General features: G+C 59.2%; 93 protein-coding genes and 13 pseudogenes (2 of these 106 only partly in view). 42 read left to right on the top strand and 64 right to left on the bottom strand.

The features are described from left to right. The 18 genes from AC07WT_RS23785 to AC07WT_RS23700 form a co-directional block, all read right to left on the bottom strand. Positions 1–65, bottom strand: the beginning of a protein-coding gene (locus AC07WT_RS23785) for a hypothetical protein (protein WP_494948830.1). The gene continues 1,447 nt to the left of window position 1, outside the view; the window shows 65 of its 1,512 coding nt (coding positions 1–65); the start codon lies at positions 63–65; its stop codon lies off the left edge, out of view. A gap of 194 nt (positions 66–259) precedes the next feature. Continuing rightward, on the bottom strand, positions 260–1,459 hold the full coding sequence (locus tag AC07WT_RS23780; protein WP_494948829.1) for an acyltransferase family protein: 1,200 nt from the start codon (positions 1,457–1,459) through the stop codon (positions 260–262). 273 nt (positions 1,460–1,732) lie between these two features. Further along, the gene (locus AC07WT_RS23775) at positions 1,733–2,905 is read right to left on the bottom strand and encodes an acyltransferase family protein (protein WP_494951020.1); all 1,173 of its coding nucleotides are present in this window, start codon (positions 2,903–2,905) and stop codon (positions 1,733–1,735) included. A gap of 458 nt (positions 2,906–3,363) precedes the next feature. Beyond that, positions 3,364–4,665 carry a glycosyltransferase WbuB gene (locus AC07WT_RS23770; protein WP_494948828.1) on the bottom strand — a complete coding sequence of 434 codons (1,302 nt, stop codon included), beginning with the start codon at positions 4,663–4,665 and terminating at the stop codon, positions 3,364–3,366. Further along, positions 4,662–5,492, bottom strand: coding sequence for a glycosyltransferase family 2 protein (locus tag AC07WT_RS23765; protein WP_494948827.1), 831 nt, complete (start codon positions 5,490–5,492; stop codon positions 4,662–4,664). Before AC07WT_RS23765 ends, AC07WT_RS23770 begins: the two co-directional genes overlap by 4 nt. A 563-nt stretch (positions 5,493–6,055) precedes the next feature. Continuing rightward, entirely contained in the window at positions 6,056–6,613 is a 558-nt protein-coding gene (locus AC07WT_RS23760) for an acyltransferase (protein ID WP_494948826.1), read from the bottom strand. Continuing rightward, positions 6,597–7,853 (bottom strand): glycosyltransferase, encoded by a 1,257-nt coding sequence (locus AC07WT_RS23755; RefSeq protein ID WP_494948825.1) that lies wholly within the window; start codon positions 7,851–7,853, stop codon positions 6,597–6,599. The genes AC07WT_RS23760 and AC07WT_RS23755 overlap by 17 nt, the downstream gene beginning before the upstream one ends. Continuing rightward, a complete protein-coding gene (locus tag AC07WT_RS23750; RefSeq protein ID WP_494948824.1) occupies positions 7,850–9,085 on the bottom strand; it encodes a glycosyltransferase in 1,236 nt (411 codons plus the stop codon). Before AC07WT_RS23750 ends, AC07WT_RS23755 begins: the two co-directional genes overlap by 4 nt. Further along, positions 9,082–10,230: a glycosyltransferase family 4 protein gene (locus tag AC07WT_RS23745; protein WP_494948823.1), complete on the bottom strand. Its 1,149-nt coding sequence runs from the start codon at positions 10,228–10,230 to the stop codon at positions 9,082–9,084. Before AC07WT_RS23745 ends, AC07WT_RS23750 begins: the two co-directional genes overlap by 4 nt. A 12-nt stretch (positions 10,231–10,242) precedes the next feature. Then, positions 10,243–11,646 (bottom strand): oligosaccharide flippase family protein, encoded by a 1,404-nt coding sequence (locus AC07WT_RS23740; protein ID WP_494948822.1) that lies wholly within the window; start codon positions 11,644–11,646, stop codon positions 10,243–10,245. 16 nt (positions 11,647–11,662) lie between these two features. After that, positions 11,663–12,613: a GDP-L-fucose synthase family protein gene (locus AC07WT_RS23735; protein ID WP_494948821.1), complete on the bottom strand. Its 951-nt coding sequence runs from the start codon at positions 12,611–12,613 to the stop codon at positions 11,663–11,665. A 5-nt stretch (positions 12,614–12,618) separates the two neighbouring features. Beyond that, positions 12,619–13,737, bottom strand: coding sequence for a GDP-mannose 4,6-dehydratase (gmd, locus tag AC07WT_RS23730; RefSeq protein WP_494948820.1), 1,119 nt, complete (start codon positions 13,735–13,737; stop codon positions 12,619–12,621). Between the two features lie 66 nt (positions 13,738–13,803). Continuing rightward, positions 13,804–16,008 (bottom strand): polysaccharide biosynthesis tyrosine autokinase, encoded by a 2,205-nt coding sequence (locus AC07WT_RS23725; RefSeq protein ID WP_494948819.1) that lies wholly within the window; start codon positions 16,006–16,008, stop codon positions 13,804–13,806. Between the two features lie 3 nt (positions 16,009–16,011). Next, a complete protein-coding gene (locus tag AC07WT_RS23720; RefSeq protein WP_494948818.1) occupies positions 16,012–16,452 on the bottom strand; it encodes a low molecular weight protein-tyrosine-phosphatase in 441 nt (146 codons plus the stop codon). Then, positions 16,449–17,621, bottom strand: coding sequence for a polysaccharide biosynthesis/export family protein (locus AC07WT_RS23715; protein ID WP_494948817.1), 1,173 nt, complete (start codon positions 17,619–17,621; stop codon positions 16,449–16,451). Before AC07WT_RS23715 ends, AC07WT_RS23720 begins: the two co-directional genes overlap by 4 nt. A 126-nt stretch (positions 17,622–17,747) precedes the next feature. After that, positions 17,748–19,127, bottom strand: a complete 1,380-nt coding sequence (locus tag AC07WT_RS23710; RefSeq protein WP_494948816.1) for an undecaprenyl-phosphate glucose phosphotransferase — start codon at positions 19,125–19,127, stop codon at positions 17,748–17,750. A 46-nt stretch (positions 19,128–19,173) separates the two neighbouring features. Continuing rightward, positions 19,174–20,700, bottom strand: coding sequence for a mannose-1-phosphate guanylyltransferase/mannose-6-phosphate isomerase (locus AC07WT_RS23705; RefSeq protein WP_494948815.1), 1,527 nt, complete (start codon positions 20,698–20,700; stop codon positions 19,174–19,176). Positions 20,701–21,920: 1,220 nt separating this feature from the next. Beyond that, complete coding sequence (locus AC07WT_RS23700; RefSeq protein ID WP_494948814.1) at positions 21,921–22,244, bottom strand: hypothetical protein; 324 nt, start codon at positions 22,242–22,244, stop codon at positions 21,921–21,923. 1,600 nt (positions 22,245–23,844) lie between these two features. Here AC07WT_RS23700 and rfbC point away from each other — a divergent pair. Further along, positions 23,845–24,393: a dTDP-4-dehydrorhamnose 3,5-epimerase gene (rfbC, locus tag AC07WT_RS23695; protein ID WP_494948813.1), complete on the top strand. Its 549-nt coding sequence runs from the start codon at positions 23,845–23,847 to the stop codon at positions 24,391–24,393. Between the two features lie 93 nt (positions 24,394–24,486). Here rfbC and AC07WT_RS23690 read toward each other — a convergent pair whose 3' ends face one another. The 4 genes and pseudogenes from AC07WT_RS23690 to AC07WT_RS23675 all read right to left on the bottom strand — a co-directional run. Then, positions 24,487–25,482, bottom strand: coding sequence for a GlxA family transcriptional regulator (locus AC07WT_RS23690; protein ID WP_494948812.1), 996 nt, complete (start codon positions 25,480–25,482; stop codon positions 24,487–24,489). Positions 25,483–25,812: 330 nt separating this feature from the next. Further along, a complete protein-coding gene (gene galU, locus AC07WT_RS23685) occupies positions 25,813–26,694 on the bottom strand; it encodes a UTP--glucose-1-phosphate uridylyltransferase GalU (RefSeq protein WP_494948811.1) in 882 nt (293 codons plus the stop codon). Between the two features lie 573 nt (positions 26,695–27,267). Next, entirely contained in the window at positions 27,268–28,257 is a 990-nt protein-coding gene (locus AC07WT_RS23680; RefSeq protein ID WP_494951019.1) for a GlxA family transcriptional regulator, read from the bottom strand. Positions 28,258–28,520: 263 nt separating this feature from the next. Then, a pseudogene (locus AC07WT_RS23675) lies at positions 28,521–28,713 on the bottom strand (ISL3 family transposase); the annotation flags it as partial. Between AC07WT_RS23675 and AC07WT_RS23670 the strand changes: the two are divergent. Continuing rightward, positions 28,640–29,440, top strand: coding sequence for a helix-turn-helix domain-containing protein (locus AC07WT_RS23670; protein ID WP_494948810.1), 801 nt, complete (start codon positions 28,640–28,642; stop codon positions 29,438–29,440). The pseudogene AC07WT_RS23675 and the gene AC07WT_RS23670 sit on opposite strands and share 74 nt — an antisense overlap. Before the next feature lie 130 nt (positions 29,441–29,570). On the opposite strand, the gene AC07WT_RS23665 is transcribed toward AC07WT_RS23670, so the two are convergent. The 14 genes from AC07WT_RS23665 to AC07WT_RS23600 form a co-directional block, all read right to left on the bottom strand. Continuing rightward, positions 29,571–29,873, bottom strand: coding sequence for a hypothetical protein (locus tag AC07WT_RS23665; protein ID WP_494948809.1), 303 nt, complete (start codon positions 29,871–29,873; stop codon positions 29,571–29,573). A 593-nt stretch (positions 29,874–30,466) separates the two neighbouring features. Further along, positions 30,467–30,871: a response regulator transcription factor gene (locus AC07WT_RS23660; protein WP_494948808.1), complete on the bottom strand. Its 405-nt coding sequence runs from the start codon at positions 30,869–30,871 to the stop codon at positions 30,467–30,469. Positions 30,872–31,694: 823 nt separating this feature from the next. Then, on the bottom strand, positions 31,695–32,261 hold the full coding sequence (locus tag AC07WT_RS23655; protein WP_494948807.1) for a phosphatase PAP2 family protein: 567 nt from the start codon (positions 32,259–32,261) through the stop codon (positions 31,695–31,697). A 474-nt stretch (positions 32,262–32,735) separates the two neighbouring features. Continuing rightward, positions 32,736–33,119: a hypothetical protein gene (locus AC07WT_RS23650; RefSeq protein WP_492593109.1), complete on the bottom strand. Its 384-nt coding sequence runs from the start codon at positions 33,117–33,119 to the stop codon at positions 32,736–32,738. 396 nt (positions 33,120–33,515) lie between these two features. Further along, on the bottom strand, positions 33,516–34,109 hold the full coding sequence (locus tag AC07WT_RS23645) for a DUF1326 domain-containing protein (protein ID WP_492593108.1): 594 nt from the start codon (positions 34,107–34,109) through the stop codon (positions 33,516–33,518). Positions 34,110–34,189: 80 nt separating this feature from the next. After that, entirely contained in the window at positions 34,190–34,882 is a 693-nt protein-coding gene (locus AC07WT_RS23640; RefSeq protein ID WP_494948806.1) for a DUF2182 domain-containing protein, read from the bottom strand. Between the two features lie 185 nt (positions 34,883–35,067). Then, a complete protein-coding gene (locus tag AC07WT_RS23635) occupies positions 35,068–35,295 on the bottom strand; it encodes a DUF1326 domain-containing protein (RefSeq protein WP_492593106.1) in 228 nt (75 codons plus the stop codon). Between the two features lie 1,025 nt (positions 35,296–36,320). Continuing rightward, the gene (locus AC07WT_RS23630; RefSeq protein ID WP_494948805.1) at positions 36,321–37,568 is read right to left on the bottom strand and encodes an enolase C-terminal domain-like protein; all 1,248 of its coding nucleotides are present in this window, start codon (positions 37,566–37,568) and stop codon (positions 36,321–36,323) included. A gap of 55 nt (positions 37,569–37,623) precedes the next feature. Next, a complete protein-coding gene (locus AC07WT_RS23625; protein ID WP_492593104.1) occupies positions 37,624–38,664 on the bottom strand; it encodes an L-idonate 5-dehydrogenase in 1,041 nt (346 codons plus the stop codon). A 58-nt stretch (positions 38,665–38,722) separates the two neighbouring features. After that, on the bottom strand, positions 38,723–40,051 hold the full coding sequence (locus tag AC07WT_RS23620) for an MFS transporter (protein WP_494948804.1): 1,329 nt from the start codon (positions 40,049–40,051) through the stop codon (positions 38,723–38,725). Between the two features lie 107 nt (positions 40,052–40,158). Further along, on the bottom strand, positions 40,159–41,451 hold the full coding sequence (locus AC07WT_RS23615) for an MFS transporter (protein WP_494948803.1): 1,293 nt from the start codon (positions 41,449–41,451) through the stop codon (positions 40,159–40,161). Between the two features lie 90 nt (positions 41,452–41,541). Further along, a complete protein-coding gene (locus AC07WT_RS23610; protein ID WP_492593101.1) occupies positions 41,542–42,309 on the bottom strand; it encodes an SDR family oxidoreductase in 768 nt (255 codons plus the stop codon). Positions 42,310–42,434: 125 nt separating this feature from the next. Beyond that, positions 42,435–43,154, bottom strand: coding sequence for a FadR/GntR family transcriptional regulator (locus AC07WT_RS23605; RefSeq protein ID WP_494948802.1), 720 nt, complete (start codon positions 43,152–43,154; stop codon positions 42,435–42,437). Positions 43,155–43,586: 432 nt separating this feature from the next. Then, a complete protein-coding gene (locus tag AC07WT_RS23600) occupies positions 43,587–44,330 on the bottom strand; it encodes an SDR family oxidoreductase (protein WP_492593099.1) in 744 nt (247 codons plus the stop codon). A 114-nt stretch (positions 44,331–44,444) separates the two neighbouring features. Here AC07WT_RS23600 and AC07WT_RS23595 point away from each other — a divergent pair, with 114 nt between their 5' ends. Continuing rightward, positions 44,445–45,338, top strand: coding sequence for a LysR family transcriptional regulator (locus tag AC07WT_RS23595; RefSeq protein ID WP_494948801.1), 894 nt, complete (start codon positions 44,445–44,447; stop codon positions 45,336–45,338). 11 nt (positions 45,339–45,349) lie between these two features. Here AC07WT_RS23595 and AC07WT_RS23590 read toward each other — a convergent pair. Continuing rightward, positions 45,350–45,757: pseudogene (locus tag AC07WT_RS23590) on the bottom strand (PDDEXK nuclease domain-containing protein); the annotation flags it as partial. Between the two features lie 85 nt (positions 45,758–45,842). Here AC07WT_RS23590 and AC07WT_RS23585 point away from each other — a divergent pair. Then, entirely contained in the window at positions 45,843–46,607 is a 765-nt protein-coding gene (locus tag AC07WT_RS23585) for a DUF6088 family protein (protein WP_494951018.1), read from the top strand. Continuing rightward, positions 46,601–47,647, top strand: coding sequence for a nucleotidyl transferase AbiEii/AbiGii toxin family protein (locus AC07WT_RS23580; RefSeq protein WP_494948800.1), 1,047 nt, complete (start codon positions 46,601–46,603; stop codon positions 47,645–47,647). Before AC07WT_RS23585 ends, AC07WT_RS23580 begins: the two co-directional genes overlap by 7 nt. A gap of 1,339 nt (positions 47,648–48,986) precedes the next feature. Here AC07WT_RS23580 and AC07WT_RS23575 read toward each other — a convergent pair. Further along, positions 48,987–50,000, bottom strand: coding sequence for a LysR family transcriptional regulator (locus tag AC07WT_RS23575; RefSeq protein WP_494948799.1), 1,014 nt, complete (start codon positions 49,998–50,000; stop codon positions 48,987–48,989). 101 nt (positions 50,001–50,101) lie between these two features. On the opposite strand from AC07WT_RS23575, the gene AC07WT_RS23570 reads away from it, so the two are divergent. From AC07WT_RS23570 to AC07WT_RS23545, 6 genes are all read left to right on the top strand, one after another. Then, positions 50,102–51,178: an ABC transporter ATP-binding protein gene (locus AC07WT_RS23570; RefSeq protein WP_494948798.1), complete on the top strand. Its 1,077-nt coding sequence runs from the start codon at positions 50,102–50,104 to the stop codon at positions 51,176–51,178. 78 nt (positions 51,179–51,256) lie between these two features. Beyond that, positions 51,257–51,970: an HAD-IA family hydrolase gene (locus AC07WT_RS23565; RefSeq protein ID WP_494948797.1), complete on the top strand. Its 714-nt coding sequence runs from the start codon at positions 51,257–51,259 to the stop codon at positions 51,968–51,970. Between the two features lie 4 nt (positions 51,971–51,974). Beyond that, positions 51,975–53,312 carry an NAD(P)/FAD-dependent oxidoreductase gene (locus AC07WT_RS23560; protein ID WP_494948796.1) on the top strand — a complete coding sequence of 446 codons (1,338 nt, stop codon included), beginning with the start codon at positions 51,975–51,977 and terminating at the stop codon, positions 53,310–53,312. Positions 53,313–53,350: 38 nt separating this feature from the next. Then, positions 53,351–54,217 (top strand): ABC transporter permease, encoded by an 867-nt coding sequence (locus tag AC07WT_RS23555; RefSeq protein WP_494948795.1) that lies wholly within the window; start codon positions 53,351–53,353, stop codon positions 54,215–54,217. Further along, positions 54,214–55,008 carry an ABC transporter permease gene (locus AC07WT_RS23550; RefSeq protein ID WP_097392711.1) on the top strand — a complete coding sequence of 265 codons (795 nt, stop codon included), beginning with the start codon at positions 54,214–54,216 and terminating at the stop codon, positions 55,006–55,008. Before AC07WT_RS23555 ends, AC07WT_RS23550 begins: the two co-directional genes overlap by 4 nt. A gap of 22 nt (positions 55,009–55,030) precedes the next feature. Further along, entirely contained in the window at positions 55,031–56,458 is a 1,428-nt protein-coding gene (locus tag AC07WT_RS23545; RefSeq protein ID WP_494948794.1) for an aldehyde dehydrogenase family protein, read from the top strand. Between the two features lie 61 nt (positions 56,459–56,519). Here AC07WT_RS23545 and AC07WT_RS23540 read toward each other — a convergent pair whose 3' ends face one another. Beyond that, positions 56,520–58,208, bottom strand: coding sequence for a GMC family oxidoreductase (locus tag AC07WT_RS23540; RefSeq protein WP_494948793.1), 1,689 nt, complete (start codon positions 58,206–58,208; stop codon positions 56,520–56,522). 93 nt (positions 58,209–58,301) lie between these two features. Continuing rightward, a complete protein-coding gene (locus AC07WT_RS23535; protein ID WP_097392714.1) occupies positions 58,302–59,360 on the bottom strand; it encodes an ABC transporter substrate-binding protein in 1,059 nt (352 codons plus the stop codon). Positions 59,361–59,709: 349 nt separating this feature from the next. On the opposite strand from AC07WT_RS23535, the gene AC07WT_RS23530 reads away from it, so the two are divergent. The 5 genes and pseudogenes from AC07WT_RS23530 to AC07WT_RS23510 all read left to right on the top strand — a co-directional run bounded on the left by AC07WT_RS23530 (position 59,710) and on the right by AC07WT_RS23510 (position 63,779). Next, positions 59,710–60,978, top strand: a complete 1,269-nt coding sequence (locus AC07WT_RS23530) for an IS256 family transposase (protein WP_494948792.1) — start codon at positions 59,710–59,712, stop codon at positions 60,976–60,978. A gap of 358 nt (positions 60,979–61,336) precedes the next feature. Then, positions 61,337–61,504: pseudogene (locus AC07WT_RS23525) on the top strand (IS5/IS1182 family transposase); the annotation flags it as partial. Between the two features lie 25 nt (positions 61,505–61,529). After that, positions 61,530–62,018 carry an SRPBCC family protein gene (locus tag AC07WT_RS23520; protein WP_492595734.1) on the top strand — a complete coding sequence of 163 codons (489 nt, stop codon included), beginning with the start codon at positions 61,530–61,532 and terminating at the stop codon, positions 62,016–62,018. Positions 62,019–62,229: 211 nt separating this feature from the next. Further along, positions 62,230–63,147 (top strand): CSS-motif domain-containing protein, encoded by a 918-nt coding sequence (locus AC07WT_RS23515; RefSeq protein WP_494948791.1) that lies wholly within the window; start codon positions 62,230–62,232, stop codon positions 63,145–63,147. Further along, positions 63,114–63,779, top strand: coding sequence for an EAL domain-containing protein (locus AC07WT_RS23510; protein WP_494948790.1), 666 nt, complete (start codon positions 63,114–63,116; stop codon positions 63,777–63,779). The genes AC07WT_RS23515 and AC07WT_RS23510 overlap by 34 nt, the downstream gene beginning before the upstream one ends. 63 nt (positions 63,780–63,842) lie before the next feature. Here the strand turns inward: AC07WT_RS23510 and AC07WT_RS23505 are convergent. Continuing rightward, positions 63,843–64,034 (bottom strand): annotated as a pseudogene (locus tag AC07WT_RS23505) (transposase); the annotation flags it as partial. A 117-nt stretch (positions 64,035–64,151) separates the two neighbouring features. On the opposite strand from AC07WT_RS23505, the pseudogene AC07WT_RS23500 reads away from it, so the two are divergent. Continuing rightward, a pseudogene (locus tag AC07WT_RS23500) lies at positions 64,152–64,226 on the top strand (IS6 family transposase); the annotation flags it as partial. A 266-nt stretch (positions 64,227–64,492) separates the two neighbouring features. Here AC07WT_RS23500 and AC07WT_RS23495 read toward each other — a convergent pair. After that, positions 64,493–65,632 (bottom strand): IS110 family RNA-guided transposase, encoded by a 1,140-nt coding sequence (locus AC07WT_RS23495; protein WP_494948789.1) that lies wholly within the window; start codon positions 65,630–65,632, stop codon positions 64,493–64,495. On the opposite strand from AC07WT_RS23495, the gene AC07WT_RS23490 reads away from it, so the two are divergent. Further along, positions 65,631–66,422, top strand: a complete 792-nt coding sequence (locus AC07WT_RS23490) for an IS6 family transposase (protein ID WP_494948788.1) — start codon at positions 65,631–65,633, stop codon at positions 66,420–66,422. The genes AC07WT_RS23495 and AC07WT_RS23490 overlap by 2 nt on opposite strands. 57 nt (positions 66,423–66,479) lie before the next feature. Beyond that, a pseudogene (locus tag AC07WT_RS23485) lies at positions 66,480–67,592 on the top strand (IS1182 family transposase); the annotation flags it as partial. A gap of 382 nt (positions 67,593–67,974) precedes the next feature. On the opposite strand, the gene AC07WT_RS23480 reads toward AC07WT_RS23485, so the two are convergent. The 3 genes from AC07WT_RS23480 to AC07WT_RS23470 form a co-directional block, all read right to left on the bottom strand. Beyond that, complete coding sequence (locus AC07WT_RS23480; RefSeq protein WP_494951017.1) at positions 67,975–69,246, bottom strand: hypothetical protein; 1,272 nt, start codon at positions 69,244–69,246, stop codon at positions 67,975–67,977. A gap of 1,384 nt (positions 69,247–70,630) precedes the next feature. Further along, positions 70,631–71,164: an acyltransferase gene (locus tag AC07WT_RS23475; RefSeq protein WP_492596490.1), complete on the bottom strand. Its 534-nt coding sequence runs from the start codon at positions 71,162–71,164 to the stop codon at positions 70,631–70,633. A 224-nt stretch (positions 71,165–71,388) separates the two neighbouring features. Next, a complete protein-coding gene (locus AC07WT_RS23470) occupies positions 71,389–72,339 on the bottom strand; it encodes an acyltransferase family protein (RefSeq protein ID WP_494948787.1) in 951 nt (316 codons plus the stop codon). A gap of 848 nt (positions 72,340–73,187) precedes the next feature. On the opposite strand from AC07WT_RS23470, the gene AC07WT_RS23465 reads away from it, so the two are divergent. Next, the gene (locus AC07WT_RS23465; RefSeq protein ID WP_494948786.1) at positions 73,188–73,427 is read left to right on the top strand and encodes a hypothetical protein; all 240 of its coding nucleotides are present in this window, start codon (positions 73,188–73,190) and stop codon (positions 73,425–73,427) included. Positions 73,428–73,483: 56 nt separating this feature from the next. On the opposite strand, the gene AC07WT_RS23460 is transcribed toward AC07WT_RS23465, so the two are convergent. Then, positions 73,484–75,031 (bottom strand): hypothetical protein, encoded by a 1,548-nt coding sequence (locus tag AC07WT_RS23460; RefSeq protein ID WP_494948785.1) that lies wholly within the window; start codon positions 75,029–75,031, stop codon positions 73,484–73,486. A gap of 1,183 nt (positions 75,032–76,214) precedes the next feature. On the opposite strand from AC07WT_RS23460, the gene AC07WT_RS23455 reads away from it, so the two are divergent. From AC07WT_RS23455 to AC07WT_RS23445, 3 genes are all read left to right on the top strand, one after another. Next, positions 76,215–76,334 (top strand): NYN domain-containing protein, encoded by a 120-nt coding sequence (locus tag AC07WT_RS23455; RefSeq protein ID WP_494948784.1) that lies wholly within the window; start codon positions 76,215–76,217, stop codon positions 76,332–76,334. A gap of 19 nt (positions 76,335–76,353) precedes the next feature. Beyond that, positions 76,354–76,716, top strand: a complete 363-nt coding sequence (locus AC07WT_RS23450; protein ID WP_494948783.1) for a hypothetical protein — start codon at positions 76,354–76,356, stop codon at positions 76,714–76,716. Between the two features lie 385 nt (positions 76,717–77,101). Beyond that, positions 77,102–77,305, top strand: a complete 204-nt coding sequence (locus tag AC07WT_RS23445; RefSeq protein ID WP_429258661.1) for a hypothetical protein — start codon at positions 77,102–77,104, stop codon at positions 77,303–77,305. A 471-nt stretch (positions 77,306–77,776) separates the two neighbouring features. On the opposite strand, the pseudogene AC07WT_RS23440 reads toward AC07WT_RS23445, so the two are convergent. Further along, positions 77,777–78,732: pseudogene (locus AC07WT_RS23440) on the bottom strand (LysR family transcriptional regulator). A 134-nt stretch (positions 78,733–78,866) separates the two neighbouring features. Between AC07WT_RS23440 and AC07WT_RS23435 the strand changes: the two are divergent. Next, positions 78,867–79,586, top strand: a complete 720-nt coding sequence (locus tag AC07WT_RS23435; RefSeq protein ID WP_494948782.1) for an SDR family NAD(P)-dependent oxidoreductase — start codon at positions 78,867–78,869, stop codon at positions 79,584–79,586. A 170-nt stretch (positions 79,587–79,756) separates the two neighbouring features. Here the strand turns inward: AC07WT_RS23435 and AC07WT_RS23430 are convergent, their stop codons facing one another. After that, the gene (locus tag AC07WT_RS23430) at positions 79,757–80,203 is read right to left on the bottom strand and encodes a TIGR02594 family protein (RefSeq protein ID WP_494948781.1); all 447 of its coding nucleotides are present in this window, start codon (positions 80,201–80,203) and stop codon (positions 79,757–79,759) included. 329 nt (positions 80,204–80,532) lie between these two features. Between AC07WT_RS23430 and AC07WT_RS23425 the strand changes: the two genes are divergently transcribed. Continuing rightward, complete coding sequence (locus AC07WT_RS23425; RefSeq protein WP_494948780.1) at positions 80,533–81,213, top strand: hypothetical protein; 681 nt, start codon at positions 80,533–80,535, stop codon at positions 81,211–81,213. Between the two features lie 554 nt (positions 81,214–81,767). Beyond that, positions 81,768–82,172, top strand: a pseudogene (locus tag AC07WT_RS23420) (Tn3 family transposase); the annotation flags it as partial. A gap of 6 nt (positions 82,173–82,178) precedes the next feature. Here AC07WT_RS23420 and AC07WT_RS23415 read toward each other — a convergent pair. Both AC07WT_RS23415 and AC07WT_RS23410 read right to left on the bottom strand, forming a co-directional pair. After that, positions 82,179–83,030 (bottom strand): annotated as a pseudogene (locus AC07WT_RS23415) (IS91 family transposase); the annotation flags it as partial. A 209-nt stretch (positions 83,031–83,239) separates the two neighbouring features. Continuing rightward, on the bottom strand, positions 83,240–84,544 hold the full coding sequence (locus AC07WT_RS23410) for a sigma-54 interaction domain-containing protein (RefSeq protein WP_494951016.1): 1,305 nt from the start codon (positions 84,542–84,544) through the stop codon (positions 83,240–83,242). Positions 84,545–84,910: 366 nt separating this feature from the next. On the opposite strand from AC07WT_RS23410, the gene AC07WT_RS23405 reads away from it, so the two are divergent. The 9 genes and pseudogenes from AC07WT_RS23405 to AC07WT_RS23365 all read left to right on the top strand — a co-directional run bounded on the left by AC07WT_RS23405 (position 84,911) and on the right by AC07WT_RS23365 (position 94,294). Next, on the top strand, positions 84,911–85,795 hold the full coding sequence (locus tag AC07WT_RS23405; protein WP_494948779.1) for an MBL fold metallo-hydrolase: 885 nt from the start codon (positions 84,911–84,913) through the stop codon (positions 85,793–85,795). A 39-nt stretch (positions 85,796–85,834) separates the two neighbouring features. Next, positions 85,835–87,502 carry a bifunctional protein tyrosine phosphatase family protein/NAD(P)/FAD-dependent oxidoreductase gene (locus tag AC07WT_RS23400; RefSeq protein WP_494948778.1) on the top strand — a complete coding sequence of 556 codons (1,668 nt, stop codon included), beginning with the start codon at positions 85,835–85,837 and terminating at the stop codon, positions 87,500–87,502. An 81-nt stretch (positions 87,503–87,583) separates the two neighbouring features. Next, positions 87,584–88,390 (top strand): sulfite exporter TauE/SafE family protein, encoded by an 807-nt coding sequence (locus tag AC07WT_RS23395; RefSeq protein WP_494948777.1) that lies wholly within the window; start codon positions 87,584–87,586, stop codon positions 88,388–88,390. Positions 88,391–88,745: 355 nt separating this feature from the next. Next, positions 88,746–88,925, top strand: a pseudogene (locus AC07WT_RS23390) (catalase-related domain-containing protein); the annotation flags it as partial. A gap of 43 nt (positions 88,926–88,968) precedes the next feature. Then, a complete protein-coding gene (katG, locus tag AC07WT_RS23385) occupies positions 88,969–91,140 on the top strand; it encodes a catalase/peroxidase HPI (RefSeq protein WP_494948776.1) in 2,172 nt (723 codons plus the stop codon). A 302-nt stretch (positions 91,141–91,442) separates the two neighbouring features. Continuing rightward, positions 91,443–91,895, top strand: coding sequence for a transposase (locus AC07WT_RS23380; RefSeq protein ID WP_494948775.1), 453 nt, complete (start codon positions 91,443–91,445; stop codon positions 91,893–91,895). Between the two features lie 47 nt (positions 91,896–91,942). Continuing rightward, positions 91,943–92,308 carry a hypothetical protein gene (locus tag AC07WT_RS23375; protein WP_494948774.1) on the top strand — a complete coding sequence of 122 codons (366 nt, stop codon included), beginning with the start codon at positions 91,943–91,945 and terminating at the stop codon, positions 92,306–92,308. Between the two features lie 477 nt (positions 92,309–92,785). Beyond that, positions 92,786–93,445 (top strand): TetR/AcrR family transcriptional regulator, encoded by a 660-nt coding sequence (locus AC07WT_RS23370; RefSeq protein ID WP_494948773.1) that lies wholly within the window; start codon positions 92,786–92,788, stop codon positions 93,443–93,445. Positions 93,446–93,487: 42 nt separating this feature from the next. Continuing rightward, positions 93,488–94,294 (top strand): IS5 family transposase, encoded by an 807-nt coding sequence (locus tag AC07WT_RS23365; protein ID WP_494948772.1) that lies wholly within the window; start codon positions 93,488–93,490, stop codon positions 94,292–94,294. A 23-nt stretch (positions 94,295–94,317) separates the two neighbouring features. Here the strand turns inward: AC07WT_RS23365 and AC07WT_RS23360 are convergent, their stop codons facing one another. Continuing rightward, the gene (locus AC07WT_RS23360; protein ID WP_494948771.1) at positions 94,318–94,974 is read right to left on the bottom strand and encodes a polysaccharide deacetylase family protein; all 657 of its coding nucleotides are present in this window, start codon (positions 94,972–94,974) and stop codon (positions 94,318–94,320) included. A 325-nt stretch (positions 94,975–95,299) separates the two neighbouring features. On the opposite strand from AC07WT_RS23360, the gene AC07WT_RS23355 reads away from it, so the two are divergent. Next, a complete protein-coding gene (locus AC07WT_RS23355; RefSeq protein WP_494948770.1) occupies positions 95,300–95,902 on the top strand; it encodes a VOC family protein in 603 nt (200 codons plus the stop codon). A gap of 84 nt (positions 95,903–95,986) precedes the next feature. Further along, entirely contained in the window at positions 95,987–96,829 is an 843-nt protein-coding gene (locus tag AC07WT_RS23350) for a fumarylacetoacetate hydrolase family protein (RefSeq protein WP_494948769.1), read from the top strand. Positions 96,830–97,017: 188 nt separating this feature from the next. Here the strand turns inward: AC07WT_RS23350 and AC07WT_RS23345 are convergent, their stop codons facing one another. Next, the gene (locus tag AC07WT_RS23345) at positions 97,018–97,491 is read right to left on the bottom strand and encodes a MerR family transcriptional regulator (RefSeq protein ID WP_494948768.1); all 474 of its coding nucleotides are present in this window, start codon (positions 97,489–97,491) and stop codon (positions 97,018–97,020) included. A gap of 68 nt (positions 97,492–97,559) precedes the next feature. On the opposite strand from AC07WT_RS23345, the gene AC07WT_RS23340 reads away from it, so the two are divergent. Further along, positions 97,560–98,795, top strand: a complete 1,236-nt coding sequence (locus AC07WT_RS23340; RefSeq protein WP_494948767.1) for an NADH:flavin oxidoreductase/NADH oxidase family protein — start codon at positions 97,560–97,562, stop codon at positions 98,793–98,795. Between the two features lie 55 nt (positions 98,796–98,850). Here the strand turns inward: AC07WT_RS23340 and AC07WT_RS23335 are convergent. From AC07WT_RS23335 to AC07WT_RS23300, 8 genes and pseudogenes are all read right to left on the bottom strand, one after another. Further along, positions 98,851–99,977: pseudogene (locus AC07WT_RS23335) on the bottom strand (VIT1/CCC1 transporter family protein). 131 nt (positions 99,978–100,108) lie between these two features. Further along, positions 100,109–100,756 carry an ankyrin repeat domain-containing protein gene (locus AC07WT_RS23330; RefSeq protein WP_494948766.1) on the bottom strand — a complete coding sequence of 216 codons (648 nt, stop codon included), beginning with the start codon at positions 100,754–100,756 and terminating at the stop codon, positions 100,109–100,111. Between the two features lie 89 nt (positions 100,757–100,845). Beyond that, entirely contained in the window at positions 100,846–102,375 is a 1,530-nt protein-coding gene (locus AC07WT_RS23325; RefSeq protein WP_494948765.1) for a catalase, read from the bottom strand. A 491-nt stretch (positions 102,376–102,866) separates the two neighbouring features. Continuing rightward, positions 102,867–103,013 (bottom strand): annotated as a pseudogene (locus AC07WT_RS23320) (lecithin retinol acyltransferase family protein); the annotation flags it as partial. 79 nt (positions 103,014–103,092) lie between these two features. Beyond that, entirely contained in the window at positions 103,093–103,986 is an 894-nt protein-coding gene (locus AC07WT_RS23315; protein WP_494948764.1) for an NAD(P)-dependent oxidoreductase, read from the bottom strand. Positions 103,987–104,011: 25 nt separating this feature from the next. Next, positions 104,012–105,166, bottom strand: coding sequence for an iron-containing alcohol dehydrogenase (locus tag AC07WT_RS23310; RefSeq protein WP_494948763.1), 1,155 nt, complete (start codon positions 105,164–105,166; stop codon positions 104,012–104,014). Between the two features lie 55 nt (positions 105,167–105,221). Continuing rightward, positions 105,222–105,527: pseudogene (locus AC07WT_RS23305) on the bottom strand (SDR family oxidoreductase); the annotation flags it as partial. Positions 105,528–105,622: 95 nt separating this feature from the next. Next, a complete protein-coding gene (locus tag AC07WT_RS23300) occupies positions 105,623–106,516 on the bottom strand; it encodes an NAD-dependent epimerase/dehydratase family protein (protein ID WP_494948762.1) in 894 nt (297 codons plus the stop codon). Positions 106,517–106,724: 208 nt separating this feature from the next. On the opposite strand from AC07WT_RS23300, the gene AC07WT_RS23295 reads away from it, so the two are divergent. From AC07WT_RS23295 to AC07WT_RS23280, 4 genes are read left to right on the top strand one after another with little or no spacing between them, the layout of a single operon-like run. Beyond that, positions 106,725–107,726 (top strand): ABC transporter permease, encoded by a 1,002-nt coding sequence (locus AC07WT_RS23295; RefSeq protein ID WP_494948761.1) that lies wholly within the window; start codon positions 106,725–106,727, stop codon positions 107,724–107,726. 49 nt (positions 107,727–107,775) lie between these two features. Next, positions 107,776–108,720 (top strand): sugar-binding protein, encoded by a 945-nt coding sequence (locus tag AC07WT_RS23290; protein WP_494948760.1) that lies wholly within the window; start codon positions 107,776–107,778, stop codon positions 108,718–108,720. 29 nt (positions 108,721–108,749) lie between these two features. Further along, on the top strand, positions 108,750–110,252 hold the full coding sequence (locus AC07WT_RS23285; RefSeq protein WP_494948759.1) for a sugar ABC transporter ATP-binding protein: 1,503 nt from the start codon (positions 108,750–108,752) through the stop codon (positions 110,250–110,252). A gap of 33 nt (positions 110,253–110,285) precedes the next feature. After that, positions 110,286–110,942: an aspartate/glutamate racemase family protein gene (locus tag AC07WT_RS23280; RefSeq protein ID WP_494948758.1), complete on the top strand. Its 657-nt coding sequence runs from the start codon at positions 110,286–110,288 to the stop codon at positions 110,940–110,942. On the opposite strand, the gene AC07WT_RS23275 is transcribed toward AC07WT_RS23280, so the two are convergent. The 4 genes from AC07WT_RS23275 to AC07WT_RS23260 form a co-directional block, all read right to left on the bottom strand. Next, a complete protein-coding gene (locus AC07WT_RS23275; RefSeq protein WP_494951015.1) occupies positions 110,917–111,699 on the bottom strand; it encodes a Crp/Fnr family transcriptional regulator in 783 nt (260 codons plus the stop codon). The two genes, AC07WT_RS23280 and AC07WT_RS23275, sit on opposite strands and share 26 nt — an antisense overlap. Positions 111,700–112,009: 310 nt before the next feature. Next, on the bottom strand, positions 112,010–113,188 hold the full coding sequence (locus AC07WT_RS23270; RefSeq protein ID WP_494951014.1) for a porin: 1,179 nt from the start codon (positions 113,186–113,188) through the stop codon (positions 112,010–112,012). A 53-nt stretch (positions 113,189–113,241) separates the two neighbouring features. Beyond that, the gene (locus AC07WT_RS23265; RefSeq protein WP_494951013.1) at positions 113,242–114,327 is read right to left on the bottom strand and encodes an alanine racemase; all 1,086 of its coding nucleotides are present in this window, start codon (positions 114,325–114,327) and stop codon (positions 113,242–113,244) included. Between the two features lie 162 nt (positions 114,328–114,489). Beyond that, on the bottom strand, positions 114,490–115,343 hold the 3' portion of the coding sequence (locus tag AC07WT_RS23260) for an aldehyde dehydrogenase family protein (RefSeq protein WP_494948757.1). Its footprint extends 577 nt past the window's final position; only the last 854 of its 1,431 coding nucleotides appear in the window; its start codon lies off the right edge, out of view; its stop codon occupies positions 114,490–114,492.

Here is a 115,343-nt window from a genome sequence, read left to right as displayed (position 1 = left end):
AGCAGTGCAAGACCAAGTCCTATTCGACCAAACCGTGCTAGTGCGACCCGGCGGGTGAACTTCATGCGCGATTAGCCTTACCAAGAAGAGGTTTCGAATCGTATCAAGCGACGTGTAGTGCAGGTAGTCCGTGGCGTAATGCGCCAATAACTAGGCGTTAGATGTCCAGAAATTCCCAATACGACCCAGTTCCCCAATTGCAATTTGCCAATCTAAACCCTAGCAGTTTCCGCTGCAGCGCCGCTATCGAGTGCGCGGCCTAGACGTTCCCCGGTGAGTCTGCTTTCACTCGCACCTCACGCCTACCGAACGAAGACGGACTGACATCGGGGTGTGGGAACAGCCGATCCTTGAGCGCAACGAAGTGCTTCTCCATCGCATGCCAACTAATCAGTGCTGCGATGAACGACATACAAAGGCATCCTGCGGAGAAAGCCACTTGCCACGGAATTTGACTTCCGAACAAGAGTTTAGGATCACCGAAAAGCTTAAGCGCCGCGTCACGGATGATCGGATGAACGATGTAAAGAGCGTAACTGTATTTACCCATTAGCATTAACGCTCGCGTCCTAAAAACCGAATTTCTACCAGCATGTCTTGCCGAATTGACAATCCCGGCCACAATGAAAGCCAATAGGGAGAACCCCACAGTGTATGTGAGAGGACTTGCTTCAGCGCGTGATCCCAGCACAATCAACACAGCGATAAACAATAGAAAAATTACAAATTGACATTTTAATAATATTAAAGATGGTCTCAAGAAATTTCGACGAGAATAAATTGCCAACAATGACCCAGTGATAAGTCCATCTATACGCCCCGGTGTAAATACATAAATTACTTCCGGATTTATGCCGCGCATACTCAAATAGACTCGAACACCAAGCGCGCACGCAAGCAAGCCAAAACATATATATATCAGTGCGAGTTCAGAAGTTAGGAGCACAATGAGAGGCCATATCAGATAGAATTGCTCCTCAATTGCCAACGACCACAGATGGCCAACTCCAGCACCAAAGAAGACACCGGAAATTGCTTGCTTCAGATTCGATACATAAAAAATGAACCATGGCCAAGCACCAAGCGCTGCCTGCAGTTTAGCGTGCTCTGCAACGTTGACTTTGGTGGAAATTAAAGGATAGAGTATAAGAAAAATAAACCCGAGATATAGGTAATAAAGCGGAAATATTCTCAACGACCTACGGCCGTAAAACGAAGATAGATAACCTTCTGAATTTTTGCTTTTAAGAAGAATTCCTGAAATTAGAAAACCCGATAGCGCAAAAAAAATGTCGACACCAATCCACCCAGTCATTGCGACTTTGTAAAAAATGACATCGATCGACGAACTAGATACGCGTTTTACATGCGCAAAATGATACAGCATAACCATTAGCACTGCGGTTCCGCGCACACCGTCCAGTGCTTCGACTTTTGATTCGCCTAGATACTTTCCCATGCTAAACCATTCGTATTTTCATTGTAAGGCGGACTCAGCGAGAAGCCATGATATACAGCCCGTCCACGTTAAGATAGACAATTCGGAGTTTTGAAGTCATCGGAGGACTCCGTCTATATCCCTCTGCTGCAACCCACACGAAAGTCGGATGAATCCAAATCAAAATAGATCTCGTAACTTTCCGCCGGTGACCTGTGACATAGTCAGAATTCGAGGTAAAAGCCCATGTCCGGATGGTGTCTGTCGCTGCGCACGCGCAGTCGGATAACCGGCTCACAGTGTCGACGACATCGCGGTTTTTTCGCGCGGACTGGCCCCGTATCGAATTCTCCTGCGCATCGGTTCCTCGAACCGACGGAATACCACAAGGCTAACGCTAACTGCGATGAGCAGCGCGACCCATCCGTTGTCACGCTGGAAACCAACAATATGGGCCAAGTGCGCAAGTGGCACATGAATCAGATACAGCGAGAAACTCGCCTCCCCAAGGGCTATCAACGGTCTGGTACTTAGCAATCCAATGACAGGGCGATCCAGAAAGGCGATTCCAAGTATTAACGCCGCGAAGAACGGAGATTCGAGATAGTAGGCAGGCTTGATGGGCTGAAACACCGCTAAAATCGCCAGTGCCGCGATAGCAATGCAAACAAGCACCATTCCCCGGCGATGTAGAGCTTGTCCCGTTGCCTGAGCACGGACGAGGTACAGCCCAGATCCGATACCCATGACGAATTCAGACGGATGCGTGAGAGGGAACTGCGAGATCACAAATCCTTTACGACCTGTAGGAAAATAGTGCGCCGCGAATGCTATCCAGATCCCTTGAAGCATCCAGGTTGCCGCGCAAATCAATGCGACTTTTCTGGTGGACTTCGCAGCGAGCTTACGCAGTAACCACGGAAAGACGGCATAGAAGAAAGCTTCACATGAAATGCTCCACGCTGGACCGTTCCATGGTTGATTTACTGACGCGATGGGGAACCAGCCCGTCAGTAAAAGAAGCTGTGCGACAAAACTTGCAAGAAGTGCCGCATACACGTGGTTCTTCAGTGAATACCAGCCGAGCAGTAACGCATCGTTCTCGGTACTCAAGAGATAGATCGTGACCACCATCGCAATGAGCAACGAAAGCAGCATCACCGGATAGATCCGAGCAAATCTGGCGACGTAGAATCGGGACACCCATCGCGCATTCAAACGCGTATGGTACGTGTAGGTCAGTATAAAACCCGAAAGTACAAAAAATAAAGATACGGCTGGGCGCCCGCCATCGACAAATGCGAGGAACGTACTAGGAAGATTCAATAGACCCAGCTGTGTGAAATGGGATAACGCCACCGTCATAGCCGCAATGAACCGAATGCTAGTTAGCGCTGGCAGCGTACCGCCCGACTGTGATTTTGATCGCACGTGTAAGAATCCTTTAGCCTGCCTAGACCACAGCATCCGGGAGTCGCGGAGTGTTGTCGCTTCCTGCGGGTCGCAAAGAACAAGCCGCAATTCATTCGGCAACCGTCTCCAATCAACGTCTCGCGTGTGTCGTTACCTCACACAAGAGAATACCCATAAGAGTTTTCCCGGGTCCGCCGAAAGATTGACCGATTCGGACGACCGTGCAAACGACACCGAGCGCCATGTGAGGTTCGAGATAATTTCGGTGGAAACATCGTTGATGAATGAAGGGCAGTCCCGAATGGGCCGCTCTCGCTGTCTCTTGCTGACGTGACTCAACTAGCGACAAGATACGAAAACCACCGTGGCGATAAACAGGTCCAAAAAAAGTATCCAACTATGAACGGACGGCAGGAAGGCGGCACTAACGCAGCGAACCTATGCTTTGAAGATGAAACGGCCGGCAGCCGCTATCGCACAGCGCCATCGATCTACTTACGCAAAGTTCTCCCTCAAGTAAGAACCGACCGCCCCCTCCCCCGATCACACAACATCTGAAATCTGACGTCGAGGCGCTCCATCACCGCCCGGCGCGACAACTCCGCTTCAGCGTAGGCGCGTGCAGCGATGCCAAGCTGGATTCGCTTATCCTTGTCGTCGGCCAGGTTTTCTATCGCCGCCACCAGCGCTTCAACATTCTCAGACGGAACCGTCACCCCTCGCGGAGACACCACCTCGAAGAGTTCCGTCCCTGTGCGAGCCATCGCGATGATGGAGCGGCCGCTTGCGAGCATGCCGGTCAGCTTCGAAGGCATAACCAGATCAGCCGCATCCCCGCGCTGTGGCAGGACATGAATGTCCGCCACATTGAGCAGATCGTTAAGATTCTCAAACGGCTGCAGGGAAAGAAATGTGCAGTTCGCAAGATGCTCGCATTGTTCAATAAGACTTCCTTTGCATGGTCCGTCGCCGCAAAGCACGAAATGAATGTCCTCTCTGTGTGCAAGAGCAGCAGCCGCCTGCGCCAACACCTCAATACCCTGCTTGGCACCCATGTTGCCGGAATACAGAACGACGATAGAGTCGTCGGGAATATTTAGCGCCGTCCGGTACAGACTTGGGCGTTCCAACGGAAAGATGACGTTCACATCGACCCAATTGGGCAATGCAAACAATCGCCGGGAATCCACACCCTTGTTGCGGCCGTGCTCGATCATTTTCGCGGAAATGGTCGATACGACGTCGAAGCGCCGCATCAACCAACTTTCTACACCCAACGCTAACTGCCTCAACAGCTTGCCTTTCAGCATCCCAAGTTCGAAAGCCGCATCGACTTCATAGTCCTGAATGTGAAGCCACGTGCGTGCCTTCGTCACCTTGCCGAACATCAAGGCAGCCGGAATGTTCATCAGACTCGGGGCAACGGCAATCACTATGTCGGGTCGCCAAAACAATTGTGCAAACACCGTCGGCAGACTCGCGACGGCAAAACTTGCGAGATGCAGGAGACGCTTCAGCCCGCTGGGACGACTCGGCACCCACACGGGTGCACGCTGGACGCGCACCGCTGCACGTTGCTCAGTGCGATAGCGCCAGGCCGAGTGACCGGCACCAATCTGCCACTCCGGGTAGTACGGCGGCGCACATACAACGCGCACCTCGTATCCCGCCTCGGCCAACGATTCCGCCATCTCGGCACTGTACTTTCCAATACCGGTTAGCTCCGGTGCATAGTTGAGACCATAGATCAGGACCTTTCTCGAAGGCCGCCGATCCGCGGTTTCCGGGCTGGACTGGACGAACGCGCGCTTCATGCTTTCGGCACCTTCAGACGCTCCCGCACCTTCAACACGATGAAATACTCGTAGATGGACTGCAACACCGCGTAAACGAATCCAGGACTTCCATCCAGGAACCCCCTTCGAACCCCGTATAGCACAAAGAATTTAACCAGCGGACGCAGTGGCAACTTGTAAAACAAGCCCTTTTGATGATAGCGGCGCACCTGAAAATCCTCAGCCAGCAGCGCCTTTGACAGTTTGAACTTCTCGCCCTTGCTAGCGTTGATCAGGAATTGATCGGCCTCGAGTGAGCTATACGAATTGTGCCGTGCCAGCCAGTGCGAGACACCTTTGCTAAACGGGTGATGGTCGAGATATCCGTCAATCCTGCCTGTCTTGCCATTGACCACCGTGACCGGATTCACCATCCTTTCGTACCGAATGTACGCCGGCTTGAAAAGGCGAACGTAGTAGGGCGACACCTGAACGTGTTTCAGCCACCGCTCGCTAAAGAAATCGCGCCGTTGCACTTCGAAGGCAACGCAGTAGGTCGATGTGGAGACTGTCTCGCGTACCGAGCGGGCCAGATCCTCGGTCACGCGCTCATCAGCGTCGATGTATAAAACCCAATCGTGCTTGAACTTGATGTTAGCTAGTCCCCAATTCTGGTGACTGGCCCAGTTATCAAATTCCCTCGACGTAATTTTCGCGCCGAGCAGCTTGGCAAGCTCAACCGTGCGGTCGGTACTGTGAGAGTCATACACATGAATGTCGTCGCACCATTCGATAACGCTCTCCAGGCAGCCTGGAAGATCCTTTTCTTCGTTCTTTGTCAGAATGAGAACCGAGACACCGCTCATTGCTTTTCTCCAGATCTAGTTCGAGTGGATATCTTTCTCGCAGGCATGCCTGCATACACTGTCCAGCTCTCGCGAAGACTACGGGTCACCACCGATCGTGTTCCCACCACAACACCCTCAGCGATCTCCGCGCCGGGACAAACAAACGCCTCTGCACAAATCCATGCTTCGCGCCCGATGGATATTGGCTGTGCTGTGAGCTGAAACATAGGATCGTTGAAATCATGGCTACCGGTGCACAGATGCGCACCCTGTGAGATCACGCAACGTTCCCCCAAAACAATCCTTTCCATGGAGTAAAGCGTGACGCCGTTGGCAACGCCTGCTAGGGCCCCAATCGAAAGATTCCAGGGAGCCCAGATCTTGACTCGCGGATAAATGTGCGCTCCCGCCCCGACTTGAGCGCCGAATGCTCTCAGAATTCCTCGACGCCACGCATGACAAGGGCGCGGTGTAGGGAGAAAAAAAAGCACATATACGATTCCCCATAGCGCGCGTGCCAGGCGATTTTTCAGCGAGAACGAAGGAGCAACCTTGGAATCCAAACCTTGCAAAATCATCGATCAAGCCTCTTGCTGAGCCGCCACGGGAGAGCAATATCTACCCGAGATGACAGGTGCTTCGAGCATTCTCTTGTGTATCAATTCATCCCTCAAGATCGCGAAGCGGCGTCTGATCAGACGGGCCGGAACGCCGCCGACCACGGTGAACGGTTCGACGTCACGCGTGACGACCGCTCCGGAAGCGACCACAGCGCCGTCACCAATGGTTGTTCCACAAAGAATGGTCGCGCCGGCACCAATCCATACGTCCTTGCCGATGTGGGTCGGGCGAAACACGGGTCTGCCGCTAAAAATGATCGGGACGCCTGGGATGTCGAAGATGTGGTCGTTGCCCACAATCTGCACGTCGGGCCCCAGCATCGAATACTTGTCGACGCGAACGCCTGGATTGAACCGGCAGCCGGGACCCACGTAGACATATTCGTCTGCGTGAAAATCTCGGCTGATATCTCCATATCCGCCAAACAGTACCGTTGGATGCACGTCGTTGAGCCTGAGCAGTTTCCGCCAGAACAATCTTCTGGCGCTGCGCATCGCGGCTCTAAGCTTGGCCTTCATACGCATCTCCATAGAGGGCTTGCATGTCGTTACCCTGCCCGGCCGCTTTGCCACGAATTGCATCCGAGAGCACTTCGCATTGTCTATAAGGGTTGTATATTTCGTCAATAATCCTGAAGCAATTTTCTCGCGTCTGGCGTCGGTCATGAAATACTTCTGGAATCGAGATCAGACACCTCGATAGATCAGCCACGTCGCCGTAGCGGAACAAAATTCCCGAGATACCGGGCGCGACCGCTTCCACTTCTGGCATTTGCCGGTCCATGTCGGAATGGCTAATGGCCGGTGTACCGAACATGAGCGAATGCATGGCGGTCAGGCCGATTTTTCCGGGTGATACGACAACATCGGAATTGAATATGTGGCCGGCCACTGCTTCCTCATCGTACAGCTCACCAACGAAGTCGATGTCCAGCTTCAACCGCCCGGCGATCGCCTTTAGCTTGCTCTCCGCGGGGCCGCTCCCGATCAACGTCAGCTTGAATCGCCACTCCGACGTTTCTTGAGCCAATGACACCGCATGCATCAATACGTCGTATGCGCACTTGTCAGTCAATCTGGACACACCGAGGATGCGGATTTCAGCGAGCTGTCGAGGCTCTTCTGGACGCGCTAACAACTCACGGCGTGTACGCAACTGGGATTGATAGTCAAGACTATTAAACCCTACATAGAGGTTCCTGGAGCGAAATCCAAAATTTTCGGCAATGCATTTAGCACGGTAGCCATACAGATATTGCGCATGTCCGAGCGAGAAGAAGATGCGCCTGATGTAGTTTTTCAAAGACCGATCGGCCGACAAGAATCCGTGCCCCCAAAAAAGCACGCGCTTTCCGGTGAAGCGCCCGATTGCCGCCGCCAGCCAGGTCGTAAAGAAATTCGGATTGGCGAGCAACACCAATACATCGAACTCGCTCGATAAGGATGCGTGTACCGCGGCCCACTGAAACGAGATGTCATTCACCACCTTGACCGCCGCCGGCCTGAAATCCGTGTCGGCTTCGAAACGCAACGAGGGGATGCCTTGGTAGCGCTCCACCGGGTCGCCAAAGAACGTCACGTCAAAGTCGTCCTGGCTGATCGCATCGATAACGCCCTTGCGGTAATGCGGGAAAAAGTGGTACACGATAGCAACGCGGAGGCGCCTATTCGCGCCGCCGTTCTTGCTCGATCGGTGCATTGTGCGCGATGAAGCGGCACGCCGGCCTCGTAACGCGCGCATCAGGCTAACGATAGTCACGCGTGCCCCTCCGTCCAATGAACGTGGCCGATCGCATCCATCACGTTGCACCCGAATTTTTTGGGGCTGTGCTGGAGCGCAAATTGGGCGAGCTGAGACGAGCCCTTAAGGGAATACACGATCGTCTCCAATTTTTCCCAGTCAAAGCACGGTCCTGGCGACGACGCGAGGAGAAAATCGTCCCATCGCAGGCCGAGTGAATTTTTCGCCCGATTGTGGTCGATAAGGCCGTAATTCGAAGTGATCACAGGCACACCAACTTGAGCCGACTGGATCAGCACGCCGCTCATTCCGCTAAAGTTCTCGTAACACAGCCACATCGCATCGGCTGCCGCGAATACCCATCCCTCTTCCAGCTCGGAGCAGAACCTGTTCATCACGACCACCTGTGACCGGCGTGCCCCTGCCTCCGACATAAAAGACTGGACCAGATGGGCCGCTTCGGCATCCTGTACGCCGGCGAGCACGAGCCTGAAGTGCGTGGGAAGGTCTGCCGCTGAAAACATGCTCAATAGCCGTGCGAGGCCTTTTCTCGGACTAAGGGAGCCATAGGACGCAATAACAAAGTGGTCTTCCTCCAACCCTAGTGCCTGTCGAGCCGTCTGCCTTTGCGCAGGTTTGCTGATGAACGAAACGTCCGGTACATATCTGATCTTGGGCGCCAATGCGGGCATGTTCTGCGTCACGTACTTCGGTAAGGGTTCATCTATCGTGGTAGCGAGTGTGAGTGCCCGAAGGCTCAGCAACCTTTGAAACAACACTCTATTGACGACATCCATCTTCCCTCGCGGCCCCGCGATACCGCACGCCTGATGATGAAACTTCGCGGCAAGGATCATGCCGCCGAAGGGTGTCGTGCCAAAAGGTGAGCCATACAGTCCGACGATCTTGTCGATGTAGTTGAGGTACGGGACATAGACGAAATCAACTGCGTTCGTCTTACGGTACTCGCGATAGGCCTGTTCGAAAGCGCGCAGGTAGGCGCGCTGCCCGAACAACAACTGAAGCTTTCCATAACGGGTTTCCCGTGAAATCTCCGGCATTTCCGTAATGTCCAGATCAGATCCCAAGGTCGATATCACACCTTGCGTCGCCGAATGAGCGAGCGCCGACGCTGTGGTCAGTAACGTGACTTTCCATCCACGCCGGAGCGCCTCTTCAGCGATCAGACTGACATACAGCACCATACGGTGCCCCGTTGCCTCGGGCTCGACTAGCAGCAGCCTCGTCATGTCACACCCTCCCGGGCTGTGCCGGCGCCAAATCGCGGGCGCGACGTGACGTCGCCGAATAGTGCGGCATAACGTTCCGCGACGTGCATGATCGAATAGGCGCTCAAATCGCGCTGGTGGCGAATCTTCGCCTCCGCGAGTACCTTTGTGATTGAAGCCCCATAATCTCGATGACTTGCTGGATCGACCGTCACAACACCAGAGAAACGTGTGGCGAACTCAAAGACGGGAATGGTCGAAGCGACAATCGGCACCCCGCTCGCGAGCGCCTCGATCATCGCGACACTGTGTGCCTCGCGCTCCGAAGGCATGACGTACACGTCCGCTGCGCAGAGCAACGCCGCAACGTCCGGCCGGCTCCCCAGAAATCGTACTTTGCCGGACAAACGGTGCTGCTCGACCAATCGCTTCAGCGCGTCGCCGTAGGATGGGTCTTCCGTCAATCCTGCCAGCCACAATTCGACGGACTGGCCCGCGCGCAACATGTCTTTCAGCGCCAGCAGGCTGGCGGCCTGATTCTTCACCGGCGACAGACGCCCGACTTGAAGCACCACTGACACACTATCGTCAACCTTGAATTCGGCCCGCAGCCGGCGCTTGACGTTTTCATCGAATGCGAAACGGTCAAGTTCAGTGCCGTTTGGGATCGTCAGAAGCCGGCGAGGCACGCCACACCGCAAACGGTAATTGTTTGCGGCTGTCTCGGTGACGGTGACCACGGCCGCCGCGTCCCGCTTGAGAATGCGCTCACTCAGCCTGAGAAGGCCGCCTGCGTAGTCATCGTTGGTGGCCGCATGCATGACGGTAACGACTGGAATAGCCGATGGCGTCAGTTTCATAGCAAGGCGTGCGTATGCCGCCGGGATGACCGAGTGCGCAACAATGACGTCTGGACGAAAATCGCGCAGTGTCGCGCGGATAAAGCGAAGCCGTCCCAAGCGCCCTAGCATTCGTGCAGGCGACGCGCACCAGACGCCCTTCTCTTCCAGATTCGACCAAACCGGCCGGAAGGCGGCCTCGCACGGGTTGATCCCCACGACGCCGGCGACACCGACTTTCGCGGTCGTGTGCACCTCCGCCAGCGTTGCCGCGAGCATTTCGGCTCCGGAATGCCGTGGCGTGAGCACCACGTGCATGATGCGCATAACGTTCTCTCTCTAGACAGTCAGTGAAATTCCGGCCCGCAGCCGTTGTAGAGGCAACACCAAAGCGACCGCACAGACGAACCCGAGTCCAACGGCGTGATACGGAAGCGTCGAGAACACTTGACCCAGGATCACGACCAACGTCGCAACCGGCACGCCCACAGTGGCGAGTGGAAGCAACTGCCGAATCTGGTCACGGTCTTCCGACACAACGTCCCAGAGCATCAACGCTGCGCAGACAAACACCGAAATCGTAGCGGCGAACGCGACACCGATTGGGCCGAGCCACGGCACCAGAATCGCCGACGAAATCAGCAGGCACACCAACTGCAGCACCGTCCCGCGAGTCACCCGGCTCGGCCTGCCTGTGCCACGCAGGTAGGAAGTCAGCAAGCCGACCAGTACGCCGGCCGCCATCAGATAAACGAAGATGCGGAAAAACGGCACAGCGCCGCTCCACTGCCTACCTAGCGCCAGTTGGATGATGTCGCGCGCGGCGACACAGAGAAACGTCGCGACCACGAGCGCGATCGTCCCCAGTTGACTGAACAGCGCCAATGCATAATGCGCGGCGCGGCTTTTGTCCTGACGTGCCAGTTCGGAAAAGTTCGGAAAGAGGTACTGACTCATCGCAATGCCAAAATCGGCCACGCCGAATTGCGCGAGGCGACTTGCGGTCTGGTACAGACCCAAAGTCTGCACACCGAATGTCTTGACTGTGATGATCCGGTCCAACTGATTGACAATCACGGTGAGCAAGCTGCTGGCCCAAACCCAGCGACCAAACTCCATGACCTCGCCCAGTGGCTTGGTGTCGAAGTTCAACCGGGGCCTTGTCTTGAACACAATGTGCGACGCAATGGCCTTAAGAAACTCCGACAACGGCAACGCCGCGAGCACCCAGATCACCTCGCGATAGGTCAGCGCCGCGACGGCGGACATCACGAAATCGGCCATGACGAAGGTGCTCGTCAACAACGCGACAGTACGAAACCGCCGTTCTCGCTGCGCAATGACGACGCGCATACTGGCGATGCACCTCGCGAACGGCACCAGCGCGACCATCTGCAAAACAGTGGTGCCCTCCGGGATATTCATTAACCGCGCAATCAGGCCAGAGGTGGCGAACAAGAAAACCGTCAGCAACAAGCCCCGCAGCGCAGTCGCAGTCCACAGTGCGTCAAGGCCGCGCTGATCCAGCAGTTCCCGCCGCTGGATCAGCGCATGGCTCATCCCCATTTCGGTCAACGACTCCACTATCGACAAGGCCATCAGGCAAGCCGCGATCAGACCGATCGATTGCGGCCCCAGCAGTCGCGCAAGCAGGAAGAACTTGAACGCCACCAGCAGGCGCGACACGGCCTGTTGTGCAAAGACCCACGTCACGCTGCTTTCGTCGAATCGCATCATTTTCATCGGTTGCCGGGTGCGCTTAGGCCCGTTCCAAGACTTGCGTTTCGTAGCGCTGCAAGAAGTCCTCGTAGGTAGCGGCCAACCCTTCTTGCAGGCCGATCTTCGCGCGCCAGCCGAGCTCCGCCAGCTTGCTGACGTCGAGCAGCTTTTGCGGCGTGCCGTCAGGCTTGTTGACGTCGAACTCGATGCCGCCGTCAAAGCCAACCGCGTGCATCGCGGCACGGGCCAGTTCCTCAATCGTGACGTCCGCGCCGCAGCCAACGTTGTACCAACCGCCCCAAATCCCACGCTCGAGCATAAATACAGCCGCATCCGCCATGTCGTCGACGTGCAGGAATTCCCGGCGCGCGCGGCCTGTTCCCCACACCGAGAGACTGTCCGCACCGCTCACCTTCGCTTCATGAGCCTTGCGCAGCAACGCCGGCAACACATGACTGGTCTTCAGGTCGTAGTTGTCGTTCGGTCCATAGAGGTTGGTCGGCATCAGCGAGACATATTGCGTGCCGAACTGGCGATTGAAAGCCTCGCAAAGCTTGATGCCCGCGATCTTTGCAATGGCGTAAGGCTCATTGGTGCCCTCCAGAGGGCCGGTCAGCAGGTAGTCCTCCTTGATCGGTTGCGGCGCCTCCCGCGGATAAATGCATGAGGAGCCGAGAAACACCAGCCGCTGAATGCCCGCACGAAAAGCCGAATGAATCACGTTGGCTTCGATGATCAGGTTCAGATACAGGAAGTCCGCAGGATAGGTATCGTTAGCCAGGATGCCGCCCACCTTGGCGGCAGCCAGTATGACCACATCGATCGCCTCGTCGCGGAAGAATCGCTCGACGGCTGCCTGGTCGGTCAGGTCGAGTTCGGCGCGGCTGCGCGTCACCACATTGCCGTAGCCTCGTGAAGCGAGATTGCGTAGCAATGCCGAGCCGGCCATCCCGCGGTGTCCGGCGACGAAGATTCGAGCGTTCTTGTCCATGGTGTTTACTCGTTGTACTCAAACGTCTTGAAACCCGCGAGCGTCACCAACGCATCCCGCTTCGCGACCTGGTAGTCAGCCCGCACCATTTCCTTGACCAGCGATTCGAACGAAGTAACTGGCTTCCAGCCCAACTTTTCGTGCGCCTTGGTGGGATCGCCCAATAGCGTTTCCACTTCGGCCGGGCGGAAGTAGCGCGGATCGACGCGCACAATCACGTCGCCCAGCGCAACTTTCGCTTCGCCACCTACGACGCGCTCGACAATACCCACCTCGTCGACGCCCGATCCTTCAAAACGCAAATGGATGCCCAATTCAGCAGCGGCTTGCTCAACGAACTGGCGCACGCTGTACTGCACGCCCGTGGCAATAACAAAGTCTTCGGGCTGTTCCTGTTGCAGCATCAACCATTGCATCTCGACGTAATCGCGCGCGTGACCCCAGTCCCGCAGAGCAGACATGTTGCCGAGGTACAGACACTCCTGCAGGCCTGTTGCAATGCGGGAGATCGCTCGTGTGATCTTGCGTGTCACAAAAGTCTCGCCGCGCACCGGCGACTCGTGATTGAACAGGATGCCGTTGCACGCGTAGATGCCATACGCTTCGCGGTAGTTGACGGTGATCCAGTAGGCATACAACTTCGCCACCGCGTACGGGCTTCGTGGGTAGAAAGGAGTGGTTTCCTTTTGCGGGATCTCCTGTACCAATCCGTAGAGTTCAGACGTCGAGGCCTGATAGAAGCGTGTCTTCTTTTCGAGGCCGAGAATCCTGATAGCTTCAAGGATGCGCAGCGCGCCGATGCCGTCCGCGTTCGCCGTATACTCCGGCTCTTCGAACGAGACGGCGACGTGGCTTTGTGCCCCGAGGTTATAAATCTCGTCAGGCTGCGCGCGTTGAATGATCCGCACGAGGCTGGTCGAGTCGGTCAGATCGCCGTGGTGCAGGATGAAGCGGCGATCGGACGCATGCGGGTCCTGATACAGATGATCGATTCGTTCCGTATTGAACAGCGACGAACGGCGTTTGATGCCGTGAACTTCATAGCCCTTGCTCAACAGTAATTCGGCAAGGTACGAACCGTCCTGACCTGTGACGCCGGTAATCAGGGCAACTTTGTGACTCATGGTGTGATGCTCCTCGTAATCGATGCGCCGGAACCATCCTCGCGCCTTGCTCGGGTATCGTGACGCTTATTCCGCACTGCTTTCGTAGCCGTAGTAATACGTGCCATAGCCAAGACGCCTTTGCGGCACATCGGTAAACAGCACGCCCTTGAGGGCGACACCGACATTGCGCAGACGGTTGGCAGACTCCAGAATTTCCGGCATGGGGTGGCGGCCATGACGCACCACCAGTAAGGTCGTGCCGGCGTGCTTACCGATCAGCGCCGCATCGGTCACGGCCAACAACGGCGGCGTGTCGACAATGACGATGTCGTAGAGACTCGATACGTGCTCGAGCATCGTCTTGAAGCGCTCGCTCATCAGCAGTTCGGCCGGATTCGGCGGCAATGAGCCCTTCGGCAGGACGTCGAGGTTCGGCAGCACTTCACGCAGGACCGCACGGGTGATGTCCAATCCCGCGATGACATCCGAAAGCCCCGGGTGTCTCGACACACCAAAATAGCTGTGCAAATCGCCACGCCGCATGTCCGCATCGATCAACAAGATGCGCTTGCCGCCGCTCGCGAGTACCGCCGCCAGATTCACCGACATAAAGGATTTCCCGACCTCAGGACGAGGACCGGTAATGACGATCACGTTATTGGCTGCGTCGAGCAGGCCGAACTGCAGCGCGGTACGCAGACTCCGAATCCCTTCAATGGCCACATCGTGCGACGCGATCGAGGCAAGCACGTGATGACCGTCGCGACCCCGTCGCATGCCTTGACGCAAACGCACCTGCGTCTCGCTGTGTGGCACGGCTGCGTAAACCGGCAGGCCAAGCGCCTGTTCGATCTCCTCGCTGTTTTCCACGCCGCCGAACAGCGCGCTCTTGACGAATGCCGCCACCGTTCCCGCAATGAGTCCCAACACCGCTGCCAGCACGATCACGAGCGCCCGCTTCGGCTTGACCGGCACCTCGCCCGCAACGGCGTAGTCAACCACGCGGACATTGCCGACCTGACCCGCCTTGACGATCTTCAACTGCTGCGCGCTGTCCAGCAGGTTCGTGTACAACTCCGTGTTGACGCGCACATCACGCAGTAGGCGCAGGGCGGACTGTTCCGTGTCCGGCAAAGTCGAGACGCGCTTGTTCAACTGACTCTGTTGCGCTTCGAGCGAGGCGATCTGCGCATCCAGTGCTACAACACCCGGGTGTGATGGCGTAAAACGCTGCGTCATCTCGATCTGCTGTTGCTGCAGATCGACGAGTTTGGTTTTGCTGTCGACAATCTGTTGCAGCAGAAGACGGCTTTCCTCGGTCAGATCGACCGTTCCCTTCTGGTTGCGAAATGCGTTATAGCGATCCTCCGCCTGATCGAGCTGTTTGCGAAGCTGCGGCAATTGCTGGTCCAGAAAGCTGAGTGTGTGCTCCGCTTCGGCAGACTTACGGTCGATGTTCTGCTGGACATAAGTCGCTGCAATCGTATTGATGACCTCGGCGGTGCGCTTGCTGTCCGCGCCGTCGAGCGAGACGCCGATCACCCCGGACTGCTTGGTTTTCTCGGCGATGACGAGTGCATCCTGCAACTGATCGATTGTGAGGAGCGTGGAAGCCCGAGTCAGAAAGAATTGCGTGCCCAGTCGCGCGTCAAGATGTGAAACCTGCAATTCAACTGGACCCGCTGATTCGCCGCCTCGGGCGACGCTGCCAACCTGTCCGTGAAGAACAACGTCGCCGTCAGGATCGACCAGATCGAATTTGTCACCGCCGCGCGCCACCAACGTGTACCTCGCGTCATATCGGTCACGCGGCACATTGAAGAGCGATACTTCGATCTTCTCGCCGCCCCACGCGAAACGCCCAAGGCCAAACAGAGGCGGTTCCAATTTTTTGTCCCCCGCACGCCGCGCCAGCACGGCGCCGATGAGCGGGAAATAGCGCGGCTGCGCGCTGATATCGAGGTGCAGTGATTGCACTGTCTGGCCGACCACGAGCCGCGATCGGATCAACTCGATCTCCGCGTCGGCCGTCTGCTTGGTGTCGAAGATCGACGCCAGTTCGCCCAGTGCGTCCTTGGTTGAATTTGCACTATCTTCAACCTGGATCATCGCGTCCGCGCGATACACCGGCCTTGCGATAAACGCATAGAGAGTTCCGATTAACAGCACAGACGCTGCGACGGCAACAATCAGCTTCCAACTCTCCGCGATAACTGAAAGGTAGTCGGAGAGATGTATTTCATCGCCATTCGACGAATCGATGAATCGATTTTGGTTTACGGATGCCATAGATTAGTGAGTCAGTCGAACCATTGCGTCGAGCCAGTGCGCCACGCCACGCTCAATTTGCGCCAAGGCCATTTCGAAGGCCGCGCGTCCTTTGCGGTACGGGTCCAGCACGTCTGTGCCCTCATGTTCGCCGAGGCGATAGACCTTGCCCTTCGCGAAGGGATAGTTCGTTTCGATCCTCTTGCGCTGTTCCTGCGTCATCGACAGAACCAGTTCTGCTGAGCGCATGTGGAGCAGGTTCAGGTCCACGGCAATATGGCCTTTGATGTCAATCTCACGCTCCGCCATCAATTCGACAGCGATGGGATCGGCACCGCGTCCGACGACCGCGGCCCAGCCGGCGGACATCACACTGACGCCGGGCAACTGCTTTGTGAGCAGCGCCTGAGCCATCGGACTTCGGCAGATGTTTCCTTCACACACAACAAGGATGCTGTCTATCATTTCGTTACAATCGCCCCGGTCAGGCCTGCGTTGATCGCGGGCAGTAGCAGATTCAGCACGCGGCTGAAGCGAACCAGACCGTTACCATCCACATACACGACGTCCTTGGGATGCAACTCGAATTGATTCGCCAGCACCATTGCGACTGGCGAGCGCGCATCGAGATGGAATACCTGCGGCGTCGTTTCGGACGAGCCGCGAATCACATAGAGCTGCGCTGCGTCCGCACTGGCAGTATTCACGCTGCCGGCCTGCGATAGGGCATCGCTCAATGTCAGCTTGCCGCTCTTCATGGGAATGGCGGTTACAGGCTTGTTGACCTCGCCCATGACAAATACGCCGTTGTCATCGCGCGAAACGACACGCAACAAGTCACCGTTCTTTAGCAGTATTTTTGAAGGGTTCTGATCGCTCGATAGCATGCTTGTGAGATTCAACCGATACGACACGCCGTCCCGCACGAGGACCATCCGGCTTTGATCGGCTGTCGTACTGAAGTCGCCGGCCCGGTTAACGGCTTCGAACAGGGTCAGTGGAACATCGTTAATCGGAACAGCGCCCGGCGCGCGCACCTCGCCGTCCACATACACCTGCTTGGCACGAAACGAAGCCACACGCACCGTCACCTGCGGCCGGACGAACACTTTGCTCAATGCGGTGTACACCGCCTGCTGGCTCTGATCTACACGTAGGCCGGCAACATGAACGTTACCCGCATATGGCATCTGCACATTACCGTTGCTGTCAATCACGAACCCTTGCGCCGGATCGAAGGGCCGGTTGTTCGTTTGCGTCTGAGCGCCCAGCGCCGCCATCAGTTCAGGGTGATCCCACACGGTGATCTGCAGGACATCGCCCGCCCCCAATGTGTACGGCTCCGGCTTACTCATCAGCTCACGCAGTTGCACCGCGTTTGCCCGCGTATCCGCCTCGCGCATCCTTTCCGTCAAGGCGACGTTGATATCGGTAATCGGAATCTGCATTTTGATCGGCGGCACCTCCGAGTTCCCGCTTGCGACCGGCAGCGTTGCCGGAGTAGTCATCCGCATACCAGGAGCCACTGCACAGGCCGACAACACAGCACTTGCGGCGACGCTCATAAGTAGACGAGTACAGCGGCGAACGGGACGCTCCACTCTGTCTCCACTACACATCCCCAAAAATCCCATCAGATATTCCTCGAATTTCGTCCAACTCTTCTTTCACGCCGAGATCGCTATTGCCGCTCAGGAATGGCGAAAAGTCATTTCCCAGATTTCGCCAATGCGCGTTCAGATCCGGTTTCATCTGGATCGCTAATACGCGTTGCTGCTAACCAGTCCCCTCGCTACCGTTGTCACGACAATCCGCATGTCCAACGCGAACGACCAGTTGCGCAGGTAGTAAAGGTCATGTTCCACACGCTTCTGCATCTTCTCGATCCGGTCCGTCTCACCGCGGAATCCGTTCACCTGCGCCCAACCTGTAATGCCCGGTTTGATCCGGTAGCGATGGATGTAGCCGTTGACGACTTTCTGATAAAGCTCATCGTGTTCGATCGCGTGCGGGCGAGGCCCGACCACCGACATTTCGCCGCGAAGAACGTTGAAAAACTGCGGTAGTTCATCAAGGCTCGTCCGCCGCAGCAGCGCACCCACGCGAGTGATGCGCGGGTCGCCCTTCGTAGCCTGCGTGACCACGCCTGTCTTTTCGGCATGCGGACGCATTGTCCGGAACTTGTAGATTTTGAACACGCGGCCATCGGCGCCTTTGCGATACTGCGTGAAAAACACCGGCCCACGCGATGAACACTTCACGGCAACCGCAATGATCGTCAACAACGGTATCAACGCGAGTAACACAAGAGCCGCAAATACGCGATCGAATATTTCTTTCTGCACGATTGCGCGTGCTGGAAAAGGCGATGCGACGAGGCTAATCGCTGGCGCTCCGATCAGGTCGATCACGCCGCCTTCGAATAACGCCATGCTGCGCACGTCAGGAATGAAGCGGATGTTCACGAGGTCATCACGGAACTCATTGACGAAACGCAGCATGGTCGACGCTTCCGCCAAGGGTAAAGCCAACCAGATTTCATGTACCTCGGCGCTCCGAACGTGTTCGGCAAACTTGTGAAAGTCGTCGAACACCGGCACGCCGTTCAGCGCGACACTTCCTTCCGGCCCCACATCAAACACCGCGGATGCACGAAAACCGCTGGAAGGGGACGCCTCGAGCTTGCACACCACTTCCTGGCAATGAGCCCCAACTCCGAGCACTGCCACGTTGCGCAAATTCAAGCCGGCATAGCGCACACTGCGTAGCACCGCATGCAACATCAGTCGCGATACGATCAATGCACCGCCCGTGATCGCGGTCCAATAGGCGAACCACAGGCGCGAGATGAAATCCGTGCGATGCAGCGAAAACATCAGTACCAGACCGCACGCCTGCACCACCAGCCACGCTATCGAAACCTGCCCGGTTAATCGCAACATCGAACGGCCACGCCACGACTCGTACAAGCCGAAAACCGGAAACGACACCAACGCGAACGCAACGGAAAACGTTATGAACGCGCCGTCTCCCCGGCTCTGCCCCAGATCTTCAAAGCGGATATGCGACGCCACCAAGGCCCCCGCCACGATAAGGACCACATCGACAAGCCGCGCCAATAACGCCTGTATCCCGAGCATCTCGCGATTCCCCGCCTGAAGTTGGACTGCGTAACATGCCGACGCGTCACGTGCGCCCGTATGTGTCATCGAAACGAACGATGTCGTCTTCGCCGAGATATGATCCGGACTGCACTTCGATGAGTTCGAGTGGCAACTTGCCCGGGTTCTCCAGACGATGCGTCACGCCCAGCGGAATAAACGTCGACTGATTCTCACTGAGCATGAATTCCTCACTGCCGCGTGTGACGAGCGCCGTGCCGCTTACCACGATCCAGTGCTCGGCGCGATGGTGATGCAATTGCAATGACAGGCGGCCGCCCGGATTCACGACGATGCGCTTTACCTGAAAGCGCTCACCACGATCGATTGAGTCGTAGTAACCCCATGGGCGCCGTACCTTTCGATGCGCATCGGCCTCGGGCGCTTGCAGCGCTCTCATCCGGCTGACCACACTCTTTACTTCCTGCACGCGCGAGCGGTCGGCGACCAGCACGGCATCGTCGGTCTCCACAACGACCACATTGGTCACGCCAACGCAGGCAATGAGACGCCCTTGCGAGTGGGCGAAGCTGGACGTAGCTCCTTCGAACACGACCCGTCCGCGCGCGGCGTTGCCGTCCGCGTCCTTGTCGAGTGCCTCCCATACCGCGTCCCACGACCCAAGATCCGACCACCCTGCGTCAAGCTGCACCACCACGCCTTGCCCGAATCGTTCGTCCGATCCGAGACGTTCCATTACCGCGTAGTCGATCGAGTCCGATGGGGAAGACTTGAACGCGTCTGCGCCTGGACGGAAATACAAGCCGTCGTATGTACCTTGCGCGTGGGCTAACAAACACGCGTCATGCATCGCCGGTTGCACGATCTTGAGCGTGGCGAGCCACACGCTCGCCCGTACCGCGAATATCCCGCTGTTCCACCAGTACTGCCCCGATGCGAGATACTGCGCTGCCAATTCGGCTGCGGGTTTTTCGACGAAGCGCTCAATACGATGTGCACCACCGCCAAGGTCCGAACCAAGCTTGATATAACCAAAGCCTGTATCAGGACGCGTCGGCGGCACGCCAAGTGTCACAATCGCGCCGCGCTGCGCATGCTGCGCCGCCAACGCTATCGCGGACTGGAAAGCAGTCAGGTTCTCAATCGCGTGATCCGCCGGCATGGCAACAATGATCGCGTCGTCACCCTCCGAACATGCAGCCGCGGCAGCGAGCGTCAGCGCCGGTGCTGTGTCGCGCCGCGCTGGTTCAACCACGATGCGTGCATCGATTCCTCGTGCGCGGAGTTGCTCAGACGTAACGAAGCGGTGTTCGTCGCCGCATACGATGATCGGCGTGCTCACCGTACCTCCATCGGCATGGAACCCTTTCATCCGTTGCACGGTTGCTTGTAGTAGCGAATCCGGTCCTAACACATCAATCAATTGTTTGGGAAATTGTTCCCGTGACATGGGCCACAGTCGCGAACCTGCTCCTCCCGCAAGTACAACAGGTACGAGTCGCACAGCCGCTGCAGAGGCCCGCTTTTCCGTCGGAATTATCTTGATATCGCTATCACTAATTTCCGCCTCGCTCACCGACGTGTAACCCATACGCACTCCTATTCGACATTCCAACAGGATCAGAAATGTTGCACTTTTAATTTCTCCACACACTGTCGGAGGCCTGACGTGTCTCCCTCGATCAAGGGCTGTACACGGTTCGCCAAAATCATGCCCACCGACGCTACAACTTCTGCCTCAAACAGATGCGAAGTGAATTGAGTGGCGCGGCTGACGACCAGCGCCAATTGCAGCCACACGCGGCAATGGCGTGGAGTTTTAACTTGACATGAGATTCGTACTTCTCGCACCGACCATAAAGATCGCGCTTTTTCCAAAATCTGCTGACTTGCGCCATTTCTCCACAACGAACGCTGCTCGTTTTTCCGAGTACCGTAAAAAATGATCTGCAATAGCTTAAATCTCAAACACTACCGCCACTTCTCATTTTTAAAAGAACCGCCTCGGCTTCAGTTGCAGTGCATCATACATAGGCCACCTTCAGACGTAATGTGACTGACGGAAAACGCCAACATGTTGGCGTTTTCGCCCATTCGCTTCTGACGCGTCGGAATAGGCTATTCGCGTGTCTCGCGCGTTGTGCTTCGCTCACATACAACAGCCCATTAACGTCGCAATTTGGGGTGAACAGCCACGACCGCGACTGAGCATTCTTTATTCAGAAAATCTGACTGTGTGACCCCTGCCTGACCCTACTCTGTGGCTGCGTCAATTCACTGCTACACTCTTTCAAAGGGGCATCCGAGCCCATGCGCCACATCCGAATTCATTCAGTTTCGATGGTCCACAATCTGCACGAATTCAATGGACATTTGCAGGGGCGAAGGCCCGCCAATACGTCCCTTGCACACGCTGAAGCGACCTGCTGATTCCAAGACCCGTGCTCCGCTAATCTGATGCTATCGAACCGATTTGCGACGGCTCTTCAGGTCAACAAGGTGCACCCGTTCAGGTAAATACGAGCAAACTAACGTGGCAAATTGCGCCATGGATTTGGCTGACTCCGCCCAATTTTTCGGTCTAGTTCCGCCACAACAGACATGATTTCATCCGATGCCGAAGGCTGTATCTGAGGTGTGCCACCACGATCGAAGCAACTACTACTCCGGAAGCGTCACTGAGAATTGCAGCTGTCTGTAACTTAAAATGGTTGCCTTTATGACCTGGGACAGGACGTCCGGCTAGCGCGGTGCCATGGAAGCTTTCATTGACGTTGTTAGCAGTGCTCGATAGGAGCTGATGCGGCAGATCTACGAAATAAACACAGAGACGATAAAAGACGCGATGCCGACGGGCACTATGAAGATCGTGCATAGCCCCATCCGCATCATCAACTTAGCCCTTGAAGCTTCCCAAGGGCCGCGCGCGCGACGCGGCTGGAACTCAAGAAAGATGAGTGGTTGGAAGTGCCGCCTCCCGACCTTCAAAGCGGAAAGCAAGCTGAAGATCAGATAGACAAGTGTCCAGCCGAAACAAAATTTCGAAAGAATCGAAAGAGCGATCACCATATATTTCGCCACTTGATTTAACAATTCGGACGTTTTGAGCCTACCGTGCAACGCAGCATTTTGCATGACAAACGTTTGGCTTTATCCGTCGTCTTTCGCCTCGCCGGCTGACGCACGTGACCTGCCGGCATGCCCCGCTCCTGAATGGTGCGCGTCGGCGATCCAAGCATCGGCCGGGGCAGCACGTCTGGCGTGATCGGCCATGGATCGCCGCTTGCTGCACAGCAGTACTGTCGGAATTTATTTACACAAAACCGTCAGAAATGTGGCGGCATCCGTCACCCCGCCCAGCATTTTTCACGCCAATGGTTACAGTACGACCAGCCAATCAGTGTCGTTAATCTGGCAGTTCGCGAACGCCGTCGGCTTCACATACAAGGTTTGAACTAGATCGGCCTCCGATGAACATCACCACGATGCCACGTTGAACACCAATGGACACTCCGATTTTCGACCACGTCTAATTTTCTCAATACGAAAAAAAACCGACACATGGTGTCGGTTTAAAAAAGCTTCCGGCTATTCCGAGGACCACTGCCGGAGGCTTGAGAAAAGTGTATTCTCGTCGAAGACCGCGACGCTGTTCCGACATAATTTTGTGCTCAAACGCCAAATTGAACTGGTAACTACTGGCCACCTATCGCAGGCGTTCGATATTAAATCGTCAAGATCCCAGCCACTTCAGAAGCGCAAGATCCAACAGAACAACTAGCAGTCTCTCAAGATGCATCCGATCAGAAGATCCTACGCACTGCCACGGGCAGACGAACTTCAGTCCAATTCGCCTATTCCCCCACCACTGCCTGCCAGTTTCACGTCACGCCATGCTCACCATGGAAGACTACCTGACCCGGGAGACTAGTCGCGCACGCGACGAAGATCTCCGTCACGACTGGGGATCGCAAGTCCAGGCGCAGACCACCAAAAAACACACGCGCCACAGTCTTTGCGTCGTACCTTTCTCGCGAGGTTTGCTCTATCTGTTCCGCTAGACGTTGCGAACGGCACGCAAGCCCGACGCGCTGAAGCCAGTCAGCTCTGCGGCCGTTTAACCGCAACCAAAGATGTGTATATTCGACAAGTTGCTCGAGATTGAGCCACTGGTCGGTCCTCTGACGCATTACCAGTTGTGAGGCGACCAGATAGGCAAGCAATTCTGTGCGCGCATACAGATCAAAATCAACGAGTCGGTGCGTCATCATGTGGGGGAATTAGGTCATACCGCAATGCGTAATCGGAAATGGGCGTGGTGTCGCCTGGAGCGAACGTCAAAACAGCCCTGCGTATCCCACAGGTGGTTGCACCCCTAACGCGTTTAAAGATCGGATCTCCCGCGACGGATAGTCCTACGTTCGGTCTGATCCGATCCGCCAAAACGTTGAAGGATTCCGCCGAATTTAGGTTGCCGTTCTTCCACGATCGTTCACAAGCGGATTTTCTCGGCAACTCGCCACGCAATTGGATAGCAAGGAGTTAGAGGTTGGAGTGATAGATGGCGTCTTGAACCAATCTTTTGGCGCTATAGACTAAGCCTACTCTTGTATTATCCATGGTCCTGGAGATGGGTATTCTTGAGCGGTATCTTGCCGAACGCTGCTAAAACTGGCTTGAAATCGTTTCGCAGCACGTCGAAGTCCATTTCAATTCCTGATCTTATTCGTTACAGATGACAATTCAGATTAAGCACACGGCAATTCGCGACGTCAAGCTGATCGAACCACACATCCAATCCGATAAGCGGGGTATTTCGTTTGACAGCTTCGATCAAGAGGAATTCGAGGAACATGTGGCGCGCGGCTATCGCTTCGTGCAGGAGCGTCACATGGTGTCCGCCCACAATGTGCTGTGTGGCCTGCATTATCAGATTCGGCGCCCGCAGGGGAAACTAGTGCGTGTAGTGAACGGCGAAGTGGTCGATGTGGCGGTTGACTTGCGACGCTTTTCGCCCACGTTCGGGCGCTGGATCAGTGCACGACTATCGGCATCCAACTGCCGTCAGTTATGGATTCCTCCGGGGTTTGCACATGGTTTCCTCGTGTTGTCGGACGTCGCAGAGGTACTTTGCAAGACAACCGAGCGTGGCTTTGTCGAGCATGAACGCACGTTGCAGTGGGACGATCCCGATATCGCGATTGCCTGGGATCTAGACAAGGCGCCGATCACATCCGCGCGTGATGCGGTGGGTACAAGTTTCAGCGTTGCCGAGGTTTATTGATCGCAATCCCCACTCATAGTCGGACATCATCCGTTGATTCGACTGCATGTCATTCGACGATGTACCCCACCTTTATAGCATCTGTCGACGCACCTAACTAAACGACCGTTTGCTTGCACGATACTCTGTCGGCGTTACTCCAAGGTATTTGCGAAATACTTTCGAAAGCTGTCCGCCACTTCCGATTCCACATCGCCGCGCGATCTTGTCGACCGGAAGGTCAGTTTCGGAAAGAAGATGGCAGCACTTGTCAAGTCGAACGCATAAGAGGTAGTCGGACGGCGTCACACCCATTTCCATCTTGAAGCGTCGCAGGAAATTCCGCTCACTCATCGCGACGAATTGCGCCGCTTCTTCAATCGTGATCGTTTTTCCGCAGTTCATTTCCAACCATTGCGCCGACGACTGAATTTTTTCGCTCACAGCTCCGAACGTGTTCTTCTTTGTAGCGGAGGTAAACTGTGCGTCATAGCGCAACCTTAGAGAGCCGGTGATCTCCCGCGCGATTTCCGCGCCGAGATCTTCTTCAATCAGCGCTAGTGCAGTTCGCAGCGGAGTGCTTGATCGCTGGGAGGTAGATACTTTCAGTCCGTTCCACGCGACCTCATGAGCACCTTCGCCGCGGCGTAATTTGTGGGATGTATTCGATGATTCAGCGACATTCAGTAGCAAGCGTCCTTCGGAAATTGGAAAAATCCGTTCGCTGCGCAGGTCGAGTCGGCTCAGCCATGCAATCAGGTGTTCTTCACTCAGCATACTGTGGACGCCTGCACCTCCGGCGATAAAGAGCGCATGAAAATCGTCGGCATGACCATGTGATTTGATACTGTCGGTCCAAACAAACACCGATGACGAACTCGCTATCCTGCCACCACCGACCGACATGAGATGAACGTCGTAGCGCGGCCCACCTATGCGCAAGGACATACAGAGAGCATTGGCTGACTGGAAAATCTCCACTACCGTGGCTGCCTCTGGTAGCGAGAAACCGTCGAACAGTGCAATGCCTATACGTCTTACGGAGCGAACGTCATGAAATACCTGAGACTGAGTCCCATCGCGACTACTGCGGGCAAAAAAACCTGCCATCCAGCCATCCCCCCGAAGATAAGTGGCCTCCTACGGCTACATTTGAGCCGTTTTAACTGTCTCGACAATCGTACACAAGCGGGACGCATAAGGTCGCTGGATGGCCGAATAGGATAATACGTTGGCGGTCACGGACCGATTGCAGCATTCGGGCAGAAGCTTCAGCAGCGGATGCCCGGTTCACGATCATTCGATTGTCTTTCAAGAATTTATTCGGCATCCTATGTACATGAAAGGATGTTGCTGATCTTCTTGTATATGCCACGAATCGCTGATGGCAGAATGTCGCGTTCTTTAGCGTAAAAAGCTGGACGAATTCTGCCGGCAGCCTCACAGTTGCAGGAGAGACAGATGCTGCTCCAGGTACGCACGAAACTCGACGCGTACCTCGGGATGCCGCAGTGCAAATTCCACCGCAGCCTTCAGATAGCCGAGCTTGCTGCCGCAGTCAAAGCGCGTGCCGTCGTACTTATATGCAAGTACCTGTTCATCGGCTAGCAGCGACTGGATCGCATCCGTCAACTGGAGTTCGCCGCCCGCGCCCGGCGTGATTGCGCGAAGATGTTTGAAAATTCTCGGCTTCAGCACGTATCGACCCACCACACCCAGGTTCGAAGGTGCCATACTCGGCTCAGGCTTTTCAACGATGCCCGCCATTTTGATAATTGAGTCCCCCCATTCCTTGCCGTCGATGATCCCGTACGACTTGGTGTCCTGCGCCGAGATTTCCTCAACACCGATCACCGAGCTATGGTAATGATCGAACACCTCGATCATCTGCGTCATGACAGGGGGGGTGCCGTATAGCAGGTCGTCCGCGAGAATTACGGCGAACGGGTTATCACCCACCAGCTTCTCAGCGCACAGCACAGCGTGCCCGAGGCCGAGCGCCTCCGACTGACGCACGTAACAACAGTCAACATGACTCGGCTTGATGCTGCGCACCAACTCCAGCAACTTGTTCTTACCGCGCGCTTCCAGTTCCGCCTCGACTTCATACGACTTATCGAAATGGTCTTCGATGGCACGCTTGCCGCGGCCCGTGACGAAGATCATTTCGGTGATGCCTGCGGCCATGGCCTCCTCCACCGCGTATTGAATCAGCGGTTTATCGACGATCGGCAGCATTTCCTTTGGGCTAGCCTTCGTAGCAGGGAGAAATCGGGTGCCAAGACCAGCTACCGGAAACACTGCTTTTGTAACTTTTAGCATAAGAGACTCCGAATATGATTGCTATGGCCGATTCACGGTCGGGCCACCTCTCCCCTCACACCGATAGCCGCAGCAAACCTGCACGGTCGGCAGCGGCGCGCAGAGGCAAAGTGCGCGAAGGTCGACGCTTTAGGCTGCCATCAGTAGCTCGGTGACGACCGCTGAGATTCAAACGGTTCGTTGTCGCCCACCCGGGTACCGAAACGGCTAGGCGGAAGCATAAGGCCTCGGTTGGCCACGTGACCGCGCGTGGCGGAAGCAATTCGGATTTTGGCTGAACCAGGCCCAAATTAATGCATTTCTGGCGTGCCAACCATGACACTCATCGGCTGGTCATTGTTCAAAAAACCATCGATCGAAGAGGATGCCGATTGCGATTGGTTAATCTCCATGCAGCAGATGACCAGACGTGATTCCGCCAATCCGAATAGCTAGATTCGTCGGTAATAAATAGTAATTAAATAGCGCGAAAGAATAGCTACGCTTTCATGACAAGCGATTCGACCGGTTTCCAACCCGATGGCAATTAGCGAAGTGAGCCATGTCCGAAACGCACTCACCGCTATTGGCCACTCAAGGCCGCCTGCTAGCGCGATACTCGGTAGGTGTCGTCGCAAGATGCTTGCGGAAGAGTTTCGCGAGCCGACCGCCACATCCAATGCCACAATGACGCGCCACCTTGTCGACTGGCAGGACGGTTTCAACAAGCAGGCGACAGCTCATATCAAGCCGCACGTACAGCAAATAGTCAGACGGCGTCACACCCATTTCGATCTTGAAACGCCTCAGGAAATTACGCTCGCTCATGCCGGCGATCTGCGCGGCGTCATCGATCGAGATCGGGCGGTGACCGTTCACTTCCAGCCATTTTGCCGACGCCTTGATATTCTCGCTCACACCTACCGAAGCATTCTTGCGCACAATTGCAGTAAACCGGTTATCCGTAGATGGTGCGACCCAGTCAGCGATCTGACGCGCAATTTCGCTACCGAAATCCTTTTCCACAACTGCGATGGCTGTTTGCAACGGGCTGGCGGCGACGCTCGAAGGTCCATTACCGGCGCCGATCTGCATCATTTCGCCAGCGTGTTTGCCGTAGCGTCTAACTCCGGTGGCCCGCCCGAATCCGGCCACATCTAGCAGCAATTGTCCTTCGCCGATCGGGAATACCAAGCCGCTGCGCGGATGCGTTCGACGCAGCCAGGCAATCAGGCGTTCATCGTGTAGCGCATCGTTCACCCCTGCGCCGCCAGCAACAAACAAAGCGTGAAAGCGCTCTGAGTCTCGCCGCGACTCGATGCCTTCGGTCCAGACGAATACCGATGAAGAACTGACGATCCTGCCTCCCGCCATCGACAACAGACTAACGTCGTAACGCATTCCGTCGCACCGCTCGTCCTCAGTGAGCGCATTCACCGACTGGAATACCTCCACGACCGCTGCAGCCTCCGGGAGGGCAAAGCCGCCAAACAGAACTATGCCAATACGCCTCACGATGCCAGTCTCAGGCGAAACGTGGGGCGGCATTGCGCTGGTGCGGTAAAGGACTGAAGGGCACTCCATACGATTTTCCCCGGAAATTAGTCGCCTGTTCCAGCTTGCTTTGAGCCGGATTAATTGCTGTGACTGATCGTACATAAGGATGGTTTGCGACATATTTTTGTGGCCGAATCGACCAACATGTTGGCGGCCACGATCAAATCTTTATCCGCCACACGAGGCCAAACATTCCGCCATGAGAAATTGCCGGTTCCAGTTAAAAAAACATTTTGAAAAAAACGCACAAAAAATAATGGCTCTTTTGAAAATTGTGTGGGTAATGCGGCTCACGAGGCATGCGGGTTGAAGCTGGAGAAATCGAGTTTGCCGGCGATGAGAAAGAGCACGGTGCGCATGGTAGTGAAGCGCGTGTAGCCGCGAGCCTTGCGCTTGGCAGCTTGAGCGCATGACGTTGGTGCACCACTGCCGCAACATCTCGGAGACGACATGGATTTGCTTGCGCTCGAGAATCTCGCGCACTCAGCCGGACAACTTCCACGCACTATTCATTGCAGGCGACAAGGGTGTGAACGCTGTGCTGCGGGATAAGCGCCTGATCAGTTGGCTGCGACGCATTTCCCTGTACACCGATCTGATATTTCCCATCGCTGAAGGACGCCTGCTGCTCGACGTCGCCGGATTTGGACACGTTATCGGCGACCTGCGGTATGGCGAAAGGGCCAATCAAGTGATACAGATGGGCTTAAGAGCCACCATGCCCACTCACGCCAGCAGTCCGCTGCAAGCGGAGCTAGCAGTGGTCGAGACTGATTTCGGCGCTGGAATCGCGCACCAGATTGCCAGCCGCGTCGAGCTCCAGTCGGAAACGCGATTCACCGCAATCGTTCGCAAGAGCGTGTCAGCCAACCTCAGCGAAAAGATCCAGACCTCGGCACGATGGCTCGAAATGAAAGGCGACCGCTCGATCACGATCGATGAAGCGGCGCAGGTCGCCGCGATGAGCGAACGGAATTTCTTGCGGCGATTCAAGATGGAGATGGGTGTGACGCCGTCGGACTACCTTTTGTACGTGCGACTTGACATGTGTTGCCGGCTGCTTGCTGAAACCAACCTGCCGGTGGACAAGGTGGCGCGACGTTGCGGCATCGGTAGTGGTGGGCGACTCTCGAAAATATTCCGGCGGTATCTTGGAACAACTCCCACTGAGTATCGCGCGAGTAAGCTGCAGTCAATCACATCAGGGTAATGTCCCGGAGAGAACCGGCGCCGGGCGAGATCGAAGGCGGTTGGAGCGGGCAACAGGGATGGGTAGCCCGATGGTCGCCGCGGTTGGGGAATTTGAAGCGGAGAGCGGAATATTGGACCGCTGGCGCCAACTATTCGTAGCCAAGCCGGTGACTGACAATCGGCGCGCAGAAGAGCGCGATCGCACATCCGGCGGCCTTACCTTCAAACTCCGCTGCCGCAATACGTGCGCGGTACAGATCCATAAGCATATCGAACAGTTGCGGCACACAATACAGTATCGCTATGGCAATGAAACTCCTTTCCACGACCGCAATGCGCCAGCCCCGTTCGAAGGCGACGGCTCCAGCAATGATGCGCAACACGCCGAATATCACGAGCGCGCCGACCGCCGCCTGTTCGCGGATCAAATATCCAGGAAGAAATTCGTCCATTGCCTTTCGCGCCTTTAAGGCGTTATCAATGACAGAAGCGAAGCGACCAGGTGTGGGGGCCGCCATCGAATGACAAGTCGTTCGGGTCGATCGAAAACGAGTCTCGCGCAATCGACAATTGCATGTTACATAACTACCTCTAGCGCGAATATCGAATGGCTGAATACGTCATTATGTTGGCGGATGTATTCCAGCCTCTTAGCGAGTCAGCGTGGCGCCTCGTGCGAGTGTGCCGTGCATCCCCCTTGACCTCAGGATTACCCACTTCACAAATGTCGATTCCGCAATAGCTCAAACCAGCGGCGCTCAGGGCCGTATAGGGAACGTGACTGCTTGTCTTTCAAACGACTCGCTGCGGCAACCTGCGCAAAGGACGGCGGATTCAGCCGGTGGATGCTACACACTAAAGACTGCGCAAGCAGTGGGAGTGTTGCAGATGAAACAGCGACGCCGGATTTATTACAGCGAGACGCAGAAAGCGCTGATGTGGGAACGTTGGCAGACGGGCGATCTCTGGACCGAGATCGTCCTGAACAACGCTTAGCGCCGTTCGCAGAGGGCTCATCGCGCTAATAGAAAGCGTGGCGTAGCATTCACGCCCTTTCCGGTTTGACCGCCTCCAGATGCTTGTAGACGGTCGCACGCGATAGGCCGGCATGAATGTGCGCAAGCGACTGCGCGCTGCCGAGCGGCTTCTCGAGGCAAATGTTTGCGCCGCTATTCAGTCCCGCGGCGATCACTTGGCGCGACGCGCGCGACGTCACGCACAGGATAACGGGGATCACGGATCCATGTCTGCACAGACAGCGCAAAGTATCGTATCGGAGAGCATCCGGCGCCACCCAATCGAGCATCACCAGATCGACGGGCACCTGTTCGAGTAGCCCGTGCAATGTTTTGTCGCATAGCGCGCCAAAACAGAGATGCCCAGCAGATGACAGGATTTCGAGCGCACAGTCAAGCGCTATGGTATCGGATTCCAGGATGGCGATTCTCATGTGAACAGGTGCGCTTGCGAAGCGCAGCAACGAGAGTGGTCGGTGGCGAGCGGGTGGACGAATTGATGGGCAACGCCTGTATGGTCGAATGCACTTCGACGGCCGAGTCTACGCGAAAGCACTCAACAAAGTTGTTAAGAAATGTCAGCACGATAAAGGGGGCCAGAGCCATCGCACCGAACCAAACATTAAGCGCCATTCAACAGCGTGAACTCCGTGACCCGGTCACGCCGCGCCACTCTCTGCACCTGTAATGGCCAAAGCCGATCGACCCTGCTTAATGCGTTCTGCGGCCAATCTTCATAGCCGACCGGGACGCACGATCGCGCGATCCCTTCGCGAGGACACCTCTCGCGCCGTCCATAGCCGGCAACATAGCGTCGCCCGACTGGCCCCTAGCTGGCCTGACTGATTCCGCAGTCCTGAATCTCTATGAGATCACCACACCGACGACGAATGTCGCAATACCCAAAGGTAATGCCAAGGCCGCGCATAGCGCCATTCGCTGCAACAAGCTGGCCTTGGCGATCTCCCTTGTGTCACGCGCACGATGCGGCTGAAACTCAAGAAAGACGAGTCCATGGTTATGTCGAGTAGCGATCGATATGGAGGAATGGAAACTGAAAATCAGATAGACAATGATCCAGACGAAGCAAAGTCTCGAGAGAACCGAAAGAGCGATTACCATGCGAGCCTACGTCCTCTGTACCGCCCGGCAGAACGAACGGAATTTAGTCTGGATAGCAGAGTTTATGTTTCGACACCGCTTCTTGATCGCCAATGTTGTGGCGTTATCCGCCGAGGAGACGGGCCAGGCAGACGACTACAGGAAGCGCGCGCAGACGCCGGGCGAATACCGCTCGATCAAAGATTGAAAGGGCGCGTGGTGTCCGTAGGCTATCCCAGATACCAGCAGAAGTGATGCAGCAGCAACAAAGGTGCCTCGCAGTTCAACGTGTGATTTGTCGAGCACGCGCACGAAGGCCAATGCGACGGTTGAGCCAAGCGCCCAACCAACGATGACCTCCGACAGGGTGTGCGCTTCTTCGAACACGCGAGCAACACCAATGAGAGCGCCGCTCGCGAGACCCAGAGCTATACCGATGGACAGGTGCCCGGTACGGCGGAGAAACAACGCGACGCAAGTCGTCCATACCGCTGACGAGAGCATCGTGTGCCCGCTGGCCACACGGAATCCTATTTCGCTAATCTCTATGCCGCAGCCGGCGTACAGGATCTTCGTTGCCCCGACGATTGCCATCCCCGCTGACAGAAGAAACAGCCAGTAAGCTGCCGCGAGTCGATTCGATGAGGCGATCCATATTGCGCAGGCCATTGCCAGCGGCAGGGTAACGGCAGCGTCGCCGAAGTTGCTGATCGCATTCCACATTTCGTGCGCATGTCCACTTGAATGCGTGACAGATTAGCAGATGGGGCCGTATTCGCTATAACGCTCACGGTCTGGCGCCCGACATAAAATTTATCCGCAAGTCTGATTGCGGAATGCTCGACCAGTCCCACAATACTGACAGCCGGAGCGCAGGCAGAGATGTCTGCGAACGTCACTCTGGTTGAAATCCAGGTGACTCATTTTGTAGTGTCGACGGTGAGCGTGTATTAATCGATTCTGTCGCGAGGAATATCTACGAAAGAATCACGGAGACGACGGCCGACGCGATACCGACTGGCAATGCCAGGGCCGCGCACAGGCCCATCCGCTTCAGCAATCTAGCTCTCGCAGCCTCCCTCGCGCCGCGAGCGCGACGCGGCTGAAACTCAAGAAGAACGAGACTTCGGCCGTGTCGCTTCCCGACCCACGCGGCGGACAGGAAACTGAAGAACAAATAGACAGCAAAACCGAACGTCAGGCAATGCTCGACTTGCCGGGGAAGGCTAACTGCCCGGGGAGATTGGCCGCGCAGACGATAAAGATTTCGATCACCGCTGGAGACCCGAAGTCGAGGCGCAGGCCACCGAAAAACGCGCCTTCTATCGTTTTCGCGTCGTACCTTCTTTGCCAGGCCCATGCTACATTTTTCGCCAGATATTGCGCACGGCAGGCCAGCGTCACGCGCTGCAACCAGTCGGCTTCGCGACCGTTTAACCGCAGCCAGAGACGTGTGGACTCGACAAGGTATTCGACCTTGGGCCATCGCCCGGTCTTCTGACGCTTTGCCAATTGCGAAGCAACAAGATAGGTCAGCAGTTCAGTGCGCGCTAGCAGGTCGAAATCAAGCCGCCGAGTCATGATGGATAGCGTGTCCAGACGGAGTCATACCGTACTGTGTAATGATAATCCGCCGTCCGATCTAACTGCGTCCGCCGAAACATTGACGGATTCCGCCGAGCTTCACTTGATGGTGCGCTACGCGTATTCGCGACTGTGAGTTCGGCGCGGTCGGCGGCTGGACACTGTTTGTTGCGTGACGTGCAGTGTCGCGGCGACCATCTTGTTATCGGCGCCATCAGCACAGACCAGCACGATGCGCGCTCGCTAAACCAGCGCCTTTCCCGTCTTGCGGCGCATCGTCACCGGCCCCCCTCCCCGAACAGGACAACGGGCCGCATCCTTAAGGTTGCGGCCCAGCAGTCTGCGCCCTATCGGAACACTGCCGCGCGTCGGTCGGCTCCTTTCGGTTGCCCGTCATACGCTCCAGTCGAACTCGGTAATCTCCGCGTGCCCCAGGCTGTCCCATTGCCGCATGTCGGGATCGCGCCAGTAAGTGCCTTTACCGTTGGCGAGTCCAATGTTGTCGCGGAAGGCGGCTGCGCCGTGCAGCAGGCGCGTGAGTTCGCCGGTGGCACCGCGCAGCGGTTTGGCGACCGCCACGCCGATTTTACCCACCGTGATGTGCGTCTCGTCCGGTCCGCTCTGGATATCGATCGGCGCCTCCTGGGTCGGCAGCCATTGCTTGACGAGCTGCCCGACGACCTCGTAGACGCCGCCCCGCTGGCCCTTGAACAGCGGCTCGAGCGTGGCCCTCTGTGCGGCCGAAACCGCGGGATCGAAGTAGATGCGCCCGACGCCCTCGCCGCCCAGGAAGCCTTTGGGCCAGTCAGCAACGAACGCCAGCTTGACGCCGCTCACGTCGACGCCATCGACATCGCCACGGTCAATCTGGATCCACTGACCGCCCGAGCACCAGACCTGATCGCCTTCCATCTCACCCAGGATGCAAGGGCAGCCAACCTTGCAACTGCATGGTGCGTAGTAGGTTCCCACGATATGCCAAGCCATAGCACGCCTCCTTAATTTCGCTTGTTGTCGAACGCGACACGGCTCGCGCTCGCGAGCCGTGTCGCCGCCTTCCTTTCTGGCTACGGGATTCTGCCGAGCCAGGGTATCGCCAGCATCGCGAGCCCGCCCGCGATCAGCGCCGTTCCCAGGGGCCGAGCGACGCGGTGCCCGCCAGGCAAGGTCTTCTCGATGAAAATGATGACCGCCGCCGTGAGCATCCACGCCATATTCATTGCGCCGAGCGCGACGAGCGCGAGCATCAGACCGGCACAGCATCCGATGCAGTCGGCCGCATGCAGCACACCGAGACGCAAAGCACCGCGCGCGCCCGGGCGCCAGTGCCGCATCAGGAAAAACAGCGGGTTGCTGCAGCGCGTGTGGCAACTGCGTTTGAGCCGCGTGAACTGATAGACACCCCCCGCGAGCAGCAGCAAACCAGGGACAATGGCCACTCCTTCACCCATGTGGTCGATGATCCGCTGATACGCATACACCGGCAGCCCGGTGGCAGTCCAAAGCACCACATAGCCCGTGAACAGCGCGGCCATTCCCGACCCCGCACCGGGGCGTCCTGGACGCTCGCGAGTGGTGGCCCGATAGAGCAGCATCAGGGGCAGCGCGGCCGGGAGCATCATCGCGACCATCATCGCTGCCCAGGCCACGAGAAAGAACACGATGCGGCCGTCCATTTGCCCGGCCATGCCCATCTGGTCCATGGCGCGGCCTTGCTGGAGGGTGTAGGCCCAGCTTGCCGCCGCCAGCAGCAGGAGCACGGCACCCGGAAGAAGGTTTTCCCGCCTGGCCAGAACGGCCCATCCGACGGCAACCGGTCGGCCGGACACCTCCGAAGCGCGAGGGGGGGACATGACGTTCTCTTCGTGGTCGCTTATGTGGGCACCGATGCCCGTCTGCGGATCCGCAGACGGAATCCTGGAATCGGGGTGTCGCGCGGAGGCGCTCAGGCATTGCTCCAGTCAAGCTCATTGAGCTGAGCGTTCTGCGCGAAGCGCAGGCCATCGAGGCGGGTGCCGCCGTACTCGCCCGCCTGGATCCCGGAACCGATGACTGCCTCACAACACCCGTCGGTGGGCAGCGCATTGAACTGGCAGGGACAGCCCCACGCGCAGTTGCAACTCGCCACCTCTTCGCCGGCCATGCGCCAGTTCGTCGGCATCGGGTTGTTCATGTTTCGTCCCTCCTTTTCCTGCCGCCTGCAGTCAATCACCGGACCAAATTGTCGGGCCGACCGTCAACAATACGGCCCCTTGGCCATGCATCCAACCCGATGATTTGTAATCGAAGTCGTTACGGCGGATCTATTACGAAGCTTGCGGAAGGACCTTGATTAAGATTAGATGCCGCACTAAGCGAAATCCAGCCGATCGTGTGCCGGAGCGGCAGCAGTATGCATCGGCATCGAAACCTTGGGGTTGCATGTTGTTGTAGCGGTTTATTGATCCAGCGTTTTTTATTTGCGATCGACCCATCCTGGCGACACGATGCACGACCCAGGCAGACTTTTGGGCAAGAGAGAGCCGGTGGCGCCCCTGACCGTCCGTTGCAGGATAGGTTGAATCGTCATTTCGACCGGCAGCTTTTGAGCAGGTGGAACACCGGTACTTCAGGTGTCAGCACACACGCAGCCGATGTCAAAGCCTCAGAGGCGTTAATCCGGTTTCTCATGAAGAAGCCCGAAGCGTCCTCTGTGCTTGAGGCAAAAGGCCTGGAGCGCGTCAGCCAGTGATCAAGCCGGACCGACGCGGCGTCCCAAAGCGATTTGGTGAATGTCCGTACATGGACGCCCCCGGAAATCCCGGCACCCTCCTCAACTCCTCACACGGACCACCAGAAAAAGGCTCGTGACTGGAAGGTAGAGGTGACGCCGGCCTCCAATGGAACGCTGGCAAGCCGTCTACCATTCCGGGAATTTGTCTGTGCGCTTCCGCACATCCAGTTGCGGAGTTTCATCAGCAGTAGACCTGAATGGCGCTTTCGGCTTTGTCACCTATCTTCAAGACTACGGTCCGATCTCACGTGCCCGGATAAACGTCTCGGCGGCCTCGCGGAATGTGGCCATGGCGTCTGCGGCAGTCTCAAGTAGCAGTTGGTGCTGCTGCTCCCTACGTACGTGCCGCCCGAGCTGCGTGCGCAGGATGCGTTGGCGGCCGGCGATTATCTGCGCACATTGCCGGACGTGCGGGCAAGACTCTCTCAGGGGGTCTGCAGCGTTCCATCCTTCAGCCGGGTCTGCGTCCAGGTAGTCGCCGTGTTTTCGCACGGATATTTCGCCGCTTCGGCTTCGTCGATGTCCACGCCCAGGCCCGGTTTGTCATTGGCGTAAACGTGCCCGTTCCTGAATTCGGGCAGGCCCGGGAAGACGTCAAGCAGCGCCGCCCGCGGGCCTTTCAGTTCCTGGATCACGAAGTTTGGCGGCTCGGTCCCCGACCATTCCTGCACGCCGAAATTGCGCGCGGCGAGATCGATATGAATGTTCGCCGCATGCGCCAGCGGCGACATATCACCCGGACCGTGCCATGCGGTCCTTACCCCAAACTGCTCGGCAAATATCTGCAGCTTGCGTCCCGCCGAAATGCCGCCGATCTGGCTGAGATGCACGCGGATGAAGTCAATCAGGCGCTCGGTGATCAGAAACCGCCATTCGTACGGGTTGTTGAACAGCTCACCCTGCGCCAACGGCGTGGTAGTTTTCGCGCGTAGCTGACGCATCCATTCGCCTTCTTCGAGTGCAATCGCGTCTTCGAGAAAGAACAGCTCGTACTGTTCCAGTTCGCACGCGAAGCGGATCGCTTCCACCGGCTTCAGGCGTTCATGCACGTCATGGCACAACTCGACGTCGAAACCGACCTTGCTGCGAATGCCGTCGAACAGCTTGAGCGTCTCCCGCATGTACTTTCTGCTGTCGAGATACACGCCATCCGCCGCGCCTTCGGGTGCGCTCGCGGGTGCCCTGCCGAAGCCACCCCCGCCGTATCCGCCGCTCTGGCAGCGGATGTGGGTGATGCCCTGCTCGCGATACTTCTGAATGTTCTCGCACAACTCGTTCAGATCGCGGCCATCCGCGTGTCGATAAATCGGCACGCCTTCGCGGCACTTGCCGCCGAAGAGCTGATAGAGCGGCATGTTCGCCATCTTGCCCTTGACGTCCCACAGCGCCATATCCACACCAGAGATCGCGTTGTTCTCGATCGGACCATTCCGCCAGTACGCGTTCTGATGCATCAGTTGCCACAGTTCCTCGATCGCCTCGGCATCGCGACCGATCAGCAACGGCCGCAGATATTCCTCGATGAGGCACTTCACCGCCAAGTGCCGGTAAGCAAACGTCGCGCATCCGAGACCCACCAGACCGGGCTGGTTGGTCTCGATCTTCACGACGATCAGGTTGATGCCTTCCGGCGCGGTCAGGATGACCTTTACATCGGTAATCAGGGTTGCCATGTTCTGTTTGCCAAAATCGAATCAATGAATCGGACGCACGTTGCCGGGTTCTTCATCAGAACGTGATCTGCACTTTCATCTGCGCGCTGCGATCCGCCGCGAGATCGAAGGCCTCAATCGCGCGCTCGATAGGCAGCGTGGCGGTGATAATCGGTTTCACGTCGATGCGACCTTCCTTGATGAGCCGCGCGGCCAGCGCATATTCGCCGTGAAAGCGAAACGCGCCCTGCAAGCGGATTTCCTTGCCGACCAGCGCGTTGATCGGAATCGGCACGTCGCCGGTGACCCCGACCTGCACGATGGTGCCGCGTGGACGCAACGCCGGGATCACGTCCTTCAGCACCGCAGCCGCACCGGTACATTCGATCGCGACGTCGAAATAGCCCTTCTCCGCGGTAAATTCGTCCGCCTTCAGACCCGGCTCCGTCGAGACATTGAGCGTGCGGGTGGCGCCCATTTCCGTGGCTTTCGCGAGCGGCGCGTCGTGGATGTCGGTGGCGACCACTTCGAGCGCGCCGGCATAGCGGGCGGCCGCCACCACCAGCGCGCCGATCGGGCCAGAACCGGTCACCAGCACACGCTTGCCGGTCACAGAGCCGGCCTGACTGACCGCATGCAACGCGACGGCCAGGGGTTCGGCACAGGCCGCCTCGCCAAGCGAGACCGCGGTCCCGACCGGCTCGCATTGATATGCCTCGGCCGCGATCAGTTCGCGAAACGCGCCTTGACTGTGCGGGACTCGCATTGCGCTGCCGTAGAACCACATGTCCGCGCAATGCTGCTGTTCTCCTGCCAGACAGAACCTGCAATGTCCGCACGGGCGGCTCGGATTCAGCGCAATGCGATCGCCGGGTTTGACGCGGGTGACCTTGCCGCCGACAGCCTCCACCGTTCCCGCTACCTCATGGCCGAGCACGATCGGCTGCTTCACGCGTACGACACCGAAGCCGCCGTGCAGGTAATAGTGCAGGTCGGACCCGCAAATTCCGCCGGCGCCGATGCGAACCAGCACCTGGTTCTCCCCGATGTCCGCCACATCGACAGCTTCTATCCGCAAATCCTTTTCTGCGTGCAATACGCAAGCGCGCGCTTCCATGAAAAACTCCTGTTTCAATCATTTCGTTGGCGCCAAAGACCTCGCCACTTCCCGCGACTCATTCGGGCAGCACGATGCGTTCGACCTTGCCGACGATAAACACATAAGACAGCGCGCCGACAAGCGCCAGCGCCCCGATGAAGACCAGCGCCGATTCGAAGTGTCCGTCCTTGACCAGCACGCCGATCACGATCGGCACCGCGATGGCCGACAGATTGCCCATGAAGTTGAACATTCCGCCGGTGAGGCCAATCAGGCTCTTCGGCGCGAGTGCGGAGACGAACGCCCAGGTGATCGACGCCATGCCGTTCCCGAAGAACGCCAGTGACATGAAGAGGATGATGGCGGTCTGGTCCTGAACATAGTTGGCTCCGACGATCGACGTCGCGAGCACCAGGCCGGAAATGACAGGCAGCTTGCGCGCAAAACCGACGGAGAACCCGCGCCTAAGCAGAAAATCCGATAGAAAACCTGAACAGAGAATGCCGACATAGGCCGCCAGAAACGGTACCGACGCCATGAATCCCATCTTGAGGGTCGTCATCCCGCGATACTTGACGAGGTAGGTCGGAAACCAGGTGAGGAAGAACCATAGGATCGACGACAGGCAAAACTGGCCGATGAATACGCCCCAGATATTGCGGTTCTTCAGCACATATTTGAAATCGGCCCAACCGCTTTTTCGGATGCCGCCCTGCTCGCCGGCATCGACCAGTCCGCCGCCCTGCCGGATGTAATCGAGTTCGGCGGCGTCGGCCTTGCTGTCCTTCGGGTCGCGATAAAAAATAAACCACACCATGCTATACACGACACCTGCAGCGCCAGTGAAAAACAGCATGCCGCGCCAGCCGAACGTCGTCTGAATATAGACGAGCAGCGGCATGAAAAATGCAATGCCGACAAACTGGCCAGAGGTGTAGAACGCGATCGCAGTGGCGCGCTCGCGCTCGGGAAACCACGTGGTGACGACGCGGTTATTGACCGGATACGAAGGCGCTTCGAATGTGCCGAGCAGCACGCGCAAACCGAAAAGGGCCGAGAAGCCGTTCACGGCCGCCTGAAGGCACGTCGCAACCGACCATCCGCAAAGCAGGATGGCATACAGGATGCGCGGCTTGACGCGATCGACGAGCATCCCGCCTGGGATCTGCAGAATCGCGTACGACCAGCCAAATGCCGAAAAAATCAGACCGAGTTGCACAGGGCTCAGATTCAGGTCGCGTCCGAGCAACGGAGCCGCCAGCGACAGATTGCTGCGATCCATGTAGTTGACCGCGATGCCGAGGAACAGCAGGAAACCGACAACAAAACGTTTTTTCGTGGCTTTGGCCGCGACCGCGGATCGCGCCTGCCCGGTGCTCAAGGTGGATGTGCTCTGGAATTTCATCAGCAGTCCCTTTGATTTGGGTGGCCCGCCGTACAGGCAGGCGGCTGCCAGTCCTGCCCGGCTCGAAGCGCCGGGAGCGCAGGGCTGGTGCGGGCAATTCGTTACGCTTACGTGCGGCGCAGCGTGAGCGGTCCTTCACGTTTTGCCAGTTGGTCAGAACGCGCCGGCACGGTGATCATCAGGATGACGGAGAGCAACAGAGCGACCGCCATGAAGATGTATGAGACCGCGGGGCTGCCGGTCGCGCCGTTCAGATAACCGACCACCCACGATCCAAGGAATGCGCCGAGGGCGCCGCATGCATTGATGAGGCCGATCGCGCCGCCCAGCACGTTGCTCGGAATCAGCTCCGGCACGAGCGCGAAGAACGGGCCATACGGTGCGTACATCGTGGCGCCCGCCACCACCAGCAGCGCGAACGAAATCCAGAAGTGCGATCCGCCAATCAGGTACGAAGCCACGAATGCGACGGTCCCGATCAGCAGCAACGGCCAGACGAACAGCTTACGATTGCGCGTCTTGTCGGAGAGCCAGGACGCGAGCAGCATCAGGATGATCGCGGCGAGATACGGAACGGCGGCAAGCCAGCCGACCGACACGATATCGATCGTCGAAGCGGTCTTGAGAATCGACGGCAGCCACATGATGAAGCCGTACACACCGACGCTCCACAGCGCGTGAATTGCGCAGCACTTCAGCACGATCGACGAACGGAACGCCGCCTTGTAATCGCGCACCGGCGCGATGTTCGCCTGCTCGGCCTTCAGACGCGCGTCGAGTTCCGTCTTTTCGGCGTTGGTCATCCACGGCGCGTCGGCCGGGCGATCCTTCACAGTGAACCACCAGACCACCGCCCATGCGAGCGCGGGCAGGCCTTCAAGAATGAACATCTCGCGCCACCCGAAGCTGTGCACCAGATAGCCCGACACCACCGACATCCACAGCACCGTCACCGGATTGCCGAGAATCAGGAACGTGTTGGCACGCGAGCGTTCGCTGCGCGTGAACCAGCGGCTGATGTACATCAGCATCGACGGCATGACGGCCGCCTCCACCACGCCGAGTATGAAACGCAGCGCCATCAGCATCGGAATGTTGCTGACCATGCCGGTTGCCGCGGCGCACAGTCCCCACAGGATCAGGCTGAAGAAGATCAGCTTCTTCACACTGTTGCGCTGGGCGTAGATCGCGCCGGGCACCTGAAACAGGCAGTAGCCGAGAAAGAACAGCGAGCCGATCAGCGACGACGTGCCGTGCGTGATGCCGAGATCCTTGTCGATGCCGGCCGCCGCGGCAAAACCGTAGTTCGCGCGATCGAGATAGGCGAGGCTGTAGGTGATGAAGATGATGGGCATCAGATACCACCATCTTTGGGTTGCTACGGGTTTGACGCTTTCCATGATGTCTCCAGATCGGTACGGCGTACGGACTATTTGGCGCGAGTCGTGGTTTGTTTTGATGTGCCCGCGCGGACCTGCTTCAAAGCTGCGTCAAAGTACGGCCAGCCAGCCACCGTCGACGTAGATGATCTGGCCGTTCACATAGCTCGATGCCGGCGAAGCCAGATACACCGCCGTGCCGACGAGTTCTTCCGGCTTGCCCCAGCGTTGCGAAGGATTGCTGCTCCTGACCCAGGCGTCGAAAGCGGCGTTTTCGATCAGCGCCTTGTTCATGTCGGTCAGGATGTAGCCCGGACCGATCGCATTCGCCTGAATGTTCGAGGCCGCCCACTCGGCGCTCATCGCGCGGGTCAGCATCTTGATGCCGCCCTTCGCCGCCGTATAGGCACCGACTGTCGCGCGCCCGGCTTCGCTCGTGAGCGAGCCAATGTTGATGATCTTGCCGCCGGTGCCGCGCGCAATCATCCGTCGTGCAGCCTGCTTCGCAACGATGAATGCACTCGTCAGATTCGTATCGATCACGCGTTGCCAATCATTCAGTTCGAGTTCGACCAGTGGCTTGCGAAACTGGATACCGGCGTTGTTGATGACGATGTCGATCTGCACGCCGTCCTTGTCCCATTGCGCAAACGCTTCGGCGACCGCCTGTTCGTCGGTGACGTCGAACGCGCGGCCTTGTGCGTTGAATCCTTTGCTTTTGAGCCGGTCGACAGCTTCGTCAACCGTATCGGCGCGTGTGCCATTCAGGACGACGCTGGCGCCCGCAGCCGCCAGTCCCTCTGCCAGTGCGAAGCCGATGCCGCGCGCCGAACCGGTGACGAGCGCCGTGCGGCCGCTCAGATCGAATAACTGTGTCATGTGCTGATCCTCTCGATTCAGTTGCGAGGCGCGAGTGCGCCCCTCGCGACCATTGATACGTTCGCGATAACGTTAGTGTGGGGTCGCCGCTGGCGAGGCTGCCGGGCAGCTAGCCAGGCAGTCTGCTAAGCGGGCTGGTCGTTGGCGGTGCGATTCAGGGCGGCGCGGTCCTCGAAATCCTTCTCGGCACGCTCGATGAGTGTCAGCACAGCCTGTTCAGCCGCTGCCGGATCGCCATTCTCGATCGCGACGCAAAGCGCTTCGTGCATCGGCAGCGAACGGGCCGGGCCACCGGCGATCTCAGAGCTAAGTTCGAAGCTCGTACGCAAGATCGCCGACAACGCGTTCTGCATCTGCTGGATGAACTGGTTGTGGCAGGCGGTGAGGACGGCGCCGTGAAACGCGAGGTCGGCGGGAACGTACTCGCCGTGGCCCGCGACGGCCCGTTCCATCTTCTTGAATGCGCGCCGCACCGCGATGCGATCCTCGTCGGTCGCGCGCTTCGCGGCGAGTTTCGCGGCATTCGGCTCGATGATCAGGCGCAGTTCCATCAGGTCTTCGACGAGACTCGGCTCGATGGCGCCCGCTCGCGCACGCCACGTGATCACGTCCGGATCGAACAATTGCCATTGCGAGCGCGGCAGCACGACCGTGCCGTAGCGGCGGCGCACTTCGAGCATGCCCTTGGCGGAGAGCGATTTCATCGTCTCGCGGATGGTGATGCGGCTCACCTGCATCTGCTCGGCAAGAACGGGCTCGGCCGGCAGAATATCGCCGGGCATGAATTTACCTGAGCAAATCTGCTCGCCCATCTGATTTAGAACCTGCCTGTGCAAGGTTGCCACGATTCGCCCTCTAGATCATACGTATGATGTAGAAAGATAGTGGCGTGGACGCCCTGACGCAATTCGGGTTGACCCGAGGCCCGGCTCTCCCACTTGTCGTCGGCCACCCGAAACAACAAGCTTGTTAAAGCGTCGGGGGTCCTCGGCTATTTCGATACGGAACGGCCTGCTACGCCAGTGCCGCAGCTTATCGGTAGCTCAATCAATCTCCGACTGAAGCGAAGTCGCTGCAACACCCGAGATCCGGGATGTGACGCTATGGGTTAGAGAGCGCACGAAACGGTGTTGCACTTCAGATTTGAGGCCGCCGTTCCAAATCGCCCATCAACGGTGCCCAGAGCTTTCCCATTGGCAGTTCTTCGGCCGATACGGTCATTGGTTCTGCGGCGCAAAAAAGCCCCGGAGAGGCATCGCCCCGGGGCCCGTTGCCGTTTAGAACTCCTGTACCGTCGGTCGCAAGACAATCTCGTTGATATCCACATCTGCGGGCTGCTCGATCGCGTAGGCGATGGCGCGTGCCACGGCATCGGACGGAATCGCAATCTGGTAGAAGTCGCGCACGAACTGCGCGCTCGCTTCGTGCGAACTGCCCAGTTTCAGTTCCGAATCGACTGCACCTGGTTCGATCGTCGTCGTGCGGATCGCTCCGCCCACTTCATGGCGCAGCCCTTCCGAGATCGCACGCACCGCAAACTTGGTGCCGCTGTAGACAGTCCCACCCGGGCTAAAAACCTTGATGCCGGCAACGGAGGCGATATTGATGAAGTGCCCGCTGCCCTGCCGTTGGAATACAGGCAACGCCGCCGCAATGCCGTACAGCACGCCCTTGATGTTGATGTCGATCATGCGATCCCACTCGTCGACCTTCGCCTCGCTCAGGGGTGCGATGGCCATCAGGCCAGCGTTGTTGATCAGCACATCGACCTTGCCGAACACGCGCACGGCGGTATCGATTAGCGCGTGCACGTCGCCCTGGCTAGTTACGTCGGTCGGCACAACTTCAACCTTGCCACCCGCCGAGCGGATCTCTTCGGCAATGCCTGCGAGCCGGTCCGCACGACGTGCTGCCAGTACCACGGATGCACCAAGCGCAGCCAAATGGCGCGCGGTGGTTTCGCCAAGGCCACTGCTGGCGCCTGTAATCACCACCACTTTCCCTTCGATGTTCTTGCTCATCTCATCTCCTTGCGAGAAATCTCGTTGCGATGGAGCGAGTATCGGCGCGACCATTCTTGCTGAAAATGGAAATGTTAAGATTTCATAATTCCTGAAAGTGGAACCATCGCCGCCATGCTTAATCGACTGGAAATGCTGCGCATCTTCGTAGCCGCTGCAGAATCCGGCAGCTTCAAAAACGCGGCGGTCCGACTTGGCATCTCGCCACAGGCGGTCACGCGCGCCATCCAGGAACTGGAGCGCATCCAGGGGGAATTGCTGTTCCACAGAAACACACGTCAGATCCGAATTACCGCGTTTGGAGAGCAACTCGCCACACGTGCCAAGGACGGTCTTCTGCGGGTCGACAGCCTGTTTGCACCGCACCTCCATCGGGACAGTTCCGAACTCGCAGGGGTCGTCCGTGTTACGGCGCCCAAAGCACTGGGTCGTATCGGCGTGTTGCCCACCCTGACCGACATCGCGATACGTCATCCCGGGTTGTGCATTGATCTCGACTTGAGCGACCAGCCAGCCGATGTCATTGACGAACGAATCGATATCGGCGTGCGATTCGGTTTCCTGCGCGATAGCCGCTATGTGGCGCGCAAGGTCGCAACACATGCCTTCCACGCCGTTGGCGCACCGGCGTTGATCGAAAGACTCGGACGGCCAACGCATGTCCGCGATCTGGAAGAGCTACCCACCACGGTCATGCATGACGTCACAACGGGGCGGCCATGGCCCTGGTGGTTCGCGGACGGCCAGCAGTACACACCATCGAAACCGGTCTTCACTAGCAACGACTCCGAGGCCGAGCGCGATGCGGTGTTATCGGGGCTGGCCTTCGGCCAGCTCGCCGGGTTTTTGGCTGACACGCATATTGCTGCTGGTGAACTGGTACCGGTGCTGCTGGAGTTTGCACCGGACCCCTGGGACCTTTGCGTCTATCGTCCACAGCGGGGACCTGTTCCCCCACGCGTTCGTCTGGTATTTGATAGCTTGGTGAAGACGCTGTCCGACCAGTAGCCGTAGCTTGGCTCATCGGGCTCTTGCTCGTACTTCGCCAGCCAGCGCAGATACAGTTCCATCTGACTCTTGTACTCGGCCTTGAAGGCGCCTAGTTTCAGCTCGATAGCCACAAGCCGTTTGAGCTTGCGGTTGTAGAACAGCAAGTCGATGTAGAAATCGTCATGATCGATCTGCACGCGCTTCTGGCGGACCACGAAAGTGAAACCGGCACCGAGCTCGAGGAGGAACTGCTCCATCTCGCGCAAGATGGCATCCTCGAGATCTTTCTCCAGGTAGTGGTCGTTAAGCCCGAGGAAATCCAGCACATGCGGATCCTTGAGCAGTACGTCCGGCGACACGCGCTGCTCCTGCCGCAGTTGCGCCAGGTCGTGCTGCACCGCTTCTGCCGGTTTTCGTGAAATTGCGCTGCGCTCGAACTGCGACGCACAAATTCAACGGCCGCCTAAGGTCGCCGAGGCCGGTTTCGCCCATGTAGCGACGGTCGCAAAAGATAAAGCCGTTATGGCGGCGTATTCGACCCCATTATATGTGCCGTCCGAAGACTTCAGCATTTTTCGGACATCTCTTGAGCTCGTCCGAAAAATGAAGCATATTTCGGACATGAACATCCTGTCAAAAGACTCCGACCTGCGCGCGCAGATCCTTGAACGCATCGCCTCCGATCCAGATGCGGTCTGGACCCCGGCTGATTTCGCCCATCTCGGTAGCCGCGCAGCGATCGACAAGACGCTGCAGCGGCTTGTCGCTTCTGGCGAGTTGCGTCGCATCGACCGCGGGCTATACGATCGGCCGAGAAAAAGCCGGCTCACCGGGCGGGAAGCTGTTCCTGATTATCGGGCAGTCATCCGTGCCGTCACGCGTCGAGGAAACGCCCGCTTCGTGGTCGACGGCATGACAGCCGCGAATGACCTCGGGCTGACCACCGCTGTGCCAGCGCGCATCGAAGTCCTCGCGGACGCCCGGCTCAAGCCGGTCAAACTCGGCAACCAGGAAATTCATTTCAAACCAGCAGCGGCAAGCCGCCTATTCTGGGCCGGCCGGCCGGCCATGCGCGTGGTGCAGGCCCTCCACTGGATGCAGGACGTGCTGTCCGATCCCCAGGAGCGGACACGCACTGCCGACGTTCTTCGCCGCATCATGATCGATCCGGAATACGGCGAGGCCATCCGGACCGACCTGCGTGACGGATGGTCAGCGCTGCCGATCTGGATGCAGGCGTTCCTGCGTGACCTCGTCAAACCGTCTGACAGGGAGAACATGTGGTGACAGCAGACGCTTATAGACAGATCATCACAGCACGACCCCGCGACCGGCTCGACCTCTTCCTCACCGCAGCCAATCGACTCGGCACGCCAGTTGGCAACATCGAAAAGGACTTCTGGGTCTGCTGGACACTCGATGTGCTTTATCATCGCTTGGCCGCCGATGCCCCGAGGTTGTTATTCAAGGGCGGCACGTCCCTGTCGAAAGCTTATGGGCTCATCAAGCGCTTCTCGGAAGACATCGACGTCACCGTGTTTCGGGACGATCTGGACGAGCCAGCCTCCATCGAAGAATTGCAGGTGCTCTCGGGGAAACAGCGCAGAGCGAGGCTCGACAATATACGGGATGCCTGTCACGCCTACATCACCGGCCCGCTTCGGGAGGCCCTAGCCGCCGAACTTGCACAGGATGCCGGCGGCACAGGACATATCGAGGTGGACCCAGACGACCCAGATGGCCAGACGCTGCTGGTGTGGTATCCGGAGGTCGAACCTCGCGACGGGGCATACGTTCGGCCCGCGGTGAGAATCGAATCTGGAGCGAAATCAGCACTCGATCCTCATCAGCCAGCGCTCGTTCGCCCCTATGTCACGGACGATATCCCTGAACTCGATCTCGATGTCCCTGGTGTTACAACGATCGAAGCAGGCAGAACCTTCTGGGACAAAATGGTTATCGCTCACGGCCTGCGCCGCTGGTACGAGCGGCGCGGCGTATTGCGACAGGAGGGGCAGCGTATCTCCCGCCATTACTACGATCTCCACTGTCTGCTAAACACGGAAACTGGACGAGCAGCCCTGTCGAATCTCGAACTCGCCACCGACTGCGTCCGCCACGCCCGGATGTTCTTCGACCGTACGGATTTCGATCTGGCGTCGGCACAACCCGGCTCATTCGCAATTGCCCCGACAGACGGAATGGTCGGCGCACTGCAACGCGACTACGAAAACACGGCACCAATGATATTTGCAACACCACCCGCGTTTGACGACATCCTGACGTCCATCCATGCACTGGACGTCGCAGTCAATCAGCATGGCTGAGCGTCCCCCGCCAGTCCCTACCGCGACGCCGAACACCCACAAGAATAGAGAGAGAAATTCAATGCCGTATCGACTTAGACGAATGATTCTGGTGAATGCGGGGACTAATAAACAGCAGCCCTCCCAGAGGTTTTCGGAGGTCGACGGTGTCAGAAACCAATTAACTTCCAAATGGAAGTTTTATGGTTACCGCTACCAATAGACACTCCAGCAAGCTCCGGGAGCGTCCTGGCGGAAGGCAGCCGACTCCAACATTTCCCGACAAAGCCCAACCAGGTTTGGCTCCCGCAGTCCCGGCAGGTGGCTACCCATACTCCTACCCATGTTGTGAAAGTGCCTGTCCCGGCGGCCCTCCACTAGTAAGGAGGCACCGCTCCTGCTAGGCAGCCGCCCCAGTCAGTCAAACGACGGGCACGGATCGAATGTTACTTATCTCGAACAGGCGCAGACCAGTCATCTGCCGACGACACGGACATTTACACGACGAACGCGCTTGACTTGCGAGCACCTGCTACTTAAAAGCGAAGCCGACGACTGGATGCCTCACTGAACTGGTCTGCGAGTAACAAAAACTGGCCGGCCGCCGCCAAGTAAAACGCTGCAGCCCAAACGCTTTAAGTTTTTTGCTGATCCTGCAGCCGCGCTCTGCATTCACGCAAGAAACGGGGCAATGGTGTTCACCGTTATCGGCAACTCGAGCACCTTACAGCAAAAGATCTCCGCCGAAAACCACACGTTCGGAAGGTCCAGCGGCCGTGCATCGCAGATTCTCTCCGCAGCGCAGAGACAAAGACAGCCGACTGAGCAACGCTGCCATTGCCCCAGCAAGCGTTCACTGTCTAGTTGAAAGCCGATGCAGTTGTCGTACCGCCATGCCTGCTTGCCTTCCCCCATGTTTCGTAAAAAACTCTACGGAACGACCGAAGGCAACAAGCACACTATACGCACAAAGCCTCATTAAATCGGCGGATTGTGGGAACCGAAGAGACTGTAGCGGAACTCGATTGGCTTCCAGAAAATTAACCAAATAACTTCCGTTTTCGACGTATTCAGCGGTCAAAACCGAGGTCTTTCGCTGGGTCTGTTACTCAAATAACTTCCGAGATTGACGGTTTTCAACCATAAATCTTCCGTCGTCGTCGAAGATCAACAATCGAGCTAGCGGCCGGCAGCCCAAGGCTTCCGTGAGCGGTGCCGCTCAACATTGCTTAGGCCGAGCGTCCCGAAATCTTGAGGTTTGTTCGACGCCTGCCCGTGTCTGCGGGCTCGGGGGCGCGCGACGGCGCGTGCGGGCAGGCGTTGAATAAACCTCAAGAGTGGTGGACGTTTCGCAACGCGATCAAGGAGTGGCTGGTCTGAACCTTCGCGCCTCATCCTTGGCCGACCCGATCACCAGGCCCGCCTCCGCCAGCAAACGCCGCAGTCCCAGCTTCGGATAATTGCGATCGACAACCCGCACATCGGCACGGGTCTCCTCGATGATCCAGTCGCGCACATCCGCTGCAACCGGCCGCAACGGCCGATTCTCCGGCCACACCAGGCAGCAGCGCCGGTTCGTCACGATCAGTTCCTCCTCGGCCGGGAGCAGCGCGCCCTCGAGAAGCCAATGCGACACCACGTTGAGCCAGCCGAGCGCGACTCCCTGCCCCAGCAGCGCCGCCTGCACGACGATGGCGTAGTCGTTGAAGCTCAGCATGCTCGCTACGTGCCGCCCGTGTGCCGCGAACGTGGCGAACCGCTCATGCCAGCCGCGCTCGCCATCGTCCATCACGATCACCGTGTCGCCGTGCTCGCGGCCCGTCTGCGTCGCGGCCGTTTCGTGATAGCGCCGGTTGCACACCGGCAGTAGCGTCTCCGGCATCACGAGCACACTGTTCTCGCCGATCTCGTCCTCGCGCAGGAAGCGCATGCCGAGATCGACATCGACGAGCGGCCCGCCGATTCGCCCCGAGATCAGCTGAAAGCGCAAATCGACATTCGGAAACGCCTGGTTCAGCCGGCTCATGCGCGGCATCAGCCAGTGTGTCGTGAACGCGGTGGACACCGACAGCGTGACGGACTCGATGCCAGTCGCACGCGCCTCGATCTCACGTATCGCGCCTTCTATGCCATTGAAGCCTTCCGATATCTTCCGGTAGAGGATTTTGCCGTTCTCAGTCAGCTCGATCCCACCACGCACGCGCTCGAAAAGGCGCACGCCGAGATGGTCTTCCATGCGCGCCAGCATGCGGCTCACCGCGGGCTGACTCACATATAACTCCTGCGCCGCGCGCGTGAAGTTGCCGCAGCGCGCGGCAGCTTCGAACACGAACAGCGCATTGGCGCTCGGCAGTTTTTTGCGAAGGTTAGGCATGACCTGATGTTATGCCTTATCCAACAATTTGGGAATTGCCGCCAATAATGACGCGGCCTATATTTTCCCTAACGCAGGCCTTTTCAGCGAGACAGGACGCAATGGACGCACGAGCGAAAACAGGTGTTTCGATCCGATCGGCAGCGAAGCGTTACGGCCCGGTAGTGGCTCTCGACGACGTGTCGCTCGACATCGCCCCGGGCGAATTCGTCTCGCTGCTTGGTCCGTCGGGGTCGGGCAAGACCACCCTGCTCGGCATCCTCGGCGGCTTCGTGCAGCCGAGTTCGGGTGCGGTCTGGGTCGGCGAGCGCGACATTACATTTGCGCCGCCGCACAAAAGGGACATCGGGATCGTCTTTCAGAACTATGCGCTCTTTCCGCACATGAGCGTCGGCGAGAACGTGGCGTTTCCGCTGCGCGCGCGCCGTCAGCCCAAAGCGACGTGGGCGAAGAAGGTCGCCGATGCGCTCGCGATGGTCGAACTCTTGGGCTACGAGAGCCGCGGCATCGGTCAACTGTCCGGCGGCCAGCGCCAGCGGGTGGCGCTCGCCCGCGCGATGGTCTTCGAGCCGCAACTGATCCTGATGGACGAGCCGCTCTCCGCGCTCGACAAGCAACTGCGCGAAACCATGCAGATCGAGTTGCGGCGGCTGCATCGCAAGCTCGGCGCGACGATCGTCTATGTGACGCACGATCAGCGCGAGGCGCTCACCATGAGCGACCGCGTGGCCGTGCTGAAGAACGGCCGGCTTGTGCAGATCGACACGCCTGAGCGGCTCTACGACCGTCCGTGCGACGCGTTCGTGGCGAGCTTCATTGGTGAGGCGACGCTGCTCGCCGTGACGCGCGCCGGCGATGACGCCGTGCGTCTCGGCGATACGGTTCTGCGCACCGCGCACCCGCTGCCGCGCGGCGACAAGCTGCTGCTCGCGGTGCAGACCGAAAAGCTCGTGATCGACGGCGGCGATCGGCGCGACGGCGTGAATCGTCTGTCATGCCGCGTCACCGAGGTGCTGTACCAGGGCGAAAGCCTGCGCGTGTTCGCAACGCTCGCCGACGGCACCGCCATCAGCCTCAGGCAGCCCGGCGGCCACGACGCGCGCCGGCGCATCCCGGAGCCGGGCGCACCGATGAGCGTCGTTCTCGATCCGCAGGACACGATCATCGTGCCCGCCTGACCCCGCCCATTTTTCAGCCGCCCACGCCTGGGGTATTCCCTCTCCCGTTTTCACAGCAAACTGCAAAAGGATGATTTCATGAAGCTCACCGATTTCAAGGTCCTGACGTTCGACGTCGTCGGCACACTCATCGACTTCGAGCGCGGCGTGCTCGGCTCCGTGCGGCGCCTCGGCGGCCCGGCAGCGAAGGATCTGACCGACGACCAGATCTTCGAACCGTACATGCGCGGCCGTGCGACCCATCCGGGCCGCTCGAGCCACGAAATGGCGAACGTCTATCTGTCGCTGGCGAAGGAACTCGGTCTGCCCGACGACGCGCAATCGGCCGCCGCCTTCCAGCGCGACGTGCTCGAATGGCCCGCATTTGCGGATTCGGTCGCCGCGCTCAAGCGTCTGCGCAAACACTTCCGCCTGGTTGCCATGACCAATGCGGACCGCGTCGCACTTTCGGCCTACGCACACACGCTTGGCGACCCGTTCGACGACACGGTCTGCTGCGACGAAACCGGCGTCGCGAAGCCCGATCCGCAATTCTTCGCTTACAACCGCGGCCGTCAGGCGGCATTCGGCTACAAGTTCGGCGAGATCCTGCACACCGCGCAAAGCCAGTACCACGACATCGGCGTCGCCACGGAACTCGGCTATGCGACCTGCTGGATCGAGCGCCGCCAGGGCAAGAGGGGCTTCGGCGCCACGCCGGTGCCCGAGGCCGTCACGACGCCGACGTTCACGTTCCCGACGCTCGCCGCGCTGGCGGACGCCGTCGAAGCCGAAGCGCGCCTCGCCGCCTGAGCCGATGCTCGCGCCGACGACACGCCCCTCGCCCCTGCCCGACTCGCTCTGGCAAGCGCTTGCCGCCGCATCGCCCGATGCGGGCGCGGCCGTTAGTGCCGGCGCGCCGCTCGCGCGCGATCTCGACGTCGAAGTCGCGGTGATCGGCGCGGGCTACTCGGGCCTCGCCGCAGCCTATGCGCTGCAAAAACGCGGCGTCGGTTGCGCCGTACTCGACGCAAACCTGGTCGGCTGGGGCGCGAGCGGGCGCAATGGCGGCGTGGTGTCGTCGAAATTCAGGCTGTCGTTTCCCACGATCGACCAGTTGCACGGCCTCGATACCGCGAAGCGCATGCACCGGCTCGCGCATGAAGGCGTGCGGGTCGTCGAATCGCTGGTCGACGAGTTCAAGCTCACGCTGGCCCGCTTCGAGCATACTGGCAGCCTGCGCTGCGCGCACACCGAGCACGCGCTCGCGGCGATCTGCGCCGAAGCCGACTGGGTGCGCACGAGGCTCGGCGATACGTCGATGACGGTGCAATCGCGCGCCGAAGTCGAGCGCGAGACGGGGTCGAAAGGTTTTGTCGGTGGTGTGCTGAGCGCAGATGCCGGCACGATCCTGCCGCTCGAATACGTGCGCGGACTCGCGCACGGCATGACGCTGCGCGGCGTGCCGATTTACGAATCGACGCCGGTACTGCAGATGCACCGCGCGCCCGGCGATACGCACGTGACGTTGCGCACGCCAGGCGGTACGGTGCGCGCGAAGCAGGTCATCGTCGCGACCAATGCCTATTCGGATCTCACGCCGGCCACCTCGCCGTATCAGCGCGAACTCGTGCCGTTCCGCAGCGCAATGATCGCTACCGAGCGCCTACCCGCCGATCTCGACGCACGCCTGATGGTCGAACGCCGCAGCTACACGGAAACGCGGCGCATGATGAAGTGGTTCCGCAAAGTGGACGGCCGCATGCTGTTCGGCGGACGCGACGCGTTCGGCAAGGAAGGCCAGATGACCGGCTTCGATGCGCTGCAGCGGGCGATGGTCGCGCTCTTTCCCGATCTCGCTGGCGTGCGCGTGGCGTATCGCTGGTCGGGCTATGTAGGCATGACGTTCAATTCGCTGCCACATGTCGGGCGCAGCGACGATGCCACGACCTTCTGTCTGGGGTATAACGGAGCAGGTGTCGCGATGGCCAGCCTGCTCGGACAGCATGCCGCCGCGCTCGCCCTCGGCGAGACGCCCGAGCTTTCGCTGCTCGGCGCGCCTGGTTTGCGGCCCGTGCCTTTTCATTCGCTGCGCGCGCCGGGTGTGAGGCTCGTCGCTGCGTGGTATCAGTTTCTCGACGCCTTAGGTGCATGATGACGACCGCCAAACGGATGCTCCAAGGACCCACATTGATGCAGGCCACCGAGTCCGATCCTGCCGCGCGCTACCAGCGGCGCGAAGATCGCACGATGCTTCTCCTGATGGCGCCGGCGCTCCTCGTGATCGTCGTGCTGCTCGTCGTGCCGCTCGCCTGGCTGTCGTGGCAGTCGATCTATCACGACGGCTTCACGCTCGAGAATTATCGGCGCATGTTCTCGGGCGCCTACCTCGAAACCTTCCTGCTCACGTTCAAACTGAGCATCATCGTGACCGTCATCACGCTGGTGCTCGGCTATCCGGTGGCCTACTTCGCGGCCTCGCTGCCACCGAAGCTGAGCGCGCTTGTCCTCGGCATGGTCATCCTGCCGTTCTGGACCAGCGTGCTCGTGCGCACTTACGCGTGGCTCGTGTTGCTGCAGCGCACGGGCCTCGTCAACAAGGCCTTGATCGCCTCAGGCCTGATCGACCGGCCGGCGCAGCTCGCCTATAACCAGTTCGGCACGGTCATCGCCATGGTTCATATCCTGCTGCCGTTCATGGTGCTGCCGCTGTATTCGGCCATGCAGAAGATTCCGCCGAATCTCTCGCAGGCGGGCGCGAGCCTCGGCGGCTCGCCGCTGCATGTGTTCATGCGCGTGTTCCTGCCGCTTTCGATGAGCGGCGTGTTCGCCGGTGTCACCCTCGTGTTCGTGCTGTGCCTCGGCTTCTACATCACGCCCGAGTTGATGGGCGGCGGCAAGTCGATCATGGTGTCGATGGTGGTGAGCCGCAACGTCGAGATCTATAACAGCTGGGGCGCGGCGAGCGCGGTGAGCGTCGTGCTGCTGATCTGCGTGTTCGCGATTTTCTACGCCGCGAGCCGCGTGGTGCCACTCGAAAAGACCCTGGGCGCGAAATGACAAAGCTCTCGTTCGGACGGATCGTCCTCGGCGCGGCGGTCGTGCTGATCCTCCTGTTCCTCATGGTGCCGGTGCTGATCGTCGTGCCGCTGTCGTTCTCCGACACGCGTTTCATGACCTTCCCCCCGCCGGCCTATTCGCTGCGCTGGTATCACTCGTTCTTCGACAACCCCGCGTGGATCGACGCCGCGCGCACCACGCTGACCGCCTCGACCTGCGCCGCACTGCTGGCGACACCGCTCGGTGTGTGCGCCGCCTATGCGATTCAGAACGGCACGCATTGGATCATGCGCTATCTGCGCACGCTGCTGATGCTGCCGTTGATGGTGCCGATCATCATCGTCGCGGTGGGCGTGTTTTTCGTCTACTCGCAGGCCGGCTATGTGAATACGCTCGGCGGGCTGATTCTCGCGGATACGATGCTCGGGCTGCCGTATGTGCTGATCTCGGTCGGCGCCGATCTTCGCACCTTCGACCGCACCCAGGAGATGGTCGCCCGCAGCCTCGGCATGAATCGCTTTCGTAGCTTTATGACGGTGACGCTGCCACAGATCAAGGCGAGCGTGATCTCCGGCGCAGTGTTCGTGTTCATTCAGGCGCTCGACGAAACGGTGGTCGCACTCTTCGTGTCGGGTGGCTCGAACCAGACGCTGACGCGCCGCATGTTCGTCACGCTGCGTGACGAGATCGATCCCACCATCGCCGCGATCAGCACGATGCTCACAGCGCTGACGCTGTGCCTCGTGATGATCGTCGTGGTGAGCCGGCGCTCCGGCGCGGCGCGAGCCTGAACTCCTCCTACACACCTCTCACATGATCAATGCACTGAAGTTCTATATCGACGGCGCGTGGGTCGAGCCGTCGGGCACGGCACGCCTGCCCGTCATCGATCCCTGCACCGAAGAAGCGTTCGCCGAAGTGGCAATGGGCACACGCGCCGATATTGATCGCGCGGTCGCTGCGGCAAAACGCGCGTTCACGTCGTTCTCGCAGACCACGCCCGCCGAGCGTCTCGCACTGATCCGCCGCATTCTCGAGGTTTTTCTCGAACGTCACGACGAGATGGGTGACACGATCTCGCGCGAACTGGGCGCCCCACGCGCGATGGCGCACGCATGGCAGGCGGGGATCGGACGGCGGCATCTCGACGAATTGATCCGCACGTGCGAAAAATTCACGTGGCAACGCAAAAAAGGCACGACGCTCGTCAATCACGAACCGGTGGGCATCGTCGCGCTTATCACGCCGTGGAACTGGCCGATCAATCAGATCGTCTGCAAGGCTGCGCCGGCCATCGCGGCCGGCTGCACGATGGTGCTGAAGCCCAGCGAAGTGACGCCGCTTAGCGCGCTGCTGTTCGCGGAGATTCTGGACGCGGCGGGCGTGCCGCCAGGGGTCTTCAACCTCGTGAACGGCGATGGACCGACCGTCGGTGCGGCGCTTGCAGCGCATCCCGATGTCGACATGGTGTCGTTCACCGGCTCGACGCGCGCGGGCATCGAGATCGCGAAGCTCGCGGCGCCGACCGTCAAGCGCGTGCATCAGGAGTTGGGTGGCAAGTCGGCCAACATCCTGCTGGACGACGTCGACTTTGAAGCCGCCGTGACGGCGGGCGTCAACGCGTGCTTCAACAACAGTGGCCAGTCGTGCAATGCACCGACGCGCATGCTGGTGCCCGAGGCGCGCCATGACGAGGCGGTGGCGATTGCCCGGCAGGCGGCGGAAGCACATCGCGTCGGCCCCGCCAACCACGAGCGCACGACCATGGGGCCGGTTGTCAGCAGCGTGCAGTTCGAGCGCGTGGAACGGTTGATCGCAGCCGGCATCGACGAGGGCGCGCAGGTCGTGGCCGGTGGCCTCGGTCGTCCGCAAGGTCTCGAACGCGGCTATTACGTGCAACCTACTGTGTTCGCGAACGTGCGTCCGGCCATGACGATCGCGCGCGAGGAGATCTTCGGACCCGTGCTCGCCATCATGCCGTATCGCGACGAAGACGATGCGATCGCGATTGCGAACGACAGTCCCTTCGGCCTCGCTGCCTATGTGCAATCCGCCGATCACGAGCGCGCGCGGCGCGTAGCGTTCAGGTTGCGTGCGGGCAGCGTGTACCTGAACTACCCGTCGTGGGACGCAGGCTCGCCGTTCGGCGGCTACAAGCAATCGGGCAATGGGCGCGAATACGCCGAGTGGGGGCTAGAGGCGTTTCTCGAGGTGAAAGGCATCGTGGGGTATGGGGACTGAGGGCAACTGAGCGCCGCGGCGGCCGACGGGCCGCCTTTGCTTTCTCAACCCGGCACGTCGCCTAGGCGCGGCCACGCAGCATGTCCGCGATGCGCTCCGCGATCATGATGGTCGGAATATTCGTGTTGGCGCACGGTATCGACGGCATCAGCGACGCATCGCACACGTAAAGCCCGTTCACGCCATACACGGCACCACGCGCATCGCAGACAGCGAGCGGATCGTCGGCGGTGCCCATCCGGCAGGTTCCCGACGGATGCCAGGTGCCGCCCACCGAGCGCGTGACGAACTTCGTCAAGGCACGATCGTCGGCAAGCAAGTCTTTCAGTGTCACGCCCTGAGTGACCACGCGTCGCACAAGCCACGCGCGAAACGGACCCGCGATGTCCAGCAGCGCGCTCAGCGTGCCGCGTTGTAACGCATTCCACGCACCCGGCACGGCCACACTTGCGACACGCGGCGAATAGCTCGAAGGCAGAAGCGTCGCGCGATGCTTCGCCATCATCGGATCGGCCAGCGTTTCAGCGCCGAAGCGCAGCGCCCGCTTCAGGCGCTCGAGATCGCGAGCATCGGACAGCAGGTTGAAATCGACAGCGGGCTCGCTATGCGGATTCGCCGACGTCAGCGTCACCCGGCCGCGCGAGTACGACTTGTTCACCCAGAAGAAGATCGTGCCGAGCCGGTAGCCCACCGAATGCCAGCCCGAACGCGACAGGATTGCACCGTGCATGTCGCCGGGCACTGTGTCGTGCATGCATGACGAAAAGCGCACGATGGCCTGCTCGTGATGCTCGTCGGGAAACGGCGTGCGGGCGGCCCGCGGCAAAACTGCAGAGACGGCGATTGACGGATGCTCCATCAGATTGCCGCCGACGCCGGCCCGGTCCGCGCGCACTTCGATACCGAGCGCGGCGAGCTCAGCGGCCGGTCCGATGCCGCTTCGCATCAGCAGCGCGGGACTGTGGATCGCGCCGGCGCAGACGATTACATCCGCGGCGCGCAATTCCTCGCTGGCGCCATCCCTGCCCTCGCTGCCGACGATGCGCGCACCGACTGCGCGCATGCCGTCGAACAGCACGCGCTCGACGAGCGCGTCGGTCCGGATCTTGAGGTTCGGACGGGCACGCACGGTGTCGTCGAGATAGCAGACCGACGTCGGGATACGCTCGCCGGCCTCGCTCACGGCTATCGATCCGATGAACGTGCCGTCCGCCCATGCGCCGTTCTGATCGTCGCGCCGCACGTGGCCGCGCGCGTCGAGCGTGCCGAGCACCGCGCGCACGAAGGGTGAGATGCGTGCCCAGTTCGTGCGCTGAATGCGGACCGGGCCGCTCTTGCCATGCAGCTCGCCGTCGAAGTCGCAATCGGATTCGAGTTTGCGGAAGTACGGCAGGCAGGCAGCCCAGTTCCAGCCGTGTGCGCCGAGCGCGTGCCATTCGTCGTAATCGGCGGGCGCGCCGCGATTCGCCATCAGCGCATTGATCGCCGAGCCGCCGCCTAGCAGGCACGCCTGTTCGTAGCGTCGTGTCGGCGCCGACACGCTCATGCGCGCCTTCAGGCGCTGCCAGATGTTCGCCGTGTCGAGATATGCGCGGCCGGGATACCGGCTGCGCACGGCAGCAGGCATGTCCGTCTGCGAGATATTGCGGCCGGCCTCGACGAGGCAGACGGTCTTGCCGGCGTCTTCGGACAGGCGCGCGGCGAGCACGCAGCCCGCCGAACCGCCGCCGAGAATCAGATAGTCGATCACGTTCGATGATTACGCGGGCATTGAAACGTGCGGAACGGGTGAGCAAAACGTGCGCGCGAGCCCGTGAGCCCGCGCGTCGAGCCGGCCTGCGCCTTATTGCATGAACTTGAGCCAGCGCGCCTTTGCCTGAACGCCGGCGTCCGAGGCCCACCATTCCTCCGACATGAGCGCCTGCTTCGCCGCGTTGTCCGGCGAACTCGGCAGCTCGCTCGCGCGTTTCGCGTCGATCTTGCCGGTCTTGAAGGCAGCCGGATTGCCCGGGCCATAGTCGATGTACAGCGGCAGGTTCGCCTGCAATTCGGGCGAGACAGCGGCGTTGACGAATTTGATCGCGTCGGCCAGGTTCGGCGCGTTCTTCAGCACGCACAACTGGGTGTTCTGAAGAATGCCGTCGTTGAACGTGAAGTCGATATCGGGGTTGTCTTTGCGCACGGCGCTCGCGCGGCCGTTCCAGATCATCGTCATGTCGACTTCGCCGTCGTGCAGCAATTGTGCCGACTGCCCGCCCGACGTCCACCAGACGGTCACGTCCGGCTTGATCTGTTGAAGCTTCTTGAACGCACGATCGACATCGAGCGGATAAAGCTTATCGCGCGGCACGCCGTCTGCCAGAAGCGCGGCTTCGAGTACCGTCTGTGGATCGTTGCGCAACGCGCGCGTGCCGGGGAATCCCTTCACATTCCAGAAATCGGCCCAGCTCTGCGGCACTTTCTTCAACGACTTCTTGTTGTAGCCGATGACCGTCGAATAGAACTCATAGGCGACTGAATAGGGCGTGCGGTATTTCTCGGGCATCGCGGCCCCATTCGGGATCTTCGAGAAATCCAGCTTCTCCAGCAGGCCTTCGTGGCCGCCGCGCAGGCAGTTGGACGTCGGCGTATCGACCACGTCCCAGATCGGCTTGCCGGTTGCAGCCTGAGCCTTGATCTGCGGCCACGCGTCCGGGATGCTGTCCTGGTTCACGGTAATGTTCAGCAGTTTCGCAGCAGGATCGAGGATTGCCTTGGTCTGCGCTTCCTGATACGTGCCACCTTGAGAAACAAAGGTAATCTTCCCCGCAGCAAAAACAGGCGTGAGACACGCAGGCACCAGACCCGCGACACCAAGAATCAGAACCGCGGCAAGCGGGCGCAACGTTGGCTTCTTGATCACGACTTTGTCCTCGAAAGGGTTAAGCGAAAGAGATCGTGGATGTAATGCGCATTGAGCCCAATATAGTGAGTCTATTTAACGGCGACAACACCGCAATTGTTGTGGTGTCCATGACATCACGTTATGGCAAACGCGTCGCGTCGGCTTTGTGATGACCAGATTTTTTTTCTGGAGTCGTGCCGTCTCACTCTCGGTAAGTTGACAAAGCCCCCGGGAAACCTTGCCGGGCGGAAGGCAGCCGGAGTCGAACCGACCTGAGAGCGGCTGACGCCCTCAACTGGGTTTGAAGCCGAGCCTGTCAGAATTTTAGTGTGCCGAGGTCATGAGACGATAACGGAAACAACGTCCTATGACCGAAGCAACTGTGACTAAGAAGATCAAGAACCCGAAGGCGCCGAAGCTGTTCCCCGATGAACTGATCGATCAACTGCTGGCGCAGATTCAGAACAAGGATGCGGAGTCGGTTCTCGGCGAATCGGGCCTGGCCGGGCAACTGAAGAAGCAACTGGCTGAGCGCATGCTGGCGGCGGAGCTAACGCATCACCTGGAGAACGAGGCGGAGCAAGGCAAGGCCGGCAACCACCGCAACGGCACGAGCCGCAAGACGGTCATCACGCCCAACGGCGAACTGAATCTGGACATTCCGCGTGACCGGCAGGCGACATTCGAGCCGCAACTGGTGGGCAAATATCAGCGCCGGCTGCCGGGTTTCGACGATCACGTCATCAGCATGTACGCGCGCGGCATGAGCGTGCGCGAGATCCAGGGCCATTTGCTGGAACTGTATGGCCTGCAGGTGTCGCCCGATCTGATTTCGACTGTCACCGATGAGGTGCTGGCCGAGGTCGAACAGTGGCAGCAACGCCCGCTTGAGGCAATGTATCCGATCGTGTATTTCGACGCACTTCGGCTGAAGATCCGCGACGAAGGCACGGTCAGGAACAAGGCGGTGTATCTCGCGCTGGGCATTCGCGCCGACGGCCGCAAGGAAGTGCTGGGTTTGTGGATCGAGCAAACCGAGGGAGCCAAGTTCTGGCTGAAGGTCTTCAACGAACTGAAGAACCGTGGCTTGCACGACATCCTGATCGCCGTCGTCGATGGCTTGCGCGGTTTCCCCGAGGCGATCGAAGCGGTGTATCCAGCCGCGCAGATCCAGACGTGCATCGTGCACCTGATCCGCAATTCGCTGAATCTGGCGAGCTGGAAGGACCGTAAGCCGCTGGCAACCGCGCTCAAGCCGATCTATCAGGCTGCCACGGCCGAAGCGGCGGCAGTCGCCCTGCAAGCCTTCTCTCAAGGCGAGTGGGGGCGCAAATTCCCCACCGTGGCCGCGATGTGGCAGCGCCAATGGGAGCAAGTCATCCCGTTCTTCGCCTATCCGCCGGAAGTACGCAAGATCATATACACGACCAATGCGATCGAGAGCATGCATATGCAGCTGCGAAAGATCGTCAAGAACCGCGGTCACTTCCCCAGCGACGAAGCCGCCAGCAAACTGCTGTACCTGGCCTTGCGCAACATCGAAAAGGATTGGAAGATGCCACCTGTTACCTGGCGGCAAGCAGTCAATCAGTTCGCCATTCTGTTCGGCGAGCGCTTCACCGCCGCCATCAGCTGAGATTTTTAACCGACCTCAGCACACAAAATTCCTGACACCTCCTTGAAGCCCAGTCCTTTCGCCCGTCGTGCAAGGGTTCTACGGCCATGAGTGGCATTACAGTGTCATTTGTCGGAAAGCGGTCGTGGCAGCGAGGGCCGCGGCCCCTGCGTTGGATTAATTTTTACGGCCGGCCCTCATCCAAGACGCCAGTCCCCGCTCCAGTCCACCGGCCCTAACAGGTGAACCAACCGCAGCGGACGACCAATGCGCAATCCGCATCGCGCAGAAGAATCTGATTTTTCACCCTCCCCATAATTTTCCATAATTATATTAATCAACCGGACTGGTTGTTAGGGCTTTTTGAGAATGTCGTGTTCTGGCTAGGTTCCGATGGGTTGTCGAGCGAACTCACTCGTGGAACCACAGTTTTCGACGACTCCGTATTCGCTTCGAACGCCGCGCCGACATCCACGAAGCACTTCTCAAACTCGGCTGCGCGCTCGTCTGCTTGAACGTCTTCAGGCGTACCGAGCAGCCTTTTTGAACTGGCCTCTAAGAATGGAGGCAGCTTGCGGACGATCGAATACCGCTTTTCCACCATTTGGCGCATCGATGCGCCAGTGCAGGAAGTTTGGGCAGCAATCCAGGATTCGGCGCGCTGGCCCGAGTGGTGGCATAACGTCGAGCGCGTGGACCAGCTAGAGGCGGGTTCCAATCAGGGCGTGGGCGCCGTACAACGCTATACGTGGAAGGGCTGGTTGCCCTATCGCCTCGTGTTCGATATGCGGGTGACGCGCGTCGACCCGTTGGTCGCGCTGGAGGGGGAAGCCAGTGGCGACGTCGAAGGCGCCGGCCGGTGGAGCTTTTCGACCGACGGACGCAACCTTACCGTGGTCCGCTATGACTGGTGCGTGCATATGAACCGCGCATGGATGAATGCATTGGCGCCGTTGTTGCGACCGGTTTTCCAGTGGAACCACGATGCAGTGATGCGCGAAGGCGGCGCGGCGCTAGCGCGGCGGCTGGACGCGCGGCTGCTTGGCATCGAGCATGGATGAAGCCAGCGCGGCAATGGATTGAACGTCAGGATGGGGTATGCCTCAATGTGACGCTCTCCGTTTCGACACAAACGCGCGGCAACCCGGCCCGGCAACTGCGACGCTATACATCTTATAATTGTTCTTAAGCGTCGGCTTACCGGATAACAACCATTGCCGCACGGCGTGCGTCATGCAGGCCGGGGCGCGACCAACGCAAAGGGGGAAGCGAATGCCTGCGACCGTCTTGTGGCGAGAAAGTGTCGCGTCCCGCAGGCGCATGGCGTTCGGAACGGCCTTGTTCGTCGTGGTGATCCTGCTGGCACTAACGGGGGGCTATCACATCGCGTCCGAACGGGCGCAAGTCCAGCAACAGGCCGTCGCCCAGGACATCGATGACTCGATCGACCGCATCGTCACCGATGCCCGCACTGACGAGCGCAAACTCATGAATCTGGCGGGACGGCCCTGTCCCGAGATCCAGGCGAACCTCACGCTCAGGGACGTGTTCATCCCCTATCGCCGGAGCGCGATGATGGTCCAGGATGGGAACGTGTACTGTTCAACCGTACTCGGACCGGTGTCCATCCCGCTCGCCACCTATCTGGTTCCATCGGGCGATGCCCGGCAGATCGCTTTTCTCGGCGGAACGCAACCGGTACCGGACGTGTCCGTCATGGCGATCTATGCTCCGGTCGACCACCGCCACGGCATCCTGTATATCGTCGAGGGTGTGTACGTTGTGGACATCCTTGCGCGGGCAAAGGCGTCGGGCGCCAGGAGCGCGTCGGTCTCCGACGGATCGGGGGCCACCCTCACCAGTGACGGACGTTTCTACAAGACCACGGCCCGCGCCTCCAGCATGGGCGACATCCTCGTCCAGGTGCAGCGCGACGCCGACAGGCTGCGCACTGACCTGATCTCGACCGAGATTGTTGCATTGTTCGTGGGACTCTCCCTGTTCGCCGCACTGCTCGCCGGCTATATCGCTGGTTTCACGCCCCGTCAACGGCTGGAACGACAGGTCCGCGCGGGTTTGCGGCGCAATGAGTTTTACGTTGAATACCAGGCGATCGTGGACTGCAAACCGGACGCTGGGTCGGCGCCGAGGCCCTGTTGCGCTGGAAACATCCGCGCCTCGGCCTCGTGATGCCGGGAAAATTCATCGGCGAGATAGAGACGACGTCCGTGATTGCGCCTTTAACGGATTTCGTGCTGGCCACGGCGCTGGCCGAACTGCAGGCCTGCGCCCTCCCGGACGGGTTCCGGGTGAACGTCAACCTGGCACCGAAGCACATCGAAATGCACTGTTTTCCGCACGACATCGGTTCGACGCTCAAGCGAAGCTCCTCCCGCTTTGAGGTCGTACTCGAGATCACTGAACGCGGGTTGCTGCGGGGGCTGGTGGCCAGCCATGACAATCTGATGAGCCTCAAGGTTCTTGGCGTCAAATTCGCTGTCGACGATTTCGGAACCGACAACAGCAACCTCGCGCTGTTACAGCACTTCGCCTTCGACTACATCAAGATCGACCAGCGATTCACCGCTGGCGTTGCGAGCCACGACCGGCAGCTCGTTGAAGGCATTGCCTATCTCGCGAACAAGCTGGACCTGACCGTGGTGGCGGAAGGCGTCGAAGAAGTTGAGCAGCGCGACGCCCTGAAGGAGATCGGTATCAGGTTCGCGCAAGGTTTTCTGTTTCAGCGGCCCGCAAGTATTCTTGAGTTCGAGCGGATGTACCGCCATTCAACCCATGCCATGTCGCAAGCGGTGGCGTCCTGACCGGCATGATCGAGGCTGAAATTGTCAGCGGACAACTCTACGGATCCATTCACCAGGCGGCTCGGCCGATCCTTTGCCTGTCTCGAACACTTCGGCAACGCGCTCCCGCAATTGCTTCTTGCAGTCCGTTATCTGGTTCGGATGGATATCAAGCTACTGGGCGAGCTCTGCCAATGTCCTGTCGCCCTTGACCGCAGCTAGTGCCACCTTCGCCGTGAACGCCGGCGAGTGCGCACGTCGATTTCGTTTCGTCATCTTCTGGCTCCTTGTCGCCGGCGGACATGGTGAAAGTGCAACGAGCCGATGTGGTTTTGCCGATATCTCCTGGTCCGGTGTTGTCAGGTTATCAGGTCGGTCACGTAAGATGGCGTGATGAAGAAATCGAAATCGCTCTATCACGGTCACCGTTTTCCAGCCGAGGTCATCAGTTGCGCTGTGCGCTGGTATTGATATGACTTTGCGTGTCAATCGCGACGTTGGGTTTCAGGTTGTTGCATCGACGCACGAATTTCCTGAGGGCGGCGCAGCAGTAAGTCTCGACGGTGGATCACACTGATATCCGCGGGTTGGATACCGCATTACAGAGGTCCGCCTCATGAGCCTGCCGCTATCTTCCGCCGCAAATTGGTGATGCCCGTTGCGAAATACCATCGCGGGTTGCTCGGGTGCCGGGCTGCGCCGCCTTCAGGAAACTCCTTCCGTTGTTCGGGGAATTACACACAGGCCGCGGGCAGTTTGCTGCGAGGTATTGCAAGCGACATGGCCAGTCGACTGATGTCCCAGATGAACGCAGCCAGTTCGCGGGCAATAGCCACGACCGTGATGTTGATAGGCTTGCCTCGCGCTGTCAGCCGGCGGAATCGTCGGCACAGCCGCACCTGGGCGTCCCAGGCCCGGTCGATGATGGGCTTGGGCAGACCTTCGAGACGGGCCTGGATTTCCGGACTTACGCGGGCGGGATGACGGTAACTCCATGCGGCCTCGACCAGCAACCGTCTGGCGTAGCTGTTGCCGGTTTTGGTGATGCTGCCCAGCCGGCGTTTGCCCCCCGACGAATGTTCTGATGGCGTCACGCCAAGCCAGGCCATCAGCTGACGCGGGTGTTCGAAGCGGGACAGATCGCCGAGTTCAGAAAGCATCCCGACGGCGGTAACAAACTGGACACCCCGCATGGCCTGCAGGGCCAGCACCACCGGATAGAACCGCCAGGAGATCACCGCTTCGCGCAGGGCTGTTTCGAGACGGGCGCACTGTGCGAGCCGGTCCTCGATCGTGCGTCGGTGCTCGTCAAAGGCAAGGTGCTGCCAGGCGCTGGGAAACGAACAGCGACCCAGCCAGCGACGGTGCGCCTCGCCCCAGTTTGCGCTGCCGGTATAGCGAACGCCATGCGCGAGCAGGAATGATTTCAGTCGCTGCCGTGCGTGCCGCAGATCCTCACGGGCAGTTGCCCACGCGCGGGCGAGATCCCGGAACGCCTCGTCCTCTATTCCAGGCACGTACACGGCCGACAGGTCGCCGGCGCGCAGCGAGCGCGCCAGCTTGATGGCATCACGCCGGTCAGTCTTCACCCGTTCGCCCGGCTTGCGCGGGATCAGTGAAGGTGCGCAAACCATGCAGTCGAAGCCCTTTTGCACGAGCTGACGGTACAGCCCATAACCACATGGACCTGCCTCGTACACGACGCGTACGTGTGGTGCCTTGGACTGTAAGCGCGTGCACAGGCGATCGATGTCGGCCCCGGTCGCACCGGTCTTGCCCAGCAGTTCGACCTCGCCCGCGTCGATCGCGTAGGCGACCGTGATCGAGTCCTTGTGAAGATCCAGTCCAACGTACACCGTGCTATCGTTTCGCATGCTGGCCTCCGTGGAGGAAATCGCCGGGGCGCGGCCCAGTCCACGCCCGTGCGGCTCTGGCAGCAATGCTAACCCGCGTTCAGTTTCCCCACGGCGGGCCAGCCCCTACCTCACGCAAAGTCATACTGCCTTCCGCTTTCAGTTGAGCTTGCGCGACATCGAGGAACTGCTTTTCGAGCGCGGCGTGGTTGTGACCTACGAGACCGTCCGATGCTGGTGCGACAAATTCGGCGAGGGCTTTGCTCACCGCGTGAAAGCGGCGCGTCGCAAGCCGGGTAGCACGTGGCATCTTGACGAGATGTTCGTCACTCTGCGGGGCGAACCGTTCCTGCTGTGGCGTGCGGTCGACGAGCATGGCGCCGAACTCGACATCTTGCTACAAAAGCGGCGCGATAAAGCTGCGGCCAAACGTTTTTTCAAGCGTGTGCTGCGCTCGAACCCGGTGCCGCGCAAGATCGTCACCGATCAGTTGCGCAGCTATCCGGCAGCAAAAGCCGAGATCCCGAAACTTGCGAACGTGAAGCACGTGTTCGTCAAAGCGGCCGCCCGACTGAACAACCGCGCGGAGAATAGCCACCAACCGACGCGCGAACGCGAGCGTCGCATGCGCGGCTTTCGTGACCTCAAGCGCACACAGAAATTTCTCTCGTGCTTCGGGCCGATACGGCAACATTTCGCGCTCAAGCGACATCTGTTGCGCGCTTCACTCTATCGCAAGCAACTCGCAGCTCAGTTCGTGGCATGGCGTGAATTTGCCGAACACGCCCAAAATCCGTCGACCTCTTTCTGATAGTTGTCACGCCCGCCGTCGTGCCGTCTCACGCTCGGCAAGTTGACAACGCCTTGCCGCGACAACGGGCCGGCCATTCGCAACGTATGCCGTCGTTTCGTCGAACTATGTCGCGGACTGAAGCTGCTATCCGGCGACATGGTGGCCATCGACGGCAGCAAGTTCAAGGCTGTAAACAGCCGCGACAGGAACTACACGGCGGGCAAGATCGACAAGCGTCAGCAACAGATCGAGGAAAGCGTTCAGCGATATCTCGACATGATTGAAACCGCAGACCGGACCAGTCCGACAGGTTTCGATGTGAAGACGGTGCGCCTGTACGAGAAGATCGCGCTCTTGCGTCAGCGGATGCGTGAGCTCGAGCAGATCAAAAAGCAACTGAAGACGCAACCGGACAGACAGCTATCGCTGACTGACCCGGATTCCCGCTCCATGACCAGCGGCGGCAAGAGAACCGGCACCGTCGGCTACAACGTGCAGACCGCCGTGGATACGAAGCACCATCTGATCGTGGAACACGAGGTGACGAATATCGGGGGCGATCACGGGCAACTCAGCAGGATTGCGAGTTCTGCGAAGAGCGCGATGGGCAAGCTAAAGCTGAAGGTGCTGGCTGACCGCGGCTACTTCAGTGGTCCGGACATCCGTGCCTGTGAACTGGCCGGGATCACTACGTATGTCCCGAAACCACTCACCTCGGCGTCAAGGAAGAAAGGGCTCTTTACCAAACGCGACTTCATCTACGTTGCCAGGAACGGTGAGTATCGATGCCCTGCCGGCGAGCGCGCAATTCTTCGATTCAAGACCGTCGAGAATGGCATGAATCTGAACGTGTACTGGCCCAGCGCATGCCCGCGTTGCCATCTCAAGGAGCGATGTTCACCCAGCGACTATCGCCGCATCCGACGATGGGAGCACGAACATGTACTGGAAGCCATGCAGCGTCGGCTTGACCGGAAGCCCGATGCGATGACCATCCGAAGAAGCACCGTTGAACACGTCTTCGGCACGCTCAAGCATTGGATGGGTGCCACACACTTCCAGACCCGGACGCTCGGGCGGGTGAGCACCGAAATGAGCCTTCAGGTACTGGCATACAACCTCAAGCGAGTCATGAATATACTTGGGGTTGCGAGGACAATGAAGGCAATGAGGATGGCTGGAAGCTGAGGCCCTGAAGGGCTTCTTGCGCTCGCATTGCTCGAATAGCGCAAGCTCGACGCGTCTAACTTGATTGACCCGACCGCCAACCTCGCCCTCAGCCGCGAAAATCGAGTTTCCACACGCCCTCGGCCAGGTGCCGCCATTCGCTTACCCGGTTGCTCGGACACTCAGACGGCGGCTTCGTCCAGTAAGCGGCCTTTCCATCTGCGAAGGTGAATCTTGCATCACGGCCAAAGCAGCCGCTCACCGATCGCCACTGGGATGACCGCATTACTGCGCTACGAACGGGGAAAACGCTTGAACCTTCGGCACCGCCCGCGACACTGTCCATTCCCCGCTCGCACTGCGAGCGGGGATAGTGACGCAAACGCGATCGTCTGCAAGGGGGTCAGTTATCGGTGTTGCCCGACACGAAACTGGTGAATGCACTGTACGGTGGATTGAGTGCAACGCCATTGGTCATAATGCCGAAGGTATTGTCTCCGCTATCGAGCACGAAATACATCACCGACTGAATGTTGTGCGTTTTCCGCGCCTGATAGAACTTGCCCAGCGTGTTCGTGATGTAATTGGCTCGATATGCCTGAGTGCTCTCCGGTCCGGTGTTCCATTCGGTGATGATGAACGGCACGCCGTATCGGGCGTTGCAATACGCAGGCAGGTCGAAACCCGGGCCTGACCCGTCGATTCCAATGTTGAAGATGTCGCCGTACACCTCGTAGTTGTGCCAGGTCGTGATGTCCCACCGCACCTTCGGATAGCCGCCTGTGCCGTCCGGTTGCATACCGTCCCATAACGCGTCAGCTGCGCCAATGTCCGCAGCACAGAAGTTGATACCGCATTTTGCGGACGGCTGAACGGCCTTCACGCCGTCGATCATCCCGCGCATCACACCGCGCATGATGGGCCAGTTCTGGTTGTTGAAGTCGACCGCTTTGGTGCCTGCGTTGGTGAAGTCGAGGATCGTCGCGTTCTGTCGCGTCAATTCGTTCCCGCACTCGTAGACCGTGACGCCGTATGGCTTGAGCGCATTGGCGACAGTCATGGCAGCCTGCAATCCGCGGTTGTATGCAGCAGACTCGCTGCTGAACAGATTGCCATTGGAATCGTAGACGCCCTGGTTGATCAGCACGAGCAGTGAAATTCCATTCGACTGGAATGCTTGCGCCAGTTTAACGACCGCATTCACCTGGGCAGGGTCGTCAGTACATCCCACACGATAATTCGTGCAGCCGATGCCCTTCAGGATCGATACGAGCTGTGCCGGTGTGTAGGTATAGTCATAATGCCCGTTCATGCCGTAGAACGTTCCCGCAGTGGCCGCGGCGGTGATACGTGGGTCATTACATGGCAACCATCCGCCAAGGTCGGTGCACACGTAGAACTGGCCGCCCGTACCCTTGTGCCAGATCTTTCCGCCGTACCAGAGCAGCAGCGACACGTTATACGTATTGCCCACGGCATTGCCATTGCGATAAATGATACCACTGACAACCGTCCACACGGCGCCGGAGTTGTCGGTGATCGACGCGGCCGATGGTATGGTGGTACCGTTCGCCGACACTGCGCTACCCAAGCTGGAGTCCGCGCCACGTGCCGTCAGGATATAACTGCCACCGAGAGCCGTCAGGCAGCCAAGAAATTGACGTCGTTTAATCATGGCAAATTCGTCCCTGTCGAGAAAGTTCTCGAAAAAAATCCAAATAGGCGACTGCTCGAATTTCGGATTAGAAGTACGGCACGAGCGATTTCGCATTACTCAGCAATCCTTACTGGTAATGGCAATTTCCCGCTTGCTCGATACGTGGACAGGAAGAACTGATTGAACCGCCCCCTACGACATGCTTCGAGGCGGTGACGCTAAAGGTCAGATGTCGCCATCACTCAGGCGCATCCTTCCGAATCTGCGAGGCCTTTGAACAGCGGGTTTCGACAATTCTCCGTTTGTGCTTCCACTACTGCCGCCTATCCTTGTGCATTTCGCAAACGTTTCGCCTTTCAGCCGTAAAAGACAGTCCCGGCAATTTGTTCGCGCATGCTCGTCCGACCGGGTAAATAATATCCGCAGCGCGAGTTAATTTGCATAAAAATGTGGGGCCACCTTCCAATTAGCAGAATTCTTCTGAATGTTCCTTATTGAAAAGGGAAATCCCGCTTTTTCCTTCAGATGATTGACAGTCTTGGGCGGCCCCATTGGCGAATTTGACCCCACGAGGTAATTATCGGACTGCAGTTCCTCATGCAGTACTCGCAGTACTATATGCATTCGGCTGGCTTAGGGCGGACGCGCAGTGTCCTCCAGCAAAGATGTCGTAATTACCGAAAATCAAACCCGCGTTAGATGTTGGAGATCTAGCTTCATTGAGAATATTTTTTCGGATTCGACCCTGGAAGTGCTGCAGCAAATACGGGACGGCACAAGCAGCGGCCCTCCGACTTCCTGATGTAGAAGCTTTCGAAAGAAACACGGCATTGCAGAAGAATGGTTCCGCGCGGGTTGGACAAGGCGTTTTTTCTCACATTCGGCAAATCTCGGTCACTGAATGTGCGAAGGCACGTCAGCGGTTGCCGGCCCTAACGAGACGGTCTGGAGGACTCCGGTTATCGTCGCGCGCGGATGGTGCTTATGAGAAACCATGTATCGACGACTACTTGCGAGGTTCGGAGGCGTTGACTGAAGTACCGTCGGCCTTACGTGCGTTAGCGACGGCCGCTGCACATCGGAAGCGAAATCGCATGCGACAATACGTAGACGGCCTTGAGGAAGTCGGCTACCGTGCAGAGCAGGCGTGTCAACGTGCGACCAATGTAGATGCGAGAGTGAAAAGTGCTGTCAGATCGGTTCATGCCGAACTTTCCGATCTGAAAAGACAGTTGCATTAACTCATTTGATAAGCGCAATCCTGCCGTAGGCTCGCTCGAAGGTCGCGTTAGCCGTCGCGCACCGGTCCGTGTCTGCACGCGTCCGCGGCATGGCTGCTGCGGGATTGAAGGTCTGGCCTCCTCGCCGCCGCCGACGTCTCCGTCATGCGGCGCGAGCAAGGTCACGTGCGCGCGATATCCTTGATTTTTCGGGCCGGCACGCCGCCGACAAGCGTATAGGCCGGCACGTTCTTCGTCACCACTGCACCCGCTGCAACCACAGCCGCCTCGTGAATCGTCACTCCGGGCAAGATCGTCGCGCCCGCACCGATCCATACCTTGTTTTCGACGCGAATCTCATGGTGATCTAGCCCCCGCCCGAGCTCGGGCGCAAACACGATATCGTGCGTCGCCGTCTCGAACGACACACGCGGCCCGATCTGCACGTCGACGCCGATCGAGATGCGGCTGTTGCGACAGGCTAGGCGCGTATCAGCGTTCAGATACGCACGGTCCCCGATCGAGATGCCGCGAATCGTTTCCTCGTTCAAGCTCAGCTCGACGTTCAACGGCCCGATGATCGTCACGTCCTTGCCAATCGCCATGCCGGCCTTGCGGTACAACGAAGCACGCATGCGATTGAAAGGGCCGTACGTCGGCATTGTGTTGCCGATGCTCATGAAGATGTGTCGTTTCAGTGCCGTCAGTAGCTTCATAGTCCCGCCTAGATCACCGCGCATCGCACCATCGTGCGCGGTCGAACACCGTAGCTCTGTTTGGGGCGCTTGCGCGGTTCGCCTGACTTAAGCCGTTCTTTGCCGGGCATGTCAAAAAATGCGCTCACTCGATAGGGCCGCCGCCATCGAATCGTTTGAGTCGGCAAAAGGCGCAATTCCGCCAGTTGCGGCTTGATCGACTGGATTCGTTCCATAGGAAACCATTATACAGAGCGCTGTTGACCACATCCCAGCGCCGTGGCGGCGGGCTCAATAGGAGACTTTGAACGTCGGGCTGCGTATGTAGTGGACTTTGCCGCCCGTTTAGCGACGACTGGCAACGCGAAACGTTCGTCGATCCGGGCAAGCAGCCGGTGCGAAAAGCGCGCGGCCCATGCCTGGATAAACCGGTCGGAGAGCCGCGAAAGCGCGTAGGAAACCACGAGCACAATGGCGATAGTCACAATGAAAAGCGCCAACGACATGTGTTTGTTGGTCCGCCCAAACACGAGCGCAAAGAAATGAAACGTCGCGTAAGTGCAAATGAAGTGCCAGAGATAAATGCCGTAGCTCTCACGGCCGATTGCCATTGCACAGGGCTTGAAGAGTCGCTGCCCGAGCGGGCCGGCGCCGCGCCCCCGGTGCGAACACACGAACAGCAGCAACCCGGCCCCGGCGCACGCCGCGAAGAATCGTGCAGATTCGTGGCCCTTCGCGAGCCACACGCCTAGCGCGGCCGTGGCGAGCGCGAACGCGAGCGCTATCGTGAGCGACAGCCACGCGACACGACGCGTGACGCTGGACGCGCCTGCGAGATACGGGCGGAAGGCGAACCATGCCCACATCCCGACGATGAAGCAGGGCACCTGCACCGGTGGCCAGAAATAGAGAAACGTGTTGTTCGCGGCATGGCAATCCGGCGCACCGTTGCAACCGACGACCCACATCACGGCCGCCGACATCGCGAGCACCGACACCGACGCGATCGCGAGCCGCACACCGTTCAGCGTGAAGAAGAAAATCAGCGGCGCCGGCAGATAGAACAGCATTTCGACACCGATCGACCATCCACCCGGCACGACGTTGTTGATCGCCGACGGCGACAGCGCATGCAGGAACAGCACGTTCAACAGGATGTCGGCAGGGCTGTGGGCGCCGAGTGTCAAATGACACAAAGTCGTCCGGACCCAAAGACCAGTTTATAAGGCACAGCGAGCAGTGCTGGACGACTTTACGTCAATTTTGATTGACGCAAAGTCGTCCATTTTGCTGAAATTGACTTAAAGTTGACAAGTCTTGCTGGACGGGATCGGCACGAGAAGCGAACCGGAAATTTAGCGGTGTCGCGGCCGCACACGCACGGTCTCCTCCATCTCCTACGTCCAGTGGTGTTGACTTCTCCCTATCGGGTGCCGCTCACCTTCATGCTGGGCGCCGACTCTCGCTGCCGCGACCTATCGCGAGCGGCCTAACCCTCGAGATGGATCGATACACTTCAATCGATGATTATTCGCATTGCAAAATACCTTCTTTGAATGCGTGGTTCTCGACGTCCCAAGCGCGCTCACGCCTGCTCCGCACGCTCTTGTCAGAGACGCCGTTGCTCCTGGTGCAATAAGCCCGGGGCACCTCGATGGCACGTTAGGAACCGAGCCTTAGCGCGTGTGGTGCGTATCGCGCGATTCATCAGTGACCACATAACAATATGTTAGGATTGCAAACCGTTCAGCCAACCTCGCGAAATTCCGCAGCCCACCTATCAACCAAACAGGACGACTTTACGTCAATTTTATGGCAACCATTTGATTAATAACGATTTCTCCAGATCGTGCGCTCTCGAATTTGCTATTTAGACGACTTTGTGTCATTTCTCGGACAACTTTGTGTCGTTTGACACCTGACGGTTGAGCGTTGAAACAGGCACATAGCCAAGCCTCCGTAACAAGCGATCCGCGCCCCCAAATCTGGCGACGACGACGGTATCGAGGAAAAGGATCAGATCCCGTTCGTACAGGCCAGCGAAATGGCAGAACTGTTCGCGTTGACGTGGCAGCGGGGCCCCGCATCGCGTCGCGATTTTTTCTTTCTGGCCAACTCTGAGCATTACGAAGCCCTGGCCAATCATCACGCGCTGCGCATGGTGTATCAGGCGCACGAACACGCAATCGAAAGGGTCATGGAGTGGCTGGCCACCGGGTTGGAGGCGCGCGGTCCGGCTGTTGATCGCAAGCGATACCCGATCAACGGGCCGGGCTATTGCTAAAAGTTCTGATGTGTCTGCCAGACAAATGATTTGCCCAGGCTTACCGGGCGGCACCGTCAGGTGTCGGGATTCGCCGCGACGAAGCTCTGGAACGCGCCGTAGGTCGGCTGGATCGGTACCAGGTTGTTCGTTAGGATACCGTACGTGTCGTCACCGCTGTCCAACTCGTAATACATCGCCGACTGAATCGCATCCGTCTTGCGCGCCGCATAAAATTCGCCGAGTTGCTGTGTGACGTAGCTCGCGCGGAATGTTTCGGTATCTTCGGGGTTGGCGTTCCATTCGGTGATCATGAACGGCACGCCATAGCGCGCCTTGCAGTAGACCGGCAGGTTGAAGCCTGGACCGGCGCCATCTGTGCCCACGTCGAAGATATCGCCGTAAACTTGATAGTTGTGCCACGTCGTGATGTCCCAGCGCACCTGAGGGTAACCACCTGTTCCATCCGGCTGCAGGCCATCCCACAGCATGTCGGAAGCAGCGACATCTGCCACGCAGAAGTTGATGCCGCACTTGGCGTTCGGCTGCACGGACTTGACACCATCGATCATGCCGCGCATGACGCCGCGCATGATCGGCCAGTTCGTGTTGTTGAAGTCAGCGCGCCCTGTTCCAGCCGTTGCCGAATTCACGATTATCGCCGGGTCGCGCGTCAGTTCATTGCCACATTCGTACATTGTGACGCCATACGGCGCCAGGGCCCTTGCAATTGCCGCAGCCCCTGCAAACGCAGCGTTGTACCCCGCCGTTTCACTCGTGTACAGTATGCCGTTCGCGTCGTAGAGCCCGTAATTGACGAGGGTGAAAAGCGTCAGTCCTGCGGACTGGAAAGCGCTTGCCATGGTTACCACCGGGTTCAGCTGGGCCGGCGTGTTGATGCAACCGAGGCGATACGTCGTGCACCCGAGCGCACGCAGCGCGCCGACGACCTGAGCGGGCGTAAACGGATAGTCGTAGTGCCCGTTCATGCCGTAGAATGCACCCGGCGTCGCCGCCGCGGCGATACGCGGGTCCGCACACGGTAACCAATTGCCGGCCCAGGTCAAGACATAGAACTGCCCGCCCGTTCCCGATTGATAGATCATGCCGCCATACCACAACAGCAGGCTCACGTTGTAGGAATATGGATCCTTGACGCTGTTCTTGTAGATATAGCCATTCGAAACCGTCCAGATGTTGTTGTACTTGTCGATGATGTAGGAGGCAGGCGGAATCGCCGTGCCGTCTGCCGAAGTGCCCCCAAGGCGCGGATCGCGACACTGTACCCACGTCGACCCTGTCCACTGATAGAAATTTCCGCTCGTGTTTTCCTGGTAGACGCTGCCGTTGTACCACAGCAGCATAGTGACGTTGTACGAGTACTGGTCCTTTGCCCCGTTCTTGTAGATATACCCGTTCGAGAGCGTCCACACATTGCCGGCACTGTCGACAATGGACGCCGCGGGCGGGACCGTCGTGCCGTTGGGAGACGCGCTCGCCTTCGTCTTTTTGGCAACGGCGGTGGTGTCAGCGCCCAGGTCGGAACCGCTGCCCCCGCAACCGCTGAGAACATAGCTGCCGCCGAGCGCCGTCAGGCAGCCAAGAAATTGGCGTCTTTTGATCATGGAAGTCTTCCGCTGCCGAGCTGGCCGGCAAAAAATGATGAGTCGCTCACCGCGATATGTGCGTGCTATAGGGGTCGGTTTTATGTATTGCGATCCTAACTAAATATATGTAGTATTCCTTTATCAATTTGTCGGATTCATCGGCTGTCTGTGTATCGTCTCTCAGGTGATTAGCAACACCGGCTATTCGCTGCCGTCGCTCAACAACATCGGGATGCGCGCCCGCCAACGTGAAGCGTTCTTGAATGTGCCGCTAGAGTGGGCATCGAACTTATCGAAAGGGTTGTGCAACCTGGCTCCAGCATGTGTCACCGCATCTTCAAGGCCTCCCGTCGTTACGTTCGTCTTGCTGGCGTTACCGTCACACTGCGAACCCGTGAAAAGTGCCGCACCCCCGAAAAGAATTGCGCTCCCACCGACAAAAGGTGGGCACGCCACCGTACTTGGGTGGCCGGGAAGGTAAGAAAGGAGACAACGACAGGCGCCGCCCTCGCGGCCGCGCGTAGTTACCACGTAGTTATTGCCGTTGCCGCAATTTGTCGGTCGTTTTTTTTCGTTTAGCATATGACGCGATACGAAAAGCGAAATAGGAAAACCGGTAGGTATGTGTGCTAGAACACACTCAAAACAGGTAAGAGTGACCGAACGTAGTGAACGCACTTTGTGAAGGCGGATAAAGACCAATGCGTAGCATTGGCCGCCATTGCGGCAGCAACTGCGCCACTATTTGTGAAGTGTGCTCCGAGCGCCTGGACAAACCCAGGCGGTAGCTCAAAGCGTGACGTACGCATCCCAGTTTGCTGGCCGGCGATGAACTTCCAAGTTCGGCCAGGAGCAGCTGGTGGTTTTCTTGGATGGAGCCTTTTTATACGCCCGTCGAACTCTTCAAGCCGGTCCGACAATGCCGTTATCATGCTGGCATTCTGTAAGAAGATGATGGTCGATAGATGAGCGCGCCAGTCCTTCCAGCTGAATCTCGCGTCGCCGGACTTGTTGATTGCGATAACACTAGCCCTGAGATTCTGGAATAGGCACTACGAGTCGTTGCGCAGTTTGGTCGCGTTGTTCTCCGTCGTGGCTATGGTAATCACAGCACGCTCGGCAAAACGTTGCAGGGAGCAATGGTTCGGCAGGCTTTTACACCGCTTTTACACCCTGTCCTCAATATCAGTACGCTGCCGGTATGAACACCGCAGACATTGCATTGGCGCTGGATGCTCTCGAAGCATTGTTTGACCATCGGGCTTATAAATTTTGTTTCGTAACCAGCGACTCCGACTTTGCTATCTCTGTCGGAAGATAAGAAAGCGCGGAGCGACGGTGTGTGTATTGTTGGCGAATCGAAGACTCGGGAAGCGGTTCGCATTACTAGCGATCAATTTTTCGAATGGGCACTATCGACGACGGATGAAGAGATTTCGACGGGTATGCCAACTCAGCCGAAAGCGGAGCATTCAAAGCAGTCAGCAATCAAGCGGGGACCGAAATTTCTGGTGGAAGCGGAAGCGTTGCTTGCGAGTAATACGCCTGAAGGTCATGTGCACCTGGCTGCGTCAGGGCAATATCTCAAGCGCACCGATCCTGGCTTTTTCCCCGGCTGGCCGGCTAGCAATAGCCGAGGCATAGCTTTCGCGCAGGCGTTTCCGTCCGTTCCAAGCCGAATAGCAGACATTGCAGATGGCTGAAACTGAACGGCCGCAAAGGGTCGACGGACCGCTGCGTATGGCAGCAGGTCGGGTCCACTCGTTCAAACCGTGACCCAGGACCAGGCAGGCACCCGGTCACGGCGATCAATTGTTGTGATGGGACACGCTGGATGTCCTGCTCGGGCTGTCGGTAGCGCCGCGACGGTCGGCCGCGCCCTGTCGGCATAAATCCATCAACTACGCGGGCTACGGCAGCTGTGATCGATCGCGCACACAGACTTGATACAGTCGTTCCCCTTGTTCTGTCGGGCCCGGCCGCGTGTCGCGCAGATCGCTGCAAGCTTTGGCACGGCCTATGCATCGATGGACGCACGTGTTGCAACGCCCATTCGACACGAAACCTCACATTGATCAGGAGCACGCCATGAACACACTCGCGATCACCGACCTTCCCGTCGCCGTCGAACTCGATCATCACGACATGGCCGCCGTCCATGGTGGCATGATGAAACTGCCGGGCCAGCACAATACCGGCAACTTGCTGATGTCGCCCGATGGCGAGCCCGTTTCCGTCTATGTTGACGGCCTGCTGATCAACTCGGTGACGAGCGGCTATGCACCGCGCTAGTTGGGACGCAGCTTCACACGCGCGACGGGTAGTATTGTCAAGTTACTCGTCCGCCCCGACCCATCGCCCCGGCGCGCGTCGACCATCTGGCCGGGCGCGAGCGGTTGTCCGCGGGTTCCCTGCCGAGTACGCGCTTAGCCAGATCCCGCACAGCACCCTGCATGGCGATGCCGGTAGTGGTATTCACGAATGTGAAGTCCCCGCGTGGAGTCGACAGTCGTGCCTTTTCGTTCAATGGGTTCCCAGCCATGAACTAGCCGCCGGCCTGCCGACCCCGGTGGTCGAGTAGAACCTCCAGGAAGCCCGACCGACCCGGAACCCTGTCTAGGACACCGTTCGACGCCTGCCAGCAAGGCGTGGTGGCACACTCACATTCCTGCGGACGATGGCAGGCATCGAACAACCCTAAACGAAGGACAACCCTAAACGAACTCTGCCGCAGGAGCCGACGTTGCTCGCCGGCCGATGGGTTCATGCAGACTGCAGCGAGTCCGTAAGAGGATCGTGCGGATAAGCGGCCAGGCACACCTCCAGCACCTCAGCGCGAAGCCAGCGATGGGCCGGATCCTGGTCGAGGCGTGGATGCCAGATCGCCGAGACGTTGAACGCCGCCGTGGGTACGGGCAGCTCAAAGCACTGCAGCCCGTTGGCGAAGGCGTGATCAGGCGCGAACGGATTACCGAGGCAGGAATGCGGGACGACGGCGAGCAAGTCCGAGTGGCGGGCTACCTGCATGGCGCTGGTATAGGCGGGTACCACCATCAACACCTTCCGCTGCAGGCCCCGTGGCTCCAAGGCCACGGCCATCGGGTTCTCCATGTCCCCCATGCGCGAGGTCACCACGTGGCCGCACGCAGTCCAGTGCTCGACGCTGATGCCGGCGCCGCCCAAGAGGGGATGGCCGACGCGACACACGCCCACGTAACGGTCACGGAAAAGCCGGCGCGTACGCATCTCGGGGGCCGAGGTCCTAACGGTGCCGATCTCGAGATCGACCGTGCCTTCCCGCAGTGGCTGGGCGCCCCAATCCGGCTTGGGCGTGAAGCGAAGCTGCACGCCCAAGCCGCGCGATGGATCCGGTCCATCAAGGCCGCGCCAAGCAGGTCGATGAAGCCTTCGCCCGCTCGAAGGGTGAAGCTTTGTTCAAGGGTGGCGACGTCGAACCGGTGGTCGGCGGGGCTCAATACCGCCTCCGTTTCGCGAGCCAAGACGGGGATGCGCTGGCTCAGTTGTTCGGCGTAAGGGGTTAGGACCAGCGTGCGGCCGGCCTGCAGCAGCAGGCGGTCGCCTGTGGCCGAGCGCAGGCGGGTGAGCGCGCGGCTCATGGCAGAGATGCTGAGGTTCATGCGCTTTGCCGCTGCCGTGACGCTGCGTTCGGTCAGCAGCGCATCCAAGGCGGCCAGGAGGTTGAGGTCGACGCGTGGCATGCCTCTAGCATAGTGGAAAGCTGGGCTAGGCAGGGCGTCCGGTGCAATCATGGATTGCATACGGGGCGTCTGGCGCAAATCCGTAGTGATCACCAGAATTCCTGGCGTCACCTTCGATGAAAAAGGAGAGTCTCATGCCCCAGGCCCCAAACCCCACTCACACGCCCACGATCCTGCTCATCGGCGCCTCGCGAGGCCTCGGCTACGCCATGGCGGCCGAGTTCCTGACGAAGGGACGGAACGTCACGGGCACCGTCCGTGCCGACTGCGGCCGGACCCTGCTGCACGACCTGGCCGATGCGCATCCGGACCAGGTCGAGATCGAGACGCTGGACATCACCCGGCCCGACCAGATCCGGGCCTTGCGCGAGCACTTGTCCGGCCGGATGTTCGATATTCTGTTCGTCAACGCCGGCACGACCAATCCGGATCCGACCCAGACCATCGGCGAGGTGTCGACCGAGGATTTCGCAAACCTCATGATTACCAACGCGCTCAGCCCGATGCGGGTGGTGGAGAGCCTGTCCGACCTCGTTCCGCCGGCCGGCCTGATAGGGGTTATGTCGTCCGGGCAAGGTAGTATCGCGGACAATGAGTCCGGCCAGCGGGAGGTCTATCGCGGCAGCAAGGCGGCATTGAACCAGTTCATGCGCAGCTTTGCCGCGCGCCAGGTGCAAACACCGCGCGCCATGCTGCTGATGGCGCCGGGCTGGGTACGCACCGACCTGGGTGGGCCCGAGGGGCGACTGTCGATCGAGGAGAGCGTTCCCGGGGTCGTGAATGTGTTGCTGGCCAAGCAGGGCCATCCCGGGCTCGAATACCTCGATTATCGCGGCCGGACCGTCCGGTGGTGACCCGCCAGCCGCTCAATTACGTAGTTATCCGAATTAGTTAAATGCAGCTCGACGCGACAGGCCGTGGCCGACCCTCAGCGGTCAGCCGTGCTTCCCCGTAACGGACATTCACGCAAGCGCAGAAGACCCTTCACAGTCAGCGCTTTGCTTTTCAATGAACACGGACGGCGTCAGAACGACTTCGGCCACCTAAAGCCGAGCACCGAGGCGACCGGATAGGCTACCTCGCGAACCTCTTCTAACTGGTTTCCGCCAAAGAGATAAATAAAATCAGCGTCGTGGCGAAGATAGAAACCGACATGCCCCCGCCAGCTTGTGGGATCGTCGCGCGTCAGGACAGCAATACAGCCGAAGATCGGGCTCTCAAGGGCGACACCCCAATCGAGCCAGGACCGCGCCAATGCTGATCCCGTACCGCGAACACCGGCGCTTGCCAGGCACCAGTTTATGAATGAGGAACACCAAGAGATTTTGTCGTCATAACCAACGAGGTTGGTTTGGTTGTTGTATTCGACGATCCGTGGATTCGTTTCGCCAACCGGAAAACGTCTGACGCCGCGTTCGGCAATCGCCACAGGCATCCAGGCAGGTTCGGCGGCGCTATCTCTGGTATCCATGATCATTCCCGTTGAACGGTTTCTTATTTGCTCCCCGCGATTGTCGCCGATTCGAGCCACGTGGTCGACTGCCGCCGACGCCGCGACCCTTGCACGCAAAACAAAAACGGGTTAAACGGCTAACCTGACCGCTCTGCCAGTGAGGGGGCGCGATCACGAGTCGGGAGTGTTTGCAGACCGCCGAGGTCCACGTCTACGCTGAACGCGTTGCGACGTATTCGCGGAAGATCGACATGCTGCGGCCCGCGCGATGAACAACCCGTCACTTCGGCCGGTTCCTGAGTGGGTGCGCTGAAGTGCTACCAGAAAAGAAGGGACCTCGCAGCACAATGAAATTTCGCCTGAAAGCATATTTCGCCATAGGAGCTCTTGCCAGCGTCGTGATCTCGCCATGCGGATTGGCTTTGCCGCGAGCGGAGCCTTCCATCAAGACGGTTGAGTCCTCCCGACCGTCGTATGTCGCCAGGACCGCTGGTAATGCGCTGATTTCGATTACGTTGTCGCCAAAGCTGTTGCGTCTCGACATGAATGCCGAGAACTCGATCGCGTCGGAAACCGGTGATTTCAAACCGGCACGCTATTCATTTCCAGATAGCGCTGTTCCGCAATCGGTCCTTCACGACCTGACCAGAATCTATCGTTACGATCGTCGACGGGATGTTCCGATCGTCTCTTCGGGGGGCGACTGGGTGATCGCGGAATACTTCGTGGCGAACTCCCATGTTCCCGCGTCACGATTTCGGTTGCTCGGCAAGCAGGTCCAGCGACAGGAACTGTTGGACCGGGCTGGACGAACGATCAGGATCATCGCTCTCGGCTGGGCTCGCCCATCTGCGGAGGAAGATGACGAGACGACGAATATGTCAGAGCTCGGCGAACATCCCGCTTGGATCCGCGTATTCACGGTGTCTCCTGCTGGAAAGAAAACGCTCGTTGCATTAGCCTGGCGACGGAAGGGTTTCGCCGCTGCGCCTGCGACCGTCCCACGAAGTGAAGTTGGGACACGGTAACCCGGCGGAAAACCCGGCATTTCGGTAAGCCGGCTGGCCGGTGCACCAAACTTTACTTTCCTCGGACGCGAACTAAACATCGATCTTGCGTGTAAAGGGAAGTAAAGTCGTGACTTCATGAAGAGATGGTGGTGGACGATTCGACAGGCCCAGCCCCCTTCTATTGCTCACCAGCCTGCGCACAGTGGAGGCGTCATGCTCCGTGCGAACCTTCCCTCTCATCTCACGAAACACAGGACATGGCCGCAATTTCTGCATTCTCCGGACATCCTCAACATTGGATCCTCTTCATAAGCAATGCCAATAAAATAACGGTTATTATCTTGTCGAATGTATTTTTATGCGTAAGTGCCACCCCTGAAAACGAGCCAGTCCCGGTCGCCCCACAAGAATCGACGAGCAGAAGGCAGAAAAAGTCTCATCTTTACTTCTCACACAGTTCCAATTCATTGATTTATATGGAAAATTGATCGCCACGTATACGGCAAATCAATCAAATTCCGGCAAAGTCATAGTTTTACTTCGCAAATTGTCTTAACTTTACTTCGGCGGACGACAAGACGCTGCATACGCTGACCTATATCGACGATGAAGCCAAGCGCAGAGGGACATTGACTCAACTCAACCGCGGCGAAGGCCGCCACAGCGTCGCCCGCGCCGTCTTCCACGGCAAGCGCGGTGAGCTGCGCCAGCATTACCGCGAGGGCCAGGAAGACCAGTTGGGTGCACTCGGCCTGGTGCTCAACATGATCGTGCTGTGGAACACGATTTACATCGCGGCCGCCTTGAACCAACTTCGAGCGGAAGGATACGCGGTGCAGGACGCAGACGTGGCGCGGCTGTCGCCGCTCTTGCACGAGCACATCAACATGCTGGGACGGTATTCGTTCTCGGTGCCGGAAGCTGTGGCCAACGGCGAGTTGCGGCCCTTACGTGATCCGGCCGACAGCGACGCATGAAAATCCTTAACCCGGTTTTCCGTTCCAATGCGCCTCAAACCCCAACATGCGCCCGCGCGTGCACACGGGACAGTCGCGTAGCGACCGGCCGGTCAGTTTCGCGTAGCGGTCGCGATAGTCAGGTTCGGCCGCGCTGCGGACTTTGCTGGTGGGCACGGCGTCGAGCAGATGACGGCATACGGTCAGCCGGGACTCACGCAGACGATTGCTGAGCAACCCGTAGTGACGGATGCGTTGTAGCCCGCGCGGCAGCACATGTAGCAGGAAGCGCCGGATGAATTCCTGGGCGTCCAGGCGCATCACGCGGGGCCTGCCCGGGTGACGATAGTCCTTCCAGCGGAACGTGACATGCCCGTCGGTCATACCGACGAGGCGGTTATTGGAGATCGCGACGCGGTGTGTATAGCGACCGAGATAATCGAGGACCTGATGCGGCCCGCCGAACGGCTCCTTTGCATAGACAACCCACTCGGTATGCCGCGAGCCGGTCAGGTAGCGGGCAAATCCGGCCGGTTCGGACAGATGCGCCAGTGACGAGAAGAAGCGCAGCTCGCCGGCCTCGAAGGCGCGCTGCAGTCGTTCGAGAAACAGGCGCCGGAACAGGCGCGAGAGCACCCGCACGGGAAGGAAGAACCCGGGCCGGCAGGCCACCCAGCGCGTGCTGTCGGGTGCAAGGCCACCGCCCGGGACCACGCAGTGCAGGTGGGGATGATGCACAAGATTCTGCCCCCAAGTGTGCAGGATCGCGATGAAACCGATGGTGCGTGACGCACTCTCCCGGCGTCTTTCTTCTGTCAGAGCGAAGGTATGTACACCGGCTCTGATGCGATGGACGACTCCCGCTAAGCGGCGAGGGATTTATGCCAAAGTGGAGAAGTCGTGACATCCACGGCAAAGGAGCGTTCATCATGAACATAGCGACTGTTGGAGGGGGATGAACAAGGTACGCGCCAATACTCTGCAGAACATTAGCGCGTACCTTGTTGAACCCCCATGAGCACCCAATGTGCTTCGAGTAGATGCCGCGATATTTTCGCGTCCCAGTCCCTCATGAAGGGTGCAAAATTCTACGCCTTGCCCTTTGCAACATCGCGTGCGAGCAGCTTCATTCGACGATATAGAGTGCGCTCGCTCATCCCGAGATGGGCGGCGAGTGCTTTGCGCGTTCCTGAAAATCCCGCCACGACGCGAGCGAGTTCGTCATCCGTCAACTCACGTTCCCGTGCCGACTGCCTCGAGCTAGCGTCCTCGAACTGGGGCGTCAAAGCGCCTATCCTGAGGTCGACAGGCAGATGCTCGACGCGAATCACGCCGTCGTCGGTCAAAAGACAGGCGCGGTCGAGCACGTTACGCATTTCCCGGATGTTACCGGGCCATGCATAAGCCTTGAGCTTTGCCAGGGCATCCGGCGCGACGGCAAGCTTGTGGCCCATTGCTCGGCCAGCTACATCGCGAATGTTGCCTATGCGTTGCAGAATCGAGAAAACGAGAAGCGGGATGTCATCCCGGCGCTCCCGCACCGCAGGCAACTCGATCGGGAACGCACTGATGCGGTAGTACAAATCCTGCCGGAATCGACCGTCGTCGATCATCTCCCGCAACGGCTTGTGCGTCGCTGCCACAAGACGAAAATCAGCGCGCAACGTCTCGACGCCGCCAACCCGGCGGAAAGTGCCAGTTTCGATGAGACGCAGCAGCTTGACCTGCATCGACAGCGGCACGTCGCCAATCTCGTCCAGAAATAACGTTCCGCCCTGCGCGGTTTCCACCAGTCCTGGCTTGCGCGCGGTCGCGCCAGTGAACGCGCCCCTTTCATACCCGAAAAGCTCGCTCTCGAACAGCGTTTCCGCGATGCCGGAGCAGTCGACCACGACAAACGGGCTATGCGCGCGCGCGCTCGACTCATGAAGAGCACGCGCAAACACTTCTTTGCCGGTTCCCGATTCTCCGAGCAGCAGCACGGGCAGCATTGACGGTGCGACTCGCTGCAGCGCCGAGATCGCCGCATTGAAAGCCGCGGAGCGCCCAACGAGGCGATCTGCGCTTGGCGTGGCCGACGCGCTGCGCACGGTGGTCAGCCGCTCCACATAAGCGACTATTTCGCCCTGCCCATCGAAGATCGGACGCAGCTCGACATCGACGTGTTCCGGACCGCGGGGCGTGAAATGAATATGAAGCACGCGATTGGGGCCGCGCTGTTCGAGCGCCTGCTTCATCGGGCAGTGCTCCCCCGCCTGGTCGCACGGGACATCATAGTGATGCGAGACGTGGTAGCACTTGTGGCCGACATGCGGCTGACCGGCAACGCCGAACTGCCGCTGATAGGCCGTATTGGCGGCGAGAATCTGGTAGGCCGGATCGAGCACGATCATGGGCTGTGCGTCGTGCTCGAGGTAAGACACCAACGCGCCGATGTCAGGCGTCGCGGGGTTGTCGGATGACCCAGCTGTACCGGACTTGGGCTCGACGATCGATTCGGGCGATTTCATGGTGGCGGCTTCCTACAGGCAGGCCTCACTATAGCCGCTGCCACGAACTCCGCCAACACTGCCAGCTGGACTGCCAAATTTGGCAGTCCAGCTTCGTCTCAAGATGGCTGCCACGATCGAGGCAACCCGGTTGCAGAGACTTATTCATTGTTAATCAGTTACTTAGGACGCGTTCCACTTGGGATAGTCGACGCTGGCACGAGTCTTGTATCAGAAGCGCGCACGATTGATCGAGATCAAGGAGATGGCATGAACACCACGAGCCCAATGGTCATCGAAGGCTTCTTCGATCCAAAGACATCCACGATCAGCTACTTGCTGCTCGATGCCCGCACGGGCGATTGCGCGCTAATCGATAGCGTTCTCGACTATGAGCCGAAGTCCGGGCGCACGTGTACGGCAAGCGCCGACAAGCTCATAGCGCGCGTCGGCGAACTCGGCATCAAGGTTCGCTGGCTGCTTGAAACGCATGTACACGCTGATCACCTGTCCGCGGCGCCTTACCTAAAGGAAAAGCTTGGTGGACAGATCGCGATCGGCGCGGAGGTAATACGCGTGCAGAAGGAGTTTGGCAAGCTCTTCAACGCCGGGCTCGATTTCTCGCGCGACGGCCGACAGTTCGATCGATTGCTTGCGGATGGCGACGTATTCGAGATCGGAGCGTTGAAGGCGCGCGCGATGCACACGCCGGGTCACACACCGGCCTGCATGACGTACGCGGTCAGCGATGGCATCGACACTGCGGCGTTCGTTGGCGACACGCTGTTCATGCCCGACTACGGCACCGCACGCTGCGATTTCCCCGGCGGCGACGCCCGCGCGCTCTTTCGCTCGATCAACAAGGTGTTGAGCTTGCCGGCGGACACGAAGCTCTACATGTGTCACGACTATCAGCCAGGCGGACGCTCCGTGCAGTTTGTGAGCACGGTCGCCGAGCAGCGCGAGCAAAACATTCATGTGCGCAACGGCACGAGCGAGGAGACGTTCGTCGCGATGCGCACCTCGCGTGATGCGACGCTCACCATGCCCGTACTGATCCTGCCGTCCGTGCAGGTGAATATGCGCGCCGGACAGATGCCCGAAGCGGAAGAGAACGGCATTTCCTATCTCAAGATTCCGCTCAATGGAATCTGAATCAACTCGTTATGAACAATACGCTCTAAGGAGGCAATGATGGAACTCAGAAAATTGACCACCGAACTGTCGGTCTCACCGCAGATTGCAGCGTCCGACCTTCCAGCCATCCGCGCGGCGGGCTTTCGCGCGATCATCTGCAACCGGCCCGACGGCGAGGGTCCCGATCAACCGACCTTCAGCGAGATAGCGGCGGCGGCGCGAAATTGCGGCATCGAGGCGTACTACCTGCCGGTCGAGTCCGGGAAGGTGAGCGACGCGGCCTATGCACAGTTCGGCGACCTGATGCGCGCGAGCGGCAAGCCGGTGCTCGCCTATTGCCGCACAGGCATGCGCTCTGCGACGCTGTGGGGATTGTCCGAAGCGTCGACGCGGCCGCTGCCCGAGATCCTTGCGGCCGCAAAGGGAGCCGGCTATGAACTCGGCGCACTCGCCCGCCGCATCGCGACCGGGGGCAAGGTGCCCGTCAAAATCGCCGAGGCAAGCCACGACATCGTGATCGTGGGCGCCGGTGCCGCGGGTATCGCTACGGCGTCGAGTCTGCTTGCGCGCGATCGAACACTCGACATCGCGGTAATCGATCCGGCCGACACACATTACTATCAGCCGGGCTGGACCATGGTTGGCGCCGGGGTATTCAAGCCAGAGGCGACTGCGCAAGAGATGGCCGCCTTATTGCCGCGCAAGGTGCATTGGATCAAAGCGGCGGTCGCTGCATTCGAGCCCGAGGCGCATGCCGTCATCCTCGAGGGCTGCCGCGTGGTTCGGTACCGGAAATTGATCGTATGCCCGGGGCTCAAGCTGGACTGGCGGGCCATCGACGGTCTGCCGGAGACGCTCGGCCGCAACGGCGTGACCTCCAACTATCGTTATGATCTCGCGCCCTACACGTGGCAGCTCGTGCGCGAGCTTAAGGGCGGCCGTGCGCTGTTCACGCAGCCTCCCATGCCGATCAAATGCGCCGGCGCGCCGCAAAAGGCTATGTACCTGTCGTCGGACTACTGGCAGCGCTCAGGCCGGCTCGGAAGCATAGACGTGCAGATGTTCAACGCCGGCAGCGTTCTCTTCGGCGTAGCTGACTATGTGCCCGCCTTGATGGAGTACGTGAACCGCTACGGGATCGAGCTGAACTTCGGCTACAACCTTCACGCGATAGACGGCCCGGGAAAGCGGGCGATTTTCCGGCGTACCCTCGAGAACGGCAACGTCGAATCCGTGACGCACGATTTCGACATGATTCATGTCGTTCCTCCCCAGAAGGCACCCGATTTCATTCAAGTCAGCCCGCTTGCCGACGCAGCAGGCTGGGTCGATGTCGAAAAGGCCACGTTGCGTCACAAGACTCACGCGGACATCTTCGCGCTCGGCGATGTCACGAATACACCCAATGCGAAGACCGCTGCTGCCGCGCGCAAGCAGGCTCCCGTCGTCGCTCATAACGTGCTCGCGAGCCTTGGGAAGGCGCGAGGGGAAGCCTCATACGATGGGTACGGCTCATGTCCGCTCACGGTCGCGCGCGGCAAGATCGTGCTCGCGGAGTTTTTGTATGGGGGCAAGGTTGCACCGTCATTCCCTACCTGGCTGATCAATGGGAAGCGCCCGTCACGACTAGCGTGGCTACTGAAGGAGCGCGTGTTGCCTCCGCTCTATTGGCGCGCGATGCTCAAGGGCCGTGAGTGGTTGGCGAAGCCGGAAATAGTCGGCTGAGCACTGCGCAAGCATCCTAATCGTGCCGCGTAGCGGCCGGCCGCAGCCGATCTCGCTGCTAATTCCTCTCGTCGAACACTCATGCTGACTTCGCTAATACTGGGCGCCCTCGTTGGCGCCGTGCTGGGCCTGACCGGTGCCGGCGGCGGCATTCTCGCAGTTCCCGCGCTCGTCGTGGGGATGGGCTGGCCGATGCAGCAAGCGTCGCCCGTCGCGCTCATCGCCGTCGCCGGAAGCGCGGCGATCGGCGCTGTCGAAGCCTTCCGGCGCCGCCTCGTGCGTTATCGTGCAGCGCTGCTCATGACGATTACTGGCGTGCCGGTGACTTCTCTCGGCGCAAACCTCGCGCACAAGCTGCCGCAACGATTGCTGATCGAACTTTTTGCGGGCGTGATGCTGCTCATCGCGCTTCGTCTGCTCACTCAGGCGATGCGCCAGAAGACATCGGAGCAAACAATGTCGCCATTTTGCGTAGGCCGTGTCGACCCGCGCACGGGGCGTCTCTCGTGGACCTGGGCAACGGGCGCCGCACTCGCGGGGACCGGCGCACTGACAGGCCTGATGACCGGCCTACTCGGTGTGGGCGGCGGATTCGTTATTGTGCCGATGTTGCGCAAGCTCACGAATGTGTCGATGCACGGCATCGTTGCCACTTCGCTGATGGTCATCGCCTTGGTCGGCAGCGGCGGTGTCGTCTCGACGATAAAAACCGGGGTGTCGCCACCGCTCGTGCTAACGCTAATGTTCAGCCTCACGACAGCGCTCGGAATGATAGTTGGGCGCCGTGCATCGCGTTATCTGTCCGCGCGGCATGTACAGATCGGCTTCGCCGGCGTGCTTGTCTGCGTTGCGCTGGGGATGATGGCGAAAGCCGTGCTCAGCGCTTGAGCAACAGGGGCGGCTCCGTCGACGCAGGCTGCGACGCGGAGTTCGGTTGCTCGACGCCCGGTCAACTGACAGTCGTTCGAGCACTGTTCTGGCCAGGGCATGCGACCCGGTTGTCATTTCATGGCGTGACGCCTGGGGCCACCGGCAGCAATTTCGACCACCAGGTATCGAGGCAGCGTGCCCGGTCGCGCGGCTTTCGTTCGTCCCTTCCCGAACAAATCACAGGCATACGCCATAGCGTCATGCTCGCCCTGCATCGCGTGATCGAATTTCGGCATTGGATTGCAGTTTTGTGACCACCTACGATGCGCTCAAGTTGACCTGACTGGAGCAATTCAAACGAATACGAGTCTCGACCCGCCAAGCCGACGATTACTATCGCGCGTTGTCGGCACAAGCCAAAAGCGACCTCGTGACCGCGCTTTCGGCTGACCTCAACCGCGTGACGAGCGACGCGAACGAGTACACGATGCTCGCCTACTTCTACAAGGCGGATTTGGACTACGGTACGCGTCTCGCACACGCGACGCACGCTGCTTCGCAGACTTCCATCAACGCAGTTATGGCTGGAGAACGATATGGACGAATCCAAAGTCAAGAGTGCAGGAAAGTGTCCGGTGATGCACGGTGGTGCCACATCGGCCGGGATGTCGAACATGGAGTGGTGGCCCAAGGCCCTGAACCTCGACATCCTGCATCAGCACGACACCAAGACCAACCCGCTGGGCGCGGAATTCAACTATCGGGAGGAGGTCAAGAAGCTGGACGTCGATGCGCTCAAGAAGGACCTTCACGCGCTGATGACGGACAGCCAGCCGTGGTGGCCGGCGGACTGGGGCCACTACGGCGGCCTAATGATCCGCATGGCGTGGCATGACGCAGGCACCTATCGTATCGCCGACGGCCGTGGCGGTGGCGGTACTGGCAACCAGCGCTTCGCGCCGATAAACTCCTGGCCCGACAACGTGAACCTGGATAAGGCGCGTCGGTTGCTGTGGCCGATCAAGAAGAAGTACGGCAGCAAAATCAGTTGGGCCGATCTGATCATCTTCGCGGGTACCATCGCGTATGAATCCATGGGCCTGAAGACCTTCGGTTTCGGCTTCGGACGCGAGGACATCTGGCATCCGGAGAAGGACGCCTATTGGGGTTCCGAGAAGGAATGGCTCGCCAGCAGCACTCATCGTTATGAAGGCGACGACCGCACCTCACTGGAGAACCCGCTGGCTGCGGTCCAGATGGGCCTGATCTATGTGAACCCCGAAGGCGTCGACGGCAATCCCGATCCGCTGCGCACGGCGCAGGACGTCCGCGTGACCTTCGCGCGCATGGCGATGAATGACGAGGAAACCGTCGCCCTGACGGCCGGTGGACATACGGTCGGCAAATGCCACGGCAACGGTGACGCCAAACTGCTGGGCCTGAACCCGGAGGCCGCCGATCCGGAGGACCAGGGTCTTGGCTGGCTCAACAAGACCACCCGCGGCATCGGCCGCAACACGGTGACCAGCGGCATCGAAGGCGCCTGGACCACCCAGCCCACCAAGTGGGACAACGGCTATTTCTACCTGCTTCTCAACTACGACTGGGAACTGCAGAAGAGCCCGGCGGGTGCTTGGCAGTGGGAGCCCATCAAAATCAAGGAAGAAGACAAGCCGGTTGATGTCGAGGACCCTTCGATCCGCTACAACCCGATCATGACCGACGCCGACATGGCGATGAAGATGGATCCCGAGTACCGGAAGATTTCGGAACGCTTCTACAAGGACCCCGACTATTTCTCAAAGGTCTTCGCCCGCGCCTGGTTCAAGCTGACCCACCGCGATATGGGCCCGAAGGCACGCTACATCGGCCCTGATGTTCCGAAGGAAGACCTGATCTGGCAGGACCCGGTGCCCGCAGGTAGCAAGGGCTACGACGTCGCGGCGGTCAAGGCGAAGATCGCAGCCAGCGGCCTTACCATCAGTGAAATGGTGTCAACGGCCTGGGACAGCGCTCGCACCTTCCGTGGTTCGGACAAGCGCGGCGGTGCCAACGGTGCGCGCATCCGTCTTGCCCCACAAAAGGACTGGGAAGGCAATGAACCAGCCCGTCTGGCCAAAGTGCTGGCCGTCCTGGAAGGCATTGCGACTCAGACCGGGGCCAGCGTGGCCGATATGATCGTGTTGGCTGGGAACGTTGGCGTCGAGAAGGCTGCCAAGGCAGCGGGCTTCGACGTAACCGTCCCCTTCGCGCCAGGGCGAGGCGATGCCACACAGGAAATGACGGAAGTGGAGTCGTTCGAGGTGCTGGAACCCGTGGCTGACGGCTACCGCAACTGGATGAAGAAGGACTACGTGGTCAGCGCCGAGGAATTGTTGCTTGACCGCACTCAGCTGATGGGCCTGACCGCGGACGAGATGACCGTGCTGGTGGGCGGCATGCGGGTACTGGGTGCCAACCATGGCGGCACAACGCACGGTGTGTTCTCCGACCGCGTTGGCGCTCTGACGAACGACTTCTTCGTCAGCCTGACCGACATGGCCTACACTTGGAAGCCTGCTGGCAAGAACCTGTACGAAATCCGCGACCGCAAGACCGGTGCTGTCAAATGGACTGCAACCCGTGTCGACCTCGTCCTTGGCTCGAATTCGGTTCTTCGTGCCTATGCAGAGGTTTACGCGCAGGATGACAACAAGGAGAAGTTCGCCAAAGACTTCGTTGCCGCTTGGACGAAGGTCATGAACGCCGACCGTTTCGATCTAGCCTAACTTGGACTGGGCATCCCCGCGCAACCATGTTTGGCTGCGCGGGGATATGTCCTGCCCCCGTCGAAACCCGAACGAGAAAGAGGGAACAGCGGGCAGTCCATCGCGCAAGCAGCAACAGCGATGTGGGAACGCAGCACAGTGCGTTCGGTCGTATTCGAGCGGAGCGTGCAACCTAAAACGGAATTCGCTTTTAACTGGTTGCGGGGTTGATCCAGCCGGCTGAATCGGCTGAAAGCGCCAGGGGCATGGGTTCCGGCCGCCTCGCTCGAATCGGCTAGAATCCCAATGCTTTGAAGGTCGAAATGGCCCAAAGCCAGTCGTGGTTAGCGATTCCAACGAGATTGAGCGTCGAAGAGTTCGAGCTATTTGTCTGGCCGCATCTGAGCAAGGGCATTCGCGGCCCGGCGCGCAAGTTGAGCGCGCACGCGATCTTCAACTATATCCTGCGGCTGCTTTATCTGGGCTGTCAGTGGAAGGAATTGCCCATCGATAAGGATCATCATGGGCGCCCTGAAATTCACTACACGCGCATCTATCGCGCTTTCCGGCGGTGGGAAGCGGACGGATGCTTCGATGCCATTTTCGAGGGCTCGGTCCTCAGACCTCATCAGGACGCGCGTCTGGACACGCGTGTCATCCATGGCGATGGCACCACGAGCGCCGCGAAAAAGGGAGGCGACAACCTCGGCTTCAGCGGCCACAGCAGGTCAAGGGCTGCAAGGTCGTTGCCCTCTGCGATCGGAATTGCAACGTGATCGCGCCGTTCGTGTCGGCCCCGGGCAATCGCAATGAATCGCCGCTGTTGCGCGAAGCGCTGCCGCGACTCACGCGTATCGCCCGCGCGCTGGGGCTGGGCCTGCGGGGAACCGTCGTGAGTCTGGACGGCGTGTACGACTGCCGGCGCAACCGCAAAGCTATTTTCAATCGCGGCATGGTTCCCAACATCAGCGCGAATTCGCGCGGCACGAGGGCGCAGAAGCTCGGCCGCAAGGCACTGTTCGATCCGGCCATTTTCAAGGAGCGGTTCAGGGCGATCGAGAGCGTGTTCGCCTGGGAAGACAAGTTCCGTCGCCTGCTGTTACGTTTCGAGCGAATCGGTCACTTGCACTATGCGTTAAAGACGCTCGCTTATACGATGATCAACCTGCGCCACTACTGCCACAGCTGATCTCCCGCTCAAGATCTTTGTTCCACCGTCGGCGCATCGCGCCGTGATCCCGTTCGTCTGCGCCATACCGAAATCTTCGCGCCACGACACACATCGTCGCCTCGCGCGCTTCGCCGCAGCCATTTCTTCCCATCCCAAGCGCTCGTCCAACCGTGCTGCGCCGAGCCTGATCGAAACCCGCAACCAGTTGTAAGTGACACTTGCGCACCGTATTGGACACAGGAAAAGAAGACGAGGGTTTGGACGGGCGAGAAGCTGCGGGTCTTGTCTGCCGTGTAGCTCGAGCCGTCGTCCACCAGCCCTCTATAGCAGTTTCGGCCAGCAAACGCTTCCGGCGAAGCTCGCGGACGCCTTGAGCGAACCGCGAAGCTCAGGCTCCCTGCATCCGCTGGACGCTATACTGACGCGCGCGTCGTCAGACGTCAAAACCTGACTGCCCTCCAGGGGGCATTGGCTTCAATCTCGAACCTTCAAACCATGGCAGCTACACGCTCATTCTCCCCCAAGGGGCATCCTACGCCGCTGATACCTGGCGGACGCTCGGCTCAGAAGCGCCGTGACCTTCTGGCTGTTGCCTCCGAGCTGTTCCTGGCAAGGGGCTATGACGCGGTAAGTGTCGACGAAATCATCGCATCGGCCGGTGGCTCAAAAACAACGGTTTATTCACATTTCAATAACAAGGAGGGGATCTTTGTCGCAGCGGTCAGTGCGCTTTGCGATGAAATCCTCGTCAAGCTTTTCCAGTCGAAGGCGTTTTCGATGCCTCTGCGCAATGCGTTGTGGTCGATCGGCTGCGAGTTTCTTGACGCAGTACTGTCTCCGCGCGCGATTGCCCTTCAACGCCTCGTGATCGGCGAGTCCCACCGCTTCCCAGAAGTCGGCCGTATCTGGTTCGAAAGCGGCCCAGCAAGGACGTACCGCGTTCTTACCGAATTTTTTGAGGCTCGAAAGCAGGCGGGGGAGGTGCCTACCGCAGTGGAGCCGCGCGCGCTTGCGGTGCTATTCCATGACATGCTCACTTACGAGATTCACCAACAGGTCCTGCTCGGCATCATCAAAAAACCCAGACGTCACGTCCTCGAGGCAAAAGTCAGCTCCGCGGTCGATGTCCTTCTGAGCGGCGCTCTTGGAAACTAGAGGGTGTTAGGCACTTTGTGTCGGACCTGGTATCCTGGCGGAATGAAAAAGCGCAGGCCATACCCAACGGATGTATCGGATGAAGAGTGGTACTTTGCCGCTCCGTACCTGACCTTGATGAACAAAGACGCTCCGCAGCGCCGCTACGAACTGCGCGAGATGTTCAACGCGTTGCGCTGGATCGTACGCGCGGGTGCGCCGTGGCGTTTGTTGCCCAATGATTTTCCACCGTGGGAACTGGTCTACCAGCAGACGCAACGCTGGTTGCAGGCTGGCTGCTTTGAGAGCATGGTGAGCGACCTTCGCTCGGTGATACGCGTGGCACAGGGCCGTCAGGGACAGCCCAGTGCGGTCATCCTCGATGGCCGCACGATACAGTCGACCTGCGAGAGCGGGCCTCGCGCCGGTTACGACGGCTACAAACGCAAACGCGGCAGCAAGGTCCACATGGCGGTTGATACCTTGGGGCAGTTGCTTGCTGTGCATGTTACGCCAGCCAACGAACAGGAACGCGCGCAGGTCGGAGAACTGGCGCGTCAGGTTCAGCAGGCCACGGGCCAGACGGTCAAGGTGGCGTTCGCCGATCAGGGATATACCGGCGAAGAGCCTGCGCAGGCGGCACTCGACGAAGGGATCGACCTTCAGGTGATCAAACTGCCGGAGGCGAAAAAGGGCTTCGTGCTGTTGCCGCGCCGCTGGGTGGTCGAGCGCAGCTTCGGCTGGCTCAACCGCTTCCGCCGACTGGCCAGAGACTACGAGCGATTGCCCGAAACCTTGGCTGGCCTGCACTTCGTCGTATTCTCCGTACTTATGCTCGTCCACTTTGCAGCCCTTAACAAAAGTTCCTAACACCCTCTAAGGCGCCACCATTTTCAGACTATTGGTCGCGCCATGATTTCGTCGAGCAAGGGCGTTCTCTGGCCGGCGCGGATCGGCACGCAACTATCCGGGAAGGATTGTACGAAGGTGGCGCCCTCCGATAGCAGTTCGTCCAGGAATTTCCCCAACCTCGCCATTGCGTCGAACACGAAGTCGTGCAGCACGATGACACTGGTTTCTTGACCTTGCGCCCGGCAGGTAGCGAGTGCCCGCTCTGGCCAGCCAGTGGGATCTTCCCAATCTCGTGGCAAGTTGTTCCATAACACACAGGTATAACCGTTTCCGAGCAGATAGTTCACTGCAGGGGCATTGAAGATTCGGGCGTCGATAGGCCCGCCCTGGGCTGACGGACGGAATAACGGTTCACCGCCGGCCATGTCCGAAAGAAGCTCCGATGTACGGCTAATTTCATCGACGGCTTCGCACGGATGCTCGAGCATACCGAAGGGTGTGCCGTGCGTGTACGTATGGTTACCGATTCGATGCCCTGCCGCGTACGCGGCCTTGGCAAGCGCCAACTGCCTTGCATCCTTCAGACGCTCGCCCACAACAAAGAACGTCGCCCGTATATCACGAGCGTCCAGTACCTCCAGAACTCCGGGCGTAACCTCGACGTCCGGTCCGTTATCGATGGTCAGCGCAACGCGCATCGAATTTCTCCTGCGAAATGGGTTGTTTTTGCGTCCTCGCGGAGCGTCGGCTTGCTCCCCAGACGAAACCTTTCATTATGATACCAAATAGTACTGTATATTTCAGCGCGCGCGAGCAATCACACTTGCATTCGACACTTATCCCATGCCTCATTTTTATGCAATATCCCATCTTGCGCCGCTATTTACGCAGACAATAAGGAATGCATGGGCCAAACCATGGCAGTAAGAACCGCTCCTTGAATCTTCCGCATTAGTACTATACAGTACGCTTAACGCAGACAACTCTGCGTCTGATGGATGCTCGATAGACCATGAGGAAACCATGAACACAGCAAGCAACTCCACGACCCAGGAACGCAACGTGGCAAATCCGGTACTTCGCCTGCATCACCACGCCTACCGCGCTCGCGACATCGAGGCAACGCGGCACTTCTACGAAGACCTCCTGGGGATGCCACTGGTCGGAGCCTTCGTTGAAACGTGGGATGACGTAAACAAGACGGAAACGAACTATATTCACGCGTACTTCGAACTCTCCGATGGCAGCTGCCTCGCATTTTTCTCGTTCGCAGAGGGCTATTACCACCCAAGCAGGATTGCCAATGGTGGGCTCGAACCGACGGATCCGTTTGATCATCACATCGCCTGTGAAGTGGACGGCATGGAAACGATCAACGCAATCCAGCAGCGCGCAGAGGAAGCCGGGATCGAGCATTTCGTCGTCGATCACGGCTATTGCTTCTCGCTGTACCTGACCGATCCCAACAACATGCACTTCGAACTAACCACAAAGGTGCAGGCGACGGACGCAATCATGACTGAGCAGCGCCTGACAGCTCGATTCACTCTGGAAGACTGGTTGGCAGGCAGACAGGCTGGAAACAATGCATGGCGTGGCAAGACGCCCGATGCGCATCAACATTGACTATCCAGCCGGATCGGCAGCTCGACGCCTTCAAAGGCGCCCCACCCAGAATTCCGCGTGCAAGTGCTATTTAAAGGTGCATCCATGAAACTATTGCGCTATGGTCCCTCGGGTCAGGAAATGCCCGGACTCCTCGATCGCGACGGCAACGTGCGGGCGCTCCGCCCCATCGTGCGCGATATCGATGTCGACGTGCTCTCCCCGGAAGGACTTCGGTTTCTCGGCGCGCTCGACCCCGAGAAGTTGCCTCTCCCACATTACGTTGGCCGCCTCGGCGCACCGCTCGCGGCAGTGCGCGAGATCATCGCGATCGGTCTCAACTACCGTGAACATGCAAAGGAGTCCGGGCTCGCAATCCCGCACGAACCCGTCGTTTTCCACAAGTCGACCTCGTCAATCAGCGGACCCGACGACGACATCGTCCTGCCCGAGGCATCGGAAAAGACCGATTGGGAAATCGAACTCGGGGTTGTCATCGGCACTACCGCACGCAAGGTCGAGAGAGAGAGAGCCTACGCTCACGTCGCGGGATACTGCCTTGTCAATGACGTGTCCGAGCGAACGTGGCAAATTGAACGTGCAGGTCAATGGGGCAAGGGCAAAAGCTTCGATTCATTCACGCCGATCGGTCCGTGGTTGGTCACCGGCGATGAACTGAATCCTCACGAACTGGAGTTGTCGCTTCGAGTGAACGGCGACATCAGGCAACACGGCCATACGTCCGATCTGATTTTCAATGTGGGAGAGATTGTGAGCTACCTCAGCCAATTCATGACACTTATGCCTGGCGACCTCATCATCACCGGCACGCCCGCAGGCGTTGGCCTGGGTATGAAGCCGCCACAATTTCTTAGGGGTGGCGATATCGTCGAAATGACTGCTACCGGCCTCGGCACACAACGGCACTGCGTGGTTGGCCCCCAATAGGTACGCTGCGCGATGCTCCCACTCTTCGGGCGCCACGGCCTCGCACTCGAAACGAAAGCTCAGGTGTGTCGAAACCGGTGCTGACGGGCAGTTTCGGAGGGTATGCCACCCTTCCCCAATGAGAAAGCAAGGGCGCGTCGCCGCAGCCGAACGTCGTGTACGTGCCGGTTCGCTTGACGCGCTGGATATCAAAAGCTGCGTTTCGGCGTTTTATGTCCGGCAAGATCATGCGGCGCAACGTTTCGCCCTGTGCGACGGCGCTTCGGCACGGCAAGCGTCGACGATTCGAATTGTTCGACCTTGAAGCACCTCGCTGCCGCCCAGTCGGCCTGAAGCGCGTCGCGTATCCCGTGTAGCGCCGCTCTCTGTCCATCCAACGTCACGCGAAGTTCGTCGATCTCGCGCAAACGCTGGTCGATCCGCTCGAGCAGCCCCGCCTTGGAGAAACCTTGCATTTCCGCGACCGCGGTGCGCATCTCCTCCAGCGAGAACCCGAGCCGCTGCGCCAGCTGAATTTGCCGCAATCGTTCCTCTGCGGCCCCGTCGTAGATTCGGTAGCCATTCGGGCCCCGGCCAGCCGGGCGCAGAAGTCCGCTCTGTTCGTAAAAGCGGATCGCGGACGTCGTCATCCCAGTACGCGCCGCCAGTTCTCCGATCTTCATCGTGCTTGACCTTGAAGTCGACTTGAAACTTAGTATAGGCCCATCGTACGCGCCGAACGGGTCATCCGATGACGACACCACTATTCGCACCGCTGACGCTGCCCAACGGCAGCACTCTGCCCAGCCGCATCGCGAAGGCCGCGATGGAAGAAAACCTCGCCGACGCGGGCCAACTACCCGGCCCGGCGCTTCAGCGTCTCTATGCCGCCTGGGGTGCCGGCGGGGCGGGACTGCTGATCACCGGGAACGTGATGATCGACGGAAGAGCGCTGACCGGCCCGGGCGGCGTCGTGCTAGAACGAAGTACGCCTCTCGATCCGTTCAGACGGTGGGCGGCGGCGGCCCGCCAGCATGGTGCGCGGATCTGGATGCAGATCAACCATCCGGGGCGCCAGGTCCTGGCGGCGATGGGACACCCCGCATGGGCCCCGTCCGCCGTTCCGCTCGACCTCGGCCGGCATAGCAAATTGTTCGCTGCACCGCGCGCGATGGCCGCGATCGAGATCCACGAGGTCGTCGAGCGCTTCGCCGACACGGCCGCAGCGGCCGAAATGGCAGGATTCGATGGAGTCCAGATCCATGCGGCGCACGGCTACCTGATATCGCAGTTCCTGTCGCCGCTGACGAATCGCCGTGACGACGAATGGGGCGGCTCGCTGGAAAACCGGGCAAAGCTTTTGTTATCCGTCGTGCGTGCCATGCGCGCGCGGGTCGGCGCCGGTTTCAGTGTCGCGGTCAAGATCAATTCCGCCGACTTTCAGCGCGGCGGCTTCTCGGAAGATGACGCCCGACAGATCGTGCTGTGGCTCAACGATCAGGCCGTCGACCTCGTCGAACTGTCTGGCGGAAACTACGAGAGCCCCGCGATGCAAGGCCGCACTGCTGACGGCCGCACGCTCGCCCGCGAGGCCTATTTCCTGACGTTCGCTCGCGACATTGCCGCCGTCGCTGCGATGCCCGTGATGACGACGGGGGGCATTCGCCGGCAGTCGATCGCGCAGGCGGTGCTGAACGAAGGCGTCGACATTGTCGGGATGGCCAGCGCACTGGCGTCCGTACCGGACTTACCGAATCGCTGGCGCGACGGTCAAGCCATCGACGCTCCGAGCATCCAGGTCCGATGGCGAGGCAAAGCAGCTGCCGGACTTGCCTCGATGGCGCTCGTCAGGCGGCGCCTGCGCGCCATCGCCGAGGGTCGACGCCCTCGGCGATGCTACTCCCCTGTCTACAGTCTCGTCATCGACCAGATGCATACGCGCAAATTGACCTGGCGATACCGCCAGTGGAACGACATACGCACCTGACGCATCGCTTAACTCGCATTCCGCCGCTACGTAACAGTGTTCGTCGAAATGACAGTCACGAAACTGATACACCTAAAACGTGCCCAATACCGAACGTGAACGCCGCTGCCGCCAGGCCAATGATGACTTGACGAATCGCGGAAAAGCCTGCACTTTGACCGTTGAAGAGCAATGTGAAACGCCGATCGCCGCCAGCGCCAGGATGCTCAACACAACACACTGGACGATGGCCGTAAGCCCTGACGTCCACAGGAAAGGCATGGCGGGGAAAATGGCTCCAGTCGCAAACAGGAAAAAAGATACACCGGCGGCGGACCATGGATTGCCACCAAGTTCTGCTGGATCGAGCCCAAGCTCCTCTCGCCTCAACGCGTCCAGTGCGTTGTCCCTGTCACGCATAAGTTGCGATGCGATGCGACGCGCTTCGCCTCATCTCCATCCAGTCCTTTAGCACGATAGATGAGAGTTAGTTCGTGCTCTTCGGCGTCAGGAGTATGTTCAAGCTCGTCGGCTTCCCTAGCGATTTGCGTCTGTGCAAGTTCGCGCGTTCGTCACTGACAACCATTCTCCTAGTGCCATCGAACAGGCTCCGGCAATCAGCCCCGCCAAAGCTGTTAGCAGAATTGTCTTGTTGCCCGTACCGGCGCCGGCGACACCCATAATCAAACAGAAATTCGACACCAGTCCGTCATTGGCACCGAGCACGGCCGCGCAAAGATCGTTCCCGGATGACACGCCTCTATGCCAAGACTCGGCTTCGGCAATTTCGGCACCCCTGGTTGCTTCGGGCTTACCTGCATTCGCCAAGGCCTGTACTACGCTGGCATGACGGTGTTCGTCTTCGGACATCTTTGCGGTATCCGGGTTGCCGGCGTACTTGTTCCTGTCTGCAAACTCCACGGCTGCAAGCGTGGGCAGCACGAACCGGGTACCGAAGACGCGAACGAGGCTCCTCATCAAAAAGGTTTTGATGCTCTGCCTATCCGATACGCGCTGTCCATTTGCTCTCAGTTTGTCGGCCCAGACCTTTGCATGGGCCCGTTCCGATGCAGCCAGATCCCCGAACACCAGCTTACGGCTGATGTCCCTTTCTACGTGGGCGAGCGTCTCATAGAGTGCAGCGCTGTGACCCTCGTCAGCCAGATGCGCACGATACCTCTTGATTTCCTGTCTGGATGCCATGATGTCACCTGGTTCCGTTAACGACTTTATCAGGTCCGTCTAATGACCCAAATCTCTTACGGTGCATGTGCACTGGTATTCGGGCTCGGCGAACGTTTCGATTTTCCGCTAGTGAGCCCGCGTCTCCGCCATCAAGGGCGGCTGCGCGCCGACTGATCGACACTGGGTGCCGCGCCCACCTTTTCCAATGCGGCAACAACTGATGCATTGCCCTGCAGCATGGCCGTTTGCAGCGCAGTCCGGCCGAGCGCATCGGCATGATCGGGATTCGCGCCGCGCGCGACGAGGCTCGGCAGCAGTTCGACCCGGCCGAATAACGCGGCGAATGACAGCGCCGTTTCCCCGGCGTTGTTGGCCTCGTCGATCGGACAGCCCGTGTTTATCAGGCGCTCCGCGGTCGCGGTGTCACCCTTGAAAATCGCGCCCATCAGCGCGGTGTTGCCGTGTCGGTCGCCCAGACACGGATTGACGCCCGCGCGAAGCAGGTAGTCGAGTGCCGCGGGCTGGTGCCGATATGCAGCGAGAATCAAGGCGGTGTATCCCTGCGGGGTCGTTGCGTCAATCGGGTAACCCGCGGCCACGAGCGCCTGCAGGATGTCGACGCGGCCGAGGCGCGCTGCGTCAAACCATTCTTCGTCGTAGCGACGCGGGTCGGCACGCGAGCCGGAGTTGAGCGTCACGGAGTCGGGTAACGTCGTCTGTGCGCAACCCGACGCGGCAACAGCAGCGACAAAGACAGCGACGGCGGACAGCGCGCGGACGGATCGGAATCGGTTCATCGCATGAAGGCTCCGCGCGCCGCGGCACGGGGTAATAACAGGTGGAAACGAACGACGGCCGCACCGCGACCTTCGCGCCCGGAGTGCGATCAGTTTTCGGCGAGCTTGTCGGCGAGCGATTTCACGCGTGACAGGTCCGCGTGCGTAGCTTGCGCAAGGCGGGTACCGTAATCGGTGTCGGCCTTGTAGAAGTACGACAGCATTGTGTACTTGTTTGCATCGTTGGTCACACGTTTGAGGTCGCCAGACAGCGCCGTCACGAGATCCTGCTTGTCCTGCGCTGACAGCGTGCGGTAGTACTCTCCCGCCTGCCGGAAGTTGAGCGTCTTGCTAATCGCCGCCTGCTGCGTCGGGCCCGTGAGCGGAGTCCGGACGTACTTGTCGCGCGGATCCTGTGGAATCTCGCCGAGGGTCGATGGCTCATAGTTCACTTCGCCCTTGCGATCGCCGCTATTCATCGCACCATCTTGGTTGTTGTTCACCACCGGTACGCGCGGACGATTGATCGGCAGACCGTTGAAGTTCGCGCCAAGACGATACATCTGCGTGTCGGCGTACGAGAACAGCCGCCCCTGCAGCATGCGGTCTTCAGACGGTTCAATGCCCGGCACCATCCGCGATGGCGCAAATGCCGATTCCTCAGTCGTCTCGAAGTAATTGTCCGGAACGCGGTTGAGCGTCAGCGTGCCGATCTTGCGCTCGGGCACGCTGGTCCAGATCTTCGTGTCGTCGAGCGCATCGTACTCGAACTTGTCCAGGTCCTGCGGATTCAGGACCTGGATATACAGATCCCACGTCGGATCATTGCCCGCCTTCAGTGCGCGGTACAGGTCGTTCGTCATCAGGTTCCAGTCAGCGCCGATCGAGCCCTGGATGTCCTGCGGACGAATGCCGTGCACGCCTTGCTGACTCTTGAAGTGGAACTTCACATAGTGCACCTGTCCCTGTGCGTTGACGAGCTTGAACGCATGCACACCGAAGCCGTCCATGTGTCGATACGAGTCAGGCATGCCTTCGTCGGTGTACAGGTGTGTCAGCATGCTCGTCGCCTCGGGCGTGTGAGCGAAGAAATCGAACGCGAGGTTCGGATCCTGCACGCCGGTCACGGCACCTGGCTTGTTCGCGTGGACGAAGTCGGGAAACTTGATCGCGTCGCGAATGAAGAAGATCGGCCAGTTGATGCCGACGAGATCCCAGTTGCCTTGCGTCGTATAGAACTTGATGGCGAAGCCACGCGGATCGCGCGCCTGCTCTGGCGAACCGCGGTAGCCCATCACGGTCGAGAAGCGCGCGAACACGGGCGTCTTTGTGCCAGGAGTGAACACCTTTGCTACCGTCAGGTCGCTGATGTCCACAGTAGGCACAAATTCGCCGAACGCACCAGTGCCGCGTGCGTGTACGACGCGCTCCGGAATGCGTTCGCGATCGAAGCGCTGCAGCTTTTCAATCAGCTGAGAGTCCTGCAGGAGCGTCGGTCCATTCGGTCCGGCCGTCTGCGAGTTCTGGTTGTCGCCTACCGGCGAGCCATTATCGCGCGTCATGTCGGCAGCGTAGGGGGACGAGCTGAGGGCGATGCAGGTCGCGGCCACGAGGATTTGAAGCGGTCGGCCCTTTGACATATCAGTTGTATTCCTTAATAAATATCGTTTGTATGGAAAGCATTCCCATTACAGGAAATCGGCAAACGAAAATCCAATTGAATATAAAAATGGCCGCGATAGTTGTGCGCGCAATCGTTCGTCAGATGCATATTCGACTCCACAAGCACCATGAGTCGATCTGGCGACATAGATAGCCATGCGGCGGGCAACGCACCCGCTACCCAGTGCGATCAGAAGATCCGGCTACCACGACGCGCTTGCTCGGTATCGTCTGGATGGCGCCTGGCGTATTCGTGAGACAACAGTGAGCACACGTTCGCTAAGGCAGCGAAGTTCACAGCCTGGTCGGCATATTCGAGCTCGCCTGCGTTCAGGATGTCGCCGAGAACGGGGCGCCAGACGACGCAGTTGCCGGAATACTGCAGCTCCGACTTTCATGTGAGAAACCTTAAAAAGCTAGTCGGACCGCCGCACCGCGTTGGTCGGCTCTCTTGACGAAGACGTAGGCCCATGGCTGCATCCGGATGAGTCAGGTACGCGTACACGTGTTCGCTGCGGCTTTCGCCATATAGGTGCCACGCACAGAAATGCTCGCAGTTGTTGGTTTGGAGTCTGAATCGATTCTCGCCAAGGCGCGAATGTGCCCGCTCTGCAGCTCGCTGGTACGCGTAGCATGGACGACTGCCTGGTTCGATCCAGACTTAGTGCAACGTCACTTCCTCGACAGGGCACCCCTCAAGCCTGCTTGCGCATTCCTGCATCGGACAATGCGCAAAGCGCAACTGCGGACCAGTCGTGCTCAGCACCAATGCCTTGCGAGCGGACCGCGAGAAAGCGATCGTGAACGAGGCTAGCGAGCGGCAGCGGGACACCGAGCGCGTCGGCTGCCGCGAGCATCAGGCGGTTGTCCTTCTGGCCGAGCGGCAGCGAAAAACCAGCCGGCTGGAAGCGCTGCGACGCGATCAACGGGCCATAGATCTTGTACGGCAGCGCGTTGAAGTTAGCGCTCGTCAGCAGCTCGACGAGGCGCATCGGGTCGAGCCCCGCCTTCCCCGCCACTGCGCATGCTTCGCCCATCGTCTCGATGATTACCGATAGCATGAAATTGCCAATGAGCTTCACGAGATTCGCCTTCGACGGGTCGGCGCCGACGATACCGACCGACTGCCCGAGCTGTTCAAGCAGCGGAACCGCAACTCTCAAATGCTCGTCCGCGCCCGCAGCCATGATGAACAACTTGCGCGCCGCCGCAGCGTCGGGTCGGCCGAACACAGGCGCTGACACGAATCCCAACCCGGCTTCACGATGCGCCAGCGCGATGTCCTTTGCGGTGGCCACCCCGATGGTACTCATCGAGACATGTATCGCGCCCGGCTTGAGGCCCGCAAAAACACCATGTTCGCCGAAGGTGACCGATGCGAGCGCGTCGTCGTCGGTCACCATTGTTAACACGACGTCGACCGAATGCGCCGCCTGCGCGGGACTTGCCGCGACCATGGCGCCCGCTTCGCGCAGTGGCTCGGCACGGGCAGGGCTACGGTTGAAAACGTGAACGTCATGCCCGCACTTGAGAAGGTTCATCGCAATCGCCGCGCCCATCGAGCCGAGCCCGATAAATCCAATCTGCATGGTTTATCTCCGCATGATGATGTGCTCAAACCGCAAGCTGATAGACGTGACGGCTGACTTCGGGCGTCACGTCGCCGTGTTCGCCCAATGCGGTCATACCGTGCTCTTCGAGTTTCGCGATCAACGTGCCGATGGAACTGCCACCGATCTGATAGTCGCGCAAACGAGTCCCGACGGTCATCCGCTCGAAGAACACACGGGTCGCAGTGATCGCCGCGGTAATGCGCTCGTCTTCGCTGCCCTGGGTGAAGTTCCACACGCGCTCGGCGTACTGCAGCAATTTCGCCCGCTTTTGCTCGCGGCGCACGCTCAGCATTGCTGGCAGCACGATTGCGAGCGTTTGCGCGTGATCGAGTCCGTGCAGCGCGGTGATCTCATGACCGAGCATATGCGTCGCCCAGTCCTGCGGCACACCAGCACCGATCAAGCCGTTCAGCGCCAGGGTTGCCGTCCACATCAGGTTTGCGCGCACGCCATAGTTGTGCGGCTCGGCAAGCGCTTGCGGACCGACTTCGGTCAACGTGATCAGCAACCCTTCGGCAAAACGGTCCTGCACCTTTGCATCGACCGGGTAGGTCAGGTATTGCTCGACGATATGGACGAACGCATCGACCACGCCGTTGGCGATTTGCCGAGGTGGCAAGGAATAGGTCGTCGTCGGATCGAGCACCGAAAAGCGAGGATAGGTCGCTTCGCTGCGAAACGGTAACTTGTCGCCCCTTGCGCGGTTGCTGATGACGCCACCATTGTTCATTTCCGAGCCGGTCGCGGGCAGCGTTAGCACGCTGCCGAACGGCATCGCGTCATGCACCTCGGCCTGCTTCGCCAGGATGTCCCACGGTTCGCCGTCGAACTTCAGCGCTGCCGCGATGAACTTCGTACCATCGATCACCGACCCGCCGCCGACCGCAAGGAGAAAGTCGATGTTCTTCTCGCGTGCCAGCGCGACCGCTTGCATCAGGGTTTCGTAGGTTGGATTCGGCTCGATGCCACTGAAAACGAACCAGGCGCGCTCACCGAGCGCCGCCTGCACTTGCGCGAGCACACCGTTGCTCCTGATGCTGCTGCCGCCGCAGGTGAGCAGCACGCGCGCCTCGGGCGGCACGTGCGCATCAAGCGCGGCAATCTGGCCTTCGCCAAAAATGATTCTGGTCGGATTCTGGAGAATGAAATTTTGCATAGGTTGATTGGTTTAAGTACATTCAGACGATCGGTCCTCTCAAATGAAACACCAGTCATCCTCTCCCGACAAATGGCATATTTATCGCCATAGCGGTATGAAACAGCACGTTTTCGCCTAGCGGAAGGTTTGCTACGTAAAACACTGATTTGCCGACAACGCCGACGTCCTTCATGGGCTCAACGGCAATCTCGCCGTTGCCTTGAGGCATACCCTTTGCCGTGCCCGCGGCAAGCTCGGTCAGTGTGTTACCGATATCGATCTGTCCCACCGCGATGTGGTCCTTTCGTCCCGCGAGCGAAGCAGCTTTGGTAAGGCCTGTGACGGCATGCGTGGTCGCGGTGTGGGCCATCGAGTTAGGTAGTCCGACTCGATCGCGAAGCCAAGAAAGGCCATGCGCGGCTTTTTCACCACCCCTCCTCATCGGCCGGCATCGGGCGCTGACGCTGACCGTGCTTACTTTTTCACCTGGTCGCGCCAGCGGTATTGCTGTTGCCATCCAAGCAGCCGCTTCAGCTTTTCATTACTGAGCAGGGTTTCGAACTCGCCCAGCTGCTTCCTGACGGGCACCTCCGGATAAAAACGCTTCAGCAGTTCTGCCGTCTGCAAATCCGATGAAACGTCGTCAGCCGCTACGTTCATCACTTCAAAACCCAAGCCGTCCTTTTCGATGCCCAGCCGGCACGCAACGGCAAGATCGCGCCCATCGATATAGCTCCACGCAATCCGCTTGCGCAGGCCCGGATCTTTGAAGTACGCCGGGAATTTTTGATAATCGACCGGATCCAGCACATTGCCGATACGGAAGCAGTAGATGTCCGCTTTGGTGCGCGCATGGAATGCCTTGGCCGTGACCTCATTGATGACCTTCGACATGGCGTAGCTATCCATCGGATCGACCGGATACTCCTCGTCAAGGGGAAAATATTCCGGGTTCCTGTGACGATGTGAAAACACGACACCGTACGTCGTCTCACTCGACGCCACGATCACTTTCCTGATACCCAGCTTCGATGCGGCGTCGAGCACGTTGTACGTCGACATCACGTTGATGCGGAACACCTCGTTGTCGGTCGTGATGAGAATGCGCGGGATGGCCGCAAAGTGCACGATCGCATCGATGGGCTTCGGCTCGAGATCAGCATCGAATTCCTTCGCTGTGGTGCTCGAAGCCAACGCGTTGAATACCTGGCCGGCGTCCGTCAGATCCGTAATCAGCGTACGAGCGCTTGGCTTTGCCATTGGCACCCGGTCGAGGTTGAGCACTTCATAGCCATGCTGCACCAGTTCCTCGACTACCCATTTCCCGGCCAGCCCGCTGCCGCCCGTCACAATCACTCGCTTCGTCATGCCTGTTACTCCAGATGAGGTGGATTGGCTTCCAATTGCCAATGCATCGTACCGCTCATCGGCCTACGGTTTCTGTGACGCGCGTCATAGTCGGCTTCGCACCCTCCTCCGTGACAACCCCTATACGTTTCTATGACTCCCGTCACAGATTCGCGCTCGCGCTAAACCTATGATCGCCGGTAAGCGCAAACGAAAACAGGAGACATCCGTGACCGCCCTTCTATCCAAGAGAGAACCGCAGCAAGGTGAAGTACGGCCTCTCCGCACAGTCCGTGCGTGGCTGAAAATCCGCGAGCTCAACATCCTCTCAGTGCTGCTTCTGGTTGGGATTCTGATCAGCCTTTTTTCCCCGTACTTTCTGACGACCAACAATCTGATGGGTGTGTTCCGCTCGTTCTCCCTGATCGGCGTCATGTCGATCGGGATGATGCTCGTGATCATCACGGGTGGTATCGACCTGTCGGTCGGTTCGGTAATGGGCCTTTCGTCCCTGATCACCGCACTGGCTTTCCAGCATGGCCTCGGTGCGGGGGCTGCCATTCTCGCCGGCTTGGGCGTGGGGCTCGTCGTCGGAAGCTTCAACGGCCTTCTGATCACGCGTATCCAGCTGCCGCCGTTCATCGCAACGCTCGGGACACTGAGCATTGGACGCGGTCTGATGTACATCATTACGAAAGGCGTCCCGGTCACGCCGGACGTGCCAGACAGCTTCACGTTCATCGGCCAGGGCTATATCGGCTTCGTTCCGTCCCCCGTGATCATCATGCTGCTGCTGACGATCTGCTTTTCAGTGATCATGCGCGGGACTCGTTTCGGACGGCATGTCTACGCAATGGGCGGCAATGAAATGGCGGCACGGCTAAGCGGTGTGCGGACCAATCGGGTGAAGTTTTCAGTGTATGCGCTGTCAGGGCTCATCGCCTCGATAGCGGGCATCGTCAGCTTTTCCCGCTTTGTCTCCGCCGAGCCCGCATCCGGCTTCGGCGCTGAACTCGACGTGATTGCCGCGGCGGCAATCGGCGGAGCAAGCCTGTCGGGCGGCGCCGGCAGTGTCGAAGGCGCGATCATCGGTGCCGCGCTCGCCGGCATCATCACCAACGGCGTCGTGCTGCTCAATATCGACACCTACGCGCAACAGGCAATCACCGGCTGCGTCATCCTGATCGCCGTCAGCATCGACGTCTGGCGCGTACGCAGCAAAGGCCGTTAGGCAGCAACACCTTTTTCACCAACGAAAAACCACTCATCCAGGAGACAACATGTTTAAAAATTTGACCCTCGCGCTGGCGAGCGGCATTGCAACACTGTCGATAACGCTCGCACCCGGCGCACATGCCAAGGACGCGAAGGACATTTCCGTCGCAGTGATCCCCAAGGTAGCAGTGCCCTTCTTCGAGGATTGCAACGGCGGGGCAAAGGGGGAGGCTGACAAGCTGGGCGTCAGGTATCAGTGGGTTGTGCCGCAAAACACCCAGGGGGCGACGCAAGTACAGATCATCGAGGATCTGATCTCAAAGCACGTCGATGGCATTGCGATATCGGTCAACGAGCCGAAGTCGGTCGAAAGCGTAATGAAGCACGCAGCGCAGAGCGGTATCAAGGTGCTCACATACGACTCGGATTCGCCGAAGAGCGGGCGCGCGATGTATATCGGAACAAACAATGAATCCGCCGGTGCGACGATGGCGGAGACGATGGCCAAGGCGCTCGGCGGTAATGGCGAAGTAGCGATCGTGACGGGGCAACTGGGCGCGGTGAACCTGAATGAACGTATCAGCGGCATCAAAAAAGGGCTCGCACGTTATCCGGGAATCAGGATCGTCGATACGCAAGGCACGGATGACGATCTCGCGAAAGGTGTCTCGGTCGTCGAGACGACGTTGCGCGCGCATCCGCAGCTGAAAGGCATCTTCGGCGTGAGTCAGGTGGGCGGTCCTGCCGTGGCCAAAGTGCTCAGCACGAAGGAGTTCGGTGCCATGAAAGGCAAACTCGAGGTGCTTGCCTTCGATGATCTCCCTGACACGCTGAAGGGCCTCCGCGAAGGGTCGATTCAGGGCATCATGGTTCAGCGCCCGGTGACAATGGGCAAGCTGGCGGTGGAACATCTCGTCGCACAGATCGACGGGAAGGAGCCGCAGCCCAAAGACATCGATACTGGCGTGACGGTCGTGACAAAAGACAACGTCGGCAGTTATGCGAAGTAGCATGCAATATGCTGTCAAGGAGCCAGGCCGTGACGCCATTTCTAGAGATGCGCAACATTTCCAAAACGTTCCCCGGCGTCAAGGCGCTCGATCGCGTGAACCTTGAAATCCGGCGAGGCGAGGTGCTCGCGCTTGCCGGAGAAAACGGTGCGGGAAAGAGCACGCTGATGAAGATCCTGACAGGCGTTTATGCGCCCGACCGGGGCGGCAGCATCCTTGTCGACGGCAAGGAGATCTCGCTGCGCGACAGCAACCACGCGCGTGCGCTCGGCATCGGGATCATCTATCAGGAACTTTCAGTCGTGGGCAATCTGAGCGTCGCGGAGAATATCTTTCTTGCGAAAGAGCCGCTCGGACGCTTTGGTTTGATCGACCGCTACCGCATGCACAGCGGTGCGCGTGAGATTCTGAAAACGATCGATCTGGATCTCGATCCCGCGACCCGGGTGAGCAAATTAAGCGTCGGGCAGCAGCAGATGATCGAGATTGCGAAGGCGATTTCTGAACAGTCACAGGTCATCATCATGGATGAGCCGACAGCTTCGCTCAGCCATCACGAAACGCGCACGTTGATGGAACTCATCAAGAAGCTGCGCCAGAAAGGCATCTCGATCATCTATATATCGCACCGCCTGGAAGAGGTGTTCGAACTCGCTGACCGCATCGCCGTGTTGCGCGACGGGAGTACGGTGGATACATCACCCGCTGAAAGCGTGACCCGGGAATCGCTGGTCCGCAAGATGGTCGATCGGGAACTCAGCGAGCTGTACGCTGCGCCGGTATCGCATGCAACCGCAGAGCCTGTGCTGGAGGTCCGCAACCTCACGCTGCGCGCTTCAAGGCCGGCCGACGCGCAGATTCGCGACGTCAGCTTCACCTTGCATCGCGGCGAGGTACTGGGGATCGCCGGTCTGGTGGGCTCGGGGCGCACGGAGATCATGGAGATGATCTTCGGCATGCGTCCGTGTACCGGACAGATCGCGATCGACGGCAAACCTGTCTCCATCCGGAATCCGCACGATGCGATCGAGCACGGCATCGGCTTCGTGACCGAGGACCGTAAAGCGCAAGGGCTTGTACTCGGCATGAGCGTACGCGAGAATTTCAGCCTCACGCACCTGGACCGCTACTCGCCGTTCCAGTTTCTGCAACGGGCGAAGGAAGATGAAAGCTGTCGACAATTTGTGCGCACGCTTGGCGTCAAGACGCCGACCATCGAGCAGAAGGTCGTGAATCTCAGCGGCGGCAATCAGCAGAAGATCGTCATTGCGAAATGGGTCGCGCGCAATCCGAAGGTACTGATCGTCGACGAGCCCACGCGCGGTATCGATATCGGCGCGAAGGCGGAAGTGCATGCGCTACTCACACGGCTGGCCGCGCGGGGAATCGGCATTATCGTGATTTCGTCGGATCTGCTGGAAGTACTTGCGGTCAGCGACCGGATTCTCGTGGTGCGCGAGGGCCGACTGAACGGCGAACTGAGCCGCGAAGAAGCAACCGCGGAGCGCGTGATGGCGGCCGCTACCGCTTGAACAACACCTTACCTGCAACGGAGTTTCAACCCCATGACCACCATAGTCGTCGTTCACACCGGGCCAGTGACGGTTCAACCCATCAAGGAGCAGTTCCAGCTGTTACTGCCAGACGCACGTGTCATCAACATCGTCGATGACAGTTTGCTCAATGATGTCAGAGCCGCGGGTCATCTGACGCCTGAAGTGACGAGCCGCATCTACAGTTACGTGATGAATGCGCAGTCGATGGGCGCCGACATCATCCTGAATGCCTGTTCTTCTGTCGGCGAGGCGGCCGATCTGCTGCGCGGCATGATCCGCACCCCGATCGTCAAGATCGACGAAGCGATGGCCGAACAGGCGAGTGCCATCGGTTCGCACGTCGGCGTAGTGGCAACCGTATCGACCACGCTTGAGCCGACCGTGCGGCTCATCAGGAATAAGGCCCGGGAGCATGGCAGGCAGGCCGACGTGGTCGAGCGCATTGCAGAAGGCGCTTTCGATGCGCTTCTGGCCGGCGACGCCGCGCGGCACGATGAAATACTCAGGCAAACCATCGTTGAACTGGCCACCGAAGTCGATGTCGTGGTGCTCGCGCAGGTGTCGATGGCCCGTCTGGTACCCGCTCTTGGCGAACTGCGTGTGCCCGTGCTATCGAGCCCGCACAGCGGCGTGGAGGCTGTCAGGCGTGCTTTGGTTCAGCGTTGAGCGTATCGATGCTTCTCGTCGGCAAGGGAGCCAGCGCAGCAGATGGCTTCCGTGCCGACGTTGCGCGCCAAGCCGGCAGAAACTGCGCAACAAAGGCGGGGGTAAGCACAACCTTCCTCTCGTGCATGTCGGTCAGGCCCTCAGCCCTGAGGTCGCTGAAGTGACGGTTCACCGACTCGCGCGACGTGCCGATGAATTCTGCGAGTTTGTCCTGAGGAATCGACAGATCGATGAGCACGGCGTCATCATGTTCGCCGTATGTGAACTTACGGCCGATCTGGCTGGCGAACATTACCAGAATGTTCGTGAGGCGCTTGCGAACGTCATGCAGCGAAAGGTTCTCGATCAGTTGCTGCGCTTCCTTCCAGCGCCGGTAGTGGCTCGTCAGGACAAACTGGTTGATCACGTCATAGCGCATCAGCAGTTGCTTGAAATCCGCTTTGCGGATGTAGCAGATCATGCTGGGTGCCATCGTTTGCGCATGATGTGAATAATTCGCTTCGTTGAGCACATCGCCGTCTCCAAAGATCATGCCGGTCTTGATGAACGAAAGCGTGATTTCCTGGCCATCCTCCGTCAGCTTGTAGAGACGCACGCTGCCGGTTTTCAGCAGGTAGACGTGGTCGCTCAGATCTTCGGGCCTATAGACGATGGCATTCTTGCGCAGATTCCGGTGATCGCTGAAAGCCGGCATGACCTCATCGAGGCAATGGCGTTCGATCAACGACAGCAGCTCGCTCTTTCCAACAAACCACATAGATTGTCTCCTGAATACTTTGCGACAAAGGTCCGAGCTGCTTGCAATCGCTTTTTCTTTTGGTATTTGCTCGGGAGACTTGATTCTATCTTCAAATACTTTACACAAGGCCCTGGATGTTGCATTGATGTCGCCGCAGGCGGCAGTGCGCCACCACTGCGTCCTCGCTGAAAGAGGAAACTTGCATCCCGATGTTGAGGCGCATTGCCCCATAAGTTCGCGCGTCCTCGCACGTCGAGCCTGCCGTTCGGCCGCAGGTCACCAGGTAGACAGTACCAGAGCAACCGGGTCCGCCCGACCGTGCTGCGCTTTAGAACTGATGCCGCACGCCGAGCAGCACCATGGTCTCCGAATTCTTGCCTGAATCGAGGCCATAAGAGCCGATCGACGCGGTATCCGCCATACTGCCCCCTGCGCCATCGGCCGTCCGACCTGATGCCTTCTGGTAGGCGGCGAGCGCATACAGGTCAGTACGCTTCGAGAGGGCGTAGTCGGCACCCAGGCTGACCTGATTGTAGGTCGCGTTCGTCTGCGCACCGCCGTCGCCCTTGGTGAAGTTGTAACCAACGCCCAGTGTCGTTGCGGGAACCGGTTTGTAGTTTACATAGAGCGTAGCGTTATTAAAGCGGGTATCGGCCGACAGCGATCCTTCGCCGTATGCGACATTGCTGTACGCCGCGCCGAACTGGAACAAACTGAGTTGATAACTCGCGGCTGCGCGAATGATGCTCACGGACTTCGCCGAAAACAGTCCGCGATTGATACTCGAAAAATAGGGGTTGTCGGTCGTCGGGGCGCTAGCGCCCGGTGCGAGCGACACGCCGCTGCTGGTCAACACAAAATCGTTCGCGAAGTTCGCGTGAAAGTACCCTGTAGCAAGATTCAGCGGACCGTTCCCATACGCCGCCGCAAGCGCATAAGTCTGACCGCTCGACGCGCTGCCCGCGACCCCGCCTAGCGCATACATCCCTTCCCACTGAAAGCCCGCGTAACTCGGGCTCACATACTTCACCGCATTATTGACGCCGAGACTTTCGTCGTAGTTGTCGAGATCACCGGGAGTCGCGAATGCCGAACCGAAGACCGCATCCTCGGTCAGCGGTTCGACGAGGTCGACGAGCGGATCGAATTGCCGGCCGAGCGTGACCGTACCGAACGGAACGCTCGCCAAGCCGACAGTCGCGACCCGCCCGAACTCCCTCCCGTTGTTGTTCAGCGCACCGTTGCTGAGAACGAACCCGTTTTCGAGCCTAAAGACCGCAGAGAGTCCGCCGCCCAGATCCTCTGTGCCCTTCAAGCCCCAGGAGTTGGCGCTCAGCGTTCCGTTTATCATCTGGAACGCGCTGCCCGTGCCGCCATTCGCTTTCGGCTGATTGCTGACGTAGCCGATGGCGGTATCAAGCGTGCCGTACAGCGTCACGCTGCTTTGCGCCTGTGCGGCACTGGCCAGCGCACCACACCCTAGCGCAGCCAGGAATTTTATCTTCATCTGTTTACTTTTTAATTGAATTGAAACGGTATTTGCCAAATGCGGCTGCGTCATCACCAGCCCCGGAATCTCGACCATTGTTCGAGAATCCCACGCGACCCAGTCTGTATGACCATGTAGTGATCGTGCTGGGCGGCGGTCGGGCACGCGTGATTGGGCAGAATGCGCACCAGGGAGCCAATCGGCAGCTGCGGCAACGGCGCGGCCCCGCCGCTGCGCAGCGCGAGAATGCCCTGCTCCTGATTCGCTTGGGCCATGATCAGGTCCGGATACGGCACGCCATCGACATCGCAGACGACGCCGTAGCCCTGATCGAGCCTCTGCGACGCCGTACCGCGGTCGCGCGACATGGCCATCCAGCCCGCATCGACCAGAATCCAGCCCTTGTCGGGTTGATGGCCGATCACGGTCGCGAGCACGCTGAGCGCGATGTCGTCGATGGTGCACACGTTGAGCCCCGCCATCACGAGATCGAAGAACACGAACACCCCGGCGCGCACTTCCGTGACACCGCTCAGATCGCGCGCGAAGTGAGCCGTCGGCGTCGACCCCACGCTCACCACCGGCGTCGGGAGACCCGCATCCCGCAACACGGCCGCACACGCGACCGCTTCCGCACGTTCGCGCTCGGCCATCGCGCTGATGGCTTCGACGGCATCGCATGCGTACGATTCGCCCGCATGGGTCATGACGCCGCGCAACAGTGCGCCGCCCTCATGCAGCACGCGACCAATGGCCACCAGTTGCTCGGCCGGCTCACGCCTTACGCCGGCACGATGACCATCCGAGTCGATTTCGATCAGCGTGGGAATGGGGTCGCGACTGATGCGTGACTGCTTCGCGACCGCGTGGGCAGCATCCAGGCTATCGACCACCACCGACAGATCGACTCCACGTCGACGCAGTGCCGTCACGCGCTCGAGCTTGCCCGGCGCGATACCGACGGCATAGAGGATATCGCGTACGCCGCCCTCCGCGAATTGCTCGGCCTCACGCAACGTCGATACCGTCGCAGGTCCAGTTGGGCCATCCATGACACGGCGCGCGATTTCGAGCGACTTCGCCGTTTTCAGGTGCGGACGCAGATTGACACCGAGCCCCGCGAGCCCTCCCCGCAGACGGGCGATGTTGCGGGCCATCCGGCTTTCGTCGAGCAGCAGCGCGGGTGTGGCCAGATCTTCGATTGACCGGGTTGAAACAGGAACGGATTGCGAATCGCAGGCGATGTTCGGCTCACCGCGCAAGCGCGATGCTGGCATGATGCTGGTCATGAATCGGAATGGAGAAAGAAGTGAACGCATTTACAGCGCGACGACGCCGGTCTTGACCTGGGCGAAGCTGCGCAGCCCCTCCGCCCCCTTTTCGCGGCCGTAGCCCGAGCGCTTGAAACCGCCGAATGGCAGTTCGACGCCGCCGGACGCCCCGTACGTATTGACGAATACCTGTCCGGCCAGCACTTCGTGGATCATCCGGTGCGCAGTGCCAATGTCGCGTGTCCATACGCCGGCGACTAGACCGTAGTCGGTACCATTCGCGAGGCGCACCGCTTCATCAACATCGCGGAACGGCGTGACGGCCAGCACCGGCCCGAATACTTCTTCTTGACCGATCGCGCTGTACGGATCAACGTCATCGACCAGCGTCGGCTGGAAGAAAAAGCCGTCGCCGAGTGCGCCGCCGTTGAGCGCATCGCCGCCGACAACGATTTTCGCGCCGTGACCGCGAGCCCGTTCGACGAACGACATGACTCGGCCGCGCTGGATCTTCGAAATCAACGGGCCCAGTGCCGGGTCGCTCAGCGCGGGGCCGATCTCCACATTGGCGAAGGCGTCCGCAATGCGCTCCACCATCACGTCGTGCAAGCTCTCATGGACCAGCAGCCGCGAACCGGCCGAGCACGTCTGACCTGCGTTTTGCAGAATCGCGTTAACCACACCCGGCACCGTGCGTTCGAGGTCCGCATCGGCGAACACGATATTCGGCGACTTGCCGCCCAACTCCATCGTCGCCGGGATCACGCGGTTGGCCGCCGCGTGAGCGATGATGCGCCCCACTTCGACCGAACCGGTGAATGAGATATGGTCGATGTCGCCATGACTAGTCAATGCCGCGCCCGCGGTTTCGCCATAACCGACCACGACATTAAGCGCGCCGG

Source organism: Paraburkholderia sp. GW821-FHT02A12, assembly GCF_059422005.1.
Note: the sequence above shows the minus strand (reverse complement) of the source record. Positions and strands in the feature narration are given on the sequence as shown.

Coding starts and splice junctions, on each gene's coding strand:
- AC07WT_RS23780 (WP_494948829.1), bottom strand. CDS start 1,459: ATGGGAAAGTATCTAGGCGAATCAAAAGTCGAAGCACTGGACGGTGTG.
- AC07WT_RS23775 (WP_494951020.1), bottom strand. CDS start 2,905: ATGCTGTGGTCTAGGCAGGCTAAAGGATTCTTACACGTGCGATCAAAA.
- AC07WT_RS23770 (WP_494948828.1), bottom strand. CDS start 4,665: ATGAAGCGCGCGTTCGTCCAGTCCAGCCCGGAAACCGCGGATCGGCGG.
- AC07WT_RS23765 (WP_494948827.1), bottom strand. CDS start 5,492: ATGAGCGGTGTCTCGGTTCTCATTCTGACAAAGAACGAAGAAAAGGAT.
- AC07WT_RS23760 (WP_494948826.1), bottom strand. CDS start 6,613: ATGAAGGCCAAGCTTAGAGCCGCGATGCGCAGCGCCAGAAGATTGTTC.
- AC07WT_RS23750 (WP_494948824.1), bottom strand. CDS start 9,085: ATGACGAGGCTGCTGCTAGTCGAGCCCGAGGCAACGGGGCACCGTATG.
- AC07WT_RS23745 (WP_494948823.1), bottom strand. CDS start 10,230: ATGCGCATCATGCACGTGGTGCTCACGCCACGGCATTCCGGAGCCGAA.
- AC07WT_RS23740 (WP_494948822.1), bottom strand. CDS start 11,646: ATGAAAATGATGCGATTCGACGAAAGCAGCGTGACGTGGGTCTTTGCA.
- AC07WT_RS23735 (WP_494948821.1), bottom strand. CDS start 12,613: ATGGACAAGAACGCTCGAATCTTCGTCGCCGGACACCGCGGGATGGCC.
- gmd (WP_494948820.1), bottom strand. CDS start 13,737: ATGAGTCACAAAGTTGCCCTGATTACCGGCGTCACAGGTCAGGACGGT.
- AC07WT_RS23725 (WP_494948819.1), bottom strand. CDS start 16,008: ATGGCATCCGTAAACCAAAATCGATTCATCGATTCGTCGAATGGCGAT.
- AC07WT_RS23720 (WP_494948818.1), bottom strand. CDS start 16,452: ATGATAGACAGCATCCTTGTTGTGTGTGAAGGAAACATCTGCCGAAGT.
- AC07WT_RS23715 (WP_494948817.1), bottom strand. CDS start 17,621: ATGGGATTTTTGGGGATGTGTAGTGGAGACAGAGTGGAGCGTCCCGTT.
- AC07WT_RS23710 (WP_494948816.1), bottom strand. CDS start 19,127: ATGCTCGGGATACAGGCGTTATTGGCGCGGCTTGTCGATGTGGTCCTT.
- AC07WT_RS23705 (WP_494948815.1), bottom strand. CDS start 20,700: ATGGGTTACACGTCGGTGAGCGAGGCGGAAATTAGTGATAGCGATATC.
- AC07WT_RS23700 (WP_494948814.1), bottom strand. CDS start 22,244: ATGCAAAATGCTGCGTTGCACGGTAGGCTCAAAACGTCCGAATTGTTA.
- rfbC (WP_494948813.1), top strand. CDS start 23,845: ATGACAATTCAGATTAAGCACACGGCAATTCGCGACGTCAAGCTGATC.
- AC07WT_RS23690 (WP_494948812.1), bottom strand. CDS start 25,482: ATGGCAGGTTTTTTTGCCCGCAGTAGTCGCGATGGGACTCAGTCTCAG.
- galU (WP_494948811.1), bottom strand. CDS start 26,694: ATGCTAAAAGTTACAAAAGCAGTGTTTCCGGTAGCTGGTCTTGGCACC.
- AC07WT_RS23680 (WP_494951019.1), bottom strand. CDS start 28,257: ATGGAGTGCCCTTCAGTCCTTTACCGCACCAGCGCAATGCCGCCCCAC.
- AC07WT_RS23670 (WP_494948810.1), top strand. CDS start 28,640: ATGACGTTGGTGCACCACTGCCGCAACATCTCGGAGACGACATGGATT.
- AC07WT_RS23665 (WP_494948809.1), bottom strand. CDS start 29,873: ATGGACGAATTTCTTCCTGGATATTTGATCCGCGAACAGGCGGCGGTC.
- AC07WT_RS23660 (WP_494948808.1), bottom strand. CDS start 30,871: ATGAGAATCGCCATCCTGGAATCCGATACCATAGCGCTTGACTGTGCG.
- AC07WT_RS23655 (WP_494948807.1), bottom strand. CDS start 32,261: ATGTGGAATGCGATCAGCAACTTCGGCGACGCTGCCGTTACCCTGCCG.
- AC07WT_RS23650 (WP_492593109.1), bottom strand. CDS start 33,119: ATGACTCGGCGGCTTGATTTCGACCTGCTAGCGCGCACTGAACTGCTG.
- AC07WT_RS23645 (WP_492593108.1), bottom strand. CDS start 34,109: ATGGCTTGGCATATCGTGGGAACCTACTACGCACCATGCAGTTGCAAG.
- AC07WT_RS23635 (WP_492593106.1), bottom strand. CDS start 35,295: ATGAACAACCCGATGCCGACGAACTGGCGCATGGCCGGCGAAGAGGTG.
- AC07WT_RS23630 (WP_494948805.1), bottom strand. CDS start 37,568: ATGGCAACCCTGATTACCGATGTAAAGGTCATCCTGACCGCGCCGGAA.
- AC07WT_RS23625 (WP_492593104.1), bottom strand. CDS start 38,664: ATGGAAGCGCGCGCTTGCGTATTGCACGCAGAAAAGGATTTGCGGATA.
- AC07WT_RS23620 (WP_494948804.1), bottom strand. CDS start 40,051: ATGAAATTCCAGAGCACATCCACCTTGAGCACCGGGCAGGCGCGATCC.
- AC07WT_RS23615 (WP_494948803.1), bottom strand. CDS start 41,451: ATGGAAAGCGTCAAACCCGTAGCAACCCAAAGATGGTGGTATCTGATG.
- AC07WT_RS23610 (WP_492593101.1), bottom strand. CDS start 42,309: ATGACACAGTTATTCGATCTGAGCGGCCGCACGGCGCTCGTCACCGGT.
- AC07WT_RS23600 (WP_492593099.1), bottom strand. CDS start 44,330: ATGAGCAAGAACATCGAAGGGAAAGTGGTGGTGATTACAGGCGCCAGC.
- AC07WT_RS23595 (WP_494948801.1), top strand. CDS start 44,445: ATGCTTAATCGACTGGAAATGCTGCGCATCTTCGTAGCCGCTGCAGAA.
- AC07WT_RS23585 (WP_494951018.1), top strand. CDS start 45,843: ATGGCGGCGTATTCGACCCCATTATATGTGCCGTCCGAAGACTTCAGC.
- AC07WT_RS23575 (WP_494948799.1), bottom strand. CDS start 50,000: ATGCCTAACCTTCGCAAAAAACTGCCGAGCGCCAATGCGCTGTTCGTG.
- AC07WT_RS23570 (WP_494948798.1), top strand. CDS start 50,102: ATGGACGCACGAGCGAAAACAGGTGTTTCGATCCGATCGGCAGCGAAG.
- AC07WT_RS23565 (WP_494948797.1), top strand. CDS start 51,257: ATGAAGCTCACCGATTTCAAGGTCCTGACGTTCGACGTCGTCGGCACA.
- AC07WT_RS23560 (WP_494948796.1), top strand. CDS start 51,975: ATGCTCGCGCCGACGACACGCCCCTCGCCCCTGCCCGACTCGCTCTGG.
- AC07WT_RS23555 (WP_494948795.1), top strand. CDS start 53,351: ATGCAGGCCACCGAGTCCGATCCTGCCGCGCGCTACCAGCGGCGCGAA.
- AC07WT_RS23550 (WP_097392711.1), top strand. CDS start 54,214: ATGACAAAGCTCTCGTTCGGACGGATCGTCCTCGGCGCGGCGGTCGTG.
- AC07WT_RS23545 (WP_494948794.1), top strand. CDS start 55,031: ATGATCAATGCACTGAAGTTCTATATCGACGGCGCGTGGGTCGAGCCG.
- AC07WT_RS23530 (WP_494948792.1), top strand. CDS start 59,710: ATGACCGAAGCAACTGTGACTAAGAAGATCAAGAACCCGAAGGCGCCG.
- AC07WT_RS23515 (WP_494948791.1), top strand. CDS start 62,230: ATGCCTGCGACCGTCTTGTGGCGAGAAAGTGTCGCGTCCCGCAGGCGC.
- AC07WT_RS23490 (WP_494948788.1), top strand. CDS start 65,631: ATGCTGGCCTCCGTGGAGGAAATCGCCGGGGCGCGGCCCAGTCCACGC.
- AC07WT_RS23495 (WP_494948789.1), bottom strand. CDS start 65,632: ATGCGAAACGATAGCACGGTGTACGTTGGACTGGATCTTCACAAGGAC.
- AC07WT_RS23480 (WP_494951017.1), bottom strand. CDS start 69,246: ATGATTAAACGACGTCAATTTCTTGGCTGCCTGACGGCTCTCGGTGGC.
- AC07WT_RS23475 (WP_492596490.1), bottom strand. CDS start 71,164: ATGAAGCTACTGACGGCACTGAAACGACACATCTTCATGAGCATCGGC.
- AC07WT_RS23465 (WP_494948786.1), top strand. CDS start 73,188: ATGGCAGAACTGTTCGCGTTGACGTGGCAGCGGGGCCCCGCATCGCGT.
- AC07WT_RS23460 (WP_494948785.1), bottom strand. CDS start 75,031: ATGATCAAAAGACGCCAATTTCTTGGCTGCCTGACGGCGCTCGGCGGC.
- AC07WT_RS23455 (WP_494948784.1), top strand. CDS start 76,215: ATGAACACCGCAGACATTGCATTGGCGCTGGATGCTCTCGAAGCATTG.
- AC07WT_RS23445 (WP_429258661.1), top strand. CDS start 77,102: ATGAACACACTCGCGATCACCGACCTTCCCGTCGCCGTCGAACTCGAT.
- AC07WT_RS23435 (WP_494948782.1), top strand. CDS start 78,867: ATGCCCCAGGCCCCAAACCCCACTCACACGCCCACGATCCTGCTCATC.
- AC07WT_RS23430 (WP_494948781.1), bottom strand. CDS start 80,203: ATGGATACCAGAGATAGCGCCGCCGAACCTGCCTGGATGCCTGTGGCG.
- AC07WT_RS23425 (WP_494948780.1), top strand. CDS start 80,533: ATGAAATTTCGCCTGAAAGCATATTTCGCCATAGGAGCTCTTGCCAGC.
- AC07WT_RS23410 (WP_494951016.1), bottom strand. CDS start 84,544: ATGATCGTGCTCGATCCGGCCTACCAGATTCTCGCCGCCAATACGGCC.
- AC07WT_RS23405 (WP_494948779.1), top strand. CDS start 84,911: ATGAACACCACGAGCCCAATGGTCATCGAAGGCTTCTTCGATCCAAAG.
- AC07WT_RS23400 (WP_494948778.1), top strand. CDS start 85,835: ATGGAACTCAGAAAATTGACCACCGAACTGTCGGTCTCACCGCAGATT.
- AC07WT_RS23395 (WP_494948777.1), top strand. CDS start 87,584: ATGCTGACTTCGCTAATACTGGGCGCCCTCGTTGGCGCCGTGCTGGGC.
- katG (WP_494948776.1), top strand. CDS start 88,969: ATGGACGAATCCAAAGTCAAGAGTGCAGGAAAGTGTCCGGTGATGCAC.
- AC07WT_RS23380 (WP_494948775.1), top strand. CDS start 91,443: ATGGCCCAAAGCCAGTCGTGGTTAGCGATTCCAACGAGATTGAGCGTC.
- AC07WT_RS23370 (WP_494948773.1), top strand. CDS start 92,786: ATGGCAGCTACACGCTCATTCTCCCCCAAGGGGCATCCTACGCCGCTG.
- AC07WT_RS23365 (WP_494948772.1), top strand. CDS start 93,488: ATGAAAAAGCGCAGGCCATACCCAACGGATGTATCGGATGAAGAGTGG.
- AC07WT_RS23360 (WP_494948771.1), bottom strand. CDS start 94,974: ATGCGCGTTGCGCTGACCATCGATAACGGACCGGACGTCGAGGTTACG.
- AC07WT_RS23355 (WP_494948770.1), top strand. CDS start 95,300: ATGAACACAGCAAGCAACTCCACGACCCAGGAACGCAACGTGGCAAAT.
- AC07WT_RS23350 (WP_494948769.1), top strand. CDS start 95,987: ATGAAACTATTGCGCTATGGTCCCTCGGGTCAGGAAATGCCCGGACTC.
- AC07WT_RS23345 (WP_494948768.1), bottom strand. CDS start 97,491: ATGAAGATCGGAGAACTGGCGGCGCGTACTGGGATGACGACGTCCGCG.
- AC07WT_RS23340 (WP_494948767.1), top strand. CDS start 97,560: ATGACGACACCACTATTCGCACCGCTGACGCTGCCCAACGGCAGCACT.
- AC07WT_RS23330 (WP_494948766.1), bottom strand. CDS start 100,756: ATGAACCGATTCCGATCCGTCCGCGCGCTGTCCGCCGTCGCTGTCTTT.
- AC07WT_RS23325 (WP_494948765.1), bottom strand. CDS start 102,375: ATGTCAAAGGGCCGACCGCTTCAAATCCTCGTGGCCGCGACCTGCATC.
- AC07WT_RS23315 (WP_494948764.1), bottom strand. CDS start 103,986: ATGCAGATTGGATTTATCGGGCTCGGCTCGATGGGCGCGGCGATTGCG.
- AC07WT_RS23310 (WP_494948763.1), bottom strand. CDS start 105,166: ATGCAAAATTTCATTCTCCAGAATCCGACCAGAATCATTTTTGGCGAA.
- AC07WT_RS23300 (WP_494948762.1), bottom strand. CDS start 106,516: ATGACGAAGCGAGTGATTGTGACGGGCGGCAGCGGGCTGGCCGGGAAA.
- AC07WT_RS23290 (WP_494948760.1), top strand. CDS start 107,776: ATGTTTAAAAATTTGACCCTCGCGCTGGCGAGCGGCATTGCAACACTG.
- AC07WT_RS23280 (WP_494948758.1), top strand. CDS start 110,286: ATGACCACCATAGTCGTCGTTCACACCGGGCCAGTGACGGTTCAACCC.
- AC07WT_RS23275 (WP_494951015.1), bottom strand. CDS start 111,699: ATGTGGTTTGTTGGAAAGAGCGAGCTGCTGTCGTTGATCGAACGCCAT.
- AC07WT_RS23270 (WP_494951014.1), bottom strand. CDS start 113,188: ATGAAGATAAAATTCCTGGCTGCGCTAGGGTGTGGTGCGCTGGCCAGT.
- AC07WT_RS23265 (WP_494951013.1), bottom strand. CDS start 114,327: ATGGCCCGCAACATCGCCCGTCTGCGGGGAGGGCTCGCGGGGCTCGGT.